Source organism: Halobacillus sp. AWM4_238, assembly GCF_056158265.1.
The window spans coordinates 294,372-409,714 of record NZ_JBSWSY010000002.1 but is presented as its reverse complement, the minus strand read 5'-3'; the positions used below and the strand labels follow the sequence as shown (position 1 = coordinate 409,714).

Annotated in this window: 121 protein-coding genes, 2 pseudogenes and 1 other annotated feature (2 of these 124 cut by a window edge); of the genes and pseudogenes, 27 read left to right on the top strand and 96 right to left on the bottom strand. The window is 44.8% G+C overall.

Features of this window, described 5'->3' with window-relative positions:
* The 3 genes from ACXACN_RS02170 to ACXACN_RS02160 form a co-directional block, all read right to left on the bottom strand.
* On the bottom strand, positions 1-1,009 hold the 5' portion of the coding sequence (locus ACXACN_RS02170) for a diaminobutyrate--2-oxoglutarate transaminase (RefSeq protein WP_474961953.1). Its footprint begins 374 nt before the window's first position; only the first 1,009 of its 1,383 coding nucleotides appear in the window; its start codon is at positions 1,007-1,009; its stop codon lies beyond the left edge, outside the window.
* 257 nt (positions 1,010-1,266) lie between these two features.
* Positions 1,267-2,214, bottom strand: coding sequence for an alpha/beta hydrolase (locus tag ACXACN_RS02165; RefSeq protein WP_474961951.1), 948 nt, complete (start codon positions 2,212-2,214; stop codon positions 1,267-1,269).
* Positions 2,211-2,843, bottom strand: a complete 633-nt coding sequence (locus ACXACN_RS02160; RefSeq protein ID WP_474961949.1) for a GNAT family N-acetyltransferase — start codon at positions 2,841-2,843, stop codon at positions 2,211-2,213. The genes ACXACN_RS02165 and ACXACN_RS02160 overlap by 4 nt, the downstream gene beginning before the upstream one ends.
* Before the next feature lie 305 nt (positions 2,844-3,148).
* On the opposite strand from ACXACN_RS02160, the gene ACXACN_RS02155 reads away from it, so the two are divergent.
* Entirely contained in the window at positions 3,149-3,376 is a 228-nt protein-coding gene (locus ACXACN_RS02155) for a hypothetical protein (protein ID WP_474961948.1), read from the top strand.
* A 371-nt stretch (positions 3,377-3,747) separates the two neighbouring features.
* The gene (locus ACXACN_RS02150; RefSeq protein WP_474961947.1) at positions 3,748-5,334 is read left to right on the top strand and encodes a M4 family metallopeptidase; all 1,587 of its coding nucleotides are present in this window, start codon (positions 3,748-3,750) and stop codon (positions 5,332-5,334) included.
* 135 nt (positions 5,335-5,469) lie between these two features.
* Here ACXACN_RS02150 and ACXACN_RS02145 read toward each other — a convergent pair whose 3' ends face one another.
* The 3 genes from ACXACN_RS02145 to rbsK all read right to left on the bottom strand — a co-directional run bounded on the left by ACXACN_RS02145 (position 5,470) and on the right by rbsK (position 7,375).
* Positions 5,470-5,781 (bottom strand): hypothetical protein, encoded by a 312-nt coding sequence (locus tag ACXACN_RS02145; protein ID WP_474961945.1) that lies wholly within the window; start codon positions 5,779-5,781, stop codon positions 5,470-5,472.
* A 131-nt stretch (positions 5,782-5,912) separates the two neighbouring features.
* Positions 5,913-6,335 carry a metallothiol transferase FosB gene (fosB, locus tag ACXACN_RS02140; RefSeq protein WP_474961943.1) on the bottom strand — a complete coding sequence of 141 codons (423 nt, stop codon included), beginning with the start codon at positions 6,333-6,335 and terminating at the stop codon, positions 5,913-5,915.
* Positions 6,336-6,490: 155 nt separating this feature from the next.
* Positions 6,491-7,375, bottom strand: a complete 885-nt coding sequence (gene rbsK / locus ACXACN_RS02135; RefSeq protein WP_474961941.1) for a ribokinase — start codon at positions 7,373-7,375, stop codon at positions 6,491-6,493.
* A gap of 156 nt (positions 7,376-7,531) precedes the next feature.
* On the opposite strand from rbsK, the gene ACXACN_RS02130 reads away from it, so the two are divergent.
* Positions 7,532-8,200, top strand: coding sequence for an HAD hydrolase-like protein (locus ACXACN_RS02130; protein WP_474961939.1), 669 nt, complete (start codon positions 7,532-7,534; stop codon positions 8,198-8,200).
* Between the two features lie 38 nt (positions 8,201-8,238).
* Here ACXACN_RS02130 and ACXACN_RS02125 read toward each other — a convergent pair whose 3' ends face one another.
* Positions 8,239-9,078, bottom strand: a complete 840-nt coding sequence (locus tag ACXACN_RS02125) for a LysR family transcriptional regulator (RefSeq protein ID WP_474961937.1) — start codon at positions 9,076-9,078, stop codon at positions 8,239-8,241.
* A gap of 142 nt (positions 9,079-9,220) precedes the next feature.
* Here ACXACN_RS02125 and ACXACN_RS02120 point away from each other — a divergent pair, with 142 nt between their 5' ends.
* Positions 9,221-9,553: a DMT family transporter gene (locus ACXACN_RS02120; RefSeq protein ID WP_474961935.1), complete on the top strand. Its 333-nt coding sequence runs from the start codon at positions 9,221-9,223 to the stop codon at positions 9,551-9,553.
* Between the two features lie 2 nt (positions 9,554-9,555).
* Positions 9,556-9,855, top strand: coding sequence for a DMT family transporter (locus ACXACN_RS02115; protein ID WP_474961933.1), 300 nt, complete (start codon positions 9,556-9,558; stop codon positions 9,853-9,855).
* 114 nt (positions 9,856-9,969) lie between these two features.
* On the opposite strand, the gene ACXACN_RS02110 is transcribed toward ACXACN_RS02115, so the two are convergent.
* The 8 genes from ACXACN_RS02110 to ACXACN_RS02075 all read right to left on the bottom strand — a co-directional run bounded on the left by ACXACN_RS02110 (position 9,970) and on the right by ACXACN_RS02075 (position 16,761).
* The gene (locus ACXACN_RS02110) at positions 9,970-10,845 is read right to left on the bottom strand and encodes an aminoglycoside 6-adenylyltransferase (RefSeq protein ID WP_474961931.1); all 876 of its coding nucleotides are present in this window, start codon (positions 10,843-10,845) and stop codon (positions 9,970-9,972) included.
* Between the two features lie 160 nt (positions 10,846-11,005).
* Complete coding sequence (locus tag ACXACN_RS02105) at positions 11,006-12,346, bottom strand: S8 family serine peptidase (RefSeq protein WP_474961929.1); 1,341 nt, start codon at positions 12,344-12,346, stop codon at positions 11,006-11,008.
* 165 nt (positions 12,347-12,511) lie between these two features.
* On the bottom strand, positions 12,512-13,132 hold the full coding sequence (locus tag ACXACN_RS02100; RefSeq protein WP_474961927.1) for a nucleotidyltransferase domain-containing protein: 621 nt from the start codon (positions 13,130-13,132) through the stop codon (positions 12,512-12,514).
* Between the two features lie 29 nt (positions 13,133-13,161).
* Positions 13,162-14,388, bottom strand: coding sequence for a tyrosine--tRNA ligase (tyrS, locus tag ACXACN_RS02095; RefSeq protein WP_474961925.1), 1,227 nt, complete (start codon positions 14,386-14,388; stop codon positions 13,162-13,164).
* Between the two features lie 44 nt (positions 14,389-14,432).
* Positions 14,433-14,658, bottom strand: a binding site (T-box leader).
* A gap of 88 nt (positions 14,659-14,746) precedes the next feature.
* Positions 14,747-15,373, bottom strand: coding sequence for an FMN-dependent NADH-azoreductase (locus tag ACXACN_RS02090; RefSeq protein WP_474961923.1), 627 nt, complete (start codon positions 15,371-15,373; stop codon positions 14,747-14,749).
* A gap of 105 nt (positions 15,374-15,478) precedes the next feature.
* Positions 15,479-15,625, bottom strand: a complete 147-nt coding sequence (locus ACXACN_RS02085) for a hypothetical protein (protein WP_474961921.1) — start codon at positions 15,623-15,625, stop codon at positions 15,479-15,481.
* Between the two features lie 79 nt (positions 15,626-15,704).
* Positions 15,705-15,827: a hypothetical protein gene (locus ACXACN_RS02080; RefSeq protein ID WP_474961920.1), complete on the bottom strand. Its 123-nt coding sequence runs from the start codon at positions 15,825-15,827 to the stop codon at positions 15,705-15,707.
* Between the two features lie 106 nt (positions 15,828-15,933).
* Entirely contained in the window at positions 15,934-16,761 is an 828-nt protein-coding gene (locus tag ACXACN_RS02075) for an oxidoreductase (protein ID WP_474961918.1), read from the bottom strand.
* 178 nt (positions 16,762-16,939) lie between these two features.
* Here ACXACN_RS02075 and ACXACN_RS02070 point away from each other — a divergent pair, with 178 nt between their 5' ends.
* A complete protein-coding gene (locus tag ACXACN_RS02070) occupies positions 16,940-17,503 on the top strand; it encodes a TetR/AcrR family transcriptional regulator (RefSeq protein ID WP_474961916.1) in 564 nt (187 codons plus the stop codon).
* 31 nt (positions 17,504-17,534) lie between these two features.
* The gene (locus ACXACN_RS02065; protein WP_474961914.1) at positions 17,535-18,260 is read left to right on the top strand and encodes an alpha/beta hydrolase; all 726 of its coding nucleotides are present in this window, start codon (positions 17,535-17,537) and stop codon (positions 18,258-18,260) included.
* A gap of 426 nt (positions 18,261-18,686) precedes the next feature.
* On the opposite strand, the gene ACXACN_RS02060 is transcribed toward ACXACN_RS02065, so the two are convergent.
* From ACXACN_RS02060 to ACXACN_RS02040, 5 genes and pseudogenes are all read right to left on the bottom strand, one after another.
* A complete protein-coding gene (locus ACXACN_RS02060; RefSeq protein WP_474961912.1) occupies positions 18,687-18,914 on the bottom strand; it encodes a hypothetical protein in 228 nt (75 codons plus the stop codon).
* A 176-nt stretch (positions 18,915-19,090) separates the two neighbouring features.
* Positions 19,091-19,212, bottom strand: a pseudogene (locus ACXACN_RS02055) (GNAT family N-acetyltransferase); the annotation flags it as partial.
* Complete coding sequence (locus ACXACN_RS02050; RefSeq protein ID WP_474961910.1) at positions 19,209-19,403, bottom strand: hypothetical protein; 195 nt, start codon at positions 19,401-19,403, stop codon at positions 19,209-19,211. The pseudogene ACXACN_RS02055 and the gene ACXACN_RS02050, both read right to left, overlap by 4 nt.
* A gap of 86 nt (positions 19,404-19,489) precedes the next feature.
* Positions 19,490-20,524 (bottom strand): hypothetical protein, encoded by a 1,035-nt coding sequence (locus ACXACN_RS02045; protein ID WP_474961908.1) that lies wholly within the window; start codon positions 20,522-20,524, stop codon positions 19,490-19,492.
* Positions 20,517-21,056 carry a sigma-70 family RNA polymerase sigma factor gene (locus ACXACN_RS02040; protein WP_474961906.1) on the bottom strand — a complete coding sequence of 180 codons (540 nt, stop codon included), beginning with the start codon at positions 21,054-21,056 and terminating at the stop codon, positions 20,517-20,519. Before ACXACN_RS02040 ends, ACXACN_RS02045 begins: the two co-directional genes overlap by 8 nt.
* Positions 21,057-21,199: 143 nt before the next feature.
* Here ACXACN_RS02040 and ACXACN_RS02035 point away from each other — a divergent pair, with 143 nt between their 5' ends.
* Positions 21,200-22,129: an oxidoreductase gene (locus ACXACN_RS02035; protein ID WP_474961904.1), complete on the top strand. Its 930-nt coding sequence runs from the start codon at positions 21,200-21,202 to the stop codon at positions 22,127-22,129.
* A gap of 131 nt (positions 22,130-22,260) precedes the next feature.
* Positions 22,261-22,701 (top strand): hypothetical protein, encoded by a 441-nt coding sequence (locus tag ACXACN_RS02030; protein WP_474961902.1) that lies wholly within the window; start codon positions 22,261-22,263, stop codon positions 22,699-22,701.
* Positions 22,702-22,785: 84 nt separating this feature from the next.
* Here the strand turns inward: ACXACN_RS02030 and ACXACN_RS02025 are convergent, their stop codons facing one another.
* The 10 genes and pseudogenes from ACXACN_RS02025 to ACXACN_RS01980 form a co-directional block, all read right to left on the bottom strand.
* Positions 22,786-24,099 carry a TrkH family potassium uptake protein gene (locus tag ACXACN_RS02025; protein ID WP_474961901.1) on the bottom strand — a complete coding sequence of 438 codons (1,314 nt, stop codon included), beginning with the start codon at positions 24,097-24,099 and terminating at the stop codon, positions 22,786-22,788.
* A gap of 300 nt (positions 24,100-24,399) precedes the next feature.
* Positions 24,400-24,867, bottom strand: a complete 468-nt coding sequence (locus tag ACXACN_RS02020) for an NUDIX hydrolase (RefSeq protein ID WP_474961899.1) — start codon at positions 24,865-24,867, stop codon at positions 24,400-24,402.
* A 13-nt stretch (positions 24,868-24,880) separates the two neighbouring features.
* Entirely contained in the window at positions 24,881-25,141 is a 261-nt protein-coding gene (locus ACXACN_RS02015) for a hypothetical protein (protein WP_474961897.1), read from the bottom strand.
* A 35-nt stretch (positions 25,142-25,176) separates the two neighbouring features.
* Positions 25,177-25,359 (bottom strand): annotated as a pseudogene (locus tag ACXACN_RS02010) (hypothetical protein); the annotation flags it as partial.
* Positions 25,360-25,689: 330 nt separating this feature from the next.
* Positions 25,690-26,226, bottom strand: a complete 537-nt coding sequence (locus tag ACXACN_RS02005; RefSeq protein ID WP_474961896.1) for a 2'-5' RNA ligase family protein — start codon at positions 26,224-26,226, stop codon at positions 25,690-25,692.
* A 118-nt stretch (positions 26,227-26,344) separates the two neighbouring features.
* A complete protein-coding gene (locus ACXACN_RS02000) occupies positions 26,345-27,298 on the bottom strand; it encodes a DUF2268 domain-containing putative Zn-dependent protease (protein ID WP_474961894.1) in 954 nt (317 codons plus the stop codon).
* 69 nt (positions 27,299-27,367) lie between these two features.
* Positions 27,368-27,901, bottom strand: a complete 534-nt coding sequence (locus tag ACXACN_RS01995; RefSeq protein WP_474961892.1) for a DUF4269 domain-containing protein — start codon at positions 27,899-27,901, stop codon at positions 27,368-27,370.
* A gap of 14 nt (positions 27,902-27,915) precedes the next feature.
* Positions 27,916-28,782 (bottom strand): DUF4097 family beta strand repeat-containing protein, encoded by an 867-nt coding sequence (locus tag ACXACN_RS01990; protein ID WP_474961891.1) that lies wholly within the window; start codon positions 28,780-28,782, stop codon positions 27,916-27,918.
* A gap of 216 nt (positions 28,783-28,998) precedes the next feature.
* Positions 28,999-29,445 (bottom strand): glycosyl-4,4'-diaponeurosporenoate acyltransferase CrtO family protein, encoded by a 447-nt coding sequence (locus ACXACN_RS01985; RefSeq protein WP_474961889.1) that lies wholly within the window; start codon positions 29,443-29,445, stop codon positions 28,999-29,001.
* On the bottom strand, positions 29,445-30,518 hold the full coding sequence (locus ACXACN_RS01980) for a glycosyltransferase family 2 protein (RefSeq protein WP_474961888.1): 1,074 nt from the start codon (positions 30,516-30,518) through the stop codon (positions 29,445-29,447). The genes ACXACN_RS01985 and ACXACN_RS01980 overlap by 1 nt, the downstream gene beginning before the upstream one ends.
* Positions 30,519-30,617: 99 nt before the next feature.
* Here ACXACN_RS01980 and ACXACN_RS01975 point away from each other — a divergent pair, with 99 nt between their 5' ends.
* Both ACXACN_RS01975 and ACXACN_RS01970 read left to right on the top strand, forming a co-directional pair.
* The gene (locus ACXACN_RS01975) at positions 30,618-31,496 is read left to right on the top strand and encodes an alpha/beta hydrolase (protein WP_474961886.1); all 879 of its coding nucleotides are present in this window, start codon (positions 30,618-30,620) and stop codon (positions 31,494-31,496) included.
* A 94-nt stretch (positions 31,497-31,590) separates the two neighbouring features.
* On the top strand, positions 31,591-32,415 hold the full coding sequence (locus ACXACN_RS01970) for an alpha/beta fold hydrolase (RefSeq protein WP_474961885.1): 825 nt from the start codon (positions 31,591-31,593) through the stop codon (positions 32,413-32,415).
* A gap of 35 nt (positions 32,416-32,450) precedes the next feature.
* Here the strand turns inward: ACXACN_RS01970 and ACXACN_RS01965 are convergent, their stop codons facing one another.
* The 7 genes from ACXACN_RS01965 to ACXACN_RS01935 all read right to left on the bottom strand — a co-directional run bounded on the left by ACXACN_RS01965 (position 32,451) and on the right by ACXACN_RS01935 (position 37,739).
* The gene (locus tag ACXACN_RS01965) at positions 32,451-32,666 is read right to left on the bottom strand and encodes a hypothetical protein (protein WP_474961883.1); all 216 of its coding nucleotides are present in this window, start codon (positions 32,664-32,666) and stop codon (positions 32,451-32,453) included.
* A 19-nt stretch (positions 32,667-32,685) separates the two neighbouring features.
* Positions 32,686-33,198 (bottom strand): GNAT family N-acetyltransferase, encoded by a 513-nt coding sequence (locus ACXACN_RS01960; RefSeq protein ID WP_474961881.1) that lies wholly within the window; start codon positions 33,196-33,198, stop codon positions 32,686-32,688.
* Positions 33,199-33,227: 29 nt separating this feature from the next.
* Entirely contained in the window at positions 33,228-34,019 is a 792-nt protein-coding gene (locus tag ACXACN_RS01955) for an MBL fold metallo-hydrolase (RefSeq protein WP_474961879.1), read from the bottom strand.
* Between the two features lie 51 nt (positions 34,020-34,070).
* Positions 34,071-34,856, bottom strand: a complete 786-nt coding sequence (locus ACXACN_RS01950; RefSeq protein ID WP_474961877.1) for a GNAT family N-acetyltransferase — start codon at positions 34,854-34,856, stop codon at positions 34,071-34,073.
* A 141-nt stretch (positions 34,857-34,997) separates the two neighbouring features.
* On the bottom strand, positions 34,998-36,212 hold the full coding sequence (locus ACXACN_RS01945; protein WP_474961876.1) for a M24 family metallopeptidase: 1,215 nt from the start codon (positions 36,210-36,212) through the stop codon (positions 34,998-35,000).
* 91 nt (positions 36,213-36,303) lie between these two features.
* Complete coding sequence (locus ACXACN_RS01940) at positions 36,304-37,011, bottom strand: GntR family transcriptional regulator (RefSeq protein ID WP_474961874.1); 708 nt, start codon at positions 37,009-37,011, stop codon at positions 36,304-36,306.
* 293 nt (positions 37,012-37,304) lie between these two features.
* Complete coding sequence (locus ACXACN_RS01935; RefSeq protein ID WP_474966779.1) at positions 37,305-37,739, bottom strand: VOC family protein; 435 nt, start codon at positions 37,737-37,739, stop codon at positions 37,305-37,307.
* Positions 37,740-38,093: 354 nt separating this feature from the next.
* Here ACXACN_RS01935 and ACXACN_RS01930 point away from each other — a divergent pair, with 354 nt between their 5' ends.
* The 3 genes from ACXACN_RS01930 (at position 38,094) to ACXACN_RS01920 (ending at position 43,173) form a co-directional block, all read left to right on the top strand.
* Positions 38,094-39,947 carry a GAF domain-containing sensor histidine kinase gene (locus ACXACN_RS01930; protein WP_474961872.1) on the top strand — a complete coding sequence of 618 codons (1,854 nt, stop codon included), beginning with the start codon at positions 38,094-38,096 and terminating at the stop codon, positions 39,945-39,947.
* Complete coding sequence (locus ACXACN_RS01925; RefSeq protein ID WP_474961870.1) at positions 39,922-40,560, top strand: response regulator; 639 nt, start codon at positions 39,922-39,924, stop codon at positions 40,558-40,560. The genes ACXACN_RS01930 and ACXACN_RS01925 overlap by 26 nt, the downstream gene beginning before the upstream one ends.
* A 168-nt stretch (positions 40,561-40,728) precedes the next feature.
* Positions 40,729-43,173 carry a S8 family serine peptidase gene (locus tag ACXACN_RS01920; RefSeq protein ID WP_474961869.1) on the top strand — a complete coding sequence of 815 codons (2,445 nt, stop codon included), beginning with the start codon at positions 40,729-40,731 and terminating at the stop codon, positions 43,171-43,173.
* 328 nt (positions 43,174-43,501) lie between these two features.
* Here ACXACN_RS01920 and ACXACN_RS01915 read toward each other — a convergent pair whose 3' ends face one another.
* The 4 genes from ACXACN_RS01915 to ACXACN_RS01900 all read right to left on the bottom strand — a co-directional run bounded on the left by ACXACN_RS01915 (position 43,502) and on the right by ACXACN_RS01900 (position 48,665).
* Positions 43,502-46,717 (bottom strand): M36 family metallopeptidase, encoded by a 3,216-nt coding sequence (locus tag ACXACN_RS01915; protein ID WP_474961867.1) that lies wholly within the window; start codon positions 46,715-46,717, stop codon positions 43,502-43,504.
* Positions 46,718-47,034: 317 nt separating this feature from the next.
* The gene (locus tag ACXACN_RS01910) at positions 47,035-48,027 is read right to left on the bottom strand and encodes a branched-chain amino acid transaminase (RefSeq protein ID WP_474961866.1); all 993 of its coding nucleotides are present in this window, start codon (positions 48,025-48,027) and stop codon (positions 47,035-47,037) included.
* A 75-nt stretch (positions 48,028-48,102) separates the two neighbouring features.
* A complete protein-coding gene (locus ACXACN_RS01905; protein ID WP_474961864.1) occupies positions 48,103-48,336 on the bottom strand; it encodes a hypothetical protein in 234 nt (77 codons plus the stop codon).
* Between the two features lie 59 nt (positions 48,337-48,395).
* Positions 48,396-48,665 (bottom strand): hypothetical protein, encoded by a 270-nt coding sequence (locus ACXACN_RS01900; RefSeq protein WP_474961862.1) that lies wholly within the window; start codon positions 48,663-48,665, stop codon positions 48,396-48,398.
* A gap of 249 nt (positions 48,666-48,914) precedes the next feature.
* On the opposite strand from ACXACN_RS01900, the gene ACXACN_RS01895 reads away from it, so the two are divergent.
* Together ACXACN_RS01895 and ACXACN_RS01890 are read left to right on the top strand one after the other, a co-directional pair.
* Positions 48,915-49,883 (top strand): sodium:calcium antiporter, encoded by a 969-nt coding sequence (locus ACXACN_RS01895; protein WP_474961860.1) that lies wholly within the window; start codon positions 48,915-48,917, stop codon positions 49,881-49,883.
* A 784-nt stretch (positions 49,884-50,667) separates the two neighbouring features.
* Positions 50,668-52,080 carry a glycoside hydrolase family 18 protein gene (locus ACXACN_RS01890; RefSeq protein WP_474961858.1) on the top strand — a complete coding sequence of 471 codons (1,413 nt, stop codon included), beginning with the start codon at positions 50,668-50,670 and terminating at the stop codon, positions 52,078-52,080.
* A 27-nt stretch (positions 52,081-52,107) separates the two neighbouring features.
* Here ACXACN_RS01890 and ACXACN_RS01885 read toward each other — a convergent pair whose 3' ends face one another.
* The 22 genes from ACXACN_RS01885 to ACXACN_RS01780 form a co-directional block, all read right to left on the bottom strand.
* A complete protein-coding gene (locus tag ACXACN_RS01885) occupies positions 52,108-52,542 on the bottom strand; it encodes a hypothetical protein (protein ID WP_474961856.1) in 435 nt (144 codons plus the stop codon).
* A 109-nt stretch (positions 52,543-52,651) separates the two neighbouring features.
* On the bottom strand, positions 52,652-53,125 hold the full coding sequence (locus ACXACN_RS01880) for a hypothetical protein (RefSeq protein ID WP_474961855.1): 474 nt from the start codon (positions 53,123-53,125) through the stop codon (positions 52,652-52,654).
* Between the two features lie 12 nt (positions 53,126-53,137).
* Positions 53,138-53,290 (bottom strand): hypothetical protein, encoded by a 153-nt coding sequence (locus ACXACN_RS01875; protein WP_474961853.1) that lies wholly within the window; start codon positions 53,288-53,290, stop codon positions 53,138-53,140.
* Between the two features lie 99 nt (positions 53,291-53,389).
* The gene (locus ACXACN_RS01870) at positions 53,390-53,821 is read right to left on the bottom strand and encodes a VOC family protein (RefSeq protein ID WP_474961852.1); all 432 of its coding nucleotides are present in this window, start codon (positions 53,819-53,821) and stop codon (positions 53,390-53,392) included.
* Between the two features lie 19 nt (positions 53,822-53,840).
* Positions 53,841-54,455, bottom strand: a complete 615-nt coding sequence (locus ACXACN_RS01865; RefSeq protein ID WP_474961850.1) for a hypothetical protein — start codon at positions 54,453-54,455, stop codon at positions 53,841-53,843.
* Between the two features lie 339 nt (positions 54,456-54,794).
* Positions 54,795-55,535, bottom strand: coding sequence for an ABC transporter permease (locus ACXACN_RS01860; RefSeq protein ID WP_474961849.1), 741 nt, complete (start codon positions 55,533-55,535; stop codon positions 54,795-54,797).
* Positions 55,532-56,443: an ABC transporter ATP-binding protein gene (locus tag ACXACN_RS01855; RefSeq protein ID WP_474966778.1), complete on the bottom strand. Its 912-nt coding sequence runs from the start codon at positions 56,441-56,443 to the stop codon at positions 55,532-55,534. Before ACXACN_RS01855 ends, ACXACN_RS01860 begins: the two co-directional genes overlap by 4 nt.
* Before the next feature lie 711 nt (positions 56,444-57,154).
* Positions 57,155-57,418, bottom strand: a complete 264-nt coding sequence (locus ACXACN_RS01850; protein WP_474961847.1) for a hypothetical protein — start codon at positions 57,416-57,418, stop codon at positions 57,155-57,157.
* 18 nt (positions 57,419-57,436) lie between these two features.
* Positions 57,437-57,613, bottom strand: coding sequence for a hypothetical protein (locus ACXACN_RS01845; protein WP_474961846.1), 177 nt, complete (start codon positions 57,611-57,613; stop codon positions 57,437-57,439).
* Between the two features lie 109 nt (positions 57,614-57,722).
* The gene (locus ACXACN_RS01840; RefSeq protein ID WP_474961845.1) at positions 57,723-57,920 is read right to left on the bottom strand and encodes a PspC domain-containing protein; all 198 of its coding nucleotides are present in this window, start codon (positions 57,918-57,920) and stop codon (positions 57,723-57,725) included.
* 18 nt (positions 57,921-57,938) lie between these two features.
* Positions 57,939-58,214, bottom strand: a complete 276-nt coding sequence (locus ACXACN_RS01835) for a hypothetical protein (protein ID WP_474961843.1) — start codon at positions 58,212-58,214, stop codon at positions 57,939-57,941.
* Positions 58,215-58,250: 36 nt separating this feature from the next.
* Positions 58,251-58,499 carry a hypothetical protein gene (locus ACXACN_RS01830; RefSeq protein ID WP_474961842.1) on the bottom strand — a complete coding sequence of 83 codons (249 nt, stop codon included), beginning with the start codon at positions 58,497-58,499 and terminating at the stop codon, positions 58,251-58,253.
* Between the two features lie 192 nt (positions 58,500-58,691).
* Complete coding sequence (locus ACXACN_RS01825; RefSeq protein WP_474961841.1) at positions 58,692-59,354, bottom strand: response regulator; 663 nt, start codon at positions 59,352-59,354, stop codon at positions 58,692-58,694.
* Entirely contained in the window at positions 59,344-60,861 is a 1,518-nt protein-coding gene (locus ACXACN_RS01820; protein WP_474961839.1) for a GAF domain-containing sensor histidine kinase, read from the bottom strand. Before ACXACN_RS01820 ends, ACXACN_RS01825 begins: the two co-directional genes overlap by 11 nt.
* 136 nt (positions 60,862-60,997) lie before the next feature.
* Positions 60,998-61,516 (bottom strand): NADPH-dependent FMN reductase, encoded by a 519-nt coding sequence (locus tag ACXACN_RS01815; protein ID WP_474961837.1) that lies wholly within the window; start codon positions 61,514-61,516, stop codon positions 60,998-61,000.
* A gap of 151 nt (positions 61,517-61,667) precedes the next feature.
* Positions 61,668-62,378: a MerR family transcriptional regulator gene (locus tag ACXACN_RS01810; RefSeq protein WP_474961835.1), complete on the bottom strand. Its 711-nt coding sequence runs from the start codon at positions 62,376-62,378 to the stop codon at positions 61,668-61,670.
* Between the two features lie 135 nt (positions 62,379-62,513).
* Positions 62,514-63,035, bottom strand: a complete 522-nt coding sequence (locus ACXACN_RS01805; RefSeq protein WP_474961833.1) for a GNAT family N-acetyltransferase — start codon at positions 63,033-63,035, stop codon at positions 62,514-62,516.
* Positions 63,036-63,676: 641 nt separating this feature from the next.
* Positions 63,677-63,901, bottom strand: coding sequence for a hypothetical protein (locus tag ACXACN_RS01800; RefSeq protein ID WP_474961831.1), 225 nt, complete (start codon positions 63,899-63,901; stop codon positions 63,677-63,679).
* Between the two features lie 108 nt (positions 63,902-64,009).
* Positions 64,010-64,336 carry an LSm family protein gene (locus tag ACXACN_RS01795; RefSeq protein ID WP_474961830.1) on the bottom strand — a complete coding sequence of 109 codons (327 nt, stop codon included), beginning with the start codon at positions 64,334-64,336 and terminating at the stop codon, positions 64,010-64,012.
* 109 nt (positions 64,337-64,445) lie between these two features.
* Positions 64,446-64,601, bottom strand: coding sequence for a hypothetical protein (locus ACXACN_RS01790; RefSeq protein WP_474961828.1), 156 nt, complete (start codon positions 64,599-64,601; stop codon positions 64,446-64,448).
* Between the two features lie 15 nt (positions 64,602-64,616).
* Entirely contained in the window at positions 64,617-68,030 is a 3,414-nt protein-coding gene (locus ACXACN_RS01785; RefSeq protein WP_474961827.1) for a hypothetical protein, read from the bottom strand.
* A 269-nt stretch (positions 68,031-68,299) separates the two neighbouring features.
* Positions 68,300-69,190, bottom strand: coding sequence for a TIGR01777 family oxidoreductase (locus ACXACN_RS01780; RefSeq protein ID WP_474961826.1), 891 nt, complete (start codon positions 69,188-69,190; stop codon positions 68,300-68,302).
* Between the two features lie 203 nt (positions 69,191-69,393).
* Between ACXACN_RS01780 and ACXACN_RS01775 the strand changes: the two genes are divergently transcribed.
* Both ACXACN_RS01775 and ACXACN_RS01770 read left to right on the top strand, forming a co-directional pair.
* Positions 69,394-69,852, top strand: a complete 459-nt coding sequence (locus tag ACXACN_RS01775) for a LytTR family DNA-binding domain-containing protein (RefSeq protein ID WP_474961825.1) — start codon at positions 69,394-69,396, stop codon at positions 69,850-69,852.
* Positions 69,849-70,262 carry a DUF3021 domain-containing protein gene (locus ACXACN_RS01770; protein WP_474961823.1) on the top strand — a complete coding sequence of 138 codons (414 nt, stop codon included), beginning with the start codon at positions 69,849-69,851 and terminating at the stop codon, positions 70,260-70,262. The genes ACXACN_RS01775 and ACXACN_RS01770 overlap by 4 nt, the downstream gene beginning before the upstream one ends.
* 50 nt (positions 70,263-70,312) lie before the next feature.
* Here the strand turns inward: ACXACN_RS01770 and ACXACN_RS01765 are convergent, their stop codons facing one another.
* The 4 genes from ACXACN_RS01765 to ACXACN_RS01750 all read right to left on the bottom strand — a co-directional run bounded on the left by ACXACN_RS01765 (position 70,313) and on the right by ACXACN_RS01750 (position 76,079).
* Positions 70,313-70,963, bottom strand: coding sequence for a lysozyme family protein (locus tag ACXACN_RS01765; protein WP_474961821.1), 651 nt, complete (start codon positions 70,961-70,963; stop codon positions 70,313-70,315).
* Between the two features lie 171 nt (positions 70,964-71,134).
* Positions 71,135-72,313, bottom strand: a complete 1,179-nt coding sequence (locus ACXACN_RS01760) for a type III PLP-dependent enzyme (protein WP_474961820.1) — start codon at positions 72,311-72,313, stop codon at positions 71,135-71,137.
* Positions 72,314-72,334: 21 nt separating this feature from the next.
* The gene (locus ACXACN_RS01755; protein WP_474961818.1) at positions 72,335-74,266 is read right to left on the bottom strand and encodes an IucA/IucC family protein; all 1,932 of its coding nucleotides are present in this window, start codon (positions 74,264-74,266) and stop codon (positions 72,335-72,337) included.
* Positions 74,247-76,079, bottom strand: a complete 1,833-nt coding sequence (locus ACXACN_RS01750) for an IucA/IucC family protein (protein WP_474961817.1) — start codon at positions 76,077-76,079, stop codon at positions 74,247-74,249. Before ACXACN_RS01750 ends, ACXACN_RS01755 begins: the two co-directional genes overlap by 20 nt.
* Positions 76,080-76,292: 213 nt before the next feature.
* Here ACXACN_RS01750 and ACXACN_RS01745 point away from each other — a divergent pair, with 213 nt between their 5' ends.
* Positions 76,293-77,036, top strand: coding sequence for a hypothetical protein (locus tag ACXACN_RS01745; protein WP_474961815.1), 744 nt, complete (start codon positions 76,293-76,295; stop codon positions 77,034-77,036).
* Positions 77,037-77,163: 127 nt separating this feature from the next.
* Here ACXACN_RS01745 and ACXACN_RS01740 read toward each other — a convergent pair whose 3' ends face one another.
* The 6 genes from ACXACN_RS01740 to ACXACN_RS01715 form a co-directional block, all read right to left on the bottom strand.
* Positions 77,164-78,312: a mannitol-1-phosphate 5-dehydrogenase gene (locus ACXACN_RS01740; protein ID WP_474961814.1), complete on the bottom strand. Its 1,149-nt coding sequence runs from the start codon at positions 78,310-78,312 to the stop codon at positions 77,164-77,166.
* A 1-nt stretch (position 78,313) separates the two neighbouring features.
* Positions 78,314-78,751: a PTS mannitol transporter subunit IIA gene (locus ACXACN_RS01735; RefSeq protein WP_474961812.1), complete on the bottom strand. Its 438-nt coding sequence runs from the start codon at positions 78,749-78,751 to the stop codon at positions 78,314-78,316.
* Between the two features lie 13 nt (positions 78,752-78,764).
* On the bottom strand, positions 78,765-80,858 hold the full coding sequence (locus ACXACN_RS01730; RefSeq protein ID WP_474961811.1) for a BglG family transcription antiterminator: 2,094 nt from the start codon (positions 80,856-80,858) through the stop codon (positions 78,765-78,767).
* Positions 80,859-81,178: 320 nt separating this feature from the next.
* The gene (locus tag ACXACN_RS01725) at positions 81,179-82,654 is read right to left on the bottom strand and encodes a PTS mannitol transporter subunit IIBC (RefSeq protein ID WP_474961809.1); all 1,476 of its coding nucleotides are present in this window, start codon (positions 82,652-82,654) and stop codon (positions 81,179-81,181) included.
* A gap of 176 nt (positions 82,655-82,830) precedes the next feature.
* Positions 82,831-83,178 (bottom strand): hypothetical protein, encoded by a 348-nt coding sequence (locus ACXACN_RS01720; protein WP_474961808.1) that lies wholly within the window; start codon positions 83,176-83,178, stop codon positions 82,831-82,833.
* On the bottom strand, positions 83,175-83,606 hold the full coding sequence (locus ACXACN_RS01715; protein WP_474961806.1) for a hypothetical protein: 432 nt from the start codon (positions 83,604-83,606) through the stop codon (positions 83,175-83,177). The genes ACXACN_RS01720 and ACXACN_RS01715 overlap by 4 nt, the downstream gene beginning before the upstream one ends.
* A 137-nt stretch (positions 83,607-83,743) precedes the next feature.
* Between ACXACN_RS01715 and ACXACN_RS01710 the strand changes: the two genes are divergently transcribed.
* Positions 83,744-85,378, top strand: a complete 1,635-nt coding sequence (locus tag ACXACN_RS01710; RefSeq protein WP_474961805.1) for an acetolactate synthase large subunit — start codon at positions 83,744-83,746, stop codon at positions 85,376-85,378.
* A 9-nt stretch (positions 85,379-85,387) separates the two neighbouring features.
* Positions 85,388-86,821 carry an aldehyde dehydrogenase family protein gene (locus ACXACN_RS01705; RefSeq protein ID WP_474961804.1) on the top strand — a complete coding sequence of 478 codons (1,434 nt, stop codon included), beginning with the start codon at positions 85,388-85,390 and terminating at the stop codon, positions 86,819-86,821.
* A gap of 39 nt (positions 86,822-86,860) precedes the next feature.
* Here the strand turns inward: ACXACN_RS01705 and ACXACN_RS01700 are convergent, their stop codons facing one another.
* The 3 genes from ACXACN_RS01700 to ACXACN_RS01690 all read right to left on the bottom strand — a co-directional run bounded on the left by ACXACN_RS01700 (position 86,861) and on the right by ACXACN_RS01690 (position 90,053).
* A complete protein-coding gene (locus tag ACXACN_RS01700; protein WP_474961802.1) occupies positions 86,861-88,171 on the bottom strand; it encodes a Glu/Leu/Phe/Val family dehydrogenase in 1,311 nt (436 codons plus the stop codon).
* Positions 88,172-88,267: 96 nt separating this feature from the next.
* The gene (locus ACXACN_RS01695; RefSeq protein ID WP_474961801.1) at positions 88,268-89,242 is read right to left on the bottom strand and encodes a cation diffusion facilitator family transporter; all 975 of its coding nucleotides are present in this window, start codon (positions 89,240-89,242) and stop codon (positions 88,268-88,270) included.
* 184 nt (positions 89,243-89,426) lie between these two features.
* The gene (locus ACXACN_RS01690) at positions 89,427-90,053 is read right to left on the bottom strand and encodes an FMN-dependent NADH-azoreductase (protein ID WP_474961800.1); all 627 of its coding nucleotides are present in this window, start codon (positions 90,051-90,053) and stop codon (positions 89,427-89,429) included.
* Between the two features lie 300 nt (positions 90,054-90,353).
* Here ACXACN_RS01690 and ACXACN_RS01685 point away from each other — a divergent pair, with 300 nt between their 5' ends.
* The gene (locus ACXACN_RS01685; RefSeq protein WP_474961798.1) at positions 90,354-90,539 is read left to right on the top strand and encodes a YjzC family protein; all 186 of its coding nucleotides are present in this window, start codon (positions 90,354-90,356) and stop codon (positions 90,537-90,539) included.
* A gap of 51 nt (positions 90,540-90,590) precedes the next feature.
* Here ACXACN_RS01685 and ACXACN_RS01680 read toward each other — a convergent pair whose 3' ends face one another.
* Both ACXACN_RS01680 and ACXACN_RS01675 read right to left on the bottom strand, forming a co-directional pair.
* Positions 90,591-90,815, bottom strand: coding sequence for a hypothetical protein (locus ACXACN_RS01680; protein WP_160915121.1), 225 nt, complete (start codon positions 90,813-90,815; stop codon positions 90,591-90,593).
* 118 nt (positions 90,816-90,933) lie between these two features.
* A complete protein-coding gene (locus tag ACXACN_RS01675) occupies positions 90,934-91,896 on the bottom strand; it encodes an aminoglycoside phosphotransferase family protein (protein WP_474961797.1) in 963 nt (320 codons plus the stop codon).
* A 209-nt stretch (positions 91,897-92,105) separates the two neighbouring features.
* Between ACXACN_RS01675 and ACXACN_RS01670 the strand changes: the two genes are divergently transcribed.
* From ACXACN_RS01670 to ACXACN_RS01655, 4 genes are read left to right on the top strand one after another with little or no spacing between them, the layout of a single operon-like run.
* Complete coding sequence (locus ACXACN_RS01670; RefSeq protein WP_474961796.1) at positions 92,106-93,341, top strand: hydantoinase/carbamoylase family amidase; 1,236 nt, start codon at positions 92,106-92,108, stop codon at positions 93,339-93,341.
* A gap of 15 nt (positions 93,342-93,356) precedes the next feature.
* Positions 93,357-94,967: an amidohydrolase gene (locus ACXACN_RS01665; protein WP_474961794.1), complete on the top strand. Its 1,611-nt coding sequence runs from the start codon at positions 93,357-93,359 to the stop codon at positions 94,965-94,967.
* The gene (locus tag ACXACN_RS01660) at positions 94,964-95,185 is read left to right on the top strand and encodes a DUF3311 domain-containing protein (RefSeq protein WP_474961793.1); all 222 of its coding nucleotides are present in this window, start codon (positions 94,964-94,966) and stop codon (positions 95,183-95,185) included. Before ACXACN_RS01665 ends, ACXACN_RS01660 begins: the two co-directional genes overlap by 4 nt.
* Complete coding sequence (locus ACXACN_RS01655; protein WP_474961791.1) at positions 95,186-96,655, top strand: sodium:solute symporter family protein; 1,470 nt, start codon at positions 95,186-95,188, stop codon at positions 96,653-96,655.
* Between the two features lie 190 nt (positions 96,656-96,845).
* Here the strand turns inward: ACXACN_RS01655 and ACXACN_RS01650 are convergent, their stop codons facing one another.
* The 10 genes from ACXACN_RS01650 to ACXACN_RS01605 form a co-directional block, all read right to left on the bottom strand.
* Positions 96,846-97,412 carry a histidine phosphatase family protein gene (locus ACXACN_RS01650; RefSeq protein ID WP_474961790.1) on the bottom strand — a complete coding sequence of 189 codons (567 nt, stop codon included), beginning with the start codon at positions 97,410-97,412 and terminating at the stop codon, positions 96,846-96,848.
* A 131-nt stretch (positions 97,413-97,543) separates the two neighbouring features.
* Complete coding sequence (gene panF / locus ACXACN_RS01645; protein WP_474961789.1) at positions 97,544-99,010, bottom strand: sodium/pantothenate symporter; 1,467 nt, start codon at positions 99,008-99,010, stop codon at positions 97,544-97,546.
* The gene (locus ACXACN_RS01640) at positions 99,007-99,288 is read right to left on the bottom strand and encodes a YhdT family protein (RefSeq protein ID WP_474961787.1); all 282 of its coding nucleotides are present in this window, start codon (positions 99,286-99,288) and stop codon (positions 99,007-99,009) included. Before ACXACN_RS01640 ends, panF begins: the two co-directional genes overlap by 4 nt.
* A gap of 374 nt (positions 99,289-99,662) precedes the next feature.
* On the bottom strand, positions 99,663-100,190 hold the full coding sequence (locus ACXACN_RS01635) for a GNAT family N-acetyltransferase (RefSeq protein ID WP_474961786.1): 528 nt from the start codon (positions 100,188-100,190) through the stop codon (positions 99,663-99,665).
* A 56-nt stretch (positions 100,191-100,246) separates the two neighbouring features.
* Positions 100,247-100,633 (bottom strand): VOC family protein, encoded by a 387-nt coding sequence (locus tag ACXACN_RS01630; protein ID WP_474961785.1) that lies wholly within the window; start codon positions 100,631-100,633, stop codon positions 100,247-100,249.
* Positions 100,618-101,310, bottom strand: coding sequence for an HAD family hydrolase (locus ACXACN_RS01625; protein WP_474961783.1), 693 nt, complete (start codon positions 101,308-101,310; stop codon positions 100,618-100,620). The genes ACXACN_RS01630 and ACXACN_RS01625 overlap by 16 nt, the downstream gene beginning before the upstream one ends.
* Positions 101,307-101,750 carry a GNAT family N-acetyltransferase gene (locus ACXACN_RS01620; protein WP_474961782.1) on the bottom strand — a complete coding sequence of 148 codons (444 nt, stop codon included), beginning with the start codon at positions 101,748-101,750 and terminating at the stop codon, positions 101,307-101,309. Before ACXACN_RS01620 ends, ACXACN_RS01625 begins: the two co-directional genes overlap by 4 nt.
* Before the next feature lie 3 nt (positions 101,751-101,753).
* Positions 101,754-102,179: a DUF1801 domain-containing protein gene (locus tag ACXACN_RS01615; RefSeq protein ID WP_474961780.1), complete on the bottom strand. Its 426-nt coding sequence runs from the start codon at positions 102,177-102,179 to the stop codon at positions 101,754-101,756.
* A gap of 231 nt (positions 102,180-102,410) precedes the next feature.
* Entirely contained in the window at positions 102,411-103,550 is a 1,140-nt protein-coding gene (locus ACXACN_RS01610; RefSeq protein WP_474961778.1) for a D-alanyl-D-alanine carboxypeptidase family protein, read from the bottom strand.
* Positions 103,551-103,821: 271 nt separating this feature from the next.
* The gene (locus ACXACN_RS01605) at positions 103,822-104,985 is read right to left on the bottom strand and encodes an iron-containing alcohol dehydrogenase (RefSeq protein WP_474961776.1); all 1,164 of its coding nucleotides are present in this window, start codon (positions 104,983-104,985) and stop codon (positions 103,822-103,824) included.
* A 428-nt stretch (positions 104,986-105,413) separates the two neighbouring features.
* On the opposite strand from ACXACN_RS01605, the gene ACXACN_RS01600 reads away from it, so the two are divergent.
* Complete coding sequence (locus ACXACN_RS01600; RefSeq protein ID WP_474961775.1) at positions 105,414-106,223, top strand: alpha/beta fold hydrolase; 810 nt, start codon at positions 105,414-105,416, stop codon at positions 106,221-106,223.
* A gap of 247 nt (positions 106,224-106,470) precedes the next feature.
* Here ACXACN_RS01600 and ilvA read toward each other — a convergent pair whose 3' ends face one another.
* The 8 genes in view from ilvA to ilvB are tightly spaced (at most 44 nt apart) and all read right to left on the bottom strand, a layout consistent with a single transcriptional unit that may run on beyond the window.
* The gene (ilvA, locus tag ACXACN_RS01595; RefSeq protein WP_474961774.1) at positions 106,471-107,400 is read right to left on the bottom strand and encodes a threonine ammonia-lyase; all 930 of its coding nucleotides are present in this window, start codon (positions 107,398-107,400) and stop codon (positions 106,471-106,473) included.
* A gap of 44 nt (positions 107,401-107,444) precedes the next feature.
* Positions 107,445-108,050 carry a 3-isopropylmalate dehydratase small subunit gene (gene leuD, locus ACXACN_RS01590; RefSeq protein WP_474961773.1) on the bottom strand — a complete coding sequence of 202 codons (606 nt, stop codon included), beginning with the start codon at positions 108,048-108,050 and terminating at the stop codon, positions 107,445-107,447.
* Between the two features lie 4 nt (positions 108,051-108,054).
* Positions 108,055-109,467 carry a 3-isopropylmalate dehydratase large subunit gene (leuC, locus tag ACXACN_RS01585; protein WP_474961771.1) on the bottom strand — a complete coding sequence of 471 codons (1,413 nt, stop codon included), beginning with the start codon at positions 109,465-109,467 and terminating at the stop codon, positions 108,055-108,057.
* Between the two features lie 21 nt (positions 109,468-109,488).
* Positions 109,489-110,595 carry a 3-isopropylmalate dehydrogenase gene (leuB, locus tag ACXACN_RS01580; RefSeq protein ID WP_474961770.1) on the bottom strand — a complete coding sequence of 369 codons (1,107 nt, stop codon included), beginning with the start codon at positions 110,593-110,595 and terminating at the stop codon, positions 109,489-109,491.
* A 16-nt stretch (positions 110,596-110,611) separates the two neighbouring features.
* Positions 110,612-112,156, bottom strand: a complete 1,545-nt coding sequence (locus ACXACN_RS01575; protein WP_474961769.1) for a 2-isopropylmalate synthase — start codon at positions 112,154-112,156, stop codon at positions 110,612-110,614.
* On the bottom strand, positions 112,143-113,174 hold the full coding sequence (gene ilvC / locus ACXACN_RS01570; RefSeq protein ID WP_474961767.1) for a ketol-acid reductoisomerase: 1,032 nt from the start codon (positions 113,172-113,174) through the stop codon (positions 112,143-112,145). The genes ACXACN_RS01575 and ilvC overlap by 14 nt, the downstream gene beginning before the upstream one ends.
* Before the next feature lie 24 nt (positions 113,175-113,198).
* Positions 113,199-113,720 carry an acetolactate synthase small subunit gene (ilvN, locus tag ACXACN_RS01565; protein ID WP_089654003.1) on the bottom strand — a complete coding sequence of 174 codons (522 nt, stop codon included), beginning with the start codon at positions 113,718-113,720 and terminating at the stop codon, positions 113,199-113,201.
* Positions 113,717-115,343 carry the 3' portion of a biosynthetic-type acetolactate synthase large subunit gene (gene ilvB / locus ACXACN_RS01560; protein WP_474961766.1) on the bottom strand. 89 nt of this gene lie beyond the right edge of the window, so the window shows 1,627 of its 1,716 coding nt (coding positions 90-1,716); its start codon lies off the right edge, out of view; it ends in the stop codon at positions 113,717-113,719. The genes ilvN and ilvB overlap by 4 nt, the downstream gene beginning before the upstream one ends.

Below are 115,343 nucleotides of genomic sequence, written 5' to 3'. Positions count from 1 at the left end.
CCCGGCCGGCTGCCATCGCCATTTGATTGCCGCGGAACGTTCCAATGTGAGCTCCAGGTTCCCATGCATCCAGCTCGCGGTCGTAAACGACAACCGAGAGGGGCAGGCTTCCACCAATCGCTTTTGAAAGGACGAAGGCATCCGGGACGATGCCGGCATGTTGGAAGGAGAAGAGTTCTCCTGTTCGACCGATTCCCGTCTGCACCTCATCAATGATCAATGGAATGCCACGCTCCTTAGTGATCCTTCGCATTTCCTTCAGCCATTCAATCGGAGCAGGAATTGATCCTCCTTCACCCTGGACGGTTTCAAAAATCATTGCCGCTGGAGGAAGAATGCCGCTTTCTGGGTCATCCAGCAATTGCTCGATGTAGGCGGCACTCAGTTCCGCCCCTTCTTTTCCACCCTTCCCGAAAGGACAGCGGTAATCGTAAGGATAAGGGAGAAAGTGCGTATCCGGAATCAATCCCTGGACACGTTTTTTCGGTCCTAGGTTGCCGCTGATCGCCATCGTCCCGTGCGTCGCTCCGTGATAGCCTCCCTGGAAAGTGAGGATGCTCTGTCTGCCTGTCGCCGTTTTCGCAAGCTTTAACGCAGCTTCAATTGCATCACCTCCGGTCGGTCCGCAAAATTGAACCTTCGCACGATCTCTGAACCCTTCCGGAAGACTCGAAAAGAGCTCATCCACAAATTGCTCTTTGACTTCGGTTGTCAAATCAAGCGTATGTAAAGGCAGTTTATCGTGAAGAACTTTCTCCATCGCCTGGATGACGACGGGATGATTGTGGCCCAGTGCCAAAGTACCCGCACCAGCCAGGCAGTCGATGTACCGTTTCCCCTCAACATCCGTTACGTAAATTCCTTCCGCCTCCTGGATGGCCAAAGGGAAACGGCGCGGATAGGACCTTGCATTCGACTCCCGTTGATTTTGTTTATGTAATAATTCCTGATTGGATTTTTTGATTTCTACACTCATGTATTTCCACTCCTTTGTGTTGTTCGTTTTCATATCGCTATACTATTTGATAATGATTATCAATGTCAATACTAATTGAAAACTATTATCATTCTCAATGACAGCTTTACCTATTGGTATGAAGCGGTTTTTCATCCATAAATAAGTGTTTTATTTTTCTAATAATTAAGGCATTCGTCACGGATCAAGACCAGGCGCATTGGACTACACCGCTTTCTTTTCTAGTATTTTCTTCCCCTGCGTGATTTTGGATAAAAAAAGTCCACCTTCATTCGAGAAGGTGGAACAAATCAGCTATAAAAGATCTCTTTCAAAGACAACGTTATATTTTCCAAAGCTTCCGCGGAACGGTCGACGACACCGGCCATATTGATAAAACTGTGGACCAGATCTTCATAATGGAGATGTTCTACAGACACTCCTGATGCTTGAAGTCTTTTCACATATGAGAAAGCTTCTTCCCGGAGGGGATCGTACTCAGCGGTCACCATCAATGTCGGAGGGAGTTTGTCCATGTTTTGGAGCCGAAGCGGCGAAACAAACACACGCTTCCCGTCTTCTTCCTCCCTCAAATAATGCTGAAAGAACCATTTCATTTTTTCGTTGGTCAGGTTGTATGTATAATTCGCTCGGTACGAGGCTGTGTCGAAATGATAATCCAACACAGGGGTAACCAGGAATTGATGGAAAATCTCGATCTCCTCATCATCCATGAAATAAATCCCTAATGCAGCAGCAAGGTTCCCTCCTGAGCTTTCTCCTCCTACAGCAAGCCGCTTGAGATCCACGTTCCATTTGGCAGCTTCTTTGAAGGTCCATTTCACTGCATCGACAGCATCATGAAAAGCCGCTGGATATTTATGCTCAGGCGCTAAACGGTAATCGACAGACACGACAACGGCTTGTGCGTGACAGGAAAAATAACGACAGATATTGTCTGAACTCTCCACATCCCCAAAAACCCAGCCGCCCCCGTGAAAATAGACGAGCACAGGAAATGGCCCATTCTTTTCTGGTGTGTAGATTTTAATCGGGACCTCATTCCCCTCTCGCCCCTGGAAAGAAGCCTCTTCCACAGACACACCCTCCACAGGCAGATCTTTAAAATATTCCCTGGCCACTTCGTAGTAGGATCTTGACTGCGCAGGGGTTAATTGGTTCAAGGGCGGATGTTCAAGTTCGACCATCCGTTCTCCGATGGTTTGGAGTAAGTGGAGGACTTGTGCATCTACTTTCATACCAACCCCTCACTTTTGGTAGTCATTCTTGTCAACGTCTCGATTTCAACGTTCTTGTCACGTAGAGATTTTTCGAAGGCTTCTTTCGCTCCAACAATTAACGACGCTTGTTTACCATGAAGGTTCATGCGACCAAGATTTTCTCCGCCGACTTCTCTCAAAATCGGAAGCACAATCCGGTTCCGACGGTCGGGTTCCCCGATGATTCTCTGGGCTTGGTAACGATCATATAAGAACCGGACCATCGCACGTACGATGAACAGACCATCTTCCTTATTCAACAAAGGACGAGGACCGATCAGCAGATGCATGCCTAAATCACCATCTTGATAATCATAAAAATCTTTGATGTGATCTTCTTTTATTTTATACGCGATCAAATAACAAACAGGCTCGCCGTTGTATGTACCGATGTACCCATCCTTATGATCCGCTTCGATGGATTTCCTTACCCATGCGCCCAGTTCATCCTTAGGTACATTCAATTTCCAAAATGGTGAAATATGCTTCTGGTGCATCCAATCGTGAAGCAATTCAACATCTGATTCTTGCAATGGGCGAAAAGAAACGTGCGTTTCCTTCGATTGATCCTTTATCTTTAGTTTTGTAAATCCTTGTCTATCCTCCATTTGATCTCCTCCTCATTGACCAATGATAACGATTTTCATTATCATCTGTTAACGATTATAGGAAAAAAATCGGACAAAGGTCAACGGATCTTTTGACCTACACCTTGTTTTCTCTTGATATTAAAGCTTTTTTCATGTTCTCTGTTTACCACCAGCAAGGACATGGTCCTTTGAAATGATGAATGATTTATTAATAGAGTTAAAAGATTGTAAATTATCTGCCATTCTCTTAACGAATAAAGAAGTGCAGAGTAGAATGGAACTTAACCGGGCTACATGGACACTTGTTGGTAAGGAGGCAAATGATGAAAATCAAAACCATTTACGACCGTTTAAATGATGAAAAACTTGTAGGCATGTACTACAAGTTTCTAACGGAAATTTTTAATGGTACTCTATCCGATGTCATGTTTAATGAAGTAGACTTACTGGAAACCATTGCAGCCCAAAGAGGCATCGCCCTCTCCTATTATCGATACAGAGAACATATAAACAGACCCTCCCAATTGGTTGTCCTCATCAGGTTCTGTTGAATACTAGGAAGTAGAAGTTTTAAATAAGAGGATCGTTGAAGAATGATAAAAAGAATGAATGGCTCAGGAATTCCCTATCCCTCTTTTCTTGATTGATCTTTGCTTGTTTTCTAGTAAATGTCTGGAACCTCCCATAGGTTGGATCTATCAACAGCAGTCACAAAAGACATCGTATGACAACGATCACAAAAGGCTCCCTGAAATCTTCTTCCATACACGCTTCTGCAGTCAATTTCAACCAAATCCAAACAATTCCCAAGTTCCCTGTTTTTCTGTTCGTTTAAGCTTCCATTTCACCCCTGTATATCCCAAACACGAATTCAGAATATTGTGTTACATTGAATTTGCAGTGAAAATACAGGAGGGGTTCGATGAAGTGGAAGCACGCAATGGCTACATTTGTTTTAGGTACGAGCATGGTGACTGGCGGAACCATCGCTCATGCAGAAGTCGGCAATAACGGTTTGGAGAAAGTGGAAAATCCTGTTTTTAAGAAAGAGCATGTACAAGGAAAAAAGGTCAAGTCCGAAAAGGCAGTCAAAGAGTTCTTCAAGGAAAACGAGAAACTCTTCCAACTGAAACCAAACAGCGATTTGAAACTATTGAAAACAGAAACAGATGACCTTGGTATGAAACACTATACATATCAACGAGTGATTGGTCAGGTTCCTGTAGCGAATGCCAAGGTTGTCGTACATACAGACAAAGATGGCAAAGTCACGGCCGTGAATGGGGAATTCCATGAAGACGCACCAAAGAAAATTAAACAAACCAAAGAGATCAAAAAGAAAGATGCTTTGAATCTAGCATGGAATGAAATTGACGTTGACCGTGCCGAAGCGGATCATATCCAAAAGAGTTTGAAAGGAGAAGACTTTCAAACCTTGACAGAGCATTCAAATCTCGTCGTTCTCTATGAAGACGATACGTATACACTCGCTTATCACGTAGAACTCCAGTTTTCCAAACCCTACCCTGCCAATTGGCAGATTTATATCAACGCTGAAAATGGAGAAGTCTTAAAATCTATGAACCAAGTTCATGAAGCGACAGGTACAGGAACGGGCGTGTCAGGGGATACGAAATCTCTCAACACCTATTTCTATAACAATACCTACTATCTATTTGATACGACGAAACCGATGAACGGGGTCATTGAAACTTTCGATAACTATGGCGGCCAGTTCAGCAGCCTGCCAGGCTATTATGTCACAGACTCCGGGAATACTTTCTACAGCGAACGCCAAAAGGCAGCCGTTGATGCTCACTATTATGCTGGAGAGGTTTTTGATTACTACTACGACAAGTTTGGCCGTGTGAGCTATGACAACCAGGGTGCTGATGTTCGGTCGACCGTTCACTACGGCAACAACTACAACAATGCGGCTTGGACAGGAAATCAGATGATTTATGGGGACGGCGATGGTTCCACGTTCACTTACTTGTCAGGAGCCGATGATATCGTGGCTCACGAATTGACCCATGCCGTGACAGATACAACGGCAGAGCTTGTTTATGAAAACCAGTCCGGTGCGTTGAACGAGTCCTTCTCTGACGTCTTTGGATATTTCGTAGATTCAGAGGATTGGCTGATGGGTGAAGATGTGTACACACCAGCTCAACCAGGAGATGCCCTGCGGTCTCTGTCCAACCCGAACGCATACAATCAACCTGATCATATGAACGAATACCAGAACCTGCCGAATACAGAAGCTGGCGACTGGGGCGGGGTGCACATCAACAGTGGCATCCCGAACAAAGCCGCTTATTATATCATCAACAGCTTAGGCATCTCACAATCTGAGCAGATTTACTATCGTGCGTTGACGGTTTATTTGACACCAAACAGCAACTTTACGAATGCTAGACAAGCATTGGAACAATCCGCACAGGACCTTTATGGGACGTCCGCTGCGAACGCCGTATCTCAAGCGTGGGATAATGTAGGAGTCTATTAAAAAAAGAAGAGAGTACTCACAGCCAAGCGTCTAAGGGAAACCTTAGACGCTTCTTTTTCCTTGTTAAGAAGATAACGGATCCTTTTCGAATGGTGAGATGCCGGGAAGTTTCATAGAGTAAGAAATACAGATCGGTTAAGCATAAGCGACAATCATGAGGATGAAACTTACGAGCGTATAAACAACAGCCCCGAAAAAAACGCCGCCTAGATTGGTTTTCAGTTTTTCTTCTTCCTGCCGTTGATAGCTGGATAAAGCGGCGGCAAAATTAACTCCTTTTGAAAAAACTCCTCCCGTGCTATTAAAGATGAAAAGGATAACGGATAAACCAACACCAATAAAGAAACTCCATTCAAAATAAGAAAAAGGCACAAGAAGACTAGCGACCCCTACGACTAAAGCAATGACTAGTGCAGATCCAACAGTCTGCCAGAACAATCGTTTCATATAAAAAACCCCCTCCCCCACTTTACGCAGGAAAGGAAGCAATGTTTCATTTTTAAAGACATTCACCCCATCATTTGTACGGGAGTACACAATGACAAAGCATCTCCAGTACAACGATCCAGGTGAAAGATTTAATAATAAAAAGTCATATGAGGTTTCGCTTCTTTGTAATAGTCGATTCGATCTTTCCTTGTCCCTGTATGAAATTCAAACTTATGGCCATCTGGATCTGTGAAATAAACAGAACGTTGATCTCTCTCGTCACGCTCCCGCCCAGGAAGGATGTTCACCCCCAAGGCGACCAATTCTTCATAAGCGTCTTCAAAGTCACTTTCGTTTATCGTGAAGGCGGTATGCGTATAGGATGCTGAAATCTCATTTCTTGGAATATCTTTTTCTTCATTTAATGCAAGCCACATCCCCTGAAGATCAAAGTAGGCCGTCGTCTTTCCTTTAACTAACAAATCGGCACCAAAAACTTTCTGATAAAACGCGACGGATTTATCTAAGTCAGAGACCGAAAACAAAAGATGATTAAGGCCTTGAATATTCATGAGCATTCCTCCTTCCTCTTTTATGGCCACAATTGCACATGACAAATTCATTCAACATTCTGATGCCTCTTTCCAGGCTTTCATGAATGATCGAACTCTCATGGTGTACACGTTCGTCCTTTCATATGAGTCTCCACAGCAGTCGTTATTTTTCATCAAAGTTCCCTTTCCACAACATCTCTCATTGGCATACCGCCCTGTGCTCCAAATCCCGTGACAGAAAGGGAAGCGGCACGATTGGCAAATCGAAGGCTATCTTCAAGTTTCTTCCCTTCTGCCATCGCTGTTCCGAAGGCGGCATTGAACGTATCACCCGCTCCTGTTGTATCTACTGGTTTTACAGGGAAGGAAGGGACAAGCCTTTCTTCTTTTCCCTCAAAATAGCGGACACCCGCCGCCCCTTCTGTGACCAACAATTTGTTCGGATACTTCTTTAAAACTTCCGAAAGTTTTTCCCCTTTAAACAGGACAGCTGCCTCATGTTCATTTGGTGTTAGATAAGAGACCATATCCAAGACAGTGTGAGAAATGGGTCTGGCTGGGGCCGGATTCAGCAAAAGCGGTACCCCGACCGTATGACACATCTCCGCTGTTGCAACCACCGTTTCCTCCGGCACTTCCTGTTGGATCATAACAAGATCGCAGGATTTGATTAAAGCGCGGGCTTTCTCTACAAACGACGGGGTTACGAAATCGTTCGCTCCTTTAACAACGACGATACTGTTATCTCCTTCCGCCAAAACGATATGGGCCGTTCCGCTTCGCTCGTTAGGAATTTCTTGTACAAAGTCGGTATGGACGCCGTTCGCTTTGAAGTTATCGATGATCTCACTCCCATAATCATCCGCTCCCACGCACCCGACCATGTACACTTCTGCACCCAGTCTGGCAGCTGCGACAGCTTGATTCGCACCTTTTCCGCCTGGGACCGTTTCAAAAGATTCGCCAAGTACGGTCTCTCCAGCTTGGGGACGCTTCTTGGATGTAACAACTAAATCCATGGAAGAACTACCAATTACAGCAATTTTCGGTTTGGTCATAAGACTACCTTCCTTTCTTGTTTGCTTCTGTTTGTAGATCGATTCTATTATCTATCCGCTTTTAGTTTAACAGGTCTCGTCCCTCCGTCGCCCTACATAAAAGTTCCAAAAGTGATAGGATGAAACTCAAAGACTATGAAAAAGGAGCGTGGATACATGCCACAGGCCATCATTTTTGACATGGACGGAACCTTATTCCAAACAGAAAAGATACTTGATATCGCACTGAAAGAAACGTTTGATTATCTGAGAGAATTGGATGCATGGAATGGGGAAACACCACTTCAGAAGTACAAAGAAATTATGGGCGTTCCTCTTCCAACCGTATGGAAAACCCTGCTCCCCCATCACTCGGAAGCGACCAGACAACAAGCGGACAGGTACTTTTTAGAGAAGCTCATCCAAAACATCCGAAAGGGAAATGGGGCCCTTTACCCTCATGTGGAAGAAGTTCTCGCCTCTTTGAATGAACAAGGACATTCTTTGTTCATTGCCAGCAACGGCTTGATGGATTACCTGAAGGCCATCGTCGAACACTATCGTCTGGACCGATGGGTGACGGAAACATTCAGTATCGAGCAGATCGATTCACTGGATAAAGCCGATTTAGTGGCATCCATTCGAGAAAAGTACCAAATCAATCAAGGAACTGTGGTCGGCGACCGCTTATCTGATATTCGTGCCGCTAAGAAGAATGGATGGGGTTCTGTAGGGTGCCGCTTCTATTTTGCCCAGGAAGAAGAGCTCGCCCAAGCAGATGGCGTCATCGATGATTTCCTTGCCTTACATACGGTCCTACCTGAATTACAAAAAGAAAGCCTATAAGAAACGAAAAATCAGCTTCCCACCTAGGAGCTGATTTTTTAGGGTTGAATGTTTGTAAATAAACCTTTCAAGTATTCAAGATGGTCCTGCGTTCTCGTGTAGAGGTACATGTCCCGGGAGAAGGGATGGTTTTGAATCGGTAAAAACACGACACCCCGGTATTCCACTTGCCGCACCATCATCTCTGGAAGATATGCGATTCCCATACCAAGCGATACTAAGCCAGCCATCGAGTGGTGCTGAGTCTCAATAACTTCACCCTCGAAGGCGTGATCACGCATAGCGGTACGCACTTTTTCAGAAAGAGGCCCCTCTGACGGGATGATCTGCGCTTCCTGCAGGCATTCCTCAAGCGTCACCTCATTTTTTTCTGTGAGGGGAGAGGAAACAGGCAGTGCAGCTACAAATCTGTCTGTAAAAAGATAGCTGGAACATAGACTTTCATACAAAGGCGTGTCCTGAATGATGGCAGCGTCAATCCTCCCTTCCTCAAGAAACGGGAGCAAGTCTTTACTATCGTCTTTGATGACGGTCACGTGAAGGTTTGCTCTAGTGAGTGCAGCGAAATAGTTGGGCAGGTAATAAGAAGTAAGAAAAGGCGTGGAGCCGAAACGGATTTTCTCTTCTTGGGATTGGTAATGTGTCACCGTTTGCTGGATTCGTTCAAATAATGGCGACAGCTCCTCATACATCCCTTTTCCTTCCGCCGTCAATTCCACCCCATACGACGACCTGTTGAAAAGAGAGAAACCCAGTTCCTCTTCCAACCTTCTCATCTGTTTACTGAGTGCTGGCTGTGATATATAAAGGGCTTCCGCTGCTTTCGTAAAACTGCGCTGTTTGGCTACCTCCATGAAGGCGTTTAGTTTTTGGAGCAATCTGCCTCCCCCTCTCCTTCGTCCTTTCGTTCCTGTTCCCATTATAACCTGAGGTTATGAGGGTATGACAAATCAATCATTCCTTTGTTCCTCTACGAGGCTTTATCCTATAAATCAGAAGGAAAAAACGAGGAGGTTGAACGTGAGAACGTATCTATTATTAGGAGTTTCCGTGTCGTTCGAAGTCGTCGGGGCGACATTCATGAAATATTCCGATGGCTTTTCGAACACCATGGCAAGTCTAATGGTCATGGGCTGCTATGCCTTGGCTGTCACCTTATATATCATCATTACAAGAGAAAATGAGATTGGGTTGATTAATGCTTTATGGTCGGGCGGAGGGACATTGCTCGTTACCCTTTTAGGTGTCTTTCTCTTTAATGAATCGGTCACCATTTCAAAAGGGATCGGATTAACCATCATGATTACAGGAATGATTGGATTGACGTTACCAACAAAAGAAAGGCGTGCATAACCATGGGTTATTTAATCTTATCCTTAGTTCTCGCAACCTTCGGGAACATTTGCGTCAAATTATCATCCGGATTTCAGCGACTGCTTCCGAGTATAGCTTCGTTTGTTTTCATTGGCGCGTGTTTGTATTTTCTTACACTCAGTGTTCAAACGATCGAAGTCGGCATCGCTTATGCCATCTGGTCAGGGGTCTCAATTGCGGCCACGACCTTATTCGGCATCCTCCTCTTCGAAGAAAGAGCGAGCAGAAGGAAATTTGTCTTTATCTCCTTTATTATCCTGGGGGTAGTGATTCTTCAATAAGGAGAGAGCGCAGGTATTTGGAAGCCTCTCTCCTTTTTCGCAATGATATGTTTTTAAATACAGAGGTGGTCACTCGTAGACCTTGCCCTACTTACAAATGAAGTTCAAGCCAGGCTAGAAGATCCGATCAGCCGATGAAGGTAGTTTTCGCACCTGCTTCAAATAAGCCGTCATGTTCTCATCCTCTTCCTTTTTATACGTAAAAGAGAATTCATCCGCTACATGGCAAGACAGCGTACGGAACAAATCACCGGCCACAAACAAGGAGTCCCAGATCTGTTCAGCGCATCCATTCGCATATGTTGCTTCATACAGGGTCCAAATATCTTCCGGCAGTAGCATTTTAAAATAATTCCCCACTTTCCCCGTTGACACTTGAAAACCTGTCTGCGTACCAATCCACCAGGACACCATCTGATCCAAATCCCTGCGGATGATACATTCCAACATAAACTGCGCATAGGGCATTTCATCCCGCCACAAACTCTTCGCCACGTTCTGCTGGCACCACCAGAAGTTATTGCAGCGAGCCAGGTAGGCCTCTTCCGTCGGTTTTTGAACATGGTAATCCTCATCTGTCGCGTCAGGAATGTCAGGGAGACAGCCATCCTTATCCAATAAAGGAACCGTCAGCTTATCCTCTCCATAGTGTTCCTGCATATGGGGGATGGTTTCAATATGTAAATCAATCCGGTTGCCGTCAGTGAAAAGCATCAAATAGCCATATAAATCAGCAAATAACCCATCATTCCCTTGATCATTTTTGTCCGGTTCCTGCATCATCAGCCTCTCACCGAACACATCGACCCACGTCTCCTCTTTCAAAAAGGAAGCCGCTTCCGTCACTACGTAGACGATGTCGTAGTCCTGGAAAAGGTCTTTTTCCAATGTAGGGTTCGTTCTTGAACCGTTCATGTATACAGCCCGGATCCTTTCATCCTTTTCAGCCACGGACAAAATCAAGTCCATCATTTCTTTTTCGGTTCTCACCTTTTCACTCCTCCCCACCTGAGATCACTCTCTTTCAACCATCGTTTCCATTTTATCACAAGCGTTTCATAGATTATGCTTTCCCTTGTACTCCTTATTGACAGTATAAATATAAAAAAAAGAAGAAGGCCCCAAAGGACCTGCTTCAATAAAACGATCATTAAGGATTCATTGTAGCCGTTGAAGGTTGTGCAACAGCTTTTACCGCTTGATAGGCATCCATATACCCTGCACCGACTTCATGATAAGCATAACTAGGCATCTCATCCGCCGTATCCTCTAATGCTGCAAGTGCCTCTCTAGGAGAGAGATCTGGTGAAGCTTCTCTCATCAGAGCGAGTACACCTGATACATGAGGGGTTGCCATACTTGTCCCACTAGAAGTGGTGTAAAATAATAGATTTTCAGGTTCGATGTACTGAATGTCTGTCGTAAAACCAAGCGTATTCAAAATCAACCCTGTAGAAGATTTCGTTGCTACAATATCTACACCTGGTGCTGTTATGTCAGGGTGAAGAAGATCATCACCGGCTACGCCTCTCGATGAAAAATCAGCCAATTGATAGTCTTTTGTGCCCGCAGCTACTGCAATGACCCATGGGGCGGCAGAGTACGGGTTCAACGTATTATCGTCCGGTCCTTCATTCCCTGCAGCAAACGTCACGATCATCCCGTTGTCGTGAGCCACTTTTGTCGCGACGTTAATTGGATCATCTGCTGAATATTCGCCGGTCGTTCCCCAGCTATTGCTGATCACATCAATGCCGTATTCTTCCTGATGTTCAATGACGTAGTTCAATCCTTCCAAAGCCCAAAGGATATTGATGCCTTCTCCTGTACCGATGCCGACAAGTTTAGCGTCCGGAGCTACACCCGTGTACAATCCGTCACTCGCTTCACCAAGTCCGGCAATCGTTCCGGCTACATGAGTCCCGTGTCCAGAAGAAGTGTCTGTATTCAATACGTTTTCCAAGTACAGACCTTCATCACCGAAAAGACCCCCACCTACAAGCATCTTTACGTTCTGAATCACTTTTGATCCATATGGCAGGTCCGGGTGAGTTGCGTCAATCCCACTGTCGATGACTGCAACCGTCGTCCCTTTACCTGTGTAACCAAGATCTTTCCAAACCGATTCTGCACCGATCAGTTTGCGGCTATCCTTCATTTTGTATTCCAGATTCTTATTTTCATAGATCGAGAGAGCTTCTGTCGGACTACTCAAAAGATTCTCCAATTGAAGCGCCGTCCCTCTTACGCCGACAATAGGCAGCTCACTATATTCCTTTGTCGTCAGTCCGAGATTATTCAACAATTCCAATTCTTGAGCGTCCGGCTCTTCTTCATAAGTCACGACCGCTTCTAATAATACCGTGTCTTTGACCTTACTCAACGTATTTCTGAGCAGGTCATCCACCTTCACTCCATTTTCCTGGGCTGAAACAGACCCTGATGTCACCATTACGAACAATACAACGATTACACTTAAGAAGTATCGCATCGCGTTCCCTCCTTCAATCATTCGTCTCTATTCAAGTATATCGGTCATCATTCGCTTTTTGCATTGGGAATATTCAGTTAATTAGTGGGGTGTTAGTGGGGGTTTTTCTCCCCACCTTTCCCAACAGGAAAATAATGGACCTATCGTTGTGGATGACACTCTTTTTCACAATTTCTGCAAGTGATCAATCCAGGCATCCAATCGCCTCCGGTCTCCTGGACCTTCGAGCAGCTTGTCGTAGATCCGGTACGCTTCGACATCGTGGTCTTTCAGCCAGCTCAGTGACTTTTTCGGACCTAGGTACCAGCGTCCGATCATTTCGAAATAAATTTCTAGACTTTCTTTCACGAGCCAATGGAAGCGGTAGCGTCCTTCCATATCTGTTTTTCTCGACCTGATTTTCATTTTTGTCAGCCAATCTTTCAAAAACTGCTTCTCTTTCGGCTTCAATAACGAAGGTCCTTCTTGGAAGATGGAATCAATTTCAGTCATCCACGGCTGCGCCCGGTCTTGATCATCTACCAGCACATCCGCACGGTGAACTTTCAAGAAATGGGACGGATCCCTCATATCATCCGTTTTATGAACCCACACATCCAGAAGCTTGCCACTGAACGTTTCCACTTTGTTCTGTGTTTCCATCACATCCGAAAAACCGATCAGATCGACATCACTCTCATCCGTGAAATCACGGGATTGGTAGGAACCGTACAAAAATACGGTGTGACATTGATACGTTTCCCTCATATGTTTCGTTACTTTCTCTAAAAACAACTCACGATCCATCGTTCATTTCCCCTTTTTCTCTCTATTCATTATGAAATTCTCAATCGTACAAACGTTCTTTTTCCAACTTGAACCACCATGCCATCCGTCACTTTGACCATCTGGTTGGGATCCGTAAGTTTTCCCTGATTGATCCGTACGCCTCCATTGTTGATCATCCTTCTCACTTCGCCCTTGGAAGGCAGCAGGCCGAGATCCTTAACGAGATCGACGACGCGTACGTCATCTTCCCCTTCCCACATCACTTCGGGTATCTCATCAGGAATCGCTTTTTTCTGAAAAACAGTAGTGAAATGCTCTCGGCTTTCGCGTGCCGCATCTTTACCATGAAGCATGTCAACGAGTAAAGCGGCGAGGTCCATTTTGGCATCCCGCGGATGAAGCGCGCCTTCTTCAAGTCCCCGTTTTATTTTTTCCACTTCTCCAATGGACAAAGGGGACACGAGTTCAAAGTACTTTGGTATCAACGCATCAGGAATGGACATTGTTTTCCCAAAAATGTCCTGCGGCCGTTCGTCCACGCCAATGTAATTGCTTTTTGACTTCGACATCTTTTCCACACCATCAAGCCCTTCTATCAGCGGCATGAGCAAAACGACTTGCTTTTCCTTGCCGTAGTGCTCCTGAATCTTTCGGCCGAACAACACATTGAATTCCTGATCGGTCCCCCCGAGTTCAATGTCTGTATCCAAAGCGTACGAATCGTAGCCTTGCATGACCGGGTAGAAAAACTCATGAAGGTGGATCGGCTTATTCGCTTTGTACCGGTTATGAAAGTCATTGCGCTCCAGCATTCTCGCAACCGTCACGGTACTCGCGAGTTTCAATACTTCCGAAAACTCCAGCTTTGAAAGCCACTTTGAGTTGTAATGCAGCTCTACTTTCTCCATGTCGATCACTTTGCCAAACTGCTCAAAGTAGGTCTTCGCGTTCCGCTCCACTTCTTCATCTGTCAAAGCGGTTCTCGCGGTCGCCTTCCCTGTCGGATCCCCGATCTTCCCGGTAAAATCACCGATGATCAGCTGAATCGTGTGTCCGAATTCCTGGAACTGTTTTAACTTATTCAACACAACCGTATGACCAAGATGGACATCTGGCGCCGTTGGATCGAGCCCCAATTTCACCTTTAAAGGCTGATCATTTTTAATCGACTGGGCAATTTTATCTTTGAACTCTATTTCTGGAATGATGGAGGAGACACCATAAGATAGAACCTCCCACTGCTTTTCCAGTTCTCTTTTTTGTGCATCGTTCATCTTATAGACCTCCCATTTTTAGAATACAAAAAAGACACGCCCCTTCATGGGACGTGTCTTCTTCACGCGTTACCACCCAAGTTAAAGATGAATCAACTCATCCTCCACTCAAAAAGATAACGGATTTACCGTCTTCCACTACTCACCTGAGTTTTCGTAAAAGAAGCTCCAGAAGGTAATTCATGAAAAGATGTGTATCGACTCGCAGCAACCGTCGACTCTCTGACGACAGGGATCTCTTCACTACTGGGTTTCTGTCATTGCCGTAGGTATTAAAGTTAGGATTATGTTACGCGGAAAGGCAAAAGATGTCAACGTTTTTTTCTGAATCTTTTCTTTTAGGGCTTATTAGAAATACTTAAAACGTTTGGGCCGCGTCTTTCGCTCTTGCAATCGCATGTTCTCTGATTTCATCCGCCTGATCCGGATTTGCCGCATGTCCTTCGACAAAAATGCCTTCGAAGGAAGGAACGCCGAAGAACTGCATCACGATGTTCAAATACCGATGCCCCATTTCCATACCTGCCGCAGGTCCCTCTGAATAAATCCCCCCGCAAGCCTGGATGTGGAACGCTTTTTTATCTGTCAATAAACCGACTGGGCCTTGCTCGGTATAGTTAAAAGCTTTGCCCGCGACTGCCACCGAATCGATATAGGCTTTCATCACAGGAGGAAACAAGAAGTTCCACATCGGGGTGATGAAAACATATTTATCAGCCGAGACAAATTGATCGCACAGCTCTCCCAGGCGCTCGACTTTCCTTTTTTCCACCTCCGAAAGTTCCTCCCCCGACTGCAGTTTTCCCCACCCGTTGAAGATATCGGCATCGATGTGCGGAATCTCTTCCCGGTACAAGTCAACGTGAATGATTTCATCTCCTGCATTTACTTTTTTGTACGTGTCGATAAATGCTTTTCCCACACTCATGCTATAGGACGCCGTCTCGTCGTGGGGATGTGCTGTAATGTATAAAACCTTTGCCATACGTATCCTACCTTTCGATTAAAGATAGTTTAGTTTGGATTAAAACGGTCATTCTTACTAAAAAAAAGATCCACCCAAATCTGGGTGGATGCATAAGTATGGCGATTATTCCTGCTCCGCCTTACCATCAGAGAGGTAAGGATTTGCCGCTATGTTCATTCTTGCTTCATCTGTCAGCATAAACGCCTCGTTCGGTACTTCCTCTTTGTTAAAAGGAGAGCGCCCATCGTAATGAAAGGGTGTGTTTTCCATGTTTCCACCTCCTTTTTTTATAGTTTTCACTTAGGAAAAGCGAATATTCCAGCTATGTTCAAAGATGCTTTATGTATGTCTAACGGTCACGCTCTTTTCCAAACTTCTCTTCAAAATATGCGCCCCCATCCGGTTGTGTCGCATCGTAGTCCGTGAACCGATTTTCCATCCGATCTTCTTTACCCTTTCGCTTTTTTTTCACAATTTCCCTTCTTCTTCACTTAAAAATAAAAAAGGATGACACGAACACGTCTCATCCTTTTTTATCGTCTTGCGGATTCATCTATGAAGTTCCATTTTTATCCTGATTAGTTTTTCATCATGGAATGGAAAATGCGGTCGAACATCCGGTCAGGGACAACTTTTCTTAAGAACATATAAGGCTTCGCATATTTTCCGGCCGCATACCTTGTTTTTGGCTTTTTCGCTTCGATCGCTTTTTTCACTGTTTCTGCAATTACAGCTGGTGAAGAGGCGGATCCCGTCATTTTCTTCGTCATATTCACAAAAGACCTTGTCATGTCTTTGTATGCCGATGTACCAGACGTTTTCTGAAGATGATCCAACATGATGCCCGTCCACTCACTTTCAATGCTGCCCGGTTGGATGACAACGACATCAATCCCGAACGGGGCTACTTCCAAGCGCAGACAGTCCGAATACCCTTCAAGCGCGTGCTTTGTCGCATGATACCAAGCTCCCATCGGAGTGAAAATTCTTCCCCCCATGGACGAGTTGTTAATGATTTTCCCTGATTGCTGTTTTCTCATGTGTGGCAGCACGAGTTGAGTCAACCGGCTCAACCCAAACAAATTGACGTCGAATTGACGCCTGGCTTCTTCGATCGGCACGTCTTCCACTGCTCCGTAAGAGCCATAGCCCGCATTGTTGAAGAGCACATCTATCCTTCCCTGTTCCTGAATGATCCGGTTCACCCCATCCACCATGGACGTTTCGTCGGTTACATCCATGGAAAGAATATGGGCTCCGAGGGACTCGATCTCTTTCATCTTCTCCAGCCGTCTGGCCGCTCCATATACGATATAACCCTCTTTCAATAATAGTTTTGCCGTTTCCTTCCCCATTCCTGAAGATGCCCCTGTAATCAACACGACACCCTTGCTTGTCTTCGTCATCTTGCATTCCTCCCCATCTATACAAAGTTACACTTGTAACTAGATACACACTTGTGTCACTTCTGTAAGCAAATTATAATGAGAAGAGCATGAGAGGGTCAATAGTTTCTGACCAAGTGATACAGATGCAGGAAAGTGGGACATTTGTGAAACGACATGTGAAAGGAGAAGGAAAAGGATGAATGATAAAAGCACGAACCCGATTTCGATGAGGTCAAGAAAATGGATCATTGATGCTTTATTGCAATTGATGGAAGAAAAGCCCTACCACAAAATATCCATTAAAGAAATAACAGAGTCCGCAGATCTTGTCCGCAAGACGTTCTACCGTAATTTCCAGAGCAAGGAGGAAGTCCTCCAAGAATACATCACAGGACTGATGAAAGAAGTTGAAAAAGAATTCGAAGCGCTTGATGCTCTCACTCCTTATGCAATGGCTAAGCTGTATTTTGAATTTTGGCAGGAGCATATTGATTTTTTGAAACTCATTCAAAAGAATGACCTGTTTGTCATCCTGCTCAAACAGCTGGATGATTATTTACCATCTTTGAATGCAAGATACAAAGCCGACCTGATGAAGGGTTACGATGAAACCTTCCTTACCTACTATACAGCGTTCAACTCTGCCGGCATTTGGCATATGCTCGAAAAGTGGATTCGTCATGGAGCCGTAGAAACCCCTGAAGAAATGGCGACAATCTATTCAGATATTACCTTGAACAACCCACATTCAAAAAAGTGATGTCTTATAACTAGTGGAAGGAGACCGGAGAATGAGAAAGTGGATCAAAATTTTAGTGATTGGTTTCCTCGCTGTGATCAGTGTCAGTATCCTCATTTTTTACATTTGGACACAACAAACCTATGAACCATCAACAGAGATGAAACGTCTTGTGGAAGAAATCCAGCAACAAGACGGATGGATCGTGCATGAACCTGAAAGTACCGCAAAAACAGGAATCATTCTCTACCCCGGAGCAAAAGTCGAAGCAGAAGCCTACAGCTATCTGGCTCAACAACTGGCGAGCCGCGGATACTTCACAGGGGTTCCTACTATGACATTGAACTTACCCTTATTGAACAGGAACAAAGCGCAGGAAATGATCGACCGATACCCAGAAGTTGAACAATGGTATGTGGGAGGACATTCCCTCGGTGGGGTGGCTGCTGCCTCTTTTGTTCATAAGCACCCGGATGAAACAGAGGGATTGATTCTTTTCGCTTCCTATCCGAGTGAAGGTAGCAGTTTTGCAAATACCGATACCCCGATCTTATCGATTTATGCGGAGAAAGATGGATTAACAACAGAATCTAAAATCAAGGAAACGGAGCCATTGCTTTCAACGGAAACGACGCTTCATAATATTGAAGGAGGCAATCATGCCCAGTTCGGTATGTATGGTCCGCAAAAAGGGGATCGCCTGGCTGATATTCCAGCTAAAGAACAGCAAGAAATCATCGTACGTACAATCCATGAGTGGCTGTTGGATCAATCCTGACATAATAATGACCGGGGCTTTCAAATAAGTCCCGGTCTTTCCTAACCTCTTCCCACCCCTTTTTATCTGTTCCCATTAGAAATTTCAAAAAAATAATAAAAGATAAAATCGATAGGGCCAGCAACCCAATATGAGAAAAAACGGGTACAGGATAATCCCATATCATTTGTCCGATGACGGCGTAGAAAAAAAGAGTCAGGGTAAATATAAAGCACAAAACTTTCAAAGATCCACCTCCTGATTCACCTTAATGGATAGACGACTATCTATCCCCAACCCTTTTCGAAAAGGGTTAGAAAACCTATGTATTCTGTGTAGGAAAATGGGCTGGAGGATAAACGGAATGGATGCAACGTTCACCATACTAAAAAAGAGTATAAAAATAAGCCAGCAATAGTGCTGGCTTTATTTAGGTTTCGTTTACGATTAGTTAAACCCTCCGAATCCTCCATGGTTGCCTTGATTCCTGGAGTGTTGATGCACTCTCGACTTTTGGATCTCCGCTTTATCATAACGTTTTTCCACAGAATTTCGTTTTTGTTTATTCATTTCATCTCCGTAAAATTTGTTCCTGTTCCATCCGAAAGCATCACGTAACCATCCGAACAGCAACGGGAAAACCAATAATCCGACAAGACCGAGGAAAACCCACATATGCAAATGCCTCCTTTTCGTCTTATTACATGTACGTAAGAACATCCAGAAACGTTTCAAAACATTCCTTTTCTTCAAGAATAAGACAATCATATATGTTTTTTTCCTGTGGATTATCGATCCTTCCAAAAGGCTTCAACCTATGTATCTTTCGGATTGAGGACTGCAAGCGCGCCCTTTTTTTGTCCTTTCACCGTATAAAAATCATCCGCTCGCCCCATGGAATAGTGTTCAAAGAAAGCACTTCCGCTGCATCTCGATTTTCTAATGCTCTAATGTAGATCGATGAACCGATCACATGCCTTCTCCTCCCCCTGGCCCTCCGCGAAAGCCTTTTTCACGGGCAACGGCACGCTCTACCTCTTTTTCCTGCTCAGTCTTTCGAATGGGCGGCTGCCCTTTACGTTTTTCACTCTTTCTCCTGTCCATGTAAATGATAAAACCAATGAATAGAACAAGGAATACTCCCCATAAAAAATTTGCAAGCATCGTCCCTCTCCTTTCCTTGTATTAATTATTTCAAATCCCATCCACCCCTTCAATGAAAAGCCGCCACCTTGAAGGTGACGGTTGAGTCATTGGATGTTTTTCTTATCTTCACTAAAGACATGGACCTCGTACTCGTCATTCCTAATGGGAGCTGTCTTTTCTCCCGTTTGAATAAACAAATCGATTTCATCTCTGATTGCTTCCGCGATTTGCTTTGAACTGCCATCAGAACGATCCAGCGAAGTTTTAATTTTGATTTGCAGCGGATATGGATGGAAGGAATATGAAAATCCTGTAACCGGGTATTGGTCCGACTCCATCATTGCCTGGGCAATATGATGAATAGCTCCTGTTTCTCCCCAACGAATTTCCTGTGCTCTTGCTTTATTTTCTACTTGTCTGATATCAAGCTCTGGATTTTCGTTGTATTCTTGACCTTCTTCCAACAAAATGTTTTCGAGGAGGCTCAATCGTGTTTCCGTTTCTGAGACGATGACATGGATATATACTCCTTGTGTCGGGTTCATCTGGACTTGAACAGGGAACATCAGTTCAAAATTCTCCTCTTTCAATCGATCCGTTACCTTTTCTTCAAGGTCTTTCGAATCTTGTTGGAGCTGTTGCATTTCCTCTTCGGTCACATCCGACTGGTGGACTCTTTCTTCAAATGGCTCTACAGAGACAGCATACTCATGAAAGTTTTTTTCTTTCAAAAGCTCTTCAACAATAATACGGACCTCATCTTTTCCGTTATCCATGTCAATCAACTCAACGATGACTTCTTTGTCTTCATGACTCACCTGCATATTTCCGATCTGATATCCTTCGTCTTGAATGGATCGATACGCTTCATCAAAAAACACTTCCATTCGTTCCATCCTGTCTTCTTCCTTCTCGATAAACTGGCTGATATATGGAATTTTAGCAACCACAGGCTCCATGGCTGGGGTAAACAATAACCCAACAAACAAAAGAACCACGACAGCTGCTGCCATCCAGAGACGACCAAATGTTTTTTCCGGCTTGTTCGGTCTTTGCAAGCGATCGAATACTTGATTCTGATGCTTCTCTTTGAACTTCATCCCTTTGACTTTTTCTGGATAATTCCAACGGTTACTCAAATACCTCTCCTCCTTTCAACATTCTCTTCAAACTGTTCCTTGCCCTATGAAGCCTCGTTTTAACGGTATTCTCGTTTACACCTAACAGTTCAGCGATTTCCTCAACCCTTAATTCCTCGTAATAAAAAAAGATGATGACTTCTCTCAACTTCACGGAAAGCTTCAGCACTTTTCGAAAAAGAACGTCATTCTCTTCGTCTTTTACTATTTGTTCACTGACACTAGGTGTTTCCTTTCCTTTTTCCATCTTCAACGGTTCAAATGGAATCAAGTTACGAAACGACCAGCTTCTCACGTGGTCTTTGCAGTGATTGACTGTTATGCGATACACCCATGTTTTGTAGCTCGAGCGATGTTCAAATGTATGTAAATGTTGATAACAGCGGATGAAGACCTCCTGAGCCAGATCCTCTGCTAATTGTTGGTCCTTTACATAGGTAAAAGCGATCCTGACAACCATATCTCCATAAGTGTCCATCAAGTCGGCTAAAATTTCTTTCTGTGTCTTCTGTTTCATTTGTTCATCATTCATATACGTTCTCCCCCCTTTTCATTCTCTTTGACGAAATCATCCTTTTTTAGGTTCCATAAAATTTTAATGTGCTTGTCCGAAGGCTGTTCTTTTTACAATGATGAGGAAATTTCTTACGATAAATGTCATAAGGAGTGATAAGGATGAAAGAACAAGCGTGGTCAAGAGAAGAGATCCCTTCGTTAAAGGGGAAAACGGTGATCGTTACAGGCGGGAACAGCGGATTAGGGTACGAATCAGTCAAAGTTCTTTCCAAACGAGGAGCCACTGTCATTCTTGGCTCAAGATCGATGGAGCGGGGGCAGGAAGCCTATTTATCCATTCAAAAGGAAAACCCGAATGCAGATATTGATGTCATGAGTCTCGACTTAGGGGATTTGCAGTCAGTCAAGGAATTCGCGGAGGCCTTTAAGGAGAAATATGACCGTCTTGATCTTTTGCTGAATAATGCTGGCGTCATGACGACCCCTTATGGGAAGACGAATGATGGCTTTGAACAGCAGCTTGGCATCAATCACCTCGGGCATTTCGCCCTGACCGGCCACTTATTCGACACGTTGAAGCAGACTCCAAAGGCTAGAGTTGTCAATATATCAAGCAACGCACACAAGTCCGGTGTCATGAATTTTGATAACCTCATGTTTGAAGAGGGTAAAGGATACACTCCGATGAAGGCCTATGCGCAGTCCAAGCTCGCCAATTTGTTGTTCACCCAAGAACTGCAAAGGAAAGTGGAAAAGAGCGGTTTAGATCTAACCGTCACCGCCGCTCATCCCGGAATCGCAAGCACCAATCTTGTGAGGCACATTGAAGATAAAGTCCTTTTCAAAATCCTGGGCCGACTGCTGGCACCATTGACACAAAACGCTTCAGAGGGCGCGTTGCCTGGTTTAAGAGCAGCGACAGACGCGGCTGTCCAGGGAGGAGAATATTTCGGACCAGGGGGCAGATGGGAGATGAAAGGAAGTCCTGTCGCCGTTTCTCCCATTACGAAAGCGTACGACGTCCTGGACGCCGATCAATTATGGAAAGTATCAGAAAAACTCACCGGTGTCACCTACTCTTTCCAATAGAAGAATTCTTGGTACACAGCTGAAGGTCCAATCCTTCAGCTTTTTCTTCGTCAGAAGTACGATTTAGTGTTGAACACGCTTCCTTTATTTGGAATAATAAGGATATAAAAGAAAGGGCGAGGGGGAGACAAATGTCCAAAAGAAAGGTTTGGGGAGTTGCATTCTGTATCAGTCTCTTATCCATGCTTGCCATCTACGGGTTGGCGATGGACTTCGAGTTTTTGAAATATGAAGTGAATGATAAAAATCAATTGGTCATGTACGAAGGCCTGAATGGTCCGAACCCGATTATCAACTCTGATGTAAGTGAAGAACAGCAAAGTCTATCCGTTTTAAGTTCTTATATGAGCCAATTCAACCGTTGGTTTCTTGCAGGAATCCTGATTGCCCCGTTTTTCATCGCTTCTTATTACCTGCTGTTCAGTGAAAAATGGATGGGAACACACCCAAAGAAAAAGAAGTACCTCTCGTTGGCATTGTCCGCTAACGGAGTTGTCATGATCATAGCAGTGTTTGTATGGCTTCATTACATCGAACAAGTAAACGAAGCTTTTCATAACGTTTTATTTTAACTTCCACTTCTTTATTTAACATCATGGAGGCCGTCCCCCAAAAAAGAAGGGAATGCCTTTGTAAAAGGCTCCCCCTTCTTCTGATCAACCCGTCAAGATATCTTCTTCCGGATGTTTGATAAGGTCCGGAGACTGATTGGCAAAAGCGAATGCGAAGGTCAACGGTCCCAATTTACCAATCAGCATCGTGCCTATGATCATCACCTTACCTACTAAACTCAGATCCCCTGTCAGCCCCATAGAAAGCCCGACGGTCCCAAAGGCTGAAACACCCTCAAACAGGATCATCAAAAAAGGTGCGTCTTCCGTTAAATTCAAGATGAATGTCGTAAAAATGACGACACACATCCCAGCAATGGTCAGAGCCAAAGCTTTGTGAATGATATGATTGGAAAGACTTCGATGGTAAATCGACGTATGCTGACGGTTTTGAAAAAAAGAAAACGTAGCTAGTAAAATGGCTAAAGCCGTGGTTAATTTAATACCCCCGGCGGTTGATGCACTTCCTCCCCCAATGAACATCAATGTGATCATAAAGAACAAAGTAGACTCTTCCATCTGTCCGATATCCAACGTGTTAAACCCAGCCGTTCGCGGCGTCACCGCCTGGAAATAAGAGGCTTGGATCTTTCCTAATGTAGAATAATCCGCAATCGTTGCTGGATTATTGAACTCTAACAAGAGGATCACTAAGAAACTGGCGGTGTTCAAGACAAGAGTACCTATAATCATTAACTTGGTTTGTAAGGCGAGACGGCTAAAAGCCTTCGTCTTCCACATATCAAAGACCACTGTAAACCCAATACCACCGATGATAAACAAGAAGGTGATCACTATGTTAACTACAGGGTCGATGACATATCCCGATAAGCTGTCTGACCAAATGGAAAAACCGGCATTGTTGAAGGCTGAAATCGAATGAAAGACACTTGCATAAATCCCTTGAAACCAACCATACTCAGGGACCCATCTTACCGATAAGAAGATGACGGCAATACTTTCGACAATCAAAGAAAAAATGAGTAAGCGTTTGGCGAGCTTCACCACTCCGCCGATGGCCGACTGATTCAGAGCCTGTTTGATGATCAGGCGGTGTTTTATTCCAATTTTCTTACCGATCGCAATATAAATAAAGACCGCAAAAGTCATAATCCCAAGTCCTCCGAGTTGAATAAGGACCATAATGATGACTTGTCCAAACAGTGTAAAAGCTGTCGCTGTATCAAGAACAATCAATCCCGTTACTGTCATAGCAGAAGTCGAAGTAAAAAGGGCATCAATAAAGCTTATCCCCTCTGTTGTTGCCATCGGAAGCATAAGCAATCCAGCCCCAACAAGGATTAAGGCGACAAACGTTACAATTAATATTTGAGGTGGAGTCCATGAATTACGTTTCATAATGTAACCGCCATTTCTTCTATAGGATGATACTTATTGTATAGCTGTCCTCCTCTTTTTCAAACATTTTTTTAAAACTTTACAATTCGCTTCTGCTCAGATGAGACTGATTTCTGTTCGAATACAAAGGAATGAAAGATGATTTTTTTCAAATCATTTAATGGGAGATAACGGGAGAATGGAAACAGAAATGCAGAAAAACCGCTGACCTTGCTAGAAGGAATATGACCTTAATCTTTTTTAAATCCAAAAGAACTCCCTATTTTACATAGGAAGTTCTCATGAATAGATGATGTTCGTTCACCCTAATACCGGAGTTTCACGTTTGTTCTTCACATCGTCAATGATTTGTTTATGCTCTTTAAATATGTAATCAGGAAGATCATCCAAATCGAAAAAACGGTTACTCAGAGACTCTTCATTCTCCTTAACCAATGCCCCTGTGTAGGACCTGCAGCTGAAACAAATTTCAACGATGGCGGCCTGGTCTCCATTCGGAAATTCTTTATGTTTATGAAGACCTGAATAGATTCCGAACAAACCCATTTCATTTAATTGCAAACCCGTTTCTTCATAAACTTCCCGCCGTGCAGTATCCTGAACCGATTCATCGAGCTCCATGAAACCGCCAGGTACTCCCCATGTGTTTGTGTCCTTACGCAGTTGCAGCAATAATTGGTTTTCTTCGTTAAAAACAAGCGCTCCTGCCACGACCATCAGCACCTTTTCATGACCGACCATGGAACGCAAATGGTGAATATAATCCATATCCTTCTCCTTTTCAAACCGATTCTTTTACATCCATTTTTCTCACATCAACCTTGTTCATTCGCCCAGATACGCGATAAATATTCGTGTTTAAGCGGAAATAATGACGGGCACCCGTATAGGTGGTGTACCAAAGATTTTTAATGATGAACCACTCTTTCGTTTCCTCATCCATCTTAATGGGATGGAAAGAGGATCCAAAACGCTCATCCTTCTTTTCAATGACCCCAAGTATGCCATCTTCATCGAGCCACAATGCTAATAAACCATGCATCTCTCCAACCCCCTTATTTATTTTTGCAGGAACAGTTAATGGCCCTTGTTTTTTACAACCACTTCAAGAGAATGGATCACAGCAACCGGATCACAAAAGATCCATTGTCTATCTGGTTCAACCAGAAGGAGGTAATTCTCGCTTCCATCATCTCCTGTGAAGTTCAAATATGCCCTGTTTATCGGCTGATTATCTCTGGAAGTTAAGTCGGCTACTGCAAAGTTTTGTCTGCATCGACTGCATACTCTACTGTTGTATTAGCCTTACTGATGTTTATGACCAACCTTGAATGAAAAATTGTTTTCTATTTGTTCATGTTCAGTAAAATCCTGACTCCTGCATGCAATGCAACGGAGGCAATCTCCAAATCGCTCACCATCCTTTTCTATAGATTAAGGATAACGATGAACTACAAAAAACACCTCAGGTAGTGGCATGATTCTATCTACGACTTAAGGTGGAGGAGATTTACTCGTAAAAAAGACAATCTCGCTATTAGCAATAGTTCTTCATTCTTTTCAGGAGAAATAAAGGCACCGTACCACTCATTACATAATCCCTAAAGATATATCCTCAAGCTTGGTATATTCATTCCGACCCGTTTCCTGATAAACTCTTACTTTATACACCTCAAACATTGGAAAAGGCCGCAATTCCTTATCAGCTACCTTCGCCATATCCACGAGCTCCTGTTTAGACAAGCCGTATGACGTTTTAGCAAGCGTCAAATGAGGGATGAAGTGACCCAGCTCAAAATATGTCTGCACTTGCTCCACAGTTGGAGCTGCAATTTGTACCATTTTTTCATGCACGGAATAGAGCATTTCCGATTGAACACTCAAGTAAAGGACATCTTCCCCAAAAAAAGCCGGTTCTCCTAAACGGACATGGAAGGGTTGTACATTCCTGCATGCGCTCCTCACTTGATCCAACCATTTTCGGTCTTGTGTCAAACCTCCCTGAGCCTTCAATGTAATATGGGGCTCAACAACGTCTGTAATTGTATTCCCCGTCCACATGTTTTGAAAGTGAATCACTTTTTCTTTAAAATCTTCCGGTGGTACAAGACCAATAAAATAGTGCATTCCCGCTCCCCTCCCGATTAGACTCATAAGTATGTCTTGCAACAAGATGAGATTGCCCAGAAGTTTCATCTACCCACAAGGAACATATAGAGCCTTATTTCTCTGCATCGATTCCTATTCAACCGCCTAATCCGCTCCCGTCCAACACCTTTTCAGATGATAGATTGGTCCATTCTTCTACTGACAACTCAGGGTGCTTTTCTATGAACCCTTCCATGATTTGATATCCAATCCGGTAGAGAGCTAAAGGCGGAATATCCTTTTCCGGGTATCCATAAAAAAAGTCTCCATGAACGACAGGGTCGGTGGAATCGGCATACTCGAGGAAAAGTTCTACGGTTTCTGCCTGATACCGACCTCGCAGAGGCTCGGTAAACGAACTTTCACCCTCAGGAAACACGAGATTCGCAAAATACTCTGCTTTCCCTTCGACGACAGCGCTTTCCTGTAATGTATAACGAGGTTCGTTCTTTTCATTATAGACGGTATGATGATATTCATGAGCAATCAGCCGCTTCAAGTCTACTTTAGAAATGTTACGACCGATTGTAATCAGTAAAAACTCCTCATTCCAAGTCACTCCGGATAGGTCATCCACCCGTCCCATACCGAACGTGTTGTCAGGATTCGTAGGGAAGACATGGATATCCTTATCCCCGCCAGGAAGAAGGTCCACAGATTCTCTTATGGCGGCTTGAATCGTCTCCAAAATCATCTGTTCTTCCTCTTCTAAATAATCCACGGTCTCCTTTAGAGATCGTTTATTTGATGGGGGGATGAAATGCCAATCCCCGGCACTGACGAGCGCATAGCCTTCCTCTTTTCCAAATGCCTGAATGCGAAAGGGTTCCAGCACATTTGCATGATACACATCATTCAAGTCTTCGGTATCCATTTCTTCTATGTAATTCTGATACTCTTTTTCATAGGTAACGATTTCGAAGGCCTGCCCTTGATAAGAGAATGATTTCAGGTCTTCCACTACGTCCACTTTTTCTTCAATGGAACACCCTGCAAGGAGAAACCCACAGATGACAGTCAATCCCGCCAAATGATCCATGATTTTTTTCAAGCTGAATCCCCACCTTTGTTCCCTTTTAACGGAGCAGACTTATTTTCAAATCACTCCAACCCGTCACGTTTATTCTATAAGTTTCAACCTCTTCCCATATTCCAGCAAACCTAGATAAGGATCTCCTTCAATCCCTAACTGTTTACAAAAAGCTGCTTCTGTTTTCATGCCCTTTTTCTTCAAAACGATTACTTTCTCTCTCAGCCCTGGAATGGTTCTCATTAACTCAGCTTCTATCTTCATATGTAAGTAAGCATGTTGTTCATGCACCGGCTGTGGTTGAGCAAAGACTTCAAACATGAATCCTTCAAAGAAGAAGTTCGCTTTCAGAACATCCCGCTCCCGAACGATTTTTCTTTTTATGCGAAACTCTTCCAAATGTCCGTAATCCTGAATCATACACTGCTCTAAGAAGAGAAGATCGTAAGCTTCCATAATGATATCCAAATCCGAATTCTCCACATCGATCCCTATAGGAATCGTGCCACAAAGGACAGGTTGAAAGGATGGATAGTTGTTTAGAATATCCAAACGTTTAATCGCGTGATAGGCTCTGCGCTGCTTTTCATTTCCGTTTTCCATCATTTTAAGAAGAATGTTCATGATACCCAGCCTCTCTATCCTACTTTCAAATCGCCCGAACTCGTCTCAGCCATGACACGAAACGCACCATCTGTTTTTGAGGCCCGCACTTCATTTTTCTTTTTCACTTCATAATCAAGGCCCGTCCAGTTGATCATGGCCTCTCCTGAATTTGATTGGTAAATGAGTGTACAAGAGGCCGGCTCTTCCTCAAAGAAAAGGCGGATATCCCCGCTGGAAGTAGAAGCACTGACATCCCCGAGCATTTTTTGTGATTGAAGACGAATCTCACCTGATGACGTACGGAAAACACCTGTCCCATAGGTGAACGCTTCCCCAAATAGTTCCCCACTGCTTGTATGGATCTCTGTGTTCCTGCTTTGTACCTTTCTTAGTAATACATCCCCACTGGATGTTTCAATCTGTAGATTTTCCTGCACCACATCGTTCATCGTCACATCACCGGAACTTGCGGTAAGCGTCGTATGGGTGGTGTTTAGCTCTTTGGCATCGATATCCCCGGAAGACGTACCTACCACGAGCGCCCCTATAGCCTCTTCCGGTACTTCTACTAATAGTTTCATATCCCTCTGCATTTGGATGCCGAAACGGGTATTTTCCTCCGTCACCTTTACAGTAAAGTTCTCCCCCTGATGATTACTGATAAGAGTAAAATGGTCTTTGTCTTTGTCATAAACCGTACCAGATAAAACGATGTTCCAATCCTCCCGCTCCGCTTTTCTCACTTCCACATCCACGGATGATGATTCCACATGAAGATTACGGATTTCTTCAGTAAACCGTTCCTGTTTATGTAGCTGGCAGGTCTTCCTCCCAATTGAACGCGGGTAGAGAAGCACCAACCCAACCATGGCAATGATTGCAATAAGTATAATTTCCATGAAACTTCACCCCTTTACTCCATCCACTCGAAACTTCCTCCTAAAGGAAATTCGACAAAGACTCCCAATAACCTCCCAAATAAAGTAAAAATCCCTGGTTCAGAAGACCAGGGACCAATTATTCTATGATTCTGTTCACCAACCACAGTTCAAATTCCCCCTCTTTAATGCCCGCTAACTTATGCTCCATGTCCCCGTTCTCCTTCTTCTTGTCCTTTAACGTATAATCAAACGGCTTTTCATCCTTATCAACCGAAGGCGATTGTACCTTTGGACCAGAATAAAAGGAAGATTGAACAAGATCGCATATCCCACCATGATCCAGCCGGCCCACGGCGGGTTGAACAAAAAGAAGAAAGGGGCAGCGAACATCTGCAGCCAATGAGACAACTCCGAACGATTCGTCTGCTTTTCAAAACGATTCCATTGAACCGAGTTCCGTAAGTGTGCGGCCGTTTTCTCCTTCCGAAACCATTTCCTTGCTTCAGGAAGGCGGTCTTTCCACTTCTTTACCCTCAACTGTTCATATACCTTTGTCCTCGTCTCCCATCCCCTCACTCGATATAGTCCTGAAAAGGCTTGGACAAAAGCCTCCGGAGCAACGGAGACAAGAGTGCTCACCCCAAGGTGGATGCACAACCAGGCGACGACATTTGCCACCATTAAGGTGAACTCCTTTTCTTTTCAACAATCGTGCGCCCTTTCCACGTCGTCTGCCGCACGAAAAAAGTCTTCCACAAGGAGTAGACAAAGACGAAAACGAAAAAGCAGAAATGCAGCGGAAAGATCAGCGCATCATACCATCGAAAGCTGCCGATGTCGATCCACGTACGGTACAAGAGAACGACGAAGGCTGCATAGCCTGTAAGCCCCCACCAACCAAGGCTAGAAAGGTTTACTAAGAAAGACATCACAGCGGTAAGCCAGACAACATTCGCTGCTGTCATCAACGGAGAAGCGGTCCTTGCTCCTGTGGAAAAACTTTTGGCCCAGCCTTGGATCACTTGGTTTACATCCGCTCCGTACATTCGCATGTTCAATACACCGCGCCCGCTGTAAGCTTTCGTTTTCATCCCCTGGGAAGCTGCCTTTCTCGTAAATGCTAGATGTTCTACAATTTCTCCCCGGATGGCCTCGTGACCTCCAAGCTTCCAATACGTATCTGATGCGAGCACAAGACACGGACCGAAGCCTCCCTGCGTTCCGAATTTATCCTTCCCTGCCATTGTCAACCCGGAGGATGCCAGGACGACAAGGTGAAAAACACCGGAAAACTTTTCCCAAAATGAACCCATCGCATGGTATGGGTGAACGGTCATGACTGTATTTCTCTCATCCATAGCATTCACCAGACGATCTACTCCCCCATCAGAAAACCATGTGTCGGCATCCAGAAACACGAGCGTCTTTCCGCTCGCTATTTTCGCACCGTTGTAACAGGCCCACGACTTCCCCATCCATCCAGAGGGTAAGGAAGGGTTATCCACCACCTTCACGCCGAAACTCTCAGCGGTCTGCCTCGTCTCATCTTCTGAATCATCGTCAACGACAATCACTTCCCGCAGGGGGTGCTCCGTTCCTAACGTCGGTAGCAGACGCTTCAAATTTTCCGCTTCATTCCGAGCGGGAATAATCAATGTATACATCGTTGTATTCTTACGTTTTTCTTTAGGAAACGATAATTTATGCCAAAAAAGGAAAAGGGTTGATAAAACCACTGCGATCATCCCCCACATTCCCATCACCTCCACTGTACTTCCATTGTCACCTCAGAAAGTATTGATTATACAAAGAGAAGAGCGGGTACAATGGTTATTAAAAAAGAGGGTTCAATGATGCTTAAATTTTGGATGGCACGATTACTGCGACTTTTCCCCAATCAGGCGGAAAGAAACCTGATGGTTCCGTTTCAATATGTACATAAAAAAATAGATGTGATTGTGGATACCGGTGTAAAACCAACGAACATCAGCCTGTACTACCCGTCAGCACCTGATGGAAAACGATTCCCTGTTTATATGAACATGCACGGCGGTGCGTTCATTATGAATGAAAAGAAAATGGACGACCCTTATTGTCGTTATCTCGCCAATAAAACGGGGTGCGTCGTCGTGAATGTCGACTATGCAAAAGCCCCGGAATATCCTTTTCCTCAACCTGTCGAACAGTGCTACGGGATCTATCAATGGCTGAAGACCCATGCAGGTGTCCTACATCTCGACCACAATCAAATGGCGGTCGGCGGTCAGAGTTCAGGGGGGAACATGGCCGCCGCCCTCTGCCTCCTCCTGAAAGAGCGGGCCCAGCGACAACCCCTTCTTCAAGTGCTCTCCTATCCGATGCTCGACTTTGTCACCCCGCACGGTGATAAACCAGAGCCAGACAAGTGGCGGGCCAAGTACCCGGAGGCTGCTCACTTTCTCAACTATTGCTACGTCCCTGGGAAAAACCAGGCCGCTCACCCGCTCGCTTCTCCTGTGAAAGCAGAAAAGGTGGAGGGGCTCGCTCGTGCGCTATTTGTCATCCCGGAATATGATGCTTTTTCTATGGAAGGAAAAGCCTACGCACAAAAGTTAAAACAAGCGGGCGTTGATGTCGATGTCCATGTGTTTGAAGGATGCAGCCATGCTTTCACGCATCAGGGACCTCAGGATAAAGCTGAAGAAGCCTGGAAACTTATGGCCGATACGATGCGGCAGGTCATAAAATCGTAACAAAACCGAGCCGATTCTTCTTTGCCACTCCCTGCTTTTTGACTTATAATGACGAGTAGTGTCGTTTTATAGTTTTATTAAAGCAGGTGATCCATTGTTAGAATATAAAGTGTTAGGCTCCGACCCTTCCAAGGAGTATGTAATCTTTCTCCATGGCATCGGTGGAAGCGTCAACATCTTCTTTCCACAGATGAAAGCTTTCCGAAAGTCTTTCAATATAATCGTCGTCAATTTACCCGGCCACAAGAACTCACCGAGCTTGTCCAGCTATAACAAGAAATTTTCCTTTGAAACGGTGACCGAGGAAGTGCTCGGTGTTCTAGATGATATTGGAGTGAAAAAAGCCCATTTCGTAGGGATTTCTCTCGGTTCCGTCGTCATTCAACACATCCTGTCCACTGCGCCTCACCGCGTACAGACCGCCGTGTTAGGTGGAGCAATTACTCGAATTAACCTATTGGCAAAATTCCTTCTTATGCTAGGGACTATGCTCAAAAATATCACTCCGCACCTGTACTTGTATTCCTTGTGCGCGCGGATTCTGATGCCTAGAAAGAACCATAAAGAGTCAAGAAATGCCTTCATCCATGAGGCTTCCCAGATGAAAAGGGAAGATTTCCTCGGTTGGTATAACATCGTTTATTCGGTTCCGGATACGTTCACACACGTCCATACAAACGCGTCGTCCGTCCCAAAGTTGTATATCACAGGTGAAGGGGACCATATGTTCAGAGATGATGTGATCAAAGACACGCAGCACATGCCGAACACATCGTTTCTGCTTTTATCAGGGAGCGGGCATGTCGTGAACCTGGACAAGACCGAGCCTTTCAACAAACTGGCCATTTCCTTCATCCAATCCAATGGTGAAGCAGATATGGCAAACATCACAGAGGAAGTCATGCACTCCAACCACTAAAAAAGCGCGGGCCTCAGGCCATGCGCTTTCTTTTTTTATTTGGATTCCCAACGTTTAATAACACGGACAACCCAGTATAAAACAACCCATGGCAGGATGAACTTGGTGACCCATTCGACACCCATGATCAGGATCATCACTAATCCAAATGTGTTCACACCGATATATGGCAGTGTGAAATAAAGTACGAGGATAAAAGCGAGACCTAGTCCCGCATCTCTCCATGGGATGTGTTTGGCTCCTATTTGCATTTCCTCCCACTCCTTTCCCCTATTCGATCTCCTTCCAGTATCTTAGTGACCGATATTTTTCTGCTTCCTTACTGCCATAACCTTTCTGTTTGTGCGAGAAAGCGAACCCCCTCGCTTCATAAAAAGGAATGCCCTGTTCGTTGCCTTCCTGAACGGATACCCATATCTTTTCCGCACCGTATTCTTCTTTCTGCTGTGTCGTAAAAGCTTCCAGCAGTTTCGTCCCGATCCCTTCCTTTTTTCTGGCTGGATCCATGTACAGGACGTAAAGTTCGCATGCGTGATCATCGATCATGCCGCCACCGCAAGCGCCCACAACCTCTTCTCCATCGACGGCAACGATATATCCGCCCCATTCTTTCCCTGTATCGGTGACCTCGTTCATAATCCTTTCCTTTGTATAAAACTGCTGGATGATTTGTTCGATGTATGAGGAAGGATAAAGGTCCGCATAGGTGGTTCGGTTTCCTTTGGAACAGACGCGTACGATTCCTTCCACGTGATCTGATTCTGCTTTTAAAATTTTCACCATAATCGTCCCCCTTTCCATGCAAGACAAGATCATTTTTCTTCCACGATCGACCGGATAATATGTCTTGAATCATACTCACGATTGGATGTGTATACAATGGGCGGTACTCTGGAGAACAATTCCCTATTGATCTCATCAATGGTATGACCTTTTTTATACAATTCATGGACTTGTCCGCTAAGCTCCTCCAGATGGTCAAGCTTTTTTCTCATCGCCTTTTTCCCGTGTTGGATATGACCTGCATGCTGGCAGAACATATCTTGAAAATCGAGTGCAAGGACTTTTCTTATGGACTGCATCATAACAGGGATGGACTCGTCACCCATGATGACTTTCGGTTTTGGATGGATGAACAGATCCCCTGAAAACAACCTTCCACGTTCCTCGTCGAATAACGCCGTGTGATTCTTCTCATGGCCTGGTGTATGGATAAGGTGGTACGTGTGGTGATTGGACTCAATGGTTTCCCCATAGGGTAAAGGCGAAAAAGGTTTTCGTGGTCCCCACAACCTTTCCCTGTACAAAGGGAGCTCGGGTTCCCTCTCACATTCCGCAACCGCTTCTTTTCTTATGTAGACAGGAAGATCCCTTTCGCTCTGCAGCCATGCAGCTGTTCCCGTATGATCCTCATGAGAATGAGTGAGGCTCACAAACTCTATCGGGGTTTCTTGATAGAATGGTTTGAAATCTTCCAGCATACGTGAAGCTCCCGTGTCCACCAACATTCCATCCACATGAAATACATATACGGCCATGGAAAAGTCTCCATCACTCCCCTTGCCTAAGACGGAAGTCACTTCGCCATGCTGTTCCATCTTCATTTGAACACCTCCTATCCTTAAAAACCAGCTTTGTAATCATGTAATGGATTCTTACTCTTGCACCTCTTTGATCCCTTTCCCACCCATAAAAGCGTGACCGGTCTGGAAAGTAAGGATCGTTGTGAACCCATAACGGCTGTACACCTTTTCAACCCGTTGATTAATGGGGTGCACCCATAATTTTTCCAGTTTCAGGCGTTGAGCTTCTCGTTGGATCTGTTGCAACACATATCCAATCAGTCCTTTGCCTCTGTATGCTTCGATTGTAGCGACACTCTCAATTCTTCCTTGATGGCCATGAACAAACAAACAGGCGGTCGAACAAGGTTTTCCATTATATTTCAATAGATAATGAGTATAGCGTTCGTCATTAAATTCCGATTCAAATGCCTTTTCCCGTACGGATTTGCCTCCAAATTCTTTAATCTGACACTCAACCTCAAGAGCGTCTTGGTAATTCTCAGTCGCTACTTTCTCAAGCGTAATCTCTTGATGCTCCGGAAGCTGTGTCACTTCTTGATTCCACAACTGAATAGGCTGCGAAAAATCTTCATACCGGAAGCCCTTATCTTTTAATAGAGCAATAAAACTCGACAATGACTCTAGGTTGTACAGATAAAATCTAGGAATAATGTTCAAATCCTCATAAAAGGAAATGACCTCTTCGATTACTTTTTTAGGATGATCCGGTTGTTTACTCACGTGGGCGTGGTTGGCATCATAATAGTCTGGCTGGTTCCGGTTCCAAAACAATACCCCCCACGCTTGATCCTGCTTATTTGAAAAGGATTGCAAAAGGGCAAATTCAAGCTCTTCGATCTGTTTCATTACATCCATGGTTCTCTCCACCTATTCTTGTTTTTTATCCATTCTTTCATTTCAACAACGCCGTTTCAATCTCCTTTAATCCATATGGAAAATCAGGCGATGGCTGAATGCAATAAAAAAACAGACTGGAAGATCCAGCCTGTTTTGTGGTTATTTTAATAATCGGTGTTCAAATGGGAAATCAGAGAAATTCTCTACGCCGTCCTCTGTAACGAGCAGTTGTTCTTCTAACTTGACGCCTTCTTTGCCGCCTGGCGATCCGATATAACTTTCAACAGATAGAACCATGTTCGGCTGTATCACTCCATCGTACCCTTTCTCTTCGAAATCCTGCGGGTACACGATGTAAGGGTACTCTCCACTTAACCCTGTTCCGTGAGCAACCGTGAAATAGCGATTCGGGAAGAACTCATCCGGAATTCTCCAGCTTTTCTCTGCATATTCACGGAAGGTCATCCCTGGCTTCAACAGGTTAATATTATACTGAATTTGTTCGTATGCTGTTTGATACAACCGTTTTTGTTCATCGGTCGGTTCACCGTCACCGCACAAAAACGTTCGGCTGATGTCCGTGAAATACCCGAATGGTCCGTTCATGTCGGTATCAAAGGCCACTAATTCTCCATCGTTGATGACTTTATCGCTGCATTCCTGGAACCACGGATTGGTACGGGAACCAGAGCTGAGAAGTCTCGTTTCTACATAATCCCCGCCTTGCGAGATGTTCACGTTGTGCAAGTTTGCCCATAATTCATTTTCTGTGATTCCTGGTTCTAAGGCTTGCTGCATACGGATCATGCCTTCTTCTGCAGTCTTAACGGAAATTTTCTGTGCTTGGATTTCTTGTTCGTTCTTGATACTGCGGGCATGTTCGATCGGCTCTTGTCCGTCTACGATGTCAATGCCTTCTTTCGCAAGCTCGATCGCTCCAACAGAAGGCACATAGTCGATAGCAAGTTTATCGTTCCCACCCGCATGCGAGCGGAATAGATCAGCGATTTCTTTCGCCCATGCACGAGCGTTATCATACAGGTTTTCACCAGAAGCAACATACGAAAGCGTCGTCGCTGGTCTCACTTCATCAATCGTTTCGATTCCTTCTGATAAGTGTTCACAATTTGGGAAATCGAATAACGTAACAGGGCCTTCTGTCGGGATAAAGGCATAACGCGCTGGATTTCTTAGCATGAATACTTGCATGTTACGGCTTCCGGTCGCATAGCGCAAATTGACAGGGTCAAAAATGACGATTCCGCCGTAGCCAAGTCTTTTTAACTGCTCCCTTACCCTGCCAAGTCTATATTGTCTCATCTTCACAAGATCGATTTGCGTTTTCTCATGACGAATACTCGTTAATTTACTCACAGTATAATCCTCCATTTAGTTTAGAGCTTGTATTTCTTCGTTACAAACATGTTATAACAAGATTATACTTATATCAATATGTTATATGATATTAATCAATCTCTATGCTGTATTTAAAAAATTCTGTCGTATATTTTGTCCGGCTGTACTCTATAGGATTGGCATCGATCCCTAGAGTGGTCCGTTCAATATCAATGAGTGCTTCTCCCGGCACAATCCCTAGCAAATCCGCCTCGTATTGGGTCGCGTTGCTGGCAGAGACATGTTCCTTGATATTGGTATGATGGATGCCCTGTTTCCCTAGTGATGAAAAGATATCAAATTCCTTGTCTGCGATGTCTTTCACCACATTTGCAATAGTCACCGGAACGTACATCTGCTGATAGCCAATCGGCTTTCCATCCGCTACCCGCAGCCGATCTGCAAAGAATATTTCTTCCTCTTTCGCTAAAGAAAGTTGGTGTTTTGCATGAAAATGACTGTGGCTGGTGCCCATCCGTAACACAGAAACATCCATGTCCTTTCCAATCTCATGATGAATAATCCCCGGATTTCCTAGCTGCTCTCCTGGAATTTCTTTCACTTTGGTCGGGGCACCACGACTTGTTTCCAAGGTGCCGTTCTGAACAAGTTCTCGAATCGCTTGTCTGATCGTTGTACGACTGACATTGTATTGTTCGATAAGTTGACTCTCAGAAGGTATCGAATCGCCTGGTTCCCAGCGTCCATCCTTGATATTCGTAACCAACTTATTCTTAATTTGTATATATAATGGTATTTTTTTCTGTTTATCGCTCATGGTTGTGACCCCTTTACTATGATGCTTTTATCTCTATTTTATAGAGGAACGGTTGCCGTTACCAGTTGCAGAAAAAACGGGAGCATCTCTTTTTTTCTTAGTCTTCCCATTTCCTTCTGTGTCAGGTCCCATCCTCAAACATGATCCTTCGAATACTCCACCGATCAAAAACTTTCAAAAATTAAAAAGAACCCTTCAATTTGAGGGTTCCTTTCTGCCATTAAACGATTCGTCTAGCATTCTGTGCATAAACGAACCAATGGCCTGGATTACATGCAAAACGGATGCTATTTCTATTCCTGAGGTTGATCTCCTGAGACGTTCACATTGAAACTAATTCCAAACTTGTCTTTTACCATCCCGTACAAGGGGCTGAAATCTGTCTTATGGAGCGGGATAACAACTTGTCCACCTTCTTCTAAAGCGGCGAAAATGTCCCTCGCTCTTGCCTCTTCTTCAAGATGGATGGCAATCTGAATCGTTTCGCCTGGCTGATAAGGCATGCCTTCATACGTATCAGAAAACATGAGATCTGCGTCCCCCACTTTCAAATGGGCATGCATCACTCGCTGTTTCATCTCATCTGTCAACGGGTAATCCGGATCAGCTGGAAGATCCCCATACGTTCTGATACTCACCACGGTTCCACCAAGTGCATTTTCGTAAAAGTGGACCGCTTCTCTCGTGTTCCCGTCAAAAAACAAATAAGGGTTTAAGCTCAATGTCATCATGCAACATCTCCTCTCATGATCTATTAAAATTATACCATTCTACTACCCGGTGTACTCATCGATTATCAAGAGGAATACTTGAACAAAACGGATCTTGTTATCGTACGCCTTTAGTAGTAGATGATTTATATCTTTTGGTGAATGGGTATCTAAGGCAACATTTGACATAATGAAAAGGACAAACCTCTTTCCGGTTTTGCCCCACGATTGGTTAGTGGCTTTCCATTCGACTAGTCGCGGGGTTTTTTCGTTATTAGGTACATCTCCTCCTCTATGATCGGTGCTTTCCTTCCCGTCATTTGTCATGTAAACTGATGTATATAGAATATTCAGACATCAACGGAGGTCCTCATGAAAAAAACAACGACCGCTATGCAAGTGAAAGAGAAACAAGCCAAATGGTTCTTATCCTTCATTACCGTTCTGGGGTGGATCGCGCTCGCCTGGATGGCTCTTCATAGTCAACGTCCTGACAATATCACCATTTTTCTTCTGCTCCTCTTGTTCATGATGATTACCGAATATTTTCCGATTGCCGTATGGAAAGGATATACATCACTCAGTTTTCCCCTTCTGTATACCCTGTACCTCGTCGACGGGCTTCCTTTAGCCGTCCTTGCCTACGCTTTCGCTGTGATGCTCGTCAATCTTATTCAACGAAGGCCTCTCCGTATTGTGTTGTTCAACCCAGCGCAGCTGACACTCAGTTTCATCTTAGCCGTGTCGCTTACCCTTTGGGCTTCGTCTTCATGGTTAGCCACTAATACAGGTTCTGCTACGTTTTTGATCACATTGACAGGGCTGTACTTCTTTTTCAATAACTTGATCGTCGATCTCGTTCTCCTGCTTCGCCCGCAGCGTTATACTTTTCATATTTGGCGGACCAAAATTGTTACAGAAACAACCAGTGCCCTTTTGTCTCTCATTTACATCGGCACCATGATGTATATGGGCACCCAAAACCGCGGCATCATCGACGTGTTCAGCTATTTCTTCTTTTTCTCCCCTCTGGTCGGATTGGCGCTATTAAGCTTCATCATCGTCCGTCTGCAGAACGAACGCAACCGAATGAGGGCTTTGTTTTCCATTTCCACTGAATTGAACCGCCGTTTACCTTCAGAAGATTGGACGCAATCGATCGAAGAGAATATGGACGCCATCGTCGACGTGGACGCCACGATTTTATGGCTGAAGGAGAACCATACATGGGTGACGCAGCTGCAACACGGACAAGTTCAATCCCACGAGCCGCTCTCGGAAGAAGAAATGAACCGTTTTGAAAATATGGACAAAGTCGTTCGTTTTCAAAATCGCAGGAATATTGCAGACGCCGTACCTGGAGGTTTTCACAAAGCGTTGAAGGCCTTCATCTTCGCTCCGATCAGCTATGAAGGCCAAACGCTCGGCATGTTGGCTGTGGCCAGAAGCCGGACGCACAGCTTCCGCGAAGATGATGTGCAGACGGTCGCAACGCTTGCCAACCAAATCGCCATCGCCATCAAGACCCGGATGCTGATTACAGAACAGGAGAAGCGTATCGTTCTTGAAGAGCGCAACCGGATCGCACGGGCCATTCATGATGGCGTTGCACAATCGCTTGCCGGGACGGTGCTGAAATTGGAAACGGCCGATCGCAAGTTCCCTTCTAAACCAAAGGAAGCTCACAGCATCCTGCTCGACAGTCTTGGGAAGCTGCGATGCAGTCTTAAGGATATCCGCGCCTCGATCTACGCCCTACGTCCATATGAAACCGAGCGCGTCGGCTTGAAACAGGCGATACAAAAGCGAATGGATGTCATTCAGACGGAAACCAATTTGAACATCACCTTCGAAGAACGAGGCAAACCGATTCCTTTAAGTCCGATGGTGGAAAAGGTGATGTTCGACATTTTCCAGGAGAGTATCCAGAATACGGTCAAACATGCAGACGCCTCCACCGTCCACGTGCTTCTCAGCTATCAGACCGAACACGTCTTATTGAAAATCAGCGACGACGGCATCGGTTTCTCCCTGCTTGAAGCGATGATCAAAGCGAAGAACGAGCCACATTTCGGCATCCTGAGCATGAATGAACAAGCAGAGAAAATGGAAGCGTCCTTACAAATCAACAGTGAAGAAAATGGAGGGACGGAAATCGTCCTGACGATTCCAAAACTCGGACTTGAAGGGGGAATGGAAGATGATCAACGTCATGTTAGTGGATGACCATGCCGTCTTACGAGATGGGCTCAAGAACATCATCGAAACAGAAGAAGATATACAAGTGGTGGGCGAAGCGCTTAATGGTGAGCAGCTGTTAGAGCTGCTGCCTGCGTGTAGCCCTGATGTCGTGCTGATGGATATTAACATTCCCGGTCAGAATGGCATTGAACTTACGGGACTGCTTAAGAAGAACCACCCGGATATCAAAGTCCTCGTCCTGACGATGCACAGCCACGACGAATATTTCATGGCCGCTATTCGCGAAGGGGCTGATGGTTATCTCCTGAAGGATCTGCCATCCTATCAGGTAGTAGAAGCCATTCGTACCGTCGCCAAAGGAGAGTCGGTCATCGATCCCTCGCTGACAAAGAAACTGCTCGGTTACTATAACCAAAAAGACGAGGAACCAAATCCATCGGAACTGACCGAACGGGAGAAGGAAGTTCTCGCCTGTCTTGTGAGCGGAATGAGCAACAAAGAAATCGGCGAGGAATTATTCATCAGTGATAAGACCGTCAAAATCCATGTGAGCAAAATTTACAAAAAACTGAACGTGAAGAGCCGTTCCCAAGCAATCATCCACGCCGTTCAAAATCAACTGGTACCTTTACCATGAAGAAACTTCCTCTGTTTTGCAGGGGAAGTTTTTTCATGTACATCTTTCGTACTACAGGAACTAGTCCATCCGGTCGTCCGATTACTCCTTTTGAGGAATGGTAGACTGCCTTGAAATTAAGGATAATGAAGACAAGGTTAGAAAATTCTGAATATAGGAGGATAACATATGAAAGTCAAAGTATTAGCATTGATTCTCACACTCGTTGCAGCGATGATCCCCGCGAGTGCTTTCGCCCAAACTTCGAGCTCAACTGCCACCATCGGCCCGAAGCTTGAAACGCTTATGCAGCAATCGACAGAACCTTTAGAAGTGGTGATCGCCTTCCACAGCGATGGAGCTCCAACCCCAGAACAGCTCAATCTTCTTGAAGAGACGGGTATTACGAAAGGCATATCTTTTGAAAGCCTTCCGATAGCAGGAGTAGTAGCGACCGGCGATCAAATCCGACAGCTTGCCCAGGATCCGGACGTGCGTTCCATTTATTTCAACCAAAAACTTGAGTATGAAAATGCAGATGCGACGGCCTTGACCGGAGTCGATCAAGTCAGAGCGGATAGCAGCATGCAAAAAGCGAATGAAGGGCTTCCCGTGTCAGGAAAAGACATCGGCGTCGTTGTGAACGACAGCGGTGTGGATGGAACACATAGCGATATTAAATTCGGCGACCATCTTGTCCAGAACGTTTTAGGTTCGACCAACTTGCATGCCCTCAGTGATCTGCTTCCCGTTACATATGTGGAAGACGTCCCGAACACAGATAACAACTCTGGACACGGCACCCACGTAGCTGGAACCGTCGGTGGGAACGGTGCTAAGTCCGCAGGTAAACACGAAGGTGTCGCACCAGGTGCGAATTTGATTGGATATGGATCAGGCGCCGGCTTGGCCATCCTCGATACGATCGGCGGGTTTGATTATGCCCTCACCCACCAGAGTGAGTATAACATCCGTGTGATCACAAACTCATGGGGAGCGACAAGTGATTCCGGCACCGCTTTTGACCCTGAAGACCCGATCAACATTGCAACGAAGAAATTGTATGATCGTGGTATTGTGACCGTCTTTTCTGCCGGAAACTCCGGACCCGCCGAATCAACGATTTCAGGCAACTACAAAAAAGCGCCATGGGTCATTACTGTAGCTGCTGGAGATAAGCAAGGCAAACTTACCGATTTCTCCTCTCGAGGTGTGAAAGGGAAAGGTGGAACAGTAACCGTTGATGGCGAAACATTCGACTGGGTAGACGCACCGACAATTACAACACCAGGAAAAGACATCATTTCAACACGTGTCGTTTCCCCGACCACAGGACTATCTGCTGAAAAGGATGCCGAAATGATAGAACCTGCCTACTTGCCGTATTATACGACAATGAGCGGTACATCTATGGCTGCGCCTCATATGGCCGGCATTGTCGCTTTGATCCTGGATGCGAATCCGGCGCTATCTCCGATGGAAGTCAAAGATATCGTGCAGCAGACAGCCACCAACATGCCAGGCTATGAAGCATGGGAAGTCGGAGCCGGTTATGCCAATGCCTACGCAGCGGTCGATCAGGCACTGAACCCTTCCAAAGCCTATGGCGATACTGTAAAAGCTAACCAAACCTTCTACGCAGAAGCCCAAATGGATATCGAACGTGAACCGTTCACGATCGATTACTCTACCGCAAATGATTCTACGAAGACGTTTCAAGTAGAAGAAGGACTGACAGAAATCGTCGCTCAAGTGAATGCCAAAGGATTATTGGGTGAAACCGGCAATCCAATCAACCTTGTGCTGATTGCTCCGGATGGCACGGAATATACATCAGGAATCTCTGTCCTGTTCAGCCTTTATACCGATCGCACCGTGCAGGTAACAAGCCCGATGGCCGGTACATGGACCGTTGAACTGAGAGGTTTATCTGGAGCCGCGCTTCCAGAATCTGTCGATGGTGAATGGACGACCAAACGGACCGATGGATTTTCAGGCTTGGAAGATATCGCCGGTCACCCAGCGGAAGCCGCAATCCAAGCCGGCATCGCTGAACGTCTGTTGGATGGAAAAAAGAACGGGTCTTTCAGTCCTGATCAAAAGTTGAAACGCGAGGAACTGGCTCACTATTTGACGATGGGCGCAGCTGTGGTCCAATCACTGGGCAGTCCCTCCTTCAACGATGTGAAAGCAGAGAAACGAGCCTTCGCAGAAGCGGTACTAGCGAAAGGAGCTGCCCTTAAAGATATCGAACAAGACGATCAGGGCGTCATGCAGCTGCAAAACGGAAGTTTCAATCCGAAAGGAACCGTAAGCCGCACCGATTTGGCTTATTCACTTGTCCAGAGTCTAGGCTTGCAAAAAGAAGCTTTGAACCATGACGGACCGCTTACCGTTCAATACAAGGACGAACGCCTTCCATTGACGGACGGCGATCAAGTACCAGCTGAATACAAAGGTTACATCCAATTAGCGCTTGATTTGAACATCCTAAACGCCTATTTTGACGTCAATCAGGGACCATATGATCAGGAACCGACCGTCACCGCTTCTTTCGCACCCGGGGTTGAGGTCACCCGCGGCGATTATGCCGTCGCCATTTCCCGCTACTACGCCACCTACTTGGCTCCATAACAGAATGAAATCGTAAAGGACTTCCACAAAGGAAGTCCTTTTCTTATGGCTACCCCCCTTCTTCACTCCACACCCCTTAGTGCTTCTCCCTTTCATCTCACCATCAAAGATCTTCTCTGAGCTTAAGTGCGGGTAATGGAGATAAATACAGATCGACCAAAAAGCCGGTCTCATTCCCTTTCTTGCAGAGGAAGCCCGCCCATTGCTTGAAACCACCGTATCTACATAAAATGATTAGAACGTGAGCCATCACTGATTAGAGAACAAAAGAAAAGCCGGACAATGACGATCCATTGTCCGGCTTTATCTATATCTTTTTTTTCTTGAATCAGAAAGGTCTGGTGGAAGTAAAGGTGAATGGTACATCAGCGCCTGAATAAAGACCTACATACACATATTTTGTTCCACCTGGAATGACTCCTGCTTCATTCGCTCCTGCTGTAGCGACGCCACCGATCTTTTGAAAATGACGATCGTAAAAATAAACATCATAGTCGTAGTCCACACTGCCTTCTTCCCCTTCTAGGGTGAAATTGTGGATGCCATCTCCATACGGCTCTGGAAGAGAGATCACGTACCCATCTGCTCCTTGAGACGCGGGTTCAGGATTTTGGGTCGTGGCGAATTCATTTTCCGTTACGGCCAATGAGGCATCCTCACCAGCAAGACTTCCGATGCCCGTCCCGGCATTCCCAGCCTGAACGGTTCCTTCAGACACAAATGGCTCTTCTGGTTCCAGTTCAATCGGTTCTATAGCTGTCTTCTCAGAGAACGCTTGAACGTCCGCGATTTGGACAAAGCCTTTGCTGTTGTCCTGCGTATCATGGGCGATCAGCTTCAAGTATTTCGCTTTGACGGGTTTGTCTAAGTCAAAACCTTGGTAGTGTAAATCCGCCACTGTCGGTCTCGGCTTTTGCGCTGTGAATCGATCTCTGACAACGGTCGTCCAGTTTTCCCCATCCATTGAAGTTTGGACCGTGAAATTCTTCAGTGTCGCAAAACGCGATTTGGACAGATCTTTCATCGCACTCACTTGGATGCGGGACACTTTGACCGCTTCATCGCCTGCCAGATTCACGACAAACTCTGAACCTTTAAAACCGTTTTCTTGAGTATCGGAAGCATAGACACTCGCTTCCGTATCATCGATGGCGAATTTGACAGGATTGCTGTCCGCCTCGCCGGATACTTCATCAACAGTCGCCCCATTGAATGAGGACGCCACGTTCGGTGCTAGATCAAACGATAACTTGTTCGTCTTTCCCGGTTTGATTTCCACATCTCGAATTGTGCGCGAACCAAATCCTCTCGCTTGAATCGTAAGATCGTACGTTCCTTCAACCACATAATTCGAGAATTTCCCTTCTTCTCCAGTCACGGATAAGGGACTTGTACGAGCTTCAAATTCACCGATCATAATGCGGGCATCTGCCACTGGTTCACCCGTAGCATGGTGAACAACCTGGCCTACAATCTGACCATTATTGACCCCGTCCGGGTGGTTGAACGCAGGTATCGGATCGGTATCATTTCCGTCTTCTGTGTAGGCGTCTGACCCAAGACCTCGTTGGGCGAACGCTTTCCAAAGTTCATTATAGTGCTTCCCATCGTACCGCTCGAAGTCTGCAGCGATGATCGCGGTCCGCATATCTTCCATCGAAGGATCCGGAACGGAAATCGGCATCGCATCCATGATGAGATGTTCCATAACCGTTTCCCCTTCGGCTTTTCCAAAGGCGTCAATCATTCCTTCTCTCACATGCCAGAGAATGGCCGCCCAGATATCGCCGTCAGAGTGAACTTCCGGTCCGCCGACGTCATACCCGATATCTCCGTAGTTATAGGGAGCTTCGTCCAACGAATAACTGCGGATGCCGGCTGCTTCGTTTCCTGTGACGTAAGCACCGACGACCGGCTTCTCCTGCAATCCTTCTTTCACTAAATAATGCATGCCATACCAGTCGCCCCAGCCTTCGCCCATTGAACCGGACTGATGGCTCCCTAGAGCTTCCCCACCTGCGACGAGACGAGTAGACAGCGCATGAGAGTATTCGTGATAGATGATGCCGGCATCAAAATCCCCGTCGGCATATTCGCCTTCAAAGGCCCCAGGGATCGGCTCCCACAAGAACATGCCGCTCCAGGAAGGAATGCCGTCCGGCAGGGTCAGCATGTACGCATTATCCCTGCCTGTATACGTTGGCGCGCCACCAGAGGCTGCCCCCGCCTGGACAAGACCGAGAATTGCATCACCGCCGAGCCCCCCTTTGCCGAAGTTGTTGTACTGCAGGTTGCCCGCAGGCTCCGTCCAGCCCAGGTTGTAAAAATAATCATGAAACAGGTTGTGATGGTAGAACAGGTTGGTCGACGCACTGTTCAAATCCTCTGCGTATGAAGGTGGAGTCGTCTGTCCTTTCGTTTCCTGCCAGGAATTCTTGAACGTATAGCTGAATTCTCCCAGTGGAGCTACCGGCCGAGCCGCTTGATCAGCAGGGACGAGGAAGTTGCTCCAGTTTCCATAGGAGTTTGCATTGTTACCGAAAGTCGTCACGCCAAGCGGGGACCCAGGGGTCAGCCACCCATCAGGGGAAGCATCTGGATCGCCGTTGAAAGACTTCAGTGTCTGTGTGCCCCCTTTTGGAGAACCTGGATAATTTTCAAAAATCAGTCCTTCCGGATCAGACAGGTGTTTCACTAAATTACGTTTATACAACGATTTCCCTGTGGCGGCATCAATGACGACTTCATACCCTTTGTCCAATTCTTCAATATACAGGACACGATACGCTGGACGCACCCCTTCTTTCGTTACGAACGTCGCTTTTTTCACACGCTGTTTCGTCGGAAGGACATCTGCACCATCAAAGACTTCCCAACCGTTTTCCACCCCCAGCGTTTGAGGGGTATAGGAGATGGAGCTGCCTTCATGCGCAATCGCTTTTTGCAAAGCATCCGCCGGGCTTAATTGGAACGAATCCGTTATTTCCTGAGCTCTCGTCATGTTTCCGGTCACTGAAAGGATCTTTCCTTCTTCATTAACAGCTACGATGACACGTCCACCATAAACGGATTCTACACCATCGAACGTCTGTTGAAACGTGACCGGCTGCATCCCAGTCCCTTTCATCTCATAGTTTCGGATTACTTTCAGTTCATCGATATCTTCTGCTTGCAAACCGAAAACCGCAGCATGTGCTTTCAACCAGTTCCGAGCAATCGTTTCTGCAGATTCTTCAGATGCTTCCGTTAAATATCCCTGCTTTTTCATAATCGAAGAAGGAGTCCCGAATATCCGATTCCACTTGACTTTCACACCCGCTCCAGAGTCACTGATCAACTGGTCGGCAGCCAGCAGCTGCGCATCCGTCGGCATCACTTTCCCTGTCCCCCTCCTCGTATCCATAGGGATTTGTAAATGTTCCTGATGGGCGTTCCCCTCCAGGATTGGTCCTGGGATGGCAGCATCCACTCCGCTTGAAGGTCCAAGCAGCTGGGTTGCTAAAATACCAGCCCCTAATACAGATAGTAATTTGCTTTTTTTCATGGTTGGCCTAGCCTCCTACACCTAGCGTTAGGAAAACTTTCGCCATCCTCATGCCGATTCCTATCTTGATGAAAGGATTTACTAGATTGCGCCTATCTCAATCATTTTTATGGTCTATCTCTTCTACTACGAAAGGCGTAGGAGTGGATAGTACGATAGGTGAAGTGTGTTGCAACGAACACCAATACCCAAGGGTTAACGGTTTCCATATAAAAAACCTCCTCTTCGTGTCAATTCACACCAAAAGGAGGCATGTTCATTGTCTTTCCACTTGCTTTTTCCGCTAAAAAGTAAGAGATCATCAACCATTCCTACAGCTAATACAAAGAAGTACAATAATGAATAAAGGAAGACATTGCCCCACGGACGATCTGATTGTAACTTTTCTGTAATTGCAAAGTCACAGGACCTGGTTCTCCATTGCCTATCAATCTTCGATCCACTTCTACTACTGGCTTAATCCCAATGGCTGTTCCGGTTAAGAATATTTCATCTGCCTCGTATAGCTGAACCCTTGCTATACTTTTTTCTTCGACGGCTAACTGCAGCTCTTCACCTAAGATTTCAGTTACCGTATCACGAGTGATGCCTGGGAGAATATCATCAGATACCGGCGGTGTAAAAACCTTGTTTCCTCGAACCAAGAAAATATTTTCAGCAGCCCCTTCACTTACGTTTCCTTCTTCAGTTAGAAAAATTGCTTCATCATACCCATTTAAAGCTGCTTCATGGATCGCCAATGCTGAGTTCATATAACCGGCCGTAGACTTCGTTTGAGGAGGTATCATATTACTACCGATTCGCGACCAAGAGGAAGTCCCTACTTTTAAAAAAGGCTTAGGCTCATAATCGGTGATGTCCGTGTAGATAGCCATATGATTAAACGAATTACTCAGACTGGGACGTAGTGTATCTTCTCCCTTAAAACAAATAAGACGTATGTAAACGTCTTGAGTAACCCGATTCATGAAAAGCAGTTGTTTGGTTATATAGGATAATTGCTCAACAGAATAGGGCATCGTAATGAACAAGCTTTTTCCCGACTGGTGAAATCTTCTCAAATGATCTTCTAATCGAAAGATAAACAATTGTTTTTGGTCATGGTTCCAAAAAGCCCGAATCCCATCGATGCAGCCCAAACCATAATTCAGACCTTTATTTTTAACGCTCACACTCAAAGACCGCTCATCCACGTACTGATCTTTATCGAACATAAAGGTCAATGATTTCACACCTTTTTTAACACTATATGCCTGACCAGCTTGACTATACTCGATAACTTTTTGTAAGAACAGAATGGACTGAGCCATTGGATCAACCCTTGTATAAAATGTTTATTTTAAGTAGATTGGTTTTTTGGAACCTTCTTGCTATCCAATGTAAACCTAACCGTGATTCTGCTTCTGCTTTTCCTCCCTGATGCGTTTCTTCCACTTAAAGAACACGTACATGGCATTGAAAGCCACGATCAACAGCCAAACGGACAAGTATACCTTCACAAACAGCGCGTTCAGTTCTCGTTGAACGAGTAAGATCGCAATGAAAGTCCCAAGCATTGCCGCAAGAGCCATCACACTTAATCTCCAGTCAGAATATTCGAGTTCCTTCAATTTCCTCAAGTGATTGAACTCCCTTCATCCTCCATAACCCCGAGACCGTTCCTAGCAAATTTTTTCCTTTATTCTTTTTCCAAATCCTTTTTCTTCAACGTAAATTTCATGCCGGCTTCTCCAGAAAAATCCACAAACAGTTTTGTCGCACCGCCCGAATCAAGAGCTCCAGTCACGTGTAATTCAATCGTATCGAGCTCAAACCCATCAAAACGATCGACCAAATTTGTCAGTTCTTCCGGTAAGAATTCTAGATACTTTTCGCTTGAAGTACCTGCGATTGATGCTTCCTTATGTTGATCTGGCAGCATAAATGTTACCTTCTTCTCTTCACTCATTGTAGCACCTCCGCTTTACGGCCATTATACCATCATCTACCAATTAGAATCGTACAGCTATCACATCTGAAGAAATCTTTATGTATCTAATAACAATGGATAAGTCTATGAAACAAGCATACATTAGAGTGGATAAGCAAAATCGAGGGGAGATTGGTGAAGGATGCTTAAGAGAGTATACGCCAATCACAGATAAGCAATAGGATTACTTTCATAAGCTCACGAAACACAGCAAAGGAGGGAAAACCTATGATTTTCATTATTTTTTTTATTGCAGCCATTCTTGTAGTGACAGCCGCTATTCATCTAAATCAATGCGGTGACGTTATTAGTAAAAAGACTTCTTTAAGCGGTGCTGCTGTGGGTACTTTCTTAATTGCCGGCGCTACTTCATTACCCGAATTAACGACCAGTCTGACTGCCGTGTATATCGATAACCCCGACATCGCCGTAGGGAATATGCTCGGCAGTAACGTCTTCAATTTATTAATACTCGCTTCTGTTGATTTGTTTTACCGGAAGCAACGGTTCTTTCAAAGAATTAACCAGCATGCGAATCTTCCTTCTGCATGGATCAGCCTTACTTTTTTAATCATCATTTCTCTTTCCCTTCTCGTTCCTGAATCCATGCAACTTTTCAATATAGGAATTGAAATGTATATCATTGTCATCCTCTATCTTTTTTCTATAAAGTTCATGACCAGTGATTACGATGATGATCACCACTCTCCGCTCACGAAAGACCTGCCCCTGTCGTCAGCCATAACTGGTTTCCTCGTAGCCGTTGTTGTCGTTTTTATTTCCGGCAGCATTCTTTCCATTGCAGGGGACAAGATGGCAGAAGTCACGGGAATGGACGCTAGTTTTATAGGCAGCTTTTTAATAGCAGCTTCCACTTCATTACCGGAGTTCGTAAGCGTCCTTGCCGCATTTAAATTAGCGAACTATAACATGGCGATTGGATCCATTATCGGAAGCAATTTGTACAACCTTAAGTTACTTGTTTTCACGGATGTTTTGTACCAGAAAGGGGCAATATTAAAATCCATCCAAGGAACCCATTTGTACCTTGCTTTACTTGGGATCATCATGACCTTGTTCCTTATTTACACACTCATAAGACCGAAGAAAGTAGACCGTCTATGGCAGTATCTCATGCCATCTTTGTTCATAATCACTCTATACTTTGTAATCTCATTTATGCTCTTCTTCTTATAGCTGCCCATCATTGTACTCCCCTCTTCTGCCATGTTTGCTGAAGATATGATTAAAACACCTTTAGGTAGATCCACAAACCGTTCATCTAAATCTGTTTCCTTTATTTATATACTCCGCATTTCCTGCCTTGGCTCGGATTTCATCTGAAAAAGTAAGGAACAAATGCTGCATTGTATGTATTAAAATACAAAAATAGGAATAATCACCTTGCATATATTCCCACACACACCCTAAAGACCTAATATATACAAATATACAGAAACACCTCTGAATCTCCCCCCAGTCTCTTTGGGGGGTTTTTATCACTAAACATTAGGGAGTGGAGAAAATCATTCTTGTGAAGAAGGCGGTTGAATCTGTTACATTTGCCACATCGGTCAGACACCTTGTCATTGAAGACGGGTGCTCAAGGTCTCTTTAGCTTTTTATTCCTATGAACGATAAAAACAATGATTATAGATAAAGGGATGCTGTATAAAACTTCATCAATGGCAAGCGAGTACATGATTAGAAAAGGTATGAGTAACATCGCGATTACACTTATGACTCTACTATACGTGTATAAGTAGTATCCGATAAGACTAGTAACGAATGTCGGCCAGAGCACAAACATTACGAGCATCAGAACCATATTCGTTCTTCCTCCTTTCTAATCTATCAAGCTGGAAAAGTACCTCTGCCCATACGTAAGTTCCAACTAAAGAAATGGCTCAACATGAATGCTTATACATATAGACAAGTAAATCATGCATACCTTCTTAAAAAGCACAAAAGGAGGGACGAAATGATTATTCATGTCGTAGAAAGCGGGGATTCGCTTTGGAAAATTTCCCAGCGGTACGGGGCGGATATCAATCAGATCATCTTATTGAATCAGCTGAACAACCCCGATGTGGTCGTGATCGGGCAGGCCCTCGTCATCCCTGAGCCGAATAAAGAATATGTCATCCAGCCTGGAGATAATCTTTGGAACATCGCGAACCGGTATGGCGTACGGGTTGATGATCTTGCCGAGAAAAACAACATCGCAAACCCTGCACTCATTTTTGTCGGACAGATGCTCCTTCTCCCGTTTACCAACTACATTGTTCAAAGTGGAGACAGCCTATGGCAGATTGCCAAAAAGTTTGGCGTGTCGGTTTCTGAGATCGCTGAGGCAAATGGCATTGAAGACCCCTCTGTTATTTCAATCGGTATGCCGCTCGCAATCCCTTCTCCTCTTCGGCCCGTGAAGGAAGTGAATGCGTACATTACGAAAACTACAGGAGAGGGAGCGAGTGAAGTAAACACTCTTGGTAGTCATTTCACTTACCTCTCCCCTTTCACACGCACCATACAGGCGGATGGAGGTCTTACAGATTTGGATGATGCAGCCGTTTTACAAGTAGCTGCTTCTCAAAACATTGCCCCATTGCTTGTGATCACCAATTTTACCGGGGGAAGCTTCGATTCGGATCTTGCCGCAACCTTTTTAAGAAACACAGACATTCAGGACACGTTCATCAATAACCTGCTACAGCAAATGCGATCGAAAGGCTATGCAGGAGTCAATTTTGACTTCGAATATGTCTATCCGGAAGACAAGGAGAATTACAACGCTTTTCTCAGGAAAGCCGTCAGCCGCCTGCGCCCTGAAGGATTCAGCGTCTCCACCGCCCTTGCCCCGAAGGTAAGAGCAGATCAGCAGGGACTGCTTTACGAGGCGCACGATTATGCAGCGCAAGGTCAAATCGTGGATTTTATTGTTCTTATGACCTATGAGTGGGGCTGGTCAGGGGGAAGACCATGGGCCATCGCCCCCATCAATAAGGTCCGAGAGGTGCTCGATTACGCGGTCACCGTCATTCCTCGGGAGAAAATCTTGATGGGTATGCCTTTATATGGACGTGAGTGGGAAATTCCTTGGGTGCAAGGCACGTACGCTCAGACCGTCAATCCACAGGAAGCCATTCAACTCGCAGCAAGGTATGGAGTCCCCATCCAATACAATGAAGAATACCAGTCCCCTTTTTTCCGATATACCGACGAAAATGGGCAGCAGCATGAAGTCTGGTTTGAAGACGCCAGAAGTGTGCAGGCCAAATACGATACCATCGAAAATTACGAACTGAAAGGCGCAAGCTACTGGGTTTTAGGAAGTCCCTTCCCTCAAAATTGGCCGATTCTCCAACGCAATTTCAAAGTGAAAAAAATGTAAGGCCTCTTTTCTTTGGAGGCCCTCTTTTTATTCAAATATTTTCAGTGTGAACCCACCCGCCTCTACTTTTTTCCTCTTCCCCTCTACATTAACGATATAAATAAATGGCTCATCCGTTGGAAGGATCTCGGACACTTTTTGATTTCTTTCTTTAAAAAAGGACCTGATCTGACCTTCGTCCTCAGCGTCTATATTTCTAGTTGTTTCCTCTTCCTTTTCATATGTAAAATCACTCTCTGCAGATTCAGGTTCCCTGTTTTGATCATAAATGCCTTGCAGCAAATGGATGTTTTCCGCAAAACCTAAGAACAGAATTCCTGTGACGAGACTGCTGATTAAAACACCACTCCCCAAAACCCATGTCCCTTCAAAGATCATGACGAAGAACGAAAGAACACCAAGGCCAATCGCTCCTATAGCACAATAGCTTAATAGCTTGGCCATCGTATTGTATCTTTTCATAACTATCCCTCCTTCACATGCCTCTTTGTTTCCCCCGTTCATGAGACCTATTCCTTATCCGCACAAAAATAGCCAGATTGCTTCCACATAAAGCTGCAAAACGACAATATCAAGACCTTAATTGACTTAAAATAGTTTCACTTTGTTGGACTAATTCGAGGTATTGATCACCAATCATAAAACCTAGAAACGCATAAAGAGAGATAAAAACTCCCACCACTACCGGTTTCCATTTTTCAGGAATTTTGATAACCCCTTGCAAGGAAACCTTCCATTTCCTTGATAGCCATTCCAACAGGATCGAGTACAGAACTACGAAAAATAACAAGACTACAACAGCAAACGACTGCTTCAACTCACTTTCCAAGATCAATAGTTCTACCTCTTTTTTTGAAGAAACATCCCCAATAGGATACGTTTCAATAACACTCCCCTTCCAGTCATAACTCTCTACGATTTTCTCTTCCTCTTTAAGGAGGGTGCCAAAAGGAACGTGATAGTCTCCTATAGAAAGATACATGTAGAGCCCCCAAATCAGAGGCATGACGAAAAAAGGAGAAAATCGCAACCACTTATTTCTCACTTTGGTCCTCCTTTACCTTTTGCCTTCAACGAGCAGATCCTTGATCTCTTTCAGGACCTGGATTTGTTCATCCTGTTTGTCGGTCACACGTTTCGTCATTTTTTCCAGCGTCTTCGTAATCGACCATAAGGAAAGGATGATGACAATACTTATAAATACAGCCATTGGTTCACACTCCCCCCCGTATCGTTCAGTCCAAATCAAACGTCTAGAGTGTAGACCTCTAGACGCTTCTCAAGTACCTTCTGTCCGAGATTCATGATTTCACTTATTCCGCTGTCCTTTTTTTTCCTGCTGCTTCTTAACGTTCTCCTTATGAAATGGAGAACGCAGATCCTCATCCACCACACTGAATACATTTCGGTCCGGATCGAAGAAATCGAAATGCTTCATGCCGCCGAATTCTTGGATATCTGTCGTCTCAATCCCTGCTTCATCTAATTTCTTAAAAGCAGCGTGGATATCGTGGACGACAAAATTAAAATAACTATTCTTTTCGCTTTTGTTTATCTCAAATTCCGTATGCTGGGGATGAGTGACTTCAACAAGTCCGAACTGCGCAGAACCATGAGGAAAGAAATAACCGGCTCCACCTTCCCAAGAATCAATCTCCAGAACACCAAGGTGTTCTTCATACCATCTTTTCGATTTTTCAAGGTTTGTAACGGGGACGAATACACTTCCAACTTGAAACATGACCATTCCTCCTCATAAATTAATCATCCTTCTTTTCCCGCTCTTCAAATTTTTCTACTTTCATTTTCAGTAAAAGTACTCTTGCATCACCTTTGATCATTCGCTCTACTTCAGCATTATTTTGCAAATCAAACGTTTGAATCGACCCTGAAGAGGGCTGTCGATAAACTCCCAACAAAACTTCTTCGTCTAATTCGAGCGTGATTTCTTCTTCCCCGATGGCGTATTCCCATGTACTGATTCCGTTTTCATTTAGAGGAAGGGAGCTCTCCCTTGGGTGTATCGATACGCCTGGTGCATACAGGTGCAGCATCGCTCCCTCACCCCCACCTCTAATCATTCCGGTTCCTAAATGCCCTTTCTCAATTTCATTCGGACTTTTCCCGTAGGATAATTCCGCTAATGGCTCAGGAATCTTTTCGCCATCTTGATAACCTTCCAACCAGACTCGGACCCACCGTTCATCTGCTTTTGGCAAGGTAAACTCAAAATCATGAAGCTGACCAATCGCTAAATCCTGGTACGTCTTCTCATAATCGGACTCAGGATTCGCCTTGATGACCGGCTCTGTTCCTCCAGCCATTGCACAACCAGAGAGGATGCACAAGAGCACAACTACAAAGATTTTCTTCACGCTACACCTTCTTTCCTTAAGGATGATAGAGGACGCTGGATGCGCTATGACAAATCCCTTCTTGTTATACGCCCTCGGATTTAAACGTCCTGGCTACTGCTCAAGACCCTGGATTTTTGTTGGTCCCTTCACAAGCATCCTCCGCTGCACTTTGGGACTTCTTGATCCATTGTCCCATCCCCTTCATTTTCTGTAAATTACATCCAATTACATTGTCTGCCGAACAGAATATATAAAAGCAGCAGCTGAATAGAAGCTCCTGCTTTTTTCAAAGGATAATAAATGGTTGATTTATCGGAGCACCACTCCATAACAAAGAAAGAACACACACATTTGGTCCTACTTACCACTCCATCTAAAATAGCGGGAAGCAAGCACAATCGAAACGACTGCGATTCCAAGCAAGATACCAACTTCGAGACCGAAATGTGAGATGGGAGCTTCGTTCCAAGTACCGCGCAGCAATTGAATGACATAGTACAACGGTAGAATCTTAGCCACGTATTGAAGAACCGTCGGCATCATGTCTAACGGGAACGTGGCACCAGAAAGAAAGAGCATCAAGTTTAGAAAAAGGGAGCTGATTGCTGCTGCAGATTGGGTGTTTTTAGCGAGAGATGTGATAAACAGTGCAAAAGGAAAGAAAGCAAGAATGCTGATGAATAGAGCCAATAACGTACTTCCGATATACGCAGGGAGCTGCAGGTCGTACATGACCATACCGAACACCATCAGAAGCAAGGCAGATATAATGAAAATCACCGTTCCCTGCACAGTATGAGCAGCAAGGATTTTCCAAGGCTGAAGCGGTGTCGACTGGTACCTTCGAAGCACCCCTGTTTCTCTATAGCTGGCGAGTACGGTACCTAAAGTAAAAAACGACGTCGTCACAATATTGACACCGATCCATGACGGTATGAAGACTTCAGCAAAGGTAAAAGGACCGGCCATGCCCCCACTGAACATCGAACCAAATAGCCAGATCATGACGACAGGAAAAAGGAACGTCCAGAAAACACTGAGACGATCGCGGAAAAACATCTTCGTTTCCAAGTTTGCTAGCTTTATGACCGTATTCATCCCGTTTTCTCCTTATTTAAGTATTGTACAAACAAGTCATCAAGTGACCCACGATCAAACTTAAAGTTCTTCAATTCTATGTTTTCTTCATGACAATAAGTGAAAATTTGATATGCCGTATGTTGGAGGTCTTCGCTGAACACTTTGAATTCATCTTGTTCTTTTTCCACACGAACCACTTCACCCAACGTCAACAGGTACTCATAAGACATCTGTTCACTCTCAAACCCGATGTAATGGGTTGCGACGTCATCCAGAAGAGCGTCCGGTTTATTCATGGCCTTAAGTTCTCCACTGTAAATCATGGCGACAGTATCACACAGCTTTTCCGCTTCCTCCATATAATGAGTCGTCACAACAATTGTGCTGCCATGATCTCTTAAGCTGCGGATCATTCCCCACATTTCACGACGTGCATGAGGATCAAGCCCCATGCTCGGTTCATCCAAAAATAAAAGTTCCGGCTGATGTAATGTGGCTAATGCAAGCGTCACCCGCTGCTTCCAACCTCCAGAAAGATCTTCAAAATGGACATTCAGCTTTTCTTCCAAACCAAGCATTTCAATCAAATGATCCTTCTGCTTTGTACCTTTGTAAAAGCTTGAAAACAAGTCCAAGGCTTCTTTCACCTTCATCTTCTTCTGAATAGAAGTTGCCTGAAACTGGACACCGATCCTATGATTCAGTTCGCGCAGCTGTTTATCCGGGTGCAGCCCGAGTACCTCCACTTCTCCTGACGTTGGCTTCTGAATCCCTTCCAAAATTTCAAGTGTAGTCGTCTTTCCGGCACCATTCGGGCCGATGATCCCGAAGATTTCTCCCTTTCTTACTTTAAATGAAAGGTTTTTAACCGCTTGTGTAGCTCCAAACGACTTCGATAAGTTTTCGACTTGGATGACGTGTTCGATGATGACCTCCTCCTTCTGATAAGTGATATATGGATGTACGCTTTGGTGGCTGGAAAGTTTCATTTTTTCCTAGCGTTCTGAGATTGCATCATTTGCAACTCTCTATGTGTATTCGAGTGCCGCATTATTTTTCCTCTTTTTTTAACGTTCTCTTAAATCCAACACCTACGGACGTACCCAAGAGGCTGCCGATACTCAAGGCTATAAGAAGGCTCCAGTCCATCTCGCCATCATTCCATAAACTTAATAAAAATAAGGTTACAAAAACACCAAACATCCAGAACATCCAGGATTTAAAGATGTCTTTGATAAGATCCCTCCTTGTTTCAATAGGGCTAAGTGTAATCATCATGACCCACGAAGTCATGGCCCTTTGATCCATCTAAATTAGGTTCCGAACAATATAGAAAAAACAGTAAGAAGAAAACCTCCCACACTTAACGATACCGTGGGCACCCCTAGTTTCCTACTTTTTTTCTTCATATAGAGCAAACCTGATGAAAATAAAGACAAAAAGGTTCCCATAGACAAGAGCTCGACCACATCTACTAGGTCTGTGATTATGTATAATAGCAAGGTACATAGAAACAAGGATAAAAGAATAGGGTTTATAACTGAATGTCGTTTCCCTTCCTTTTCCACATGACCATTCATTTTCAAAGCATCACACTCCTTCAACTAGCATGCTTAGAGCAGGTTGCCCCCTCTAACTTATGATGGTTGAGGTCTACCTGGCAGATATTTAGTAAAATAAGCTCCTGATAAAAGGAGAACAATCGTGGCCGTCCAACTGATCACGCCAAGCCCCTCCGTCCAATAGGCGATAAGGTTAAGGATTGCAATGGAGTACATGCAGATGGATGTCAGCGCTGCTTTCCACCCCTTCACTCCCAATTTTTTTCGTTTTTGATGCGCTACAAAAATCGATCCTAGTAATGCTAGAAGCAACAAACCTGAAAGAATTATTTTTATCATTCGAATCCTCTCCCACTTTTAGAAATGATCAATATAAGCTGTAAACTGAATGAAAAATCCGACAAGCAGCAGAATCCCCACGATGAGGCAACCAATATGGATCACTTTCTGAGCGAATGTTTCTTCTTTCACTTTTTTAATGGTCACGAGCGGAAACAATGTCAAAAGAACGCCAAACAATAAAGCTAAATCCATTGATCATCCCCCTATTAGACAAACGTATCATTAGGAGCACTAGTGGCTTATTCCTATGAAAGAACAGACTTGTATTGTGCATGAGGAATGCCAATAGTTCGCCCCTCCTTTATTTCCTTAGCTGCCGATCACTTGGCATGACCACGGCGGCAATAGTGTAAATAAGCCAGGTCATTCCCCCAGTGAAAAAGCCGGATACGACTACGATGACCCTCAATAGGCTCACATCGATATTATAAATTTCACTAAGACCACCAAGGACACCAGACAACTGGCTTTCATCCGTAGAACGGTAAAGTTTCTTCAAAGCTCTTCGCCTCCTTTATCACGATTCTAAAACCCATTCAAAAAATGTGATGACATAATAGAAGCTGTAAAAGTGCAGCACCTGCAGCCCTAAAAATAAAATCAAAACACTTACCGCCCGTTTTATGGTAGGCTGCTGCAATTGAAAATAATAACCGATCCCCCAGATCACATAGACCAATAGAATGGTAAGGTTCTCCCCTATATAGGGATCTTCTTGTTCTACGAAATGGGTTCCAAAATATAAGAGAAATCCCCACGCTAGTAAAAGGACGAATAAAATTAGATTCGTCATATGAATCGCTTGTCGAATGATTTCGCCTCCCTTTATCTAAGGTGCACGAATCCCCATCGCAAGAAGGAGAAAAAACATAACCAACAGTCCTCCACCATTTAATACAAACCCGGCTGTACCTGCAAACACTCTCTTAGATAGCAGGGCACAAAACATTCCTATAAGAGATAAGGAACTTCCGATGGTCACGACCAGCCCCAAATGAACGTCCGGTCCCCGCAACAATAAGAATATGAGAACATGAAGGATGACTGTGCCGAATGAGATCCAGGCCCACTTGTTCATTCGTTGCACCTCCTCTCTAATAATTCTAATAGGTTACAACTTCTTTGCATGATCTTGGGGAGCTGAAACCGTTTCTAATGTGTAACAAAACCCAATAACATCCATTTATTAACTTATACGGGTCATTCCTCTTATAAGTTTCATCATTCTTCTTCAATAAAAAAAAGGATCTCCCGTTTATAGGAGATACCCTTACCCGTGGTCATCTTTCCGATCAGCAAAAAGATCTTCTTTCATGGCGTAGATGGCCGCTTGTGTACGGTCATGCACCTGAAGTTTACTCAAAAGATTGCTTACATGCGTTTTGACCGTTTTTTCTGTTATGTACAAGTCACTCGCAATTTCTTTGTTGCTTTTTCCAAGTGTTATTTGATAAAGGACGTCTTTCTCCCTGTTCGTCAGTTTGAAATGGACGCCAGGTTCTTTCTTCTCAGTTCCACTCATTTGTTCCAAGAGGAGGTTCGTCGCTTTTGGATGAAGCAGTTTCTCCCCATTGGACGCAGCTCTGATTGTTTTCACAAGTTCATCCGGGTCGACATCTTTCAGTTGATAGCCGACAGCACCTGCCTGCAGAGCAGGAATGACATGGTCCTGATCGGAATAGCTAGTCAGGACGACCACTTTTGCTTCTGGATGTGCTTCACGTAATTTCTTCGTCGCTTCCACACCATCCATGACAGGCATCATCAAATCCATCAGCACCACATCCGGCTTCCACTCTTTATATGCCTGAAGGGCTTTCTCTCCATTTTCCACTTCACCGATGACATCCATATCTTCCTGAGTGTTCAGAAAAAATTTCAACCCGCGCAGGACGACCAGATGATCATCCACGAGCATCACTCTAATTTTCATGCTCCTCCCCCTCTCTTCGGTAAGGCAAAAAGACCTCAATGACCGTGCCAGCTCCACGTTCACTTTTTACAGTAAGTGTCCCACCTAAAAGTTCTGCCCGTTCTTTCATACTGGTCAGTCCAAGCGTCTTTCTATTATCATCTGCTTCTATCTGAAACCCATCTCCATCATCCGCAACAGTCATGCCTGCTCCCTCTTTGGTATCAAAAAGCCGGACTGTGACTTCTTTCGTATTGGCATGTTTGCCGACATTATTCATCGCTTCCTGACTAATACGCCACAGCGTTTCTTCTGCTTGCCGCGACCAGTCAGGAAGGCGTTCCATATCAAATTGAACATGCAGTCCCAAGTGCTCTCCATATTTTTTCATAGCAGAAATCAAACCTTCTTCCAGCCCAACTGGTCGAAGCTGCCATATCAAAGAACGCATTTCTTTTAAAGACTGCCGGGACATCGACAGCATATCGTCCATGAGCTCCCCAAGAGATGGATCATACTGCGCCACGATTTCCTTCGCGCCTTTAGCCGTCAAAGACAAAGAGAACAGTTTTTGGTTTACAGAATCATGCAGATCGCGGGCCAGTCGCTTTCGTTCCTCATGAAGAAGCAATTCCTGCCTTCTTTCCTTTAAGGCGATGCTTTCATAAACAAGTGTCAAATGCCGTCCCAGTGCCATAAGAAACTCTCGATCACTGGGTTGGAACGAGGTACCCGCCGGTGGTTCAATCCAGACACACCCGAATACTACTTGTTGTCTGATGATTGGAACCACCGCAACAGATTCTTCCACGCTCACTTCATCTTTCAATGGAAGAGCTGGTTTCGTACCCAGATGATTTTCTATGTAACAACCAACGGAAGACCACTCAAAAATCTTCCTGCCTTTCTTCTCCAAAACCTCTTGTAGATCATGAAAATTTTCCGCAGACCATAGAGACCCGGCTAATACGTTTAACTTTTCGAAGCTCTCCGCACGCCTTCGCTCGTTTTGATACAAACGTGTCCGGCGTATAGCGGTCCCGATTTGGAAACCGAGCGATTGGAGCAGTGTCAATTCTTCCTGGGAGAATTTTTCTTTCCGAGGCGAGGCGACATTCAACAAACCAAAAGAATCCGCTCCATCCCCGAGCGGGATCGTAGCATGATGAGTGATGCCATTCGTGTCTCCCCAAGCGTTCTGAATTGCTTCGTTCAGCCGCTTACACTCTATGATGTTGACCGGCTCATCCAACTTTCCATTTCGATACCGATTCAAACAATAACAATCCCCACTGCACATCGGTTTGTACTCTCCCCACGATAGAGCGGGAGGAAGCCCATGATGAGCAGCGAGAACATACTCTTCAGGATGGTCGATGAGAAAAATCCACCCTGCATCAAGTTTTGTCAGTTCGAGCATCTTCTCCAGCACCGTCTGTAGCATCATCGTCATATCATTACAGCGGTTAAGTGTCTCAGCGATCACTTTCATAATATTCAATTCTTCCACCCGTTCATATCCACTCATGTCTGCCACCTCTGCCGATTCGTCGTGTCGAATACTCAAATAAGTTTGTCGAATTCCTTACTATCCAGGATGGATTCTTAAATAACGATGTCGGATTCTTAAATAACTTTGTCGAATTCTCAAATAACACCCATCATTAAGAGCTTTTCACATTCAGAAAAAGATCCGCCATGGATTCTGTCAGCAATAAATCAAGTTTCTCTTCCATTTCCGACTTCAAACGGTTCCCATCAAAGTGCTCCGGGTCAAAAATCAGTTGTTGAGGAGCAACAGCAGCATAAAGTCCGCGTCCTACGGTGCGCATTTGATTAAGCGCGTTGATGCCACCTTTTCCTCCTCCGGAAACCGCAAGCAGCAACGCCGGCTTCCCTTTAAAATGTGACCCGCTTAAAAACTCCAGTGCATTTTTTAACGCGGCGCTCATACCATTATGATATTCCGGCGATACCCAAATAAAACCGTCCGCTTCAGCAACGACCCTGCGCAGCCACTGGACGGAGGGATGATTTCCTTGTGATTCTTCTCCATTGAACATAGGAAGATCCAGCTTGCTCAAGTCTACCAACGTACCCTTCAGTTTATGTTCCAACGTCTGTGCGACAATCCTCGTTCGACCATTCTTTCTCGGCGTTCCACTAAAAATAACAAGATTCATTTCCATAACCTCCTTACCTTATAGGTTATGGGAAAAAGCAGATTCCGGAATCCGTGGATGGAAGGAATGTCATCTACACCTTTCGACCGAAAACATATGTTCTTCATACAAAAAACACTTGAACCTTCATGGATTCAAGCGTCTCTCGCTGCTATTTTTTGAAAAAGGACATGATCTTACCAAGCGTGCCACGGGAATGTTTGACCGAATGTTCCAGACGTTCATTGAACTCACTTTGAGAGCGCCATTCTTTCTTCTGTTCCTCACGCATCTCCCTGATTTCTTTTTGCAGATACTCCGATTTCTCCTGCTCTTCACGCAGCAATTCCTCATATTGTTCTTTCTGCTGCTGCATCATTTTATCCATTTTTGTGTGCGTCTTTTGAGAAAAGTTTCCGACTCCCGAGCTGATGACATGGTGATCCTGCTTGAGACGGGAAACCGTTGTCTTTAGTTCAGCCATATCATTCTTTAACTGGATGTTCATTTCTCTTGAGGCCGCGAGCTCATTAGCAAGAAAACGAAACATCTCTTTCATCTGATCGGAATCTTGCATTTCGGTGCCATCATATGTATCTGAAAGAGCAAGGTCACGAGACTCATAGCCTGCAAGCAACTCCTGCTGTTCCTCTACAATTTCTTTAATTTTATCTTCTTTCGGCAATTCCGCATCGCGGATTTTCATGAGAGCCTCGACATCTGACCTCACAAAGATCCGCCGGTCGCCGTCTTTGAAAAACTCATACCCGCTCTGTTCCAAAAGCTGCCCATACCGTCTAACCGTCGTTGTGGCGATCCCGACTTCTTCAGCTACTTCCTTCGTAGAGAAAGCGCGTTCGTTCGGTTGTATATCGTGTCGCATATCGGGCCTCCTTTTCTACCAATATGAAAATTAAGAAAACGATTTGCAAATGTCTCTGTTTCTATTATAAAAGTTTTTACGTCTTCTGCCCATCCACATTCCGTTTTATTTTTTCAACTCTATGAAAGGACTGTTTCACAAAAATTTTTCCATGCGTATATCTGCCCACTTGCTGCCATTCCAATATGTAAAATCAGGGATTCTCGCAATCTCCTGATACCCGAGTTTCTTGTAAAGCTTTTGTGCCTGCTCATTGAATTCGAACACACCAAGCTCAACCCGCGCTAATCCTTCTTCTTTAATTCTGTCTTCCAAGTAACGAACCGCTTCAAATCCAATTCCTTTCCCACGTCCGCCAGACTCACCAATGGTAATCCCAATCCATGCTGTGTCCTTTTCTTTGCTATGCAGATGTCCTGGATTGACCATGTAGTTCATTTCTCCGACGAGTTCACCATCCCTATAGATGAGGAAAATCTCATGGTTTTTCAACCGCTGTTTCAAATTCTCCGGAGTCACATCATACCTCTTATCTAATGCGTTCTGATCCGGATTCGGACGAATCAGCGGAATAAGCTCGCGATCATTTTCCCACCGATGGTAGGCTTCTGCGATTTGTGTCGTCGGCTCGATCAATTTTTCAAATGTAATGCCCATGACGAATTCCCCTTTCCGTTGCGTCCCTCACGTTTTTCTCCGCCAAATTCCCCATACTATAGTTTTCGGAATGTTCCCTCTCTATATGGGAGTCTCTGATTAATCGGTGTTCTTCTATTATGACATATCTCGACCTTTTCAGGTGAGATCATCCATTGGTTTACACTCCTACTTAAAGAATTCATCCTGTCTAAAAGGAAGGGACGCAGAAAGGTATGGGCGTCTTTTCTGAGGGGGGTTTTGAATTAGGAAGAGTTGGTTGGAGTTGAAGTAAAACATACAGTTAAACCTAAAAACCCATGGTGGATAGACCTAGAACTTGTTTCAACATGACCATTAAAAAAGCCACCCACATTGTACTATGAAGGTGGCTAAGTAAAGTTGATGATATTAAGAAAATAATGGCATGTCCCCTGCAATAAAGTAGTGGAAGTAACACGTGTAACTTCAATTATAACAACAAAGTTGAAGACGATTTCCATCTAAATTATAAAAGTCGAAATAATGATTTACCGCGTCTTTCTGCTTGTTCCCTATGTTCACGTTCATTGCTTTCAATTGATTATAGGTCTCTTCCAAGTCCCTTGTTTAAACGATCGGGAAAGTCCGTTATTAGGGATCCACGACCTCACACTTCTCAATCATACCGAACCTTCTCCCTGCCCGTGTATTTTTCTCTCACGCGCTTTCTGCTGTGCTTTCCACGTCCGAATTATATTAGGAACACCTACGCTTGCACTGACCAACAAGCTCCACATGACGTAACGCGCATCCCCTGTCCATAAAGCGACGACAATAAACAAACCCAGCTGTCCTGCAAGGGCAAACCATGAAGCGATCCAGGCAAACGTCAAGTTTTCTTTCATCCCATCCCCACTCTCTCATGGTAAAAGATTCCTTTTGTACATCGTATCATAAATCATCCTAAACAGAACTAAAAAAGCCACTGAATCTTTTCAGTGACTTTTTGGTGTTCACCACCAGTATGGATAATACGGATAATAGTACGGCCACCACCTGCGGATTCTCCAAAATGGAAAACCGAACAGCCAAAACGGTGCAAAGAACGGAAAGAACAATCGACTGTCACTCTCGCTACCGCCTTGGGCCTGTTCCTGCTGTCCGGATGGCATGATCAAATTCATTTGATTATGATCATAGCTGTGCAGAAGCCCTGTATGTGTTTGCCCATCATCCAGCTCAATCTGTACCATTTGATATAGGTTTTGTTTACAGAAGTCATGGATAGTTTGAGGCTGGCTTCCACTTTCCTGCATTTGTTGATGACTTGGTCTGTTCACCACATCACCCTCCTTCGACTCCTCACATTCTATGCAAAGCGCCCAGGAAGGTGATAAAAAAGTCATTTTACCAAGGAACCACAGGACTCCACTGACCACCTCAATCTCCTTATAGAAAAAGGTTTCTCATGTACAGAATCCCATAAAAGATTCCACCCAGTAGACCGATAAATAATCCGACCATAATAAATCCATAAGTGAACCCTTTGATCATGGCGATGAGATCAAGAACCATATTTTTTAATGTACCCAGAATAAAACGCATGCTGCAACTCCTTCTCTATCGCCATTTCTTAAATGCGCTCCAAAGCTTTTTCCACTTCTGTTCCACTGGCTTATCTGATTCAGAGCGTTGTTTTTGCCATTCATTGTAGCTGGCAATGCCGATGAGGACAAGGCCTGCTATCAGTAGATAGACCCACCACGGGACGTTGCCCCAATATGGACGTGTCTGGTAAATAATGTTGAATATAAGGACACCCATCCCGACTAGGAAGTAGGATTTAATGCGGAGCTGCATGCCCGCAACCATTGATACCAGCGACAAGCCTCCGATGATCCAGGCATCCCATATCGTATGACTCTGGATCGCATCAAGCACAAGGTAGCCAGCAATCAACAACAAGGCAGCGAACTGAACGTACCCCATCGCTTCAACAGATGCCGACCAGATTCTTTTCCTTACAACTGCCAGTACAATCAAAACCGGCAGCGCTTGAACCTCTGCGATTATCAAGTCAGGCACCGTGTCACTATAAGCGGCAATAATCATCAAGTATGCTCCATACATACTGGCAGCCATACTTGTATAAGAAACTTTTCGAAGGACTTTTTCCGACCATTTTCCACCACTTAGATAGAACCACAAACTGAGCAGTACCACAGGGAGAATACGGATCCAGACACTGTCCTCCCAAGAAGTATAAAGATTCAAATAAGCGATGTTCAAAAGTGCTGTCCATGTATACGCATCGGCATGAACCCCAGGACCGATCAGTTTTTTATGCAAAAGTTTCCCTGCTCCAAGAAGTACGAGGATGACTGAGACGAGCACAAAAATCAGATTAAGATCAGTCCAAAAGACTCTTAGTTTTTCCCACAAACCGAACAAGAGAATGATTGGAACAAACCGGACGAGCGACCAAGACCGTCGGTGCAGGAAAAAAAGATTGAAAACCGTATATCCGACCACCAGCAGCCATTCCCCATCTGCCTCCAGTGGAGCATCGCTTACTATGACAAACAGTCCTAAAATGGAAAAAGGAATGATATACCATTCCACGCGTTTCTTCCAAACCGCTGGTATAAAGAACCAGAGTGCGGCATACAGGAGACTGCTGGCTAAAAACGCATATTCAACGGAGATTGCTTCCCAAAGTCCAAGTTCCCCTGGTAGTGTGACGACGAGCAAGTAAACGATCGTCAATGCAGCATAGAGCATCGTTTTTGTTCCCGATTCTTTTCTTGCTTTCAGTGAACTATACGTGTACACCGCTAATGGTATCAATAAAAGTAGAGCGTGAACACTTTCGCTCCCCACCTGATCTAAAAGGAAGAGAACGACGATCAATGGCTGAACGATGTGAGCTAACATGTAAAAATAGGGACGCATCCCCCGCCATTTCTTTTCTCCAATTTCCCCGATCGCAAGCAGCCCTACAGGTGCAAAGGCCATATACGTGATCAATTGTGAAAACGAATCAATCCCTAAAGGTTCGATCAACGAAATATAAAAAGCAAGCATTACGACCGAAACAAAGCTCCAACAAAACCTCTTGTTGGAAAAACGGACGAGTCCGTACATCATTCCGATCCCTGCAAGTAACAGGAGCGGCCGGACAACCACCGGATCGACTCCATCATCGACAAGTAAAAGGACCATAGCGACCACGTAGGTCCCTTGCGCGATATAAAAACTGGCGTGAGCCAAATCGTTCTCTTTCAACTTGTGCCAACCCTTGTAGGAAGCGAGCAGCAACACACTTGTACAAGCCAAGTGGAAGGGGATGGAATACCCTTCACTATAGGCGGGCACCCACTCGAGAAGCTTTTGATAAAAGATCGCAGAAGCAGCAACCAATCCTGATGGAAATACCCAGACGGCCGTAAACTTCATGTCTCCATGGGCAGGACTTTTCTTCACAAAATAAGCGAGCAAACTTACGATAAGCAGCATGATCGCACTGTACCCATACTGCAGGTCATAAAGAGCGAAGGATAAACAACCTGTCAAAACGAATAAAGATGTATAGAAATGGCTCTCCTTCACGGTCTGCAGCCATTTGATTCTTGTCCAGATGCCCCCATACAGAAAAAGGAAAGAGGCAGCAGTAAATAGGAAGAAAAACCATGGCCCCGTTTGAATTAGATCCCACAGCTGAGCCATGGAAACAAAAAAGAAAACGGAAGCTAAATACGAAAAAATCACATAGGTTGTCACATTTGCTAGAACGAGATAATTGGCCATGATGACAACATACGCAACAAGCAACAACCATGAGCTGCTCTCCTCTTTAATCAAAATGCTTTCATATGTGATATAGATGAAAGCGAGAAAAGAGATGACTCCACTCGTCAAACGGAAGACCTTTTCAATGAACGTGTGGTTCCGAAACGCATACGCGAACCCAATGTAAAGCAGGCCGACAAGCGCATACAAGAGTGAATCCACAGCATAAAGCGGGGTATGCTCGACGAGTTGGTACAATCCATACACAAGCATCACTGAAAAAACAAACTGATATTCCTTTGTTTTGTAAACAAACACCATCGCCATGTAGATACTTGCCGTCAGAAGCAGGTTGAAGCTGTAGAATACTTCGTTTTCGAAGAAGAAAAGCATCAACAAGGTTGATAGAACAAGATTCAATTGGGCGAACAAAGGTACTTCTTTCATAAATAACTGAAGGGATTTCCGATCTTTCAAACGAAGATAACCGAAAAGCAATCCAGCATTGTACAACATTAATCCAAGATAAAAGGCATCGATAGATAATGGGAGCGCTCCAAGTGTGAACCCTGCCGAAAGCGATAGAAACACCAGCGCTATCCAAACATAAAGGCGGGAACGATGGACAAACGCATGCCTCACGTATAAAGGAAGCGGCAAGGCCGTTCCCATTAAACCGAGCACATGTCTTCCTTCCCCATATAGGGAAAAATAAGATCCGAAAAGCTCAAAGTAACCGATAGCAACGATGATGATCGGGATGAGCAGACTTCCCAATGTCAAAAAAGCAAAAGCCGTCTGTTTGATTTTCAAAAATCGGCCGGTGCCATAGCTCAAAGCAAAGAAAAACAGGGAAACAAAAGAAATAGAAACGACCTTTGTCGCTGGTCCCATCTGATCCCACTGACTTGTCGCAACGATCAAACCTGTAATCAACAGGATCGAGACGCCCAAGATGAGCGTCCACGTAATGTTCCGTTCGCGGATTTGTTCTGGCGTGCGTTCTTTTTTCTTCTTCACAGGCTTCGGTCTTGCTTGGGGCTTCGGATTCTGGGCTGGCTCTGGTTGTGTTTCTTTTTTATAGACCTCTTGCTTTCTATCTACAGATTCATAGTCTGCCAGATATGCCCCCTGCGCCTGCATAAGTCTCCTGTATTCCTCATCTGTTATGTATCCGTTGTTTTTCAGGTGATTCAATTGTTCCCGGAATACCCTCTGTTTTTCTTCCTTGGATAATGCGGCCACTTCTTTCCCTCCCCATTTTAATTATAGTGTAATTTTACACTTAAATTGTTATATTTTCAATATTATCCAGAAAAACAATACGATGAAGTCCTCATCTCGATCAAAAAGAAGGTTGCCCACACCAGGAGCAACCCGCAATTTTTCAACAAGATCATTTTAATAGTCCAGGTCATGATAAGAGACCCTGATTATTGTTCCAGCCTGTTACTTAAATTTTTGTAATTACATCGTAACACACTTGGAATATTCATCCAGTTTTTTCTGTTCATCTATTTACTTATGATATCCTCGAGCGTTTGTTCAAGCGTGGGAAAATAAAAAGTGAATCCTGCTTCCTCTATTCTTTTTGGAACGACCCAACGGCTCTTTAATACAAGTTCCGTTTCCGTACGAATAAAAGCCGAGCCGATTTCAAGCATCCACCTCGGGGCAGAAAGTCCAAAAGACCGGTGTGACTTTTCACGTAGGAGAAGCATGAGTTCTTTGTTGGTAACAGGATTCGGAGCAGAACAATTGAAAGGACCCTCCAACTCCTTATGTTCTTTTAAAAACAGACAGATTCGGAAGAGGTCTTCGACATGAATCCAGCTGAACATTTGCTTTCCAGAACCTTGAGGGCCGCCAAGTCCAAATTTCACCAGGTTTTTATATGGAGCCATCACTCCTCCATGCTCACCTAAAACGATCGCTGTCCGGAGAGCTGCTTTTCTCGTACCAGGTGTTGCAAGAGCGAAGAAATTGTCTTCCCAGGTCGTCGCTACATCCACAGAAAAGCCGCGTCCCACCTCCCCCTCGTTTTCCGTCATCGGCTGGTCTTCTGCATGACGATATATCGTCGCCGTACTTGAGTTCAGCCAAACTTCCGGTGGACGATTGCATTTTTGAATCGCTTCCCCTAAGAGGTTGGTCGTGATCACTCTCGAAATCATAATTTCATTTTTATTTTTGACGTTATAGCGGCAGTTGACGGATTTCCCTGCCAGATTAATCAGGAGTTCAGCCCCTTCGAGTGCCTCTACAATCCCTGTTCGATCTTCCCACTGGATGTACCCTTTCCTTCTGGAGATGATAGACACGTCATAGCCGAGGTCCTTGAACCGTTTTTGGAAGTAATCCCCGATAAACCCGGTTCCCCCAGCAAGCACAACTTTCTTCAACATTAAAAACTCCCTTCCTAACCTATTGATCTCATACTTTTCATTTTAGGGAGTCTCTCATCCTTTTACAATTTTTTCAATGCAAGTGACCGATGCCATGTCACCACTCACCTACACCAACTTGCCACATACCTGCCTCTTCATGACAGAAATCTCCCACAAGTCTATACTGACAATAGAAAGACAGAGGGGAGGGCAAAGGGGAAATGAAACTGATCATAGATATCAAGGAAACACACGAAGAAACAAAGGTGACCGTTGAGTGCAAAGAAGTCGATCCATCCATAAGAAAAATTCTCGATGCTTTGGAGGAGGAAAACCATGATTTGGTGATTGGGTACAAGGAGGATCGCCAACACCTTCTTAAACCTCGGGACATCGAGTATTTCTACACCGAAAAGGAGATGGTCTATGCTGCTCATATCGAAGGAAAATACAAATTAAAAGAAAAATTGTATGAGCTGGAGGAAACGCTATCACCTGATCCGTTTATCCGCATCTCGAAATCTACCATGGCTAACCTATATAAAATCAGTCACTTTGAGCCTTCGTTTCACGGCACGCTGGTCGTCCATTTTCAGTCAGGCAGCAAAGAGTATGCATCGAGGCATTATGTAAAAGAAATCAAAACCATTTTAAAAATGAATAGGAGGAAAGAAAAATGAAGACTTTTACTATCAGAAGTATCATCGGTATCTTCTTTGGAGCCTTTCTCGCAGTTCTAATGACATACGCTGTATTATGGTTCGGGGATGTGGAAGCTCTACCTGGAGATGGATTCATCAGAAATTCCCTCGGCAGCATGTTTTGCGGCTGGTTTTTCTCCGTGACACCTTTGTATTTTGAAATGACATCGCTCAGACTGTGGCAGCAAACGCTCTTACATTTCATCACGGTCTCCCTGCTATATTTCATTATCAGCTTCTTCATCGGGTGGATCCCTTTTCAACTTACGACAATCCTCCTCTCCATCCTTGCGTTCCTGCTCATATATATCATCATTTGGATTGGCTTCTATCTTTATTTCAGGTCAGAATCCAGGAAATTAAATGAAGAATTGAATCATCTTCAATAAAAAAAGTCGACTCGAACCATCCTTAGGTTCAAGTCGACTCTTTTCCTTCATCAGGAAGAGGAAGCGATAAGGTCTCCATCTTCTTCGTAGTGATCGAGAACAGCGTCTACATAATAAATATCTCCGTAACACGCATCAAACTTTTCAGCTTCTTCACGAATACAGCTGTATTTCCCTGTATGTTTTAATTCTTCATATTTCTTTGAAGAAAATTCAATCGCCAGTTCTTGTGTATATTGCCCACCATTGTCCATCACAAAATCAATGAATCCTGCCCCAAAGTTATAGGACTGCAATGCAAGCTTCACATCTCCGTCAGAGCGTTCCAAAGTCTTTGCGAAATAAGCAACCCCTTGCTTGATGGACTGTTCTGGATTTTCAATACAGCCAACCTCTCCACAATGGGATTCTGATGCCTGCATAGGATCGTCTCCGCGGCCACCAGACTCCTGCATCATCAAAGCCAGAAGAATATCCTTGTACTTGGGAATGCCTTCCTGTTCGGCATATGTCTCCACTTCATCTTCATACTGCAATACCTGATTAGGAAGGTCCGGCTCTTTTTCTTCAGCGGTCCAGCTGCTCATCACCCCATCGCTAAGCTGACTTGCCATTGTGAAAAACACGAGGCCGAGTAAAAAGACCGGAAGGAGTATGGCTCCCCATGACCAGCCTTTATTTCTATGATTCTCTTTTTTCACCCCTCCGCCCCCTCCCTTCGACGTCATTCTATGAATAGCTTACCATTTTCTGATCCAAATGACTGAGAATACGCACTAAAAAGAGCCGATTAGGAGAGTCTCGCATTGTAGATTGGATTTCTTTCCCACATCTAATTTTTCACAAGAAAAAGCCGCCACGATTTGTGACGGCTAGTGCTTTTCATCCAGATAGATGAAGTCAGGTTCGGGATGGCTCAAAAATTCATGGTGCGAAATCGTCCATGCATAAGCACCTGCATAGTCGAAAATAACAACATCCCCAACTCTTAGTTCTTTCACGTATTGACTTTTCACGAGAAGGTCATTGGGGGTACACAACTCTCCAGCAATCGTGACTTCCTCATCATTGACCCCAGGCCTTTCGTATGGTCTCTCCCATTTGGCAACTGGGTGAATACGAAAAGGATGACTCATCTTCCAGGCAGCAGGCAGTCGGAGGTGGTGTGATCCTCCACGAACGAGGGCGAAATGATGATCATGATTGGCTTTTACATCTAACACTTCGGTTACATACGCCCCGGAAGCGGCCGTCATGTATCTCCCAAGTTCAAGCACTAACGTAAGTCCGTCCATTGCATTCTCAAGTTCGTGAAGTCCAGTTGTGAATGTGTCCCAATCGAACCCGTCTTCCGGATTCCAGTAATTGATCCCAATACCTCCGCCGACATCCACCGCACGGATGGTTAACCCGAAATGGTCCCGCCAGCTTTTCGACTTCTCTAAACACATGGACACAAATTGCACATGAGCTTCAGCACTTAAATTGTTCGACATGGCATGAAAATGGAACCCTTCTACACGCACATGCTTCATCTCCAGGGCTTTTTTAATGATCAGTGGCACATCACGTTCATCAACACCAAATTGAGTCGGAACGCCCGACATCATATGATGACTTTCCGGAACATCACGACTTAGATTGACGCGAATCAGTACCGGTGTGACCCTGTCTTTTTGCTGGGATAAGTGTTCAATTTGGTTCAAATCATGAAAACTTTCTACGTTCATAGCTTCCACTCTTCCATCGATCGCCTGCTCTATTTCCGTCTGTTTTTTTGCAGGAGCCCCAAACAGCACGGGGCTTTGATGGAACACCTTTTTCAGTTCTCCACCGGAAGCGACTTCAAACCCATCGACAATCGGGGCCAAAGCTCCGATTATGCGCGGATCTGGATTCGCTTTCACCGCATAATAAAGCCGGCAGAAAGCCGGGAGGCTATTTTTTATGGAACCTGCATGCTTCCGTAACCGACCCAGATCATAAACATAGGCGCAAAGCGGATGATCATCTTGTCGTTTTTTATTTTCAATATATTGTTCGATTCTCATAGTTACATCCTCACATTTTCTTCAAGCTAAGGGGTTCGGAACTTCCGTGTAGGCATCCCCTTTACTATTGCTCAGCCTCATCTGGGTCAATGACTTATGCATGACCGTGGACTGGAATAAAAACTTTCGATCTTCAGCCACTTGGGTGGACAAACCATCCTCCTGTGACAACCGATCCAATTCTTCCTTTACCACTCTTTTTACTTCTATCCAAAATGTGTCTTCTCGTAACCCACTATATTGGACGAGCTGACGAATGATTTCTCCCAGGTGGTTTTGAAATACAGTGTAATACAACTTGTTATGCATCGATGAACGATCATTCGTCACACTAGCCGAACCAGCGGCGAAATCCGGAGCAATGCCTTGTTTATGAAGACGATCCGTGAACACTCTCGCTCCTCCCCAGTCACGGAAAAAGAAGCGTGTTAACCGTCCATCTTTGAACACAGGCAGGCTATTTTGAAGGTGCCCTTCCAGTGCGACTCCATATTTGACCATTAAGGTTATATAGCCTGGCAGCACCTTTTGTAAATATTCACAGAAAAATGCCGGGACGGCTTCTTTGCGATGGAGGTGATGTTTCATCTGAAATTCCTGTACAAGCTCCTGAAGAATGGTCAATTCACTGATGGGAGACTGAGCATACAAGCTCATTCCTGCAACTGCAACCTCCCCTTCTTTCAAATGTGGGTGAAGAGATTCACGAATCAACATCGTCAAATTGCGGCTTTTTAAGCGCTCCTCAGACCTGAAAGCAGCTCCTCCCCATTCATTCAAGGGGACAAAGGAACACAACTGAGCTTCTCTTTCCTTGATTTCCTGAATCATAGTGGAAAAGACGGTCGAATTCATTGCCGTCTGTGTTGATATGGAGCGGACCGTCGACGTCATCTGGCTGTTCACCGCGAGCTTCAATACAGGAGCATCTTTCCTTTTAGGAGCCACTGTCCGAAATGAGGAAGTCGCTTCTACATTTAACGGCGCTGAAGTTAAAAGGATCACTTTTTTATCTGTGATTTCCTTATGGTAAATCTCAGGTATCGCATGTTCAAACTGCCACGGATGAACAGGTAAGATTGTGTACAAATCCTCGTCATATCCACGTTCTCTTAACTCTTTTTTCCCTACCTCGGCGGAATCAGGAAAACTAGAATCAAACGAAGTCCCAGTACTCATCACCCCTGACTTCTTCACAGCAGCCAGCCGGATTGAAAATGTCTGATGAAATTCCGGTGAGTAACGAAAGGTATCTTCGTAATTCAAACCGATTTTCGTTTTGGCACCAGGATGAAGGTGATGCCCGTCGACAACGAGCTGTTCGAAAAATAAATGGGCGCCTTCCCCTTTATGCAAGGCATAATCCACCGATGTTTCCACTCCAAGATCAGCCGCTTCTGTCCGCACCCCCTGTTTCCATTCCTCATGGAAAGTCAGAGCGAGCGCAAGGTTTGCCGTACCATTATTCAATTCCTTCATAAATATGTCCCTGTTTGGGTGATCTGCTTTTCTAAACAAAAGAAAAACAAGCTCGGATGCTGAAGAAACCGGGCGGACGCGTTGTCCCTCTATGACCAAAGGTACATCCACTTCGACGAAACGGAATGCGGATGTATGAACAATTGGAAATAAAACGTTATTTTTCTGTTTTTGAACAAGCAAATAGGTTCGGTCTTTTTCTAAAGGTGGATCTACTTCTTCCCCTATTGTTTTACATAGGTCAGAAGATCCTCCATCAAGAATCGTTGCGCCAGAATAAAAACCATCAATATCTTCGCGAATGATGGAATTCGCAAGCTTTAACAGGATGCCTTTTCTAGCTTCGTCCCTACATTTCCAAAATCGGGATGCATGACCAGGGTGACTATTTTTCAAGTACTGCAGGACTTGCTCTTCTTCTTTATACAAGTTGGGATTTCGTGACTGCAAGCGTTCAGCTAAGGGCAGGATCATCTTGGTTCACCTCGCTTTTCTTGGCAAAAGGATGAGGGATCTCTACATAAAGATTCTCAGTATATTGATCAGACAAACGCATATGAACTAAGGCCTTCATCTTCGTCGGTTTAGTTAGGATTTCCTCTTGATCTAAAAGGGATGAGGCTGGAATTTGTTTGTCCTTTTTCAGCTCGTCATATGTTTCTAGAATCACCTTTTCGACTGTGCTCCACATTTCTTTTTCGCTGGCATCCGTTTTTCTTGCGAGAGCGACAATGATTTCCCCTAAATGATTGTGGAAAAGCGCGTGAGAGAACACATCCAAAAGCTCAGAGCGGTCTTTTGTAAGTAGATTCGTACTTGGGTCGATCGGCTGTTGGTCGAAAAATTGTTCCAATCGCTCGTTCATGATTCGGATGCCACCGTAATCACGGAGTACCGCTTTTTTAGGTTTCCCCTTTTCAAAAAGGACGACACAATTCTGAAGGTGGGCTTCCATGCTGATACCGTATTTCGTAATTAATGTAAGCATCCCGGGCAGCACCGTCTTTGCATAGTCATAGATGAACGCTTGAGCTGAAGGATAGACCTCAGCCATTTCTTCTACGATCAATTTCCCTGACAATGGGGAAGGCGCTAGCATAGATGCGGCCGGTACAGCTATTTCGTCTCCTTTTAGATTACACTCTGGATTATCTCGCAGGATTGCAGCCACATTTTTTTTCAGAAACCTGACATTCTCCTTTTGAGCAGGCACGTAATGAATACCGACCTCTTCACCCATGACGGAAAGAGAGCGAGAAAGCCTCTCATCATGACTTAAAATCGTCTGGAAAAGCCGGGATAATGTAGGACCGTTCTTTGTCGATGCTGCTGACACCGTTCGTACCGCACTTGTCATCTGCACATTGACCGCCGTTTTAATATGGTGCCTGCACCGATCCGATAAAGGGGCAAGGGTTCGTAATGAAATCAGCGCGGCTGTTGAAATGGTTTCACTCATTGGCAATAGCCATTTTTGATTCAGAGCGTCCTTATAATACTTTTTGATGGTTCGCTCCCATTGCCATGGATGAACCGGAATGATCTCATATTCTTCAGCAGCTACCCCTTGGGTAATGCAAACCCGTTCGAATTCTTTTTCCAGCTGAGAGTATTCTCCAAATAGAATGGACTTTGTGGTTTCTCCATTCCTTGAAGTCATATGACATCGATCTTTGTGAACAAGTAGAGGAATAACGGCCGGCGTTCCTTCCCATTCAGGCGCATAACGGGCGATATCCTCAGGGGTCAACCCTATTCGTGTTCGGCTACATGGATGAATGGTATGCCCTTGGATCACCCACTGCTCCAAAAATGTCAGTGGACTTTTTTGAAGAGCAGCATATGTCAGCGTATTTTCTGCCGGGGAGTTTTCCATTTGTCTTCTTCTATACTCTGCCACAGTAAGAGCCAGTGCAAGGTTCCTTACACTGTTCATGACTTCTTCATGAAAATCAGAAGGATTATTTCCCGGGAAAAGCAGTTTCAAACAAGTTTCGGTTTGATCCACTAACGTTCGACTCTTGTCACGGTCAATATAAAAAATGTCTCCATCTATATCGATGTGTTGAAATATGTATAAGTGGGACACAGGGACGTGAAGTTCTCCGCTGCTTACGAAAAGAACCAAAACGGAACCATCGTTTCTCCATTCGTTTGGAACCACACGCTCACGGAAGATCGCTTGAATCAGCTGATGCATGGTAAGGGTATCCGCTTTTCCCAGATTCTCTAAAAAGGTGGATTCATAACCCGGTAATTCTTTTTGTATCAATTTTACATCTTCCATGTTGTTCACCTCCTCGGAGGAATACTGTTGCTTTGTAAACCTGCCTATTCCCTAAATCAACGAACAATAATCCGAACTTCTTCGACTCATAGCCTTAGCTTACTCCTAAGTCCATGTCCATTATGCTCCTTAAGTTGTTGGATCATTGATTTTATTTTATAATTGATAACAGTTATCAGCAAAAATAAAGCTTTCTAAATAGGAGACATCGATATGAAACGAGTATACGAACAACTTCAGAACGATCATCGCATCTTTGTTGGTTCTGAATCCAAGGACCGTTCTCATTACAAAGTCGATGATCTCATACACAATAAAAAAACAATGAAAGAATTGCTTCAGATCCAAAAAAAACAATTGGATGCCCCGAACATGGCGATTACTGGTCTGCTGTTCGGAAAAATGTATTCTGTATTCACGATGGGGTTGTTTGAGACGATGATCAAACATGGATTCGTCATTGATGCAGGCCCTGAAAACATTAGCATTGAACTGAAAGAGAAAAATGCAATGAATTATATCGTCGATGAGTCGGCGTTCCACAAAATCGCGGACTTACCGGTGGATAAGGTAAAAGAGTATGTTCACACTTTCATTACCCAGCACCTCCAACCATTATTCCAAACGGCGGCGCAAGTGTCTAAATGTAAAACCACGCACATGCGCTCCATCGTCTCCCACAACCTTCACCAACGAAAGTGTGTGCTTGTAAAAGATCAGGCAGACGAATGGACAGAGACCGTCTTTAACTGGTTCACCACCCATGAGTTGTTCAAAGAAAACCGTCGCAATCCTCTCCATTTTAAATTCCGCTTCTACCAGGCGGAAAACGGAAAAGAAACCTATGTCCGACGTCACTGCTGCATGAAATATATGCTCCATGACTCAGACAAAGCCAAGTGCTGTCCGACCTGCCCGCTCATCCCAGATGAAGAACGCGACGACCGCATCAAATAAAGCCCAAGCTTACCAAAAAGCTCAGGGCTTTATTTGTGGAAAAAAATGTATGACCTGGTACACCAATGTTTTCCAAAACTCATGAATAAAATAAAGATCCCCACAGGAACACCTGGGGGATCTTCATTTATACGTTCATCTCTTTATACTTTTTTTCTACCAATTGTACTAAGCGGTGATCACCACTCAAACCGGAGATTGCCTTAAAGGTAGCTGAAGCGCCGTGGTCTAAGACTCTCTCATGCAACTCACTAGCTTCAGGATCAACTTCATTCTTGTAACTCAGAGCAGCTGCAATGACATCTACCAACTCATGCGGATCTGCTTTTAATCTTTCTAAATATTCTACAGCCGGACGCACAAGTCGATCTTTCGGTCCAAGCTTACGAATGGGACCTCGACCGACACGTGTCACTTCATCAGACAAATCCGGATTCAAGAAACGATTAATGATCTGATCGATATAAGCTTCGTGCTGTTCTTTACCAAAACCATACTTGTCTATAAGTACAGCACCCGTTTCACCTAACGTTCCCTCTACTTTTTCCTTCACTCTTCGATCATCCATCGCGTCTTTGATTGTGGAATGCCCATAGTAGCTTCCAAGATAGGCAGTAGCTGCGTGCCCTGTATTCACTGTGAATAATTTCCGTTCAATATACGGCGTCAGGTCTTCCACGTAGGTGATCCCTTCCACTTCCGGCTGTACTCCTTTAATAGAAGGCGTTTCTACCACCCATTCATAATAAGGTTCAACCTTGACCATTAAAGGATCATCATTACTTTGATCCGGGACAATTCTGTCCACGGCCGCATTCGGAAATCCGATCAAACCAACCAATTGGTCATGCTTAGATTCATCCATGTTTTCAAGCACATGCTGCTTCAACGCTTCCGATCCGCCGATCATGTTTTCACAAGCAATGACGTTCAATGGACCAGCTTGACTCTCCATCCGCTTTTCCAGGCCTTCTGCCAATAGCTTTGAAATAACAGAAAGAATGGTAGGTCCAACAGCCGTAGTAACAAGGTCCGCTGTAGCGATCGCTTCTACAACTGCTTGCGGCTGTTTCATACTATTCAATCCACTAACATGTTTAACGGTAATCCCCGTATCTCCACCAGCCAATTCAACTTTATACTGATTGCGTTCATTCAGCTGATCAATCAATGCTTCATTGACGTCCACAAAAACCGTCTCATAACCCGACTGATCGAGAAGCGCACCAATGAACCCGCGTCCTATATTCCCTGCTCCGAAATGAACAGCCTTCATCTTACTCCACCTCGCTGAACGTTTGTAGAACTTCTTCCTTCGTTTCTGCCGCAATCAATTTTTCAACGTTCTCTTCTTCTGAACAGACAATGGCGATTTGAGACAAGATTTCCAAATGCTCGTTCCCTTTTCCAGCGATCCCAATAAGAAGTTTGACGATATTTCCATCTCCGAAATCAACGCCTTCTGGTACTGTGACAACCGAAATCCCTGTTTCATTAACGGACTTTTTGGCATCCTCTGTCCCGTGAGGAATTGCTACAAAGTTCCCCATGAACGTAGATGTGATTTCCTCACGCTTCAGCATCTCTTGGATATAGGCTTCATCCACATACCCTTGTTCATTCAAGATTCCACCAACATAACGGATCGCGTCTTCTTTCGTTGCCAAGCTCTTGTTCAGTTCAATGTTTTCTTTTTTCAAAATGTTTGTAGACATAGTAAAAACTCCCTTATTCTTTAGATTTAATAAATGTATAAAGCTTGTTTGCTATATATTGAAGGATTTTCTCTTCATTATCTGATTGTAAAATGGACGTACACTCATCGTCTTCTATAATGAGAGAACTAATGAAGCTTAACGTCTCCAACCCCTCTTGATCCGGGGCTTCAGGTGCGAGCATGAGTAACATCGTCTTTAAAGACATCTCCTCCCCGTCCATGCCTTCGACTCTTAAAGGTTCATTCAAAATATGGACAGAAAAAGAGGGTTGGTCGATAGCAGAACTCCGCGCATGATAAAGAGCGAGGCTTGTGTCAGGGATCCCTAGTCCACCGATGGCTTCCCGGTCCAACAAGTGATTTACGATACGATCCACTTCCGAAACGGCCCCACATTCTTGCAAATGATGAATCGCCTGTCCCAATGCACTTCCAATTTGGGAAGCTTCTATATTCGTTACAGAAAGATGATCAAGAATCTTTCTGATGTTTTCAGCATAGCGTTCATATGCCTTGATCTTCTCTTGTATGGCCTGAAACGACTTCTCACCGTCGCCCTTCGGTGCCATCACCGGTTTTTTCATTTGTTTCGTCACACGTACCCTTCGGATCGTATGCTCAATTTTGTGAATATCCTTCTGAGGTAAGACAGGACTCACCTGCACATAGCCTTCTACATCAACGAGAGCGATGGTCGATACAATCAAGTCGTACTGGGAGATGTCCATCCCTTTAAGGTCAAACAATGAATGATGCTCAATCTGTTCAATTTCATTGAATCTCTTTTGTAACTTGGCTGCCAGTATTTTGGCGGTACCGATTCCGCTTGAACAGACGACAAGCACATTAATTCCAGCTACACCTTCCATATTCAGAAGTGCCGATGCAAAATGCATCACGATAAAAGCGGTTTCTTCTCGAGGGAAAGGCAATTCAGGAAAGACCTCTAGCAGCGACATCTCTACTTCTTCGAACAAAACAGGGTAATCTTTTTCCATTTGATCGGTGAATGAGTTTTCGATATCCATGTTGTGCTGCAGACGGTAAACACTGGGTTTCAAGTGGACAACAAGATCATTCAGTAATCGGTCGTATTCGTTAAAATTCATTCCGACACGACTAGAAACTTTTGCAATCAGCTGCTTCGCTTTAAAAGCAATGCTCATACTGGATTCTTCTAACAGCGAATCACGATTGTACCTTGCCTTCGCCCCCATCAAATGCATCGTAATATACCCTGTTTCGGCTTCTGGGATTGTGAGGTGAAAGGCACGCGCCAATTGATCGATCAGGTCTTCTGCGAACGAATACTCTTTCGTAGACCGAAGCTTTTCCAACTGTGTTTCATCGATATGGATTTTTTCCCCTTGCTGTATGCGTTCAATCGCTAAAGCAAGGTGTACGACCAATGCAATGTAGGCACTATCTGCTAGAGGATACGACAAATCCTTTTTCAAATCCCCGACGTGATATTCAATAAGTGCAAGGGTTTCTTTATTCACGATGTCCAGCAAATGTCCAGACAAAGATTCTTCAGTCCCTTGATTCCCTTCCTGGATGTTTTGCCTTACCATAGAGAAAAAATCCAACTCGTTCATGTGAGACATAATCAATTGACTGATGGCTTTCCGTATGCCGGATTCTGCTCCGACCACTTCAACGCCATAGCCTCGTTTTCTAACAAGCTTCAACTGAAAATCCTTGAGGTGATCTTCAATTTTATCGAGGTCATGGCTGATGGTTGCTACAGTGACACCAAGATCGTTGGCAATCGACACAAGTTTCACAGGTTCACGAGTTTCCAAAAGTTTCGATAAAATCAACACATGCCGTTCTTCCTGAGTGTAATCCACAGAAACTTGTTGAATTAACTCCAGTCTCAGCGACTTCTTTTCATCTACAGGCCCTTTTAACAAAAGGACGCCCCCTGAAGCTTTCTCAAGCGATAAGTCTCTTTCAGCCAAAATATCTGCAATTCCTTTCAAGTCACGATGAACCGTTCTCGTGCTTATATCGAGCTCGTTTGCCAATTGCTTTACGGTCACTTGATCTTCTTGACCAAGCAAACGATCTAGAATCTTCCTTTCACGCCCTGTCACATACATCCCCGACCCACCTCCTTCAAGGACAAGTTTTAATAACTATTGTTTCTATAGTTCCATGATATGTTGTAGAGAAAGGGTTTTCAATAAATAGAAAAGTCATCTTCGTCACACCCCTTGTGACAAAATTTAATAACTTTGTCAGTGTCATGAGAGCATTTATCGGTGACTTTTGCCCATTTATCAGTGGTTTTGAGTATTTTATCAGTGACTTTGAGTGATTTATCAGTGACTTTTAGACTTTTATCAGTATCTCCCTCATTTTTATTAGCGTACGAACGAATAAACAAAGGCCTGATCAAAGGAGATCAGGCCTTTAGCAGTTATTCGGATTTGAGTTCATTCACAAGTTCATCATACTTTGGACTGTTCAGGAAATTGTCTACAGAGATGTGATGAGCGTTCGGTACTCTTTGTACGGCGCGTTCAGTCAAGTCCTTGTGGGTGATGACAATGTCCACATCGCTTGGCAGATCATTGATCGCCATGTTCGTCACATCTATATCGATCCCGGATTTCTTGAACTTGTTCTTCAAGAGCGATGCTCCCATCGCACTGGATCCCATTCCTGCATCACAAGCGAAGATGATTTTATCGACATCGCTGCGATCTACAGAAGGTACGACGCTTGTATTTCTTTCTTGAGCTTCTTGTTGCGCGTCTTCTTTCTGCTCATCTTGTTGAGAATTCAACTGGCCGGAAACAGAACTCTTCTTCCCTTTCATTTCTTCCATTTTTGCCGTAGCTTCGTTCAATTGATCTTCCTCATTGTTCTTACTGAATTTAAGAATCAAGGAAGCGACAAGGAATGAGGCTAGTGTCGCAACAAGAACACCTGCAATCACTCCAAGGTGATCCCCTCTCGCAGTCAATGGCATTAGCGCCACGATACTTCCTGGAGATGGAGTGGCCGTCAAACCAACACCAAATGCCACAAACGTTGTCGTTCCGGTTACACCACCGGCAATGGCTGCTAAAATCAATGCCGGCTTAGACAAGATATATGGGAAGTAAATTTCGTGAATTCCACCAAAGAAGTGAATAATGGCAGCCCCTGGCGCCGTCTGACGGGAAATCCCTTTTCCAAAGATACTAAAGGCCAATAGAATGCCCAATCCAGGACCCGGGTTTGTTTCAAGTAAGAACAAGATCGATTTCCCTAGTTCCTGGGTCTGATCAACAGCAATTGGACTTAATATTCCGTGGTTAATGGCATTGTTTAAGAATAAAATTTTCGCAGGTTCAATGAAAATATTGACGAGTGGCAGTAAGCCTGCATTCACTAGAGCTTCAACAGCAGAGCCTAAGATATTCGTCAATCCTGACATAATTGGACCGATGACATAATAGCCAATAATGGCAAGAATAGCACCTGCTATACCAGCAGAAAAGTTATTGATCAACATTTCAAATCCAGATTTGATTCTACCTTCAAAAAGTTTGTCCACCCATTTGATCGCTAGACCGCCAAGAGGACCAATCAGCATCGCGCCAAGGAACATCGGAATCTCTGCACCTACGATGACACCCATCGTAGCTGTCGCCCCAACGACACCTCCGCGAAGTCCGTGAACCAGTCGTCCACCTGTGAAACCGATCAGTAATGGAAGCAGGAAGGTGATCATTGGACCGACCATTTCTGCTAAGTCTTCATTTGGAAAATATCCATCAGGAATAAATAAAGCCGTAATAATACCCCAAGCAATAAAGGCGCCGATGTTCGGCATGATCATTCCACTTAAAAAGCTCCCGAACCGCTGAACACGAGCCCTTGCACCTGTTTGTTGTTTCTCACTCATGAGTTTTCCTCCTCGTTATGTTTGCTCTCTTTTTCTGTACTTTTATGATAAAGCGGTTACAACCACATTCACAAGACAATCTAAATGCAGCTTTGTCAAACGAGACGTGACAAATCTAAAAAGGGATAGAAATAATGAAAGACGTCGACCACTATGACTGTGTTCGACGTCTTCTTTCAACCTCTTTTTTTATTTATGACTACTTTTATTCCTTTTGCTAACCAATGATGAACGAATAGCGCAAAGCCGATACGGATATAACTTCCGAATTCAGTAAGGAAAACGTTCATGAGAAGTTCATACACTCCCCACGTCATCAAGACAGTCCATATTGCATATATGACCCCGGGTACGATGGATTCGTATGAAAAGTATTCCAGGTAGGTGACCAATGTGAAACCAGTAAATAAACAAAAATATCCGATCCTCTGATCCCATCCCCATTGATGATTGATTAAAGCAAACATAATTAAGATGATTGAAAAAATGAATAATAGAGCACGTGCAGAAAGAGTCTTTTTCATTGCGCCCCGTATTCTTTCTCTTTTTTCTTTTTTCCAAGCTTTTCATAGTAAGGTTCAATGCCTGCCCATTTGCCAATCAGCTTGATCATTACAAAAAAGAAGACACCTTCTATGGTGACACCTTTGACTGTGTCTGCCGACAGCAACTCTGCGTATATGGTGGTTGGAATGATAGCCATGCCTTTGGAAAATACAAAGGTCATTCCAAATGCAAGTCCCAACATACCGAATCCCTTCCATATGGGATCCACTCCTAAAAACCAGAGCAGATAAACCATCAAACCAATGGAGATAATGATCACCGCTTTACCAACTTCAACATCAACCCCTGTAAGAACGGCTCCAAAAACCACCATCGATATAGATAAAAACACCATCACGAGTAGGTGTTTTTCGTTTTGTCTTAAGTGATGGATCCATTTCTTCACACTTTTCCCCCTTGTGAAAATCTCTCCTCTCATTTTATCGCTGGACCAACAGAGAGACCAATGGAATCATTCTCCAATCTTTTTCTCATAACTTCTCTGGTGATAACGCAAAATAAGAAAGACAAGGAGGAAAAGAAATGAACGTTGCTCAACTATTGATCCAATGCTTAGAAAATGAAGGCGTCGAATACATTTTCGGAGTGCCTGGTGAAGAGAACATTGACCTTATGGATGCTTTGCTGGACTCCCCCATCGAATTCATTACGACCCGCCACGAAACGAGTGCTGCTTTTATGGCCGGAACCTATGGAAGGCTTACTGGGAAGCCTGGTGTCTGTCTGGCTACGCTTGGACCTGGCGCGACCAACCTGTTGACGGGTGTGGCGAATGCGAACATGGACCATTGCCCCTTGATTGCGATTACAGGTCAGGCGGGATTGAACCGCCAGCACAAAATCTCCCACCAATACTATGATCTCGTAGACATTTTTGCACCGGTAACGAAATGGAATGCGCAAATCAAAACAGGTGAGATCGTCCCTGAAGTCGTTAGAAAAGCATACCAGCTGGCGATGCAGGAAAAACCGGGTGCGACACATATTGACCTGCCTGAAGATGTAGCGAGCATGGAAGTATCGGCTGCTCCCCTTCCAATCACAGGCCATTCGCTTCCACAAGCGGATGAAAAAGTTATTCGGGAAGCCGTTCATCTCATTTCAAAGGCGGAAAAACCGCTTATTTTAGCTGGAAACGGAATTACTCGAGAACAGGCAACCGAAGAACTTCAAACTTTAGCAGAAAAAGCGAAGATCCCTGTCGTTCACTCATTTATGGGAAAAGGGGCGTTATCCTGGAAGCACGAACTTAGCCTTCTCACAGCAGGATTAAGTGGGAAAGATCATATTACCTGTGGCTTCCAACAATCCGACCTGATCATCCCCATCGGATTCGACATGGCTGAAACCCCACCTCAAAATTGGAACCCGACTGGTAAAACACCCATTCTGCATATCGATACAGAAGAGGCCGAGATTGACGCCTATTACCCAGTAGCCCTAAATGTCGTCGGGAATATTAAAGAAAATTTAAAGCAATTAACAGACGCGGTTTCATCAACAGAAAGAGATCTGGACTGGGCCACAACGATACGGCAAAATGTGCTGGATGAATTTGAACAATACCAACAAGATGAAGGCTTTCCACTAAAACCGCAAAAGATCATCGCAGACTTAAGGAAAGCGATGGGCGATGAGGATATCGTGATTTCAGATGTCGGGGCTCACAAAATGTGGATGGCACGCATGTATCATACTTCCCAGCCAAACACCTGTCTCATCTCCAATGGACTCGCATCCATGGGTGTGGCCGTTCCGGGTGCGATTGCAGCGAAAATGGCCGCACCAGATCGAAACGTTGTTGCTGTTTGTGGGGACGGCTCTTTCCTTATGACAGGAGCAGAGCTCGAAACGGCGGTAAGACTGAATGTACCGATCATCATTTTACTTTGGAGAGATGATGGATACGGTTTAATTGAATGGCATCAGATGAAAAAGTTTGATCGCCCCTCCTACATTGAATTTGGCAATCCGGACTTTATTAAGCTAGCCCAATCTTTTGGCCTTGAAGCTTTACGTATTGACCAGGTGGCAGACCTCCAAAAAGCGCTGGACCAGGCAATTTCCATGAATAAGCCTGTGTTGATCGACTGCCCTGTGGATTACAGCGAGAACATGAAGCTCACGGAAAAACTTAAAGATATCACATGCGAATGAGGTGAACACATGAGAATCGGCTCTATTATCAACGGCGAAGAATACCGTGAAGACAGCCGGGAAACGATGACGGTTAACAATCCGTACAACGAGGAAATCGTTGTTGAGCTGGCCTTAGCTAAGGAAGAGGATTTGAACCGAGCCATCGATATTAGTTACGATACGTTTCATCAAGAAATGAAGAAAATGCCGGCCCATGACCGGGCAGACGTTCTGTTAAAAGCATCCAAACTTTTAGAGGAACGGAAAGATGAATTCGCTGAAGCCATTACGAAAGAAGCAGGCAAACCTTTACAGTTCAGCCGGGGGGAAGTGGAGCGATCCGTTCAAGTTCTACGTTTCTCGGCAGAAGAAGCCAAACATATTGAAGGAAAAGTCATTCCGATGGATGCAGCGATCGGCGGAGAAAACCGGATTGGGTTCACGAAACGCGTCCCGCTCGGTGTAGTAGCAGCCATTACACCGTTCAATTTTCCGTTAAACCTAACCTTGCATAAAGTGGCACCTGCCATCGCAGCTGGCAACACGATTGTATTGAAACCTGCGGAGAAAACACCAGTCTCCGCCTACAAGCTGGTTCAGCTTCTTCTTGAGTCCGGACTCCCGAAAGGCGCCCTTAACTTCCTGCTCGGAACAGGGAAAGAAATCGGGGACCCTCTAGTGAAACACGATAAAATTCACAAAGTCACGTTTACAGGAAGCCTCCCTGTCGGACGGACAATCCGTGAGAATGCTGGATTTAAAAAAGTGACACTAGAACTTGGTTCCAACAGTCCAAATATTCTGTTTGAAGATGCCGACTTGGACTACGCGGTATCCAGTTTAGTTAAAGGAGCCTTTGCTTTTTCAGGCCAAGTCTGTATCTCAGCCCAGCGAATCTATGTCCACCAAAATATTTACGACCGCTTTTTAAAAGCCTTTATCCAAGAAACAGAAACATTGAAAATCGGTGATCCGATGAGTGAGGATACGGAGTTTGGACCGATGATAAATGAAGATGAGGCAAAGCGAGCAAAAATGTGGATCGATGATGCTGTGGAAAACGGCGCCAAGATCGAAACCGGTGGTGAAAGGGATGGGACGCTATTAAAGCCGACAATCATGACCAATGTCAAAAGTGACATGAAAATCATTGCAGAAGAAGTATTTGCTCCTATTGTTTCTGTCATTCCTTTTTCATCAGAAAATCAGGTCGTCCATCATTCGAATGACTCCATTTATGGACTGCAGGCTGGTATTTTTACAAGAGACATCGACCGTGCCTTTCGTGTCGCTGACCAACTGGAAATGGGTGGTGTTTGGATCAATGAAATGTCAACCTATCGTCAAGACAACCATCCGTATGGGGGTGTGAAAAAGAGCGGCATTGGCCGTGAAGGTGTTCAGTATGCGCTTGAAGATATGACCGAATTGAAGTTTTATGGTATAAGGCTGAACGGCTAAAAAAAGCTGCTGTCCACAATAAGGGCAGCAGCTTTTCTTTTATGATCCGCGTTCGGTTTCTCCAATCCAACCACGAGCATCCATCGCTTTCACTAAATGATTGATACCCACCATATACGCCGCATCACGCATCCGACAACCTTTTTCTTCTTTCATTTGGATGACCTTCTCAAAGCCAGAAAGCATTTTCTCTTCTAACTGTTTATTGATCTCATCGACCTTCCAATAGTAATTCATATTGTTCTGGACCCATTCGAAGTATGAAACCGTCACTCCACCTGCATTGCAGAGAATGTCAGGGATGACGAAGATTCCTTTTTCCTCAAGAATTTGATCGCCTGCAGGAGTGGTCGGTCCATTGGCTGCTTCAGCAAGGATTTTCGCTTGGATTGTCGGTGCGGTTTCTTCGGTCACCTGATTTTCAACAGCAGCCGGAATGAGAATATCAACAGGAAGGCTGAACATCTTCTCGTTCGTGATCGGTTCTGCTTTTTCATAGGAAGAAGCATAATTCTCTCCCTTGTTTGTGAAAGCGAGCAAATCCGGAATATCTAAGCCGCCTTCTTTATAAATGCCACCTTTAGCGTCTGTGACCGCCACGATTTTCACACCTAATTCATGCAGGAATTTTGCTGTCATGCTCCCTACGTTCCCAAACCCTTGAATAGCCGCGGTCGCTTCTGTCATCTCAATTCCGAGTACTTTACAAGCTTCCCGGATCGTAAATACGACCCCACGCCCTGTCGCTTGAAGACGCCCTAGCGAGCCGCCTAATACAACTGGTTTTCCTGTCAGCATTCCAGGGATGTTGTAGCCACGAAGCTGATCAAACTCATCAACCATCCAGCCCATAACTTTCGGATTCGTATTAACGTCAGGAGCCGGAATATCTTTCTGAGGACCGATGATTGGAGTGATTTTCTTGATGTAGTTCCGGCTCAAGCTCTCCAATTCACTCTCAGATAATTGATCGGGATCAACGATGACCCCACCTTTTCCTCCACCCAAAGGAAGGTCAATAATCGCAGACTTCAAAGACATCCAAATGGAAAGGGCTTTGACCTCATCTAAATTGACATCCGGATGAAAGCGAATCCCACCTTTGGTTGGACCCAAGATGTCCATATGCTGAGACCGGTACCCTGTGAAGTTTTCAATCCGTCCATCATCCATCCTTACAGGAATGGAAACTTCAAACACGCGCATTGGTTTCTTCAAGAGGTGATAGATGTTCTCATGAAGTCCTAGCGTTTCTATCGATTCCTTCAACAACCCTTTCACAATCTCATAAGGATTATGGCCATGCGTCATAATATCCGACTCTACTTTGTCGTACTTTTCCTTACCCATACTCCCACCTCATTCATCTCCAAAATTTTCTACACCTTTCCTGCACCAGGTCATACACTTTCTTCCAGACCAGGTCATACAATAATTCCCAATTAATCACACATCATTCTTACCTGGATTCCAGGAAAGTTGATCATCATCTTTGTCTGCCTCAATGATGACTTCTGTGACGCCACGCTCATTAAAGATCTTTTTCTCAATTTCATGTAGCACGTGGTCGATGTCCTCAATAGACATTTCGGGATCAAACTCAAGCTTCAACTCCACGTGCAGCTCTTCTCCTTCTTTCATCACCATGAGTTTTTTAATGTCACGAACTTCAGGGTGCTCAAAAACAAATTCTCCAATTTTCTTTTCCATTTCTTCATCCGCTACCCCTAGGACTCCTGCGGCATTATCTAAGAAAATACGGCCGACAACATAAAACAGCATCACTCCGATGATGACAGAAGCATATCCTTCTGCTGTGTGAAAAGGGGTATAGGTCGCAATTAAAATGGAGATCATCGCAATAAGTGCACCAGCGGTCGCTACCATGTCCTCGAGGAAGACCAGCTTTGTCGCCGGTTTTGCTCCACCAAGATTAGCGAGACTTACTTTAACAACCTCCATGCCTTTGATATTCTCCTGCCCTATATCTTTGACAACTTGTTTCATGGCTTTATACAAGACAAAGGTTTCAAGAATGGCAGCAATACCAAGGACCGTTAAGTTCAGCCAAAGCCAGGAACCTGCTTCTGGTGGATGAAGAATGTGATGGATCCCTTCTTTGATCGTTTCATAAGCTAATATGCCAACGATAATAACAGCACCAAGCAATACGAGGTTCACAAGCCGGGCAAATCCATTCGGAAATTTATCGGTGGGTGCTTTCTTGCTAAGTGCCGAACCGATAAACACGAAGAATTGGTTCGCCATGTCACCGATGCTGTGCATCATTTCAGCAAACATCGCCACATTTCCAGTAATGAAGTAAGCCACGCCTTTGATCAGTGCAATTGTGGCGTTGATGATGCTCGCCCACAACGCCGGCTTGTTTCCTTTCTTCAACAAAACGAGTAACTCTCTCATCCCAGACCCCTTTCCGCCCCAGCCTCTCCCCATAGTTTCCCAAAAAAGGGCGAAATTCATTCCATAAAATGTCTGACCAGGTCTTACATATTCTTCCGTACCAGGTCATACATTATCTTCCAATTAATACAACACAAAAAAGGCACCCCTTTTTGGGATGCCTGAAATCCTGCTTTATAGTTGGTTAGAATGAGACGGCAGCTGATGCTGCTTTTTCTAATCCGTTCTCGATGATTTTTTCCGCTCGATCAGGGAACTGGTTATGGCCTTCAACGACGAGTGTGGTAATATCTTCGACTCCCCAGAATTGCAGAATATTTTCCACGTAATTAACGGCCATTTCTGCAGATTTTGCTGGTCCTTCAGAGTACACGCCTCCGCGGGCATTCAAGATCGCTACCTTTTTATCAGGAAGCAACCCGACAGGTCCTTCCTCTGTATAGCGGAACGTCTGCCCGGCCTGAGCCAAGTAGTCAAAGTACGTGTGAAGAACAGCTGGTATCGTGAAGTTCCACAGCGGGAAGGCAAACACGACTTTGTCTGCTGCCAGAAATTGATCTAAGTAGGCCGTTACCGTATGAGTTGCTTCCCTTTCCCCTTGAGTAAGCTCTATCCCTCTGGAAAGTTTGAACATACCATTGATTTTGTCATTGTCGTAGTAATCCAGGTTCTCCTCAAACAAGTCAAGTTCTTCGATTTCATGATCCGGATGGACCTTTTTATAGTTATCCAAAAACGTATGGTAGAGTTTTACACTCACAGATTGCTCCATCGGTCTGGAATTTGCTTTTACGAAAAGTACTTTTGTCATCGTGCGAACCTCCATATTTACATTAATTAGTTGTTATAGCAACATAAATACCATGACTCCCCCTAGATGTTCGAGATCTTGAGTTTCTTTATATCTCTAATTAAAGATGTTGCTACACAAACTATTGAACAATGTATATGTTATTCACTTATTTTCTAGTTGTCAAACCACATGTTTTAAGAAAGAGAGAAGATCGTTCAAATGTAACATTTTTACAAAAAGAGGTTTCCACTTTGGATGATGAGGATATATAGCTTATGTGCGCACAACTAAAACAAATTCGAGAGGATGTATTTCTAAATGGCTGATCGTTACAAGACAGGTGAACAAGCACCAGAAGCAGGTACTTACGAATTTGATGGTTTAGTGGATGGTCGTAAAAACGACGATGTGACTGAGGATGAGAAACATATTGAATTGAGCAATGGCGATACGTTCCCACCTCTACGTTCCAGTAAAGAAGCAGCTTACTGGAAAAAAGCATAAGCACTCAACACATAGAAAAGTCCTGGACATCCCCCTGCCCAGGACTTTTCGTCATTTTTTCTTACCATTAATCACCTTTAATGTCGGCGCTTGTTTTTCATCAGGCTGACGTTCAAACGAAGTTATTGTCGCTCCGATCCCGATTGTAAGTGAACCATCTGACTCCACACGGAACAACGTGCCGGGCTCTTTGACTCGGATGGATTGGACATTGTGTCTGGCAAACACTTGCTGCAAATCACCAATCAGTTCATCTTTTCCATATGTGAAACCCATTTTGTCACTCCCTAAATGATCCTCTATTACTAGTAGGATATGTAAAAAGAGAGACAAACATGCCCGTTATTTCTATTCTACGATCCCTAAAATAGACCCACCTTCCATGAAGAGACACTTAATACCATGATCGATATAAATTCAGCGCCCTAAGATGAGTGGCTTTCGCTCTTCTTTGGGTTCGTTCTTTCACGTCTGGGAATTCTTCAGCTTCTACATAATCAGCAAGAACATCAATCACATCATCTAATAATTTCGCCTTAAAATAGAGTTCCATCCTCTCAACCACTTCATTTCCTGCAAGAGATCTCACTCTCTTTTCCCACACCGGCCATTCATTCGTATTAACTACAAGCCACAAGATCGACGAATAATCTGCTGCAGCATCTCCGATGGCGAGATCATCCCAATCAATAATACAAAACGTTTCCTTATTCACTAAAATATTTTGTTGATTTAGGTCATGATGAACAATATCTTCTGCTGGACATTGAAAAGACATGGAATGTTGAACTTCTCTCTCCAATTGATCGGTTACTTCGTGAAACCATTCAAAAGTTGCTTTTTGTACAAAAGGAAGTCGCTCTCTGTCGCCTTCGATGATTTTCATATCTTCCCGAAATCGATGGATATAGGTTTCAATAAATGCATCTGCACAACTCTTTTCTCCCATCCCGAGCACACATTTAAGATTCGAATCTCCATGGAGCTGATTAACCTTTGATAGGATTTCCTCAGACCAAGCCTGCTGCTCCCATGTTTCCCCTTCAAAAAACTCAAACACAAGTCCATACGGGTGGTCTGGAATGACCTCTTCATGAATTTCCATAAGCAACACTGGTGCATGATAATTTTTCGTCAAATATTCGTGAACGCGCGCCCATTGCTGTAATCCAGGTTGATGGTCCTGCTTGGCGAACTTTACATGCATGCGTTTTTTCCCATCAGTAATTTGATAGGACTGATTAACAAAACCACCAGGATTCCATATGTATTGAATATTTATATTTTCTAATTCCAATTCAAGATCTGTTTTTTGTGCCCATTCTAGTAAACGACTCTCAGCTCTTTTATCATTCATAACCCTTCCTCCTTATTTAGTCTTTCTTTATTGCTCTTCCCCCTTCCTTCTGGTACACACTATAAACGAAAGAAAGTATCCTTACCTCCGACAACGTGTACAAAATCTCCCCTCATTTCCCTTTCTTCACCAAAATCATTTAACACTTTGTCAATTGTCAGACAATTATGAACTTGGTATAGTTAGTGAAAACAAGGAGGAGATCCAACTTGAAGATCAATCAAAAAAGATTTCAAGAACACATCGAAACTTTAGCAAAGATCGGCAAGATCGGAGAAACCGGTGTTTGTCGACTCGCTCATTCAAAGGAAGACAGAGAAGCTGTTGATGTCGTTCGTATTTGGATGGAAGAATCAGGTCTGAATACACATATCGATGGATTCGGGAATTTGGTTGGTCGTATCGAAGGTAAAGAAAAAGACAAGCCAATTCTCATGTTAGGTTCCCATATCGACTCTCAGCCCTATGGCGGACGGTTTGATGGAACATTGGGTGCTCTTGGCGCCATTGAAGTTGTACATACCATGAAAGATGAAGGCGTCACCCCGAACCGCACCATTGAAGTCGTTTGCTTTGCCGATGAAGAAGGTTCCAGATTCAATAAAGGCGTCTTCGGCGTTCGTGGAATCATCGGCCAACTAGAAGAAGGTGAATTGGAACGGAAAGACAAAAACGGGATTACCCGCCTGGAAGCACTACGGGAATTCGGCGTTGAACCGGATTTGAGTCAAAGCCCTGTCTACCAACCTGGCGACATTGAAGCTTTTCTTGAGCTTCATATCGAGCAAGGCCCTGTGCTCGAATCGCAAAACAAACCTGTCGGAATCGTTTCTGCCATCTCAGGTCCGATCTGGCTGACGGTCACGCTTGAAGGATTCGCTGGTCACGCAGGTTCCGTTCCGATGAATTTGAGACAGGATGCGTTCCTAGGAGCCTCGATCATTACCAAAGAGTTTAATGAACTCGTCCGCAATGAAGGCACGCCGAACACGGTTGGTACAGTCGGCAGCGTCCTGACTTTTCCGAACTCCCGTAACATCATCCCTGAAAAAGTCGAGTTCACGATTGACCTGCGTGATATAGACTTGGATGCCCGCACGAAACTTGAGAAGAAACTCTATGAAATCATAGAGCGTACAAGCCATACTCTCAATCTCGAATTCTCCATCAGTGAAGACACTCGCAGTGATCCACGTTATTGCGCTGAATGGATTAAAAACATCATGAAGGAAGAAGACGATCAACTTGGTTATGATTCGCCAACGCTGATGAGCGGCCCTTTTCACGATGCTTTATTCATGTCCTATATCAGTGATTACGGCATGATCTTCGTTCGGTGTGAAAAAGGAATCAGCCACAACCCGTTGGAATTTGCAGAAATGGAGGACATGCAGAAAGGTGTGGAGCTTCTTTACCATACAGCTCTAAAAATCGCCAAGTCCTAAATGAAAGGAGAAAAAATGAAAGCAACCAAAGTTTTCATCAACGGAGAAGTCATAACCGCCGATCAGTCAGGTACTGTTTTTGAAGCCCTTGCGGTAAAAGGGAATCGCATCCTTCAAGTTGGATCGACATCCGAAATCATGGAACAGTGCGATTCTCAAACAGTAATCAGAGATTTACATGGAAGAAGTTTGCTTCCCGGGTTCAATGATGCCCATGCTCACCTCGAGTTGTACGGGACGAACCAGCTCGGAGTGAACCTTAAGCATGAAGATTCCATAGATGCCATCATAGAAAAACTTCATACGCGTGCAGAAGAAACACCTCCTGAACAATGGATCCGCGGCTGGGGGTATAATCAGAACAATCTGATAGAGGATCGGCATCTGACCAAATGGGATTTGGACAAAGTGTCCACCTCCCATCCGATTATTGTCGTTCGTACATGTGGACATAATTCATGTGTCAATAGCAAAGCGATGGAAATAGCAGACTTGACACCCGAAACACCCAACCCTCCTGGAGGAACTTATCAGAGAGAAGGAGAAGAGCTTACCGGTTTATTATTGGAAGCTGCACATATGGAGATGTTCCTGCTGGCCGATTATTCAGAAGCAGAAGTGATGCTGGGACTTCATGTGGCATCCGACCACTTTTTGCAAAACGGAATCACAAGTGTCCATGATGCTGGGGGATACGGAACCAAACACATCCGTTATCTACAAAAAGCCGTTCAAGAAGGAAAGATCAGACAGCGTCTTTATGTTATGTATGGTTCCCTCTATGATTCTCCTTCCGTCGTCAAGGCAGGAGTGGAGAGCGGTATTATGACTGGACTGGGAGATGATTCATTTAAAGTCGGTCCTGCGAAAGTATTCATTGATGGAAGCAGCAGTGGTCCTACATGCAAAACCCGTGATCCATATACGAGTAATCACCAGGACTCAGGCATTTTATATATGGATCAAAACGAGCTGAACCAACATCTCCTCTCAGCCCATAACCAAGGGTGGCAGATCACCGCTCATGCTATGGGGGATGAAGCCGTACATATGCTGTTGACCACAATTGAGCGAGCGCTCAATCACAGAACAAGTATCGACCACCGTCACAGACTTGAGCATGCCGGCATCACTCCCCCTGACCTTGTGGAAAGGATCAAAGCAACTCAATCTGTCCCTATACCGAACCCCGCTTTTCTTTACGAATTTGGAGACGGTTATATCAAAGATTACGGTGAAAGAGTCGACCACTTTTTCCCATTGAGAAGCTACCTGGACCAGGACATTCCTTTTGCTATCGGTTCAGATAGTCCGATTACATCGGTCAACCCTCTTCTTGGAATACACGCAGCCGTCAATCGAATGAGTAAAAACGGCCAACCCGTCGGTACTCATCAAACCATCTCGGTTCAAGAAGCGATTCGAGCTTATACATGGGCAGGCGCTTATGCTAGTGGGGAGGAACATTTGAAAGGAACCCTAGCCCCAGGTATGTACGCAGATTTGGTCATACTCGATCAACCGATTACAAGTTGTCCTTCCCATCAATTGAAGGAAATAAAAGTAGAAATGACGATACTCCATGGAGACATCGTTTATGAAAAACAAAAGGAGAATGCTCATTGACCAAGCAAACGTTCATTAAAATTTACTGCCTATCTTTAATCATCCCTTTTTCACTCCTCGTCTTCCCGTTATTTTCTTTCGCCAATAGGGAGACTCCATTCATTATCGGTTTACCTTTCTCCGTATTCTGGGTTATTTTTTGGATCATCGTCACATTCATCATCGTATTATTCCTGTACAAAATTGATCCGGACAAAGACGAAAAGGAGGTCCACTAAATGGCACAATGGCAAATTGCAATGATCATGATGATCGGCTACCTCGTCGTCGCTTTATTTATCGGGGTTTTAGCCGGCCGTAACCAGGACAAAAGTTCACTAGAGGAATTCACGACAGCGAAAGGGAACCTCGGTCTGTTCGTCATGTGGTTTCTCATGGGGGGAGCTGTTTTCAGTGCCTTCTCCTTCCTTGGAGCACCAGGATGGGCCTTTTCTCGAGGAGCACCCGCCTTGTACATCATTACCTACACGGCCTTCGCTATATTACCTTGGTATATCATTGGCCCGAAGATCGGTGCCATCGGTCGCAAGCACAACATCTACACGGTCGCAGGATTTTTACAACTGCGCTACTCCAGCCGTGTAATCGCCATGATCATCGGAATCGTTGCTTTATTGGCTTCCATTCAATACTTGGCCACACAAATGAAAGGGATGGCTTATATTTTCAACATCATGACCGAAGGCAGAATTCCTTTTTGGCTTGGTGCTTTGCTCTCTTATGGAATTGTCGTCGTTTACGTTGCTACGGGCGGACTCCGTGCAGCTGCCTGGTCTGATGTTTTCCAAGGAATATTGATGATTGTTATTTCCTGGACCGTAGGACTCACGATTGTCAATCAACTCCATGACAGCGTCCCGAACATGTTCCGTAATTTAACGCAGGACAACCCAGGCTTTTTACAAATCGGTGCGGAAGGTTCGACAATGTCCACGATGGCCTACACCACGACGATCCTTGTATCAACCATCGGGTTTCTCATGTGGCCGCACTTGTTTTCAAAATCGTACGCTACGAAAGCGCGTACCATCAAAAAAACCGTGCTCGTCTATCCAATGTTCGCCCTATTCCTAATTCCACTCCTGTTTGTCGGCTTCTCTGCAGTCAACGTCATCCAATCCGATCAGATTGGCTCACCAGATGAAATATTGCCTTATCTTATTACGACCGTGCTCACGTTGCCGGGCTGGGTGTATGGACTTGTCGGAGCAGGTGCCCTTGCTGCAGCCATGAGTACCGCAGATGCCATCACTCACAGTGCCTCTCTTGAGTTCACAGACGGCTTAATCCGTAATGTTAAAAGAGACCTTTCTTCCAAAGCGACACTATTAATTATGAGAATCGGCGTCTTTGTAATCGGCGGTCTTGCTTACTTCATTACCGTCTTTGGTGGTCAGGGATTAATCGCCCTTCTCTTAGGAGCTTACGGGTCAATTGTACAATTCGCCCCAGGCGTCTATGGTGCACTGTATTCGAGAACTATTACCGCTCCCGCTGTCATTACAGGGTTAATTTCGGGAACTGTCGTCAACTACTATTTCCAGCTTGTAGCAGACTCTCCTCCTATGGATATCAACCCGGGTATCCTTGGCTTGATTGTGAACGTAGGACTTGTCGTTCTCATTAGTGCCTTTACACAAGGAAAAGAGATGCCCATGGCTGAAGAATATAGAAAAGTTGGCTCGTAAATAAAAAAAGCTCAGAGTATAAAACTCTGAGCTTTTTTATTGAAACAAGGTGACGATGAAAGCAAACAATAATAAGAGAAAGAAAGTCACTAAGAGGGTGTATCCCATTAGAAAGGAATCTTTCCTTCCGCACCATAACGATCCCCCTCCACCTCATGCTTATGTTTCATACCCACATTAAATGGCTGATTCATTTTACTTTCACCCTTACCCATCCCGTCTCTTTCGGAAAGTCTTCACGAGTCAAGGATTTCCCTTCGATCCATTGCCTGTACGCCGTCATTGTACCATCATGTGTGACTACAAAAACCCGGTCTTTCCCTTGCTGCTTACACCAGTAAATCATTTCAGAAGCAACGCCCTCGAATCTATCATTGGGAATCTGATTAATTCCCTCCCCAGTCCATCGCTCACCAAATAATTGGAAGTTCGGAAAGTCAGCAGACACCCGGTCCTCACTCAATATCCTGTCGCACGGCAAAGTTCTCCACTCCGTCTTTTGTGGAAACATGCGTGGACCAACTGAAGGAGATGCCACCTTCTTGCACGCGACACCTTTGCTCCAACGTTCAGCCGTTTGTAAAGTTCTTACTGTCGGGCTGACAAGGAGTAGGTCGTCTGAAGACAAGGGCCACGTTTCTTGTAATTTGTCTGCCTGACGTTCTCCAAGCGTTGTCAAAGTTGGGTGAGGGGTATGTAATCCATGGGGAGTGGCTGTATGTTTTCCTTCCCCGTGACGTATAAATACAAGCTCCATCTTTCTCCTCCTTCATCTATAGTTCAAACCGGATTGTTATTTCCCAAGCAATATTTTATCCATATCGTAACACTACCCTTAGGCCATTCCTAACAAAAAAAGGATGGAGCATCCTCCACCCTTTTTCTTATTTAAGCACTCCACAGTTTATGGTAAACATGCTCCTGAATCTCTGCGTGTCGTTTCACCGTCAACAAGCTAAACAAAATGTATGCAAGTAAACTCAAAAGCACAGGCAATACCACTGTATGCATCCCGAGAGCCTGCGGCATAAAGCTATGAAACAGAATATAGCTCCCTACCCCGGTCAAAATAGAAGCAATGGCTCCGCTGGCATTGCCTTTTTTCCAATATAACCCCATAATCACAGGCCATATAAAAGCTGCTTCGAGGCCACCGAATGCAAATAGATTCAACCAAATCAGCAAATCCGGGGGCTGAATCGCCATAGCAAATACTAAGAGTCCGATTATAGCGGTGACAACAATACTTAATCGTTTGACCTTCTGCGCACTAGCTTTTGGATTCACATAGTTCATATACACATCTTTCACCACTGCTGAACTAACAAGCAGTAATAAGGAATCCACGGTCGACATGATCGCAGCCATCGGGGCTGCAAGGACAATGCCAGCAAGCCAAGCTGGCAGAACTTCCATCGCGATTCTTGGCATCACTGTATCTCCGACTTCAATTCCAGGCAGGACCGGCCTTGCGAATACACCCGTCAAGTGCATACCGAGCATAATTACTCCAACGACGACCGTACCAATCATTAAAGCACGGTGCATGCCACGTGAACTTTTATAGCTCATGGCCCGAACAGCGACTTGCGGAAGACCAACGACCCCGACACCGACGAGGATCCAGAAGGACGATACATACACCGGTGTAAGAGAACGATCTGCTCCGTATGGGGAAATCAAATTCGGATTTTCAGAAGCGAGATCGGAGATGATGTTCCCAACACCTCCCCCGGCAATGATGGTTCCGATCAGGATAATCATGGTACCGAAAAACATAATGGTACCCTGAACCGTATCCGTGATCGCTACGGCACGGAATCCACCGATGATGACATACACAAGCACCGAAACCGCAAAGATGAACAGAGCTGATGTGTAGGAAAGCCCTGTAAAGGATTCAATCAGGCGCGCGCCTCCGACCCACTGAGCGGCCATCGCAGAAAATAAGAAAATGATGATACTCGAAGCTGAAAGGATGACCACCCATTTGCTTTGATAACGTTCCCTTAAAAAATCGATAAGCGTGACAGCTCGAATCTTCCTTGCCATGATGGCAAACTTTTTCCCAAGTACCGAGAGCACAAAATAGCCCGTGGCCAGCTGGGTCATGGAAAGCAGAACCCAGCCGAGTCCGACCGTATAAGCGACCCCCGGTCCGCCGACAAAGCTACTCGCACTTCCATAGGTGGCGACCATTGTCATCGCCAAAATGAAGCCCCCAAGTTGACGGCTTCCCAAAAAGTATTCCTGTAAAAAATCCGCACTCGACTTTATATGTTTTGAAGCATAAAATCCAATAAAAAATATGATGACTAAAAAGAATAACAGCGGTATGACAACGCCCCAATTCATTTGTCTTCCTCCTCATCCAACGGTACTTCCTGGAATAAAAACTTGACCGCAAGAATGACGAGTACAATGATAAAGACCGTCACGGCGATACAGCTATAGAAAAACCAAGCTGGAAAACCGAGGATGTAATGATAATCCTCAACCGGGCCTGACCCCAGGCCATAAGCGAAACCATACCAAAGAATGAAGTTCACCATGACCAGCGCGACTCCGATCAACGCCTCTTTGTTGGCGATTTTATAACGCGGATCATCCATCCGCTTCTCCTGTCGATTCATTTGTATTCCCCCTTGACCAACCGTATCTCTACTTTTTCTGTATTTAGTATTTTCGTTCGCTAGTTTTCTCCTCATCCAAGCTTATCTAAAAATCGCTCGTCTGTCTGCAACCTTTTTTTACATAACAAGGTACCATCCTTTTCTATAAAAGGCCCCCTTACAAATAAACAACCGGGGGAATTGATAAGAATCCTTTCCCTGTAATTCTAACCCTCCCCCAATGAACCTCTCTTCATCATTAAGCTTCATGGGAAGTTAGTAGGTTTATGATTGCGTGATCAAATAGATAGAATACAACGTTTCATTGATCTCATCAAGGATCATGCTTTCAGTAAAAAATCAAACCCATACACCACTGCAGCGTATGGGTTCTCTTATAAAACAAATTCCAGTTGAATGTCCCTGGGTTCACGTGAAAAAATCGTTGGATTCACTTCCCGTGCAGGTACACATCCCATCTTTTGATAGAATTTCTGCGTTTCAACCGAAGGGTGGGCTCCTATGTACAGCTTTTCAGCTCCCAATGCTCTAGCAACTGCACCAGCTTCCCGAAAAAGCATTCTACCCAGTCCACTCCCCCGAAGGTTACGGGTCACATGTATATATGATAATTCTCGATACATGAATTTCTCACCGAAGGTCGTGCCTTCAACGACAGCAAACCCGTGAACTTCCTTTTCCTTTCTGCACACGACTACAGCCCCTCCGTGATCCAGTACAAATCGAAAGTGTTGGATAATCACTTGTTTATTTTCTTGTGTCCAATCCTCTTCAAAATGGTCACTCTCTTTTTGAAAAGCTCCTGAGTGAAATTTCCATACGTGATCCGTCTTTTGATAGCGATCAAAAGAATCCAGCATGCGGTCATCCAGATCTTCCTTATTCATTTGGATGATGTCCATGATCTCCCCAATCCTCCCCACACGAAAGAAGGGGCCCAACAAGGCGGCCCCGTTCATTATTTGTATAGCAGATTCAATCGTTCTTCCTCTTCCTTTTTATCATGATACTCATAAAAACCTACTCCATTGCCCCAAGGGTCTTCAAACGTCCCCCACTTGACAGGGACCTCTTCACGCGCATGAATTTCAAATGGGTCAATGCGTAATGTTTCTACAAGGATTTCCCTTGTGGCTTCAAGGTCTGTGACCCCGATGCGTAACGGACCACTATTTTTTGATGGTGTTCCTTCTGCCAACTGCAGACAGAAACCGGGGATGATCTCCCACTCGACAAACCCTTCATGAGGGATAAAATCAGGCTTCTTCCCGAGCAGGGTTTCATACCATTGCTGCCCTTCCACAAGATCGGGGACACGGATTTGATTGGTCACTTCAAATAACATTGTCGTTCCTCCTTATGATTTAACTTTTGTATAAGTGGTAAAAGTTCACTCAATTGAGAGATGGAATGACGTGCTTGTGGTTTATCTTCTGTTCGACCCTTCTTCCAAACGGCTGTCATCCCTATATTTTCAGCTGCCTGGACGTCTTTTTCCAGATGATCTCCGACATACACACAAGCTTCAGGAGGCAGATTCATTCTGTTCATCGCGCGTTGAAAAATGACCGGGTCCGGCTTTTTCACACCTTCCACCTCTGAGATTAGAATCGTTTCGAAAAAGGAGTGTATCCTAAGAGTCTGAATATTATCCATTTGGAAACGTCCTCTTCCATTGGTGATCATTCCTAAACGAAATTTGCTTGCCCTTAACTGGAGTAACACTTCATGAAGGCCTGGGAAAGGTTGACAATGATGCTTGAAAGAATCGTTGTAATCGTGATAAAGCTCTCCCACTATTTCCTTATCCAAGTCTAGTTCTTCCATCAGTTGTCGATACACGACATCCTTAGGAACATAGCCCTGCTGATCCAATTTTATGAAAGTTGAAATGAAGTCTTCTCTTGAAACAATCCCGAGAAATTTCCGGTATCGATCGTATTGATTGCTAACAAATCGCATGACACTAGCATCCCGGTCCAAAAGCGTACGGTCCAAGTCAAAAATGACGGCTTTGATCATAGTCGATGCCCCTCTTCTTTCGCTTTACGATAGCCATAAAAGGAACAGTTTTCCTCTATGTTAAACCCACAAGATTCATAGAAAGAAAAATTCTCTTCTGAGGTATGTGCAAACCAATCCCCATGCGGCAGTTTTTCCATACACAAAGAAATCAGCTTGTGAGCGAGGCCCTTTCCACGATAAGGTTCAGACACGACCAAGTCCATCATTGTCGCCATCATGATTTGATCAGAAACGACCCGGACCATTCCTATCATTTCTTCTCGGTCCCAGGCGGTAAAGGCCCATGTCGAGTTTTCAAAGATGAGGGTGTATTTTTCCTCTTGCCACTCTGGTCCACCTTTTGACCATCCGGCCTCTTCAAACAGCTTTTTCACTCGATTGGCAGGCACATGACTCGTCCCTTCACGGATCGTCAAGCCGTGGAAATATTGATACATGCCCTACTTCTCCGGATACGTCTGTTGCAGGAATGCAACCGATTGAAGGATGAGTTCTTTTAAAACCTCTTCGTTGATGTCATCTACCTTGTTAATATACACACACGCTTTCCCGCTCTTATGTTTCCCGAACTTTTCAAGAAGCTCCTCCCGTTCTGTATCTCCTGTTGCAAAATAAAGGCTGATTTTCGCTTTACGCGGGGAAAAGCCTACAAGTGGGGCATCGCCTTCATGGCCTGTTTTATATTTGTAGTGGTAAGAACCAAAGCCAATAATGGACGTCCCCCACATCTTGGCTTCATAACCCGTTGTTTCAGTGAAAATATCCAACAACCGGTACGCATCTTCCCTTTTTTTCGGGTGGTCCACTTCTTCAATAAATTCAATCACACTTCGATCATTCTGCTTGGTTTTTTGTTCATAAGCCAATGCTCTCTCTCCTTTCCACTGTCTTTCTTTATTAGTTCCACTTCCTCCCCACCATTTCCTTTCAAAACACGAATAAAAAAGGAGGCCCTACTGGAACCTCCTTTTTCTATCAGCTGATTCTTCTAACAGTGTTTCTTCCTTGTGATCTACTCCTATGGTGTGCGAAGATCCTTCTACGTATGAACAAAAATCCTAATCTAAAAAAATAAACCTCCGTCAACAGGAGGCTAATCATTGTTTCATTTGTTCATAGATTTCCGTCACCCAAAAGTGCCGAGGAAAAATAAAGAGAGGCCAGTAATCCAGCCAGCCTGGCTTTTCCACCTTTTCTACTTTCTCTGGTGGCGTTTCTTTTTCCTTCACTTTCTCAAGCTTGTCTTTATAAATTTCTGTCCCATCGGAATAGGTCAAAGAAAGCATTCCGAACTCATCCACTTCCGCCTTGACAGATTCTCCTTTTAAGTGAGTGTAGGAAACCTCTTCGGGCAGTTGATAATCTTCTTTAACATCTTTCACTCTTTCCTCGGGTTTAAAAATAGATGTTTGATAGTGTTCAAACCCAAAATCCAGCAGTTTCTTTGTATCTTCATAAGACAAATCTTTTGTGCGGCTTTTCATAGTAATCACAATCAAATCCATATTCTCCCGGCTTGCACTTGTAGCCAACGTGAAACCAGATTGTGGTACATATCCTGTCTTTCCACCTGTTACACCTTCATATGGATCTTCCCTCATAAGACGATGATGGGTGTAGAGCGTGGCATCCCACTTCTCCCCATCCCAATCCAGAACTTCTAATCCATAGATCTCTCTGAACGTTTCATTCTCTTGGGCATATTTTGTGATGGCCGCCAAGTCTTTCGCTGTTGTTTTATGCTCCGAGTCGAACAAACCATGAGGATTCTTGAAATCCGTCTGCTCCGCTCCAGCTTTTTGTTCAAGGTAAGCATTCAGATCTTCAGAGAACTGCTCGACACTTCCACTCATATGCTCGGCAATCGCAACCCCAGCATCATTCCCAGAATTCAGGAGCAGCCCTTGAACAAGCTGTTCTAATGAAGCCTTGTCTCCCTGTTCAAGGAAAACACTGGATCCTCCTGTTTCATAAGCCTTTTCACTGACGGTCACCGTATCATTGAGGTCCCCATTTTCAATGGCATAGATGGCTGTTGCAATCTTAGTTAAACTCGCCGGATACAATTTTGTCTCCGCGTTCTTTTCATATAATACTTTTCCTGTATTCGCCTCAAGCACAATAGCTGCTTCACTATTAATGGATGGGTGATCAGGTTCTGACTTTGCCATTGTTAGGTTTGGATTTATAATGAATGTGGTATATAAAACTACGATGATTAGCATAAGTTTCTTCATGTTCATGACGACTCCCTGTACACAGTGATTAATTTTATCCATTCGCTCTTTTTTCACCACGTACCAGTATATACATAATTGTCGTAATTTGAAGAAAACCAACGAATTTTTAAATGAAATGTAATCCCTTTGTAAACTACTTGGATATTTCCTGAATTTTTTCCAACGGTTGTTTCCTCAAACATCCGTCAAGACAGTAAGGAACCTTTTTTGAAGTCGACTACTCAAAACATACAAAAGGAGGGGCCCCATGGAGCCCCTCCTTTTGTAATTATAGAGAGCGTTGCAAAATATCTAGTACTGTTTCACGGTTCATTTCTTTGTAAGTCCCAACGCCTGGTTTGATGAACGTTTTTTCGACAATGTCATCAAACGCTTCATCTCCGATATCATAATCTTTAAGAGTGCTAGGTGCACCAAGAGAACTCCAGAAATGACGCAATGCTTCAGCTCCCTCTCGGGCAACTTCTACGTCAGTCTTGCCTTCAGGATCAATGCCGAAAACATTCGTTGCCAGCTGTTTTCCTCGAGTAGGGTCATCTTCCAATACATGCTCCAGCCAGTTCGGGAACAGAATAGCAAGCCCTCCTCCGTGAGGGATATCATAAATGGCAGATACGGCGTGTTCAATCCTGTGAGTTGCCCAGTCGCCTCCATCTGTTCCATTCATCAACGTTCCATTGAATGCGGTTGTACTCAAGTACATCATCGTTTCCCTATGTTCGTAGGACTTTAGATCAGCCATCAATTTCGGTCCCGTTTGAATAGCCGTACGTAGGAGAGATTCGATGAACCCATCAATCATCGGTGTGTTTTCAGTGCGATGGAAATAGTGTTCCAATGCATGGGACATGCTGTCTACAATTCCATAAACGGTTTGGTTTTCGGGTACAGAAAATGTGTTCGTTGGATCTAAGATAGAAAACGTTGGATACACATGAGGGGAACCCCATCCAAGTTTGTCCTTCGTCTCCCAGTTCGTAATAACGGAAACGGCATTCATCTCGGACCCTGTTGCAGCAAGTGTCAGCACGGTGCCGATCGGCAATGCATCTTCGATTGGGACTTCTTGTTTAATCAACTCCCATGCATCAGCTTCACTGACTGCTCCTGCAGCAATTGCTTTTGTACAATCGATGACACTTCCGCCTCCTACAGCAAGCAGAAAGTCGATGCCTTCGCTTTTACAAATCTCCACACCTTTTCGAACCGTCGTCAGTCGGGGGTTGGGTTCTACGCCGGACAATTCGTAAACAGCGGCTTCGATCGCCTCTAGTTGGTTCATGACGTCATCGTACACACCATTCCGTTTAATGCTCCCCCCGCCATACACGACAAGCACCTTTGCACCTTTTTTTATTTCATTTGGTATTTGGTTGATTTGACCCTCGCCAAAATAAAGCTTCGTAGGGTTATATTGTAGAAAGTTGTTCATTCGTTCCACCTCACATTTTTTATAACCAGTCCATTGTATCATTCAGAGAATACAAACAGCTAACGATGAATACCGATAACCCCTATCAAGAATTTTGATCTTTCCACTCAAACGTTCAAGATAACCGTTTGCTGCATGATTTTTCCTGTTCGCTCAACCCTGGAGTTACATACAGTGTAAGCATCATTGTTCGCTTTCGCTGTCCATTCTTCTACGCTTGTTTGTATCCTTCGCTTGAATGTTCCTGATGAATCATAGACGGCTCAATTGTATGGTTTCCTAATCAATCGTTCGTATATAGCAAAGACTATTCTCCTTATACATAGAGAACGATGAAAATGGTAAGCAAATCCCTTGGTGACCAGTTTTTAAATGGAGCCATAAGGGAATAGTCTTTTTAACTTATACAAAAAGGAGTTTTCACCTGAATGCCACTTTTTATCGAGGTAGACCATGACCGGCATATTGATTTATTCGTACAGGATATTGGTGAGGGACAGCCCATTGTATTCCTCCATGGATGGCCATTGAATCATAAGATGTTTGAACATCAAATGAACGAACTGCCTCAAAATGGGTACCGCTTCATCGGTATCGATATGCGCGGTTTTGGAAAATCAGACAAGCCCGTTTACGGTTATGATTACGACACGCTTGCCCATGATGTAAAAACCATCGTCGAATACCTCCAACTTGAAAACTTCTATTTAATCGGATTTTCCATGGGCGGCCCAATTGCGATCCGCTATGCAACGAAATTTGCAAACAAAGAATTTGCTAGGCTGATTTTAGCAGGACCAGCAGCTCCGAGCTTCACTCAAAAAGAAGATTATCCTTATGGCATGAAACAGGAAGAATTCGAGAGACTAATCGATAGGCTCCAAAACGATCGCCCAGCTGCTTTAAAAGACTTCGGAGAAGGATTCTACCATTCCGATCTCTCAGAACCATACGGGGAGTGGTTCCACAGCCTTGGCCTTGAAGCCTCGGCCCATGCCACCATTGCATGCGCCGAGTCATTAAGAGATGAAGATCTGCGGGAAGAAATCAGTCTCATCGACGTCCCCACCCTGCTGCTTCACGGAAAATATGATGAAATTTGTGACTTTGCCTTTTCAGAATTGTTGCATGAAAAAATCCCAAACAGCACGTTGATTCCTTTTGAGAAAAGCAGCCACGGACTGGTATATGATGAAAAAGAAAAATTTAATAAAATTCTACTTGATCTACTGAATTAAGAAAAAAGGAGAACCGGCTATGAGTGCCGGTTCTCCTTTTTTTAACCCTTATATTCTGATGATACCGATAATAGCTTCAAAGTCGCTGATAAATGGCGGAAAGCTACTGATATATGCTTAAAAGTTACCGATAAATACTCAAAAGCTACTGATAAAAGTTAAAAACCGACGGATAAACCCTCCTGACATTTTGTAATCAACGACAAAAAAGCCAGGAAGAGATCGAACACTCTTCCTGGCTGTCACCTTAAGCGATGACCACTTTCTTCGGGTTGGCTAGCTTCTGGATCAGTGGCAACCGGGATAGATCCATGTTTCCACCACTCAAAACAACGCCGCATTGCTGTTGTTCAAACGTGTCACACGTACTGAGAAGGCCGGCAAGTGCCGTTGCTCCTGCCCCTTCGACGAGTGTTTTTTCACGTTCGAGAAGCATGAGCATGGCTTTCGCGATTTCATGTTCTTCCACCGTGATCACTTGATCCACGTACTTTTGGATACACGTGTAGGTAAGTCTTCCTCTTTCCTTCACGGCGATTCCGTCAGCAATCGTCGAGACAGATGTCAATTTTTCAGGTCCTTTTTTGTACAGCGCATTGTAAGTGGACGGCGCTTTTGTGGATTGGACACCGATGACTTTGATGTCCGGCTTCAGCTGCTTGGCTGCAAAGGCAATACCTGAGATCAGCCCGCCTCCACCGATTGGTACGAACAGGCGGTTCAAATCCGGCTGCTGTTGCAGCATTTCAACGGCGACCGTCGCTTGTCCTGCCATCACGTCATAGTCGTCGAACGGGTGAAGAAAAGTAGCCCCCGTTCTTTCCTGCTCAAGCAAAGCCGCTTGATAAGCTTCCTGGAAGGACTCTCCGGTAAGGACGACTTTCGCTCCGTACCCTTGTGTTGCTTCCACTTTTGCTCTTGGTGTCCCTTCAGGCATGAAGATTTGTGCATGAATGCCACGTTTCGCAGCAGCGAGCGCAACACCTTGGGCATGGTTACCGGCAGAAGCCGCGATTACACCACGGAACGCTTCTTCTTCCGTCAGGCAAGCGACTTTATAGGAGGCGCCCCGCACTTTGAAAGCTCCTGTTTTTTGCTGATTCTCCATCTTCAAATAGACGTGCTGTCCGGTTTTCTCATTGAAGGTTGTTGATGTTTGCAGCGGGGTGCGGTGCACCACCTCCTGCAACTGTTCCTGTGCATCCATCACTTTAGCTAGCGTTAAGAAATCCCCAACGTCTTCACTCCTTTGTTTTGTTTTTCGTACTGGTCGATTTTGTCTTCATACGTCAAGGTGACGGCAATTTCGTCCCAGCCATTTAAAAGCATTTCTTTGTGGTAGGACTGGATGTCGAACGACACATCTAAGACCCCGTCATCAATGATCTGCTTTTCCAAATCGACCTTCACTTCATACTTCTCTTTCGTAGCCTTTTCCATCAGCTGATCAACAACTGACTTCGGTAACTGAATCGGCAGGATCCCGTTTTTGAAGCAGTTGTTGTAGAAAATGTCGGCGAAACTCGGGGCGATGACCACTTTGAATCCGTAGTCCTGGATCGCCCATGGCGCGTGTTCTCTGGAGGAACCGCACCCGAAGTTTTCACCGCCGACAAGGACAGAAGCACCATCATACATCGGGTCATTCAAGGAGAAATCTTCCCGGGGTGTTCCATCCTCATTGAATCGCCAGTTGTAGAAGAGAAACTGGCCGAATCCCTGACGTTCAATTCTTTTCAAAAATTGCTTCGGAATGATCTGGTCGGTATCGACATTCGATCGATCCAATGGGTAAACCAGACCTTTATGTTGTTTGATCGGCTCCATCTACTCAACCTCCTACCGCACTGGCGTATTTTCTGACGTCAACAAAACGACCTTCCAATGCAGCTGCTGCTGCCATTTCCGGACTGACGAGATGAGTTCTGGCGCCATTTCCCTGACGTCCTTCGAAATTCCGGTTGGAAGTGGAAGCACAGCGTTCGCCAGGCGGAACGATATCATCGTTCATCGCCAAACACATGCTGCATCCCGCATCGCGCCATTCGAACCCTGCTGTCAGGAAGATCGTATCCAGACCTTCTGCTTCTGCAGCATCTTTCACCGACTTAGAACCAGGGACAACAAGGGCTCTTACCCCTTCATGGACACGACCTCCACGAACGATTTCTGCAGCTTTACGCAAATCGCTCAATCTGGAATTGGTACACGAACCGATGAACACGTGCTCGACAGGAATTGATTCGATGCTCTGGTTCGGCTCAAGGCCCATATATTCAATAGCCCGCTCGATGCCGTCCTTGTCTTCTTCGGCCAATTCTGGATCAGGGACACGACCACCGACAGGAACACACTGAGAAGGGTTCGTTCCCCATGTTACCTGCGGTTCAATTTCATCCGCATGAATCGTAAGGGTTTGGTTATATTCAGCTCCTTCATCAGAAGCTAAAGCGAGCCACTGTTCGGCTGCTTCATCGAAAGCCTCCCCTTCCGGCACATAACGTTTTCCTCGCATGTAATCGATTGTCGTTGCATCAGGACTGATCAATCCGGCTCTTGCTCCTGCTTCTATAGACATGTTGCACACCGTCATGCGCTCCTCCATGGAAAGGTTGCGGACAGCTTCGCCTGTGTACTCGATCACATGGCCCGTACCGAAACGGACACCATACTTACCAATGATGGCAAGGATTAAATCCTTCGCTGTAACGCCTGTTCCTAGCATCCCATCGACGTTGACTTGTAGTGTTTTCGGAGGCGCCTGCCATAAAGATTGAGTGGCGAGCACGTGCTCCACCTCACTCGTCCCGATTCCAAATGCCAGGGCTCCAAAAGCTCCATGCGTGGAAGTATGGCTATCTCCACAGACGATCGTTTTGCCTGGTTGTGTCAAACCAAGTTCTGGACCAATGACGTGAACGATCCCCTGATCTGGGTGATTGATGTCCGCAAGGCGGACACCAAATTCCTCACAGTTCGCTTTCAAAGTTTCCATCTGCTTCTTGGAAACTTCATCTTTGATGACATTCCGATGAATGGTCGGGACGTTATGGTCCATCGTCGCAAACGTTCGATCGGGTCTTCTCACTTTCCTTCCGGCCATTCGCAATCCTTCAAACGCCTGGGGAGAGGTCACCTCATGAATCAGATGCAGGTCGATGTAGAGGAGATTCGGCTTCCCTTCTTCTTCATGGACGACATGCTGATCCCAAATTTTTTCTACAATGGTTTTTGGATGACTCATTCCGTTCCGCTCCCTTCGTGTTTATACGTAACAACGCATGATATTTTCTGTCGTATCACTTGTGCTGATTTGATCGACCACTCTTCGTGCCAATTCACTTCCACTGACGACAGTACCTCCGATGAGGTCGATGTCTGCCGTGTGGTATCCTTCGTCCAACACTTCCTGTACAGCCGCTTCCACTTGTTCTGCTTCCTCTTCCATCCCGAAAGAATGTTTCAACATCATAGCGACAGATAGAATACTAGCGAGAGGATTCGCCTTATTCATCCCTGCGATATCAGGAGCAGATCCGTGAACCGGTTCGTAAAGCCCAACGCCTGTTTCGTTCAAACTGGCAGATGGGAGCATGCCTAGAGACCCTGTCAGTACCGAAGCTTCGTCACTTAAAATGTCTCCAAACATATTTTCTGTCACAATGACATCGAAGTAAGCGGGATTGGTCACAAGCTTCATCGCAGCTGCATCCACAAGCATATGTTCAACCTTTACATCAGGATACTGCGATTTTTTCTCCTCTACGACTTCACGCCACATACGACTCGACTCGAGAACATTCGCTTTATCTACTGAAGTGAGTTGTTTCCTCCGAACCTTCGCACTTTGGAAAGCCTGCTCTACGATTCTTTCAATCTCCCACCGTTCGTAAGCTAGTGTATCGACGACAGCCTTTCCATTGTCGCGCCGTTCACTTGGTTCTCCAAAGTACAATCCACCGGTCAACTCACGAACAATCAATAGATCACTCGCTGCGACGACTTCCTGCTTCAAAGGTGATGCATGGAGCAACTGCTGAAACGCTTTGACAGGACGGAGATTCGCAAACAAGCCGAGTTGTTTGCGAATTCCAAGCAGCCCTTTTTCCGGCCTCATGTGACCGGGAAGCTGATCCCACTTCGGTCCACCGACAGCTCCGAGGAAAATAGCATCGGCTTTTCTCGCTGCTTCCACCGTATCCTCCGGAAGAGGCGTTTCATGATTATCAATCGCTACTCCTCCGATGTCGTGACTCTCAAAAGTGAAGGTGTGCTGAAATCGGTCCGCGACCGCCTGCAGCACGTTTTTAGCGGCTTTCGTTACTTCTGGACCGATTCCGTCTCCTGGCAAAAGTACAATATGTTTTTCCATGTGCATCCCCCTTTAGTTATATTTGCACTTGCTGAAAATTCTCCTGTTTGCTTCTATATAGTGTACGATTCACTGCATTTAAGAAGGCGTGGGCCGAAGCTTCCAGAACATCCTGTGCGGATCCCCGACCGGACGCTTTGATTCCGTCGACAGTCAGTTGTACGTGAACTTCAGCTAGAGCATCGCGCCCTTTTCCAATCGAACTCAATTGATAGTCTTGCAAATGAACATCCGCATCAATTAAGTCATCGAGCGTGTTATAAATCGCTTCGACGCTTCCTTCACCTGTATTAGCTTTCTCTACTTCTTCCCCATCCGGTCTTGTCAAAAGAACAGTCGCTGTCGGACGGTTGATGCTGCCATATTGAACCTGGAAAGCTTTCAACTCGTATTTAGGCTGATCTTCGTTCTCTGTTTGAGTATCTGTCAAAATGGCAAACAGATCGTCGTCCGTCACTTCTTTCTTTTTGCCTGTCAGAGTTTTAAAGGATTCAAAAGCTTCCTTCAGCTTGTTTTCATTAAGAGTAAATCCAAGCTCTTCGGCTTTTTGTTTAAAAGCATGACGTCCGGAGTGCTTTCCTAACACCATTCGATTGGAATCGATGCCAACCATCGCTGGGGTAATAATTTCGTAAGTCGTCGACTCTTTCAGCACGCCGTCCTGGTGAATGCCAGATTCATGAGCGAAAGCGTTACGTCCAACGACAGCTTTGTTGCCTGGCACTTGCATTCCTGTCAGGCGGCTGACGAGATCACTGGTCCGTTTGATCTCTTTTAACACCAGTCCTGTTTCGAAATCGTAACGGTCTTGACGGATTTTCAAAGCGACAGCAATCTCTTCAAGTGCTGCGTTTCCGGCACGTTCGCCGATGCCATTGATCGTACCTTCGATTTGTCTCGCTCCGTTTTCAATCGCTGCAAGGGAATTACTTACAGCCATTCCAAGATCATCGTGATTGTGCGTAGACAAAACCGCTTTGTCGATGTTTGGCACGTTTTCTCTTACATATCGGAAAAGCCGGCCGATTTCATCAGGAGTTGTAAATCCGACCGTATCCGGAAGGTTGATGACACTCGCACCAGCGTCAATTACTTTTTCGATGATATGGACGAGAAAGTCTTGATCTGATCGCAATGCATCTTCTGCTGAAAACTGGACGTGTGGAAACTTCTCTTTCGCATAGGTGACCATCTCCACCGCTTTTTGTACGACCTCATCTGGTGTTTTCTTCAGTTTGTGGGTCATGTGGATCGGAGAGGTTGCGATGAAAACATGCAACCTTGGCTCCGCTCCGCCTTTCAATGCTTCCCATGCAATATCAATGTCACGTTTGTTCGCTCGCGCTAATCCTGTTACCGAACAACCGCGGACGGTATCTGCAATTTCTTTGACCGCTTCAAAGTCAGCTTGAGAGGAAGCGGGAAAACCCGCCTCCATAATGTCCACACCTAAACGTTCCAGCTGTTTAGCAATTTCCACTTTTTCCAAACGATTCAAATTGACGCCAGCGGATTGTTCTCCGTCTCTCAAGGTTGTGTCGAAAACATTAACGTGAGCCATGTGTGACCACATCCTTTGCTTTGGATTGGGATTTCTTGACGAACGGCATCAGTTCACGGAGCTCTCTACCCACCTTTTCGATTTGATGATTATTTTCACGAGCATTGATTGCATTGAATTCTGGACGGTTTACCTGATTCTCAAGGATCCATCCTTTGGCAAACTTCCCTGTCTGGATATCTGTCAACACATCTTTCATGCGAGCTTTGGTACTTTCATCAACGACGCGTGGACCTGATACGAAATCACCCCACTGAGCGGTATCGGAGATGGAGTAACGCATGCCCTCAAGACCACCTTCGTACATCAAGTCAACGATCAATTTAAGCTCGTGCATACATTCGAAATACGCCACTTCCGGCTGATAACCTGCTTCTGTTAACGTTTCAAAACCAGCTTTGACAAGGCTTGTAAGTCCCCCACAAAGAACGGCCTGCTCACCGAAAAGATCGGTTTCCGTTTCTTCCTGGAAGGATGTTTCAAGAACCCCAGCACGACCGCCACCGATTCCTTTTGCATAAGCGAGGGCGATTTCTTTTGCTTCCCCAGTGACGTCCTGTTCAACACCGATCAGTGCAGGTACACCAGCACCTTCTTCAAACGTGCGGCGGACAAGGTGCCCTGGTCCTTTTGGTGCGACAAGGAACACATCAACATCTGATGGCGGAACGACCTGGTTGAAGTGGACATTGAATCCGTGAGCGAAGGCAAGAGCTGCGCCGGACTTCAAGTTCGGTTTGATGTGTTCTTCGTAAACGCTTGGTTGATGTTCATCTGGCAGAAGAACCATTACGACATCGGCCTCTGCGACAGCGTCAGCAACGGTTTTCACTTCCAACCCGTCTTGTTCAGCTTTATCCCATGACTTACCTTTACGAAGTCCGACCACAACGTTATGTCCGCTCTCCTTCAAGTTTTGAGCATGAGCATGACCTTGAGATCCGTACCCTACTACAGCTACTTTTTTGTTTTTTAGTACCTCATCTTTAATATCGTTGTGATAGTATACGTGTGCCATTTTTACATCCATCCTTTCGGGAAATTATTTTAATAGAGAGTAAGATTTGAATTCTGCCACCTGTGGCTGATGACCACGAGTGAAGGCGGTCAAGCCCGTTCTGGCCAGTTCTTTAATGCCATAAGGCCTTAGCAGATCGATGAGCGCATCGACTTTATCTGATTTACCCGTCACCTGAACCGTAACGCTTTCTTTACTGACATCAATGATTGATGCACGGAACGGTTCGATGATGCCCTGGATTTCGCTTCGGATCTGTGGGTTGCTGATGACCTTCACCATCGCGAGCTCCCGGGCGACAATGGCTTTGTCTGTGATGTCTGACACTTTCAGAACATCGATTTGTTTGTTCAGTTGTTTGGTCAGCTGCTCGAGCTTGCGGTCATCTTCGACTTCCACGACAAACGTCATTTTTGAAACGCCCTCCGTTTCTGTCCTGCCAACGGAAATGCTTTCAATGTTGAATTGCCTTTTGGCAAGTAATCCTGTCACTCGGTTCAGCACACCGCTCCGATTATGAACGGTTGCTGTGACGATTCGCTTCATCGTTTCACCCCAATCATTTCGTGTAGTCCTTTACCTGGAGCAATCATTGGATAGACATTCTCTTTCTGAAGGACGCGGCAATCGATGACTGCTGGCTGATCATCACCCAAAACTTTCGGAAGTATTTCCAAAAGCTCTTCTTGGGTCTCGATCTTGTAGCCTGGAACTTGATAGCTTTCCGCAAGTTTTACAAAGTCCGGCTGGACATCGATGATCGATTCTGAATATCTTTCACTGTAAAACTTCTCCTGCCACTGCCTTACCATGCCCAGTGCCTGATTGTTGACAATCAACACTTTGACAGGCAATCGCCTTTCTTGAAGAACCGACAGCTCCTGCAGGGTCATTTGAAAACCGCCGTCACCAACAACAGCGACGCAGGTGGAATCCATGTCGGCCAGCTGTGCTCCGATGGCTGCAGGGAACCCGTATCCCATGGTTCCAAGTCCTCCTGAGGTGACCCAGCGATTCGGCCGATCAAAAAGGTAGTATTGAGCTGCCCACATTTGATGCTGCCCGACATCTGTTGTAACCACCGCTTCTCCACCGGTATATTCATAAACTTTCTGCATGAGCCATTGTGGGACAATGAGTTCTTCCGGCTGATCATGCCAAAGTGGATAATCTTTTTTGTTTTGGCTGATGGCATCCATCCACCCTTGGTGGTGCAGGCCTTTTACAGGCTTTTGATTCAATGCGTTTAGGGCTGCTTTGGCGTCGGATACGATTGGAATGTGAGTCGGGATGTTTTTTCCGATTTCAGCAGGGTCGATATCAATATGAGCAACGGTTGCATGTGGTGCAAAGTGCTTCAGGTTCCCTGTCAGCCTGTCGTCAAAGCGGGAACCAATGTTGATTAGCAGGTCACATTCATAAAGAGCGGTATTGGCGGAATAAGTGCCATGCATGCCTGCCATTCCAAGTGACAAATCACAAGTGCCTGGGTAACTTCCAAGTCCGAGGAGCGTTGAAGTAACTGGCAGTTGATAATTTTGGACGAATGTTTTTAACTCCTCTGATGCACCTGCATGAATGACACCGGACCCTGTGAGTACTACTGGTTTTTTCGCTTCTACAAGGGCATCATGCAGTTTACTGATTTGAAGTGGGTTCGGCTTCACGGTCGGCTGATAGCCCGGAAGATGAAAATCACTCTTCACTTCCTTTGTGTACACCGTTGAACTGATATCTTTAGGTATATCCACAACCACCGGTCCTGGTCTTCCAGTGGTCGCAATGTGAAAGGCTTCATTCACAATTCTCGGCAGGTCCTCGATTTCCTGAACTTGATAATTATGTTTCGTGATTGGCGTCGTGATCCCCATGATGTCTGATTCTTGGAATGCATCCGTTCCAATCACGCCTTTTGCTACCTGCCCTGTAAAGATAACGAGTGGAAGGGAATCCATCATGGCATCCGCAATTCCTGTAACTAGATTTGTCGCGCCAGGGCCGGACGTGCCGATGACAACTCCTGCTTTACCAGAAACCCTCGCGTATCCTTCCGCCGCGTGGATGGCTCCTTGTTCATGTCTAGGAAGAATATGGTCAAAACTTCCTTCCGCCCGGTAGATGGCATCATAAATCGGTAAAACAGCACCACCTGGATATCCGAATAACGTT

Bases quoted from the DNA above. Each gene is read 5' to 3' on its own strand.
- ACXACN_RS01635 (WP_474961786.1), bottom strand. From the start codon at position 100,190: ATGGACATCATCCAAATGAATAAGGAAGATCTGGATGACCGCATGCTG.
- ACXACN_RS01810 (WP_474961835.1), bottom strand. From the start codon at position 62,378: ATGCGACACGATATACAACCGAACGAACGCGCTTTCTCTACGAAGGAA.
- ACXACN_RS01790 (WP_474961828.1), bottom strand. From the start codon at position 64,601: ATGCGTTTTATTCTGGGTACATTAAAAAATATGGTTCTTGATCTCATC.
- ACXACN_RS01680 (WP_160915121.1), bottom strand. From the start codon at position 90,815: ATGGGTTTCACATATGGAAAAGATGAACTGATTGGTGATTTGCAGCAA.
- ACXACN_RS01995 (WP_474961892.1), bottom strand. From the start codon at position 27,901: ATGAACATTCTTCTTAAAATGATGGAAAACGGAAATGAAAAGCAGCGC.
- ACXACN_RS01640 (WP_474961787.1), bottom strand. From the start codon at position 99,288: ATGAATCGACAGGAGAAGCGGATGGATGATCCGCGTTATAAAATCGCC.
- ACXACN_RS01575 (WP_474961769.1), bottom strand. From the start codon at position 112,156: ATGGCTCACGTTAATGTTTTCGACACAACCTTGAGAGACGGAGAACAA.
- ACXACN_RS02075 (WP_474961918.1), bottom strand. From the start codon at position 16,761: ATGACGAAGACAAGCAAGGGTGTCGTGTTGATTACAGGGGCATCTTCA.
- ACXACN_RS01980 (WP_474961888.1), bottom strand. From the start codon at position 30,518: ATGTGGGGGATGATCGCAGTGGTTTTATCAACCCTTTTCCTTTTTTGG.
- ACXACN_RS01950 (WP_474961877.1), bottom strand. From the start codon at position 34,856: ATGGATGTAATGAAACAGATCGAAGAGCTTGAATTTGCCCTTTTGCAA.
- ACXACN_RS02115 (WP_474961933.1), top strand. From the start codon at position 9,556: ATGGGTTATTTAATCTTATCCTTAGTTCTCGCAACCTTCGGGAACATT.
- ACXACN_RS01990 (WP_474961891.1), bottom strand. From the start codon at position 28,782: ATGGAAATTATACTTATTGCAATCATTGCCATGGTTGGGTTGGTGCTT.
- ACXACN_RS01960 (WP_474961881.1), bottom strand. From the start codon at position 33,198: ATGGTGAAAATTTTAAAAGCAGAATCAGATCACGTGGAAGGAATCGTA.
- ACXACN_RS01780 (WP_474961826.1), bottom strand. From the start codon at position 69,190: ATGTTGAAGAAAGTTGTGCTTGCTGGGGGAACCGGGTTTATCGGGGAT.
- ACXACN_RS01700 (WP_474961802.1), bottom strand. From the start codon at position 88,171: ATGGGTAAGGAAAAGTACGACAAAGTAGAGTCGGATATTATGACGCAT.
- ACXACN_RS01610 (WP_474961778.1), bottom strand. From the start codon at position 103,550: ATGAAGAAACTTATGCTAATCATCGTAGTTTTATATACCACATTCATT.
- ACXACN_RS01740 (WP_474961814.1), bottom strand. From the start codon at position 78,312: ATGAAGGCTGTTCATTTCGGAGCAGGGAATATAGGACGCGGGTTCATT.
- ACXACN_RS01900 (WP_474961862.1), bottom strand. From the start codon at position 48,665: ATGAGTGAAGAGAAGAAGGTAACATTTATGCTGCCAGATCAACATAAG.
- ACXACN_RS02150 (WP_474961947.1), top strand. From the start codon at position 3,748: ATGAAGTGGAAGCACGCAATGGCTACATTTGTTTTAGGTACGAGCATG.
- ACXACN_RS02065 (WP_474961914.1), top strand. From the start codon at position 17,535: ATGAGAAAGTGGATCAAAATTTTAGTGATTGGTTTCCTCGCTGTGATC.
- ACXACN_RS02085 (WP_474961921.1), bottom strand. From the start codon at position 15,625: ATGGAAAACACACCCTTTCATTACGATGGGCGCTCTCCTTTTAACAAA.
- leuD (WP_474961773.1), bottom strand. From the start codon at position 108,050: ATGGAGCCGATCAAACAACATAAAGGTCTGGTTTACCCATTGGATCGA.
- ACXACN_RS01735 (WP_474961812.1), bottom strand. From the start codon at position 78,751: ATGTCTACAAACATTTTGAAAAAAGAAAACATTGAACTGAACAAGAGC.
- ACXACN_RS01775 (WP_474961825.1), top strand. From the start codon at position 69,394: ATGAAACTGATCATAGATATCAAGGAAACACACGAAGAAACAAAGGTG.
- ACXACN_RS02040 (WP_474961906.1), bottom strand. From the start codon at position 21,056: ATGAATGATGAACAAATGAAACAGAAGACACAGAAAGAAATTTTAGCC.
- ACXACN_RS01630 (WP_474961785.1), bottom strand. From the start codon at position 100,633: ATGTTATTTGAAGTGACCAATCAAATCCGTGTCCCCGATCTTGTGGAA.
- ACXACN_RS01745 (WP_474961815.1), top strand. From the start codon at position 76,293: ATGAAACGAGTATACGAACAACTTCAGAACGATCATCGCATCTTTGTT.
- fosB (WP_474961943.1), bottom strand. From the start codon at position 6,335: ATGAATATTCAAGGCCTTAATCATCTTTTGTTTTCGGTCTCTGACTTA.
- ACXACN_RS01955 (WP_474961879.1), bottom strand. From the start codon at position 34,019: ATGAAGATGGAACAGCATGGCGAAGTGACTTCCGTCTTAGGCAAGGGG.
- ACXACN_RS01690 (WP_474961800.1), bottom strand. From the start codon at position 90,053: ATGACAAAAGTACTTTTCGTAAAAGCAAATTCCAGACCGATGGAGCAA.
- ACXACN_RS01815 (WP_474961837.1), bottom strand. From the start codon at position 61,516: ATGAATCTTGTTATTTTTAGTGGAACGCCGAGAAAGAATGGTCGAACG.
- leuC (WP_474961771.1), bottom strand. From the start codon at position 109,467: ATGAGTCATCCAAAAACCATTGTAGAAAAAATTTGGGATCAGCATGTC.
- ACXACN_RS01870 (WP_474961852.1), bottom strand. From the start codon at position 53,821: ATGTTTCAAGTTGGAAGTGTATTCGTCCCCGTTACAAACCTTGAAAAA.
- ACXACN_RS01675 (WP_474961797.1), bottom strand. From the start codon at position 91,896: ATGAATGATAAAAGAGCTGAGAGTCGTTTACTAGAATGGGCACAAAAA.
- ACXACN_RS01985 (WP_474961889.1), bottom strand. From the start codon at position 29,445: ATGGTGGCAAATGTCGTCGCCTGGTTGTGCATCCACCTTGGGGTGAGC.
- ACXACN_RS01825 (WP_474961841.1), bottom strand. From the start codon at position 59,354: ATGAAAATTAGAGTGATGCTCGTGGATGATCATCTGGTCGTCCTGCGC.
- ilvC (WP_474961767.1), bottom strand. From the start codon at position 113,174: ATGGCACACGTATACTATCACAACGATATTAAAGATGAGGTACTAAAA.
- ACXACN_RS01930 (WP_474961872.1), top strand. From the start codon at position 38,094: ATGAAAAAAACAACGACCGCTATGCAAGTGAAAGAGAAACAAGCCAAA.
- ACXACN_RS02160 (WP_474961949.1), bottom strand. From the start codon at position 2,843: ATGGAGGATAGACAAGGATTTACAAAACTAAAGATAAAGGATCAATCG.
- ACXACN_RS01890 (WP_474961858.1), top strand. From the start codon at position 50,668: ATGATTATTCATGTCGTAGAAAGCGGGGATTCGCTTTGGAAAATTTCC.
- ACXACN_RS01625 (WP_474961783.1), bottom strand. From the start codon at position 101,310: ATGATCAAAGCCGTCATTTTTGACTTGGACCGTACGCTTTTGGACCGG.
- ACXACN_RS01920 (WP_474961869.1), top strand. From the start codon at position 40,729: ATGAAAGTCAAAGTATTAGCATTGATTCTCACACTCGTTGCAGCGATG.
- tyrS (WP_474961925.1), bottom strand. From the start codon at position 14,388: ATGAACGATGCACAAAAAAGAGAACTGGAAAAGCAGTGGGAGGTTCTA.
- ACXACN_RS01830 (WP_474961842.1), bottom strand. From the start codon at position 58,499: ATGAACAAGTGGGCCTGGATCTCATTCGGCACAGTCATCCTTCATGTT.
- ACXACN_RS02005 (WP_474961896.1), bottom strand. From the start codon at position 26,226: ATGCACTATTTTATTGGTCTTGTACCACCGGAAGATTTTAAAGAAAAA.
- ACXACN_RS01755 (WP_474961818.1), bottom strand. From the start codon at position 74,266: ATGATCCTGCCCTTAGCTGAACGCTTGCAGTCACGAAATCCCAACTTG.
- ACXACN_RS01665 (WP_474961794.1), top strand. From the start codon at position 93,357: ATGAAAGCAACCAAAGTTTTCATCAACGGAGAAGTCATAACCGCCGAT.
- ACXACN_RS01860 (WP_474961849.1), bottom strand. From the start codon at position 55,535: ATGAATACGGTCATAAAGCTAGCAAACTTGGAAACGAAGATGTTTTTC.
- ACXACN_RS01710 (WP_474961805.1), top strand. From the start codon at position 83,744: ATGAACGTTGCTCAACTATTGATCCAATGCTTAGAAAATGAAGGCGTC.
- ACXACN_RS01845 (WP_474961846.1), bottom strand. From the start codon at position 57,613: ATGGATTTAGCTTTATTGTTTGGCGTTCTTTTGACATTGTTTCCGCTC.
- ACXACN_RS02100 (WP_474961927.1), bottom strand. From the start codon at position 13,132: ATGGATCGTGAGTTGTTTTTAGAGAAAGTAACGAAACATATGAGGGAA.
- ACXACN_RS01770 (WP_474961823.1), top strand. From the start codon at position 69,849: ATGAAGACTTTTACTATCAGAAGTATCATCGGTATCTTCTTTGGAGCC.
- ACXACN_RS01885 (WP_474961856.1), bottom strand. From the start codon at position 52,542: ATGAAAAGATACAATACGATGGCCAAGCTATTAAGCTATTGTGCTATA.
- ACXACN_RS01730 (WP_474961811.1), bottom strand. From the start codon at position 80,858: ATGTATGTGACAGGGCGTGAAAGGAAGATTCTAGATCGTTTGCTTGGT.
- panF (WP_474961789.1), bottom strand. From the start codon at position 99,010: ATGAATTGGGGCGTTGTCATACCGCTGTTATTCTTTTTAGTCATCATA.
- ACXACN_RS02020 (WP_474961899.1), bottom strand. From the start codon at position 24,867: ATGGATTATATTCACCATTTGCGTTCCATGGTCGGTCATGAAAAGGTG.
- ACXACN_RS01705 (WP_474961804.1), top strand. From the start codon at position 85,388: ATGAGAATCGGCTCTATTATCAACGGCGAAGAATACCGTGAAGACAGC.
- ACXACN_RS01695 (WP_474961801.1), bottom strand. From the start codon at position 89,242: ATGAGAGAGTTACTCGTTTTGTTGAAGAAAGGAAACAAGCCGGCGTTG.
- ACXACN_RS02105 (WP_474961929.1), bottom strand. From the start codon at position 12,346: ATGCGATACTTCTTAAGTGTAATCGTTGTATTGTTCGTAATGGTGACA.
- ACXACN_RS01600 (WP_474961775.1), top strand. From the start codon at position 105,414: ATGCCACTTTTTATCGAGGTAGACCATGACCGGCATATTGATTTATTC.
- ACXACN_RS01725 (WP_474961809.1), bottom strand. From the start codon at position 82,654: ATGAGTGAGAAACAACAAACAGGTGCAAGGGCTCGTGTTCAGCGGTTC.
- ACXACN_RS02155 (WP_474961948.1), top strand. From the start codon at position 3,149: ATGAAAATCAAAACCATTTACGACCGTTTAAATGATGAAAAACTTGTA.
- ACXACN_RS01650 (WP_474961790.1), bottom strand. From the start codon at position 97,412: ATGGAGCTTGTATTTATACGTCACGGGGAAGGAAAACATACAGCCACT.
- ACXACN_RS01750 (WP_474961817.1), bottom strand. From the start codon at position 76,079: ATGGAAGATGTAAAATTGATACAAAAAGAATTACCGGGTTATGAATCC.
- ACXACN_RS02050 (WP_474961910.1), bottom strand. From the start codon at position 19,403: ATGCTTGCAAATTTTTTATGGGGAGTATTCCTTGTTCTATTCATTGGT.
- ACXACN_RS01685 (WP_474961798.1), top strand. From the start codon at position 90,354: ATGGCTGATCGTTACAAGACAGGTGAACAAGCACCAGAAGCAGGTACT.
- ACXACN_RS01835 (WP_474961843.1), bottom strand. From the start codon at position 58,214: ATGACGAATCTAATTTTATTCGTCCTTTTACTAGCGTGGGGATTTCTC.
- ACXACN_RS01895 (WP_474961860.1), top strand. From the start codon at position 48,915: ATGATTTTCATTATTTTTTTTATTGCAGCCATTCTTGTAGTGACAGCC.
- ACXACN_RS02165 (WP_474961951.1), bottom strand. From the start codon at position 2,214: ATGAAAGTAGATGCACAAGTCCTCCACTTACTCCAAACCATCGGAGAA.
- ACXACN_RS01975 (WP_474961886.1), top strand. From the start codon at position 30,618: ATGCTTAAATTTTGGATGGCACGATTACTGCGACTTTTCCCCAATCAG.
- ACXACN_RS01965 (WP_474961883.1), bottom strand. From the start codon at position 32,666: ATGCAAATAGGAGCCAAACACATCCCATGGAGAGATGCGGGACTAGGT.
- ACXACN_RS01910 (WP_474961866.1), bottom strand. From the start codon at position 48,027: ATGGCTCAGTCCATTCTGTTCTTACAAAAAGTTATCGAGTATAGTCAA.
- ACXACN_RS01925 (WP_474961870.1), top strand. From the start codon at position 39,922: ATGATCAACGTCATGTTAGTGGATGACCATGCCGTCTTACGAGATGGG.
- ACXACN_RS02015 (WP_474961897.1), bottom strand. From the start codon at position 25,141: ATGCATGGTTTATTAGCATTGTGGCTCGATGAAGATGGCATACTTGGG.
- ACXACN_RS02145 (WP_474961945.1), bottom strand. From the start codon at position 5,781: ATGAAACGATTGTTCTGGCAGACTGTTGGATCTGCACTAGTCATTGCT.
- ACXACN_RS02070 (WP_474961916.1), top strand. From the start codon at position 16,940: ATGAATGATAAAAGCACGAACCCGATTTCGATGAGGTCAAGAAAATGG.
- ACXACN_RS02090 (WP_474961923.1), bottom strand. From the start codon at position 15,373: ATGGCAAAGGTTTTATACATTACAGCACATCCCCACGACGAGACGGCG.
- ACXACN_RS01915 (WP_474961867.1), bottom strand. From the start codon at position 46,717: ATGAAAAAAAGCAAATTACTATCTGTATTAGGGGCTGGTATTTTAGCA.
- ACXACN_RS01850 (WP_474961847.1), bottom strand. From the start codon at position 57,418: ATGATAAAAATAATTCTTTCAGGTTTGTTGCTTCTAGCATTACTAGGA.
- ACXACN_RS01760 (WP_474961820.1), bottom strand. From the start codon at position 72,313: ATGAGAATCGAACAATATATTGAAAATAAAAAACGACAAGATGATCAT.
- ACXACN_RS01620 (WP_474961782.1), bottom strand. From the start codon at position 101,750: ATGTATCAATATTTCCACGGCTTGACGATCCGTGAAGGGACGAGTCAT.
- ACXACN_RS02025 (WP_474961901.1), bottom strand. From the start codon at position 24,099: ATGAAACGTAATTCATGGACTCCACCTCAAATATTAATTGTAACGTTT.
- ACXACN_RS01720 (WP_474961808.1), bottom strand. From the start codon at position 83,178: ATGAAAAAGACTCTTTCTGCACGTGCTCTATTATTCATTTTTTCAATC.
- ilvN (WP_089654003.1), bottom strand. From the start codon at position 113,720: ATGAAGCGAATCGTCACAGCAACCGTTCATAATCGGAGCGGTGTGCTG.
- ACXACN_RS02130 (WP_474961939.1), top strand. From the start codon at position 7,532: ATGCCACAGGCCATCATTTTTGACATGGACGGAACCTTATTCCAAACA.
- leuB (WP_474961770.1), bottom strand. From the start codon at position 110,595: ATGGAAAAACATATTGTACTTTTGCCAGGAGACGGAATCGGTCCAGAA.
- ACXACN_RS01940 (WP_474961874.1), bottom strand. From the start codon at position 37,011: ATGAGCGATAAACAGAAAAAAATACCATTATATATACAAATTAAGAAT.
- rbsK (WP_474961941.1), bottom strand. From the start codon at position 7,375: ATGACCAAACCGAAAATTGCTGTAATTGGTAGTTCTTCCATGGATTTA.
- ACXACN_RS01935 (WP_474966779.1), bottom strand. From the start codon at position 37,739: ATGACATTGAGCTTAAACCCTTATTTGTTTTTTGACGGGAACACGAGA.
- ACXACN_RS01805 (WP_474961833.1), bottom strand. From the start codon at position 63,035: ATGGGCATTACATTTGAAAAATTGATCGAGCCGACGACACAAATCGCA.
- ACXACN_RS01820 (WP_474961839.1), bottom strand. From the start codon at position 60,861: ATGAGTGGATATGAACGGGTGGAAGAATTGAATATTATGAAAGTGATC.
- ACXACN_RS02030 (WP_474961902.1), top strand. From the start codon at position 22,261: ATGTCCAAAAGAAAGGTTTGGGGAGTTGCATTCTGTATCAGTCTCTTA.
- ACXACN_RS02060 (WP_474961912.1), bottom strand. From the start codon at position 18,914: ATGTGGGTTTTCCTCGGTCTTGTCGGATTATTGGTTTTCCCGTTGCTG.
- ACXACN_RS02035 (WP_474961904.1), top strand. From the start codon at position 21,200: ATGAAAGAACAAGCGTGGTCAAGAGAAGAGATCCCTTCGTTAAAGGGG.
- ACXACN_RS01875 (WP_474961853.1), bottom strand. From the start codon at position 53,290: ATGGCTGTATTTATAAGTATTGTCATCATCCTTTCCTTATGGTCGATT.
- ACXACN_RS01655 (WP_474961791.1), top strand. From the start codon at position 95,186: ATGGCACAATGGCAAATTGCAATGATCATGATGATCGGCTACCTCGTC.
- ACXACN_RS01605 (WP_474961776.1), bottom strand. From the start codon at position 104,985: ATGAACAACTTTCTACAATATAACCCTACGAAGCTTTATTTTGGCGAG.
- ACXACN_RS01800 (WP_474961831.1), bottom strand. From the start codon at position 63,901: ATGAAAGAAAACTTGACGTTTGCCTGGATCGCTTCATGGTTTGCCCTT.